Genomic DNA, 112,768 nt, shown 5'->3' with positions numbered 1-112,768 from the left:
TGGGGGTGACCTCCACGCCCATCGACGCCATCGTGCCGTTCGCAGCCACGTCGAAGAACTCGCTCGCGTGGAGCATCGCCTTGGAGGGGATGCAGCCGACGTTGAGGCAGGTTCCGCCCAGCGTCTCGCGGCCTTCCACGCAGGCGGTCTTGAGCCCGAGTTGCGCCGCGCGGATCGCGGCGACATAGCCGCCCGGTCCGGAGCCGATGATCAGGACGTCGTAATCGTATTTGTGGTCAGCCACCGATTTTCTCCGCGGGCAATGTCTCTGTAGAATCTGCGTTCGTTTCGCGCGTGCTTGCGGCGCAGGCATTCACGATGCCTTCCACGTTCGCAGGTGTCGCATCCTCGAGCGTGAGGTCGGGATCGGCCATGAAAGTATCCGCACTGCACTGGCAGACTTCGGAAACCCTGGCGGCCACTACACCCATATTCTGTGCCACCTGCTCGCACTGCGCAGCGACGACATTGCGAACCTCGCCTTCGACCGCCTCCCCGGCGATCTGCGTCGCCGCATCGCATCCGGAAAGCGCTCCGGCGAGCAGCAGAAGGGCCAGGGGCCTTGCCAGCCTGTCGATCATGGTTCCTGTCATATCACAGGTCGATCAGCATCCGCGTGGGATCCTCGATCGCCTCCTTGATGATCTTGAGCGCGGTTACCGCCTCGCGGCCATCGATCAGCCGGTGGTCGTAGGACAGCGCCAGATACATCATCGGGCGCACTACGATCTCGCCGTTCACCACCACCGCGCGATCCTCGATCCGGTGCAGGCCGAGCACCGCGCTCTGCGGCGGGTTGATGATCGGGGTCGACATCAGCGAACCGAACACGCCGCCGTTGGAGATGGTGAAGGTGCCGCCCTTCATATCGGCCATGGTCAGCGTGCCCTCCTTGGCGCGCGCGCCGAAATCGGCGATGTCCTTCTCGATCCGTGCGAAGCCCTTCTTGTCGGCGTCGCGGATGACCGGGACAACCAGCCCGTTGGGAGCGCTGACCGCGACCGAGATGTCGACATAGTCGTGATAGACGATCTCGTCGCCCTCGATATAGGCATTGGCCGAGGGCACATCCTTGAGCGCAAGGCAGGCGGCCTTGGCGAAGAAGCCCATAAAGCCGAGCTTTATGTCGTGCTTCTTGGCGAACATATCCTTGTACTTCGTGCGCGCCTCGATGACCGCGCTCATGTCGCAATCGTTGAAGGTGGTGAGCAGCGCGGCCTCTTCCTGCGCGCCCTTGAGGCGGCGGGCGATGGTCTGGCGCATCCGCGTCATCTTGACCCGTTCTTCGCGGCGCTCGCCGCTGTCGCCGGAACTCGCGGAAGGTGCCGAAGAGGTCTCGGCTTGCTGCGGCGCAGCATCGGCAATCGAGCCATCCTTCTTGGCCTTCGCTGCGGCAACCACGTCTTCCTTGGTCAGGCGTCCGTCCTTGCCGGTGCCGTCGATAGTCGAGGGATCGACCCCGTGTTCGAGCACTGCACGGCGCACGGCGGGGGAGAGCGTCTGAGCGCCCTCCTTCGCCTGTTCCTTGGCTGCAGCGGGTGCAGGGGCAGGCTTGGCGTCTTCGCGCTTTTCCTTGCCGTCCTCGCGCTGTTCGGAAGCACGCGCAGCTTCGTCGCCCTTGGCGGCAGGCGCGGCGCCCTCCTCGACGATCGCGAGCACTGCACCGACCTCGACCGTATCGCCCTCGGCGGCCTTCAGTTCCTTGATCACACCGGCCACCGGTGAGGGGACCTCGACCGCTACCTTGTCGGTCTCGAGGCTGACGATCGCTTCATCGACCGCCACGGCATCGCCGGGCTGCTTGAGCCATTCGCCGATGGTGCCTTCGGTGACCGATTCGCCCAGGGTCGGGACTTGGATTTCCGTAGCCATGATAGTGTTCCTCAGCCCTTCGCGGGTTTAGGGTTTGAATTGCCGTTGCGCAGCGCGGCGCCGCCATCGTTGAGACCCAGCGCCACGCCGACCAGCGAGCGCTGCTGCTCCTCGTGGCGACGGGCATAGCCGGTTGCGGGCGAAGCCGCCATTTCGCGACCGGCGTAGCCTGGACGCTTGCCCTGGTGACCGGCCTGCGTCAGCGCATCCTCGATGCGGTTCTGGACGAAGAACCAGCTGCCGTTGTTCTGCGGCTCTTCCTGGCACCAGACCACGCTTTCCAGATTGCTCATCCGCGACAATCGCAGCGCCAGCGGATCGCCGGGGAATGGATAAATCTGTTCGAGCCGGATGATCGAGACATCGTCGATCCCTTCCTCGTCGCGCTTCTCGATCAAGTCGTAGGCGACCTTGCCCGAACACAGCACCACCCGCCGGACCTTGTCGTCGGCAATCTCGAGCGGATCGGAAACGATGCGCTGGAAATGCGACTTGCCGGTGAAGCCGCCTACCGGGCTTTTGGCCATCGGATGGCGCAGCAGGCTCTTGGGGGTCATGATCACCAGCGGCTTGCGGAACGAACGCAGCATCTGCCGGCGCAGGACATGGAAATAATTCGCCGGGGTGGTGATGTTGCACACCTGAAGGTTGTCGTTCGCGCACAGCTGCAGAAAACGTTCGAGCCGGGCCGAGCTGTGCTCGGGCCCCTGACCTTCATAGCCATGCGGCAGCAGCAGCACGAGCCCGTTGGCGCGCAGCCATTTGGCTTCGCCGCTGGCGATGAACTGGTCGATGATGATCTGCGCGCCATTGGCGAAATCGCCGAATTGCGCTTCCCACATCACCAGCGTCTTGGGGTCGGCGAGCGCGAAACCGTATTCGAAACCGAGCACGCCGTATTCGGACAGGATCGAGTCATAGACCTCGAACTTGCCGTGCGGCAGCGAGGCTAGCGGGATGTATTTGCGCTCGTCGGTCTGATCGACCCAAATCGCGTGCCGCTGGCTGAAGGTACCGCGGCCCGAATCCTGGCCCGACAGTCGCACACCGAAACCTTCGGTGACGAGACTGCCAAAGGCGAGCGCCTCGGCGGTGGCCCAGTCGAAACCCTCGCCGCTGTCGAACATCGCGCGCTTGGCCTTGAGCACGCGGCCCAGCGTCTTGTGGATGGTGACATCCTCGGGGACGGTGGTGAGCGTGCGGCCGAGACTGGCGAACAGCTTGTCGGTGACCGCGGTCTCGACGTTGCGGCGCGCGGTTTCGGGATCGGCGGGCTTGTTGAGCCCGGCCCAGCGTCCACCGAACCAGTCGGCTTCGTCGGGGGTGTAGTCCTTGGCGGCGGCGAATTCCTGCTCCAGCCGGTCGCTGAATTCGCTGCACAGCTGGTCGGGGAAGCCCGGCTCGATCACGCCTTCGCGCTCCAAGCGGTCGCCGTAGATCACGCTGACCTTGGGATGCGCGCGGATGCTCTCGTACATCAGCGGCTGGGTGAAGCTGGGCTCGTCGCCCTCGTTGTGGCCGAAGCGGCGATAGCACCACATGTCGATCACGATGTCGCGCCCGAACTTGTGGCGATACTCGACCGCCAGTTTGCAGGCGAAGGTCACCGCTTCGGGATCGTCGCCATTGACGTGCAGGATCGGCGCCTGGACGCCCTTGGCAACATCGGAGGGGTAGGGCGAGGAGCGCGCGAATTTGGGGCTGGTGGTGAACCCGATCTGGTTGTTGATCACGAAGTGGATACAACCGCCGGTGTCGTAGCCGCGGATTCCCGACAGGCCGAGGCATTCCCAGACGATGCCCTGGCCCGCAAAGGCGGCGTCGCCGTGGATCAGCACCGGGAGCACCTGTTCGTGCTTGGTCAGATCGTCGCGGTTCGCCTGCTGCGCGCGCGCCTTGCCCAGCACCACGGGATTGACCGCCTCGAGATGGCTGGGGTTGGGGACGAGGCTCATATGCACCTTGATCCCGTCGAATTCGCGATCGGTGCTGGTCCCGAGATGGTACTTCACATCGCCCGAGCCGCCGACATCGTCGGGGTTGGAGCTGCCGCCCGAAAATTCGTGGAAGATGACCTTGTAGGGCTTGGCCATGACGTTCGCGAGCACGTTGAGCCGGCCGCGGTGGGCCATGCCGTAGATGATCTCGCGTACGCCGAGCTGGCCGCCGTACTTGATCACCGCCTCGAGCGCGGGGATCATCGATTCGCCGCCATCGAGGCCGAAGCGCTTGGTGCCGACGTATTTCTTGCCGAGGAACTGCTCGTATTGTTCGCCACGGATGACGGCAGCGAGGATCGCGCGCTTGCCTTCCTCGGTGAACTGGATGGTTTCTTCGGGGGTCTCGAAATGATCCTGCAGGAAGCGACGCTCCTCGGTGTCCGAGATGTGCATATATTCCAGCCCGACCTTGCCGCAATAAGTCGCGCGCAGGGTTTCGTAGAGCTTGCCGACACTGACCCATTCGAAGCCGAACACGCCGCCGACATAGACCTCGCGGTCCTCATGCCCGGCGAACTCGTGCCATTCGAGGCTCAAATCCTCGGGCTCCTCGCGGTGCGATAGTCCCAGCGGATCGAGATCGGCGGCGAGATGCCCGCGGACGCGATAGAGCCGGATCAGCAGCATGGCGCGGATCGAATCGTCCGCCGCCTGCTCGATCGCCTTGGGATCGGCCGGCTTGCCCCCCTGCTTTGACGCCTGAGCGACGGCGAGCCGCATCTGGGTGGGATCGAGCCCCTGCGTCCAGTCGTTATCGGCGCCCGATTTCTGGAACCGCCAGCGCGGATTGTCCCAGCTCGGCCCGGGCTGCGGTCCGTCCTGACCGCCCATCTCGGGAAGGAAACCGTGGTTTTCGTTACCCATGAGGGTCACCTTTCGCACCGATCGTCATGACGGCATTATAGGGGCAATGCCCGGGCGGCGCGGACGGTCCCGAAAACCGGGCCGTCCGCGCCCCGCGTCAGGCGAGTTCCTTGAGCATCGCGTCGAGCGTGGTGCCCAGCTCGCTGGGCGAGGGGGAGACGCGGATGCCCGCGGCCTCCATCGCCGCGATCTTGTCGTCGGCGCCGCCCTGACCACCCGAGACGATCGCCCCGGCATGACCCATGCGGCGGCCCGGAGGCGCGGTGCGACCGGCGATGAAACCGACCATCGGCTTGCGGCGGCCCTTGGCGGCTTCCTGCTTGATGAATTCGGCCGCTTCCTCTTCCGCGCTGCCGCCGATTTCGCCGATCATGATGATCGACTTGGTGGCATCGTCGTCGAGGAACAGGTCGAGCACGTCGATGAAATTCGTGCCGTTGACGGGATCGCCGCCGATCCCGACCGCTGTGGTCTGGCCGAGGCCGACCATGGTGGTCTGGTGGACTGCCTCATAGGTCAGCGTTCCCGAGCGGCTTACCACGCCGACCGAACCCTTCTGGAAGATCGAGCCGGGCATGATGCCGATCTTGCACTCGCCGGGCGTCAGCACGCCGGGGCAGTTGGGGCCGATCAGCCGCGACTTGGTGCCTTCGAGCGCGGCCCTGACCTTGACCATGTCGAGCACCGGGATGCCCTCGGTGATGCACACGATCAGTTCCATCTCGGCGTCGATCGCCTCGCAGATCGCGTCGGCGGCGAAGGGCGGCGGGACATAGATGCAGGTCGCGGTCGCGCCGGTCTCGGCGCGGGCTTCCTTGACGGTGTTGAAATTGGGCAGGCCGATATGCTTGGTGCCGCCTTTGCCGGGGGTCACGCCCGCAACCATCTGCGTGCCATAGGCGAGCGCCTGCTCGGTGTGGAACGTGCCGGTCTCGCCGGTCATGCCCTGCGTGATGACCTTGGTGTCTTTGTTTACAAGGATGCTCAATTCTTCTCTCCAATTTCGATGACAGCCATGCGGAAGGATGGCTTCCTCCGCGAACCGGTTGGCGTAAGGATTGCAAAGTCGGGGCCGATGCGAAAATATCTGTCGCCGTCGCTTTCTCCGGCTGGGGTGAATGCCTCGGAAAGGGCGCTCGCGAGACCCTCGAAACCTGCCCTGCGATCGAGTCCACCCATTAACATGCAGGCAGAGGGGCCTTTGTCGTTCAGCTCGGATAACATCAGAACAGGCGAAGTGCGCCCCTTGCCGTAGACCTGCAACGGCAGGACCAGTTCCTCGCCATTCGCTTCAGCTCTTCCCTTTTCCCAACCACGCGCAACGAGCACCGCGGTGTCTACGCTTTGTGGGCTTGCGGCCTCCGCGCAATCTTCGACCGCCGCAACCACTTCGCCTGCGGTTGGAGTGGGCAGTTCAGCCGAAGCGGACGCCGGAAGCGCGGCGATGGCAAAAGCCGCAAGGAGCAGGCGAAGCCTCATTTCAGGCTTGCGTCCAGCCCCTTGCAAGCCTCGAGCAATTCCTCGACCGCGTCGACGCTGACCTGGAAGCCCTTCTTGGCCTCATCCTTCAGTTCGATCTCGACGATCCGCTCGACGCCGCCGGCGCCGATTACCACCGGCACACCGACATAAAGGCCATCGACGCCGTACTGGCCGGTCAGATGCGCGGCGCAGGGGAGGACGCGCTTCTTGTCCTTGAGATAGCTCTCGGCCATCTGGATTGCGCTGGTGGCGGGGGCGTAGAAGGCCGAGCCATTACCGAGCAGCGCCACGATCTCGCCGCCACCCTTGCGGGTGCGGTCGACGATCGCGTCCATCTTCTCCTGAGTGGACCAGCCCATCTTGATGAGATCGGGAACGGGGATGCCCGCGACGGTCGAATATTCCAGGATCGGGACCATGGTGTCGCCATGCCCGCCAAGCACGAAGGCGGTGACGTCTTCCATGCTGACCTTGAATTCCTCGGCGAGGAAGTGGCGGAAGCGCGCGCTGTCGAGCACGCCCGCCATGCCGACGACCTTGTTGTGCGGCAGGCCCGAAAACTCGCGCAGCGCCCAGACCATCGCGTCGAGCGGGTTGGTGATGCAGATCACGAAAGCGTCGGGGCAGTTGTTCTTGATGCCTTCGCCGACCGCCTTCATCACCTTGAGGTTGATGCCGAGCAGATCGTCGCGGCTCATGCCGGGCTTGCGCGGCACGCCGGCGGTGACGATCACGACATCCGCGCCCGCGATATCCTTGTAGTCGCTGGTGCCCTTGAGCTGCGCGTCGAAGCCTTCGACCGGACCGGCCTGGCTGAGATCGAGCGCCTTGCCGGCTGGCATGCCCTCGGCGATGTCGAACAGGACGATGTCGCCCATTTCCTTCATCGCGGCGAGGTGGGCGAGCGTGCCGCCGATCATGCCGGCGCCGACCAGCGCGATTTTCTTGCGACCATGTGTGGTGTGGGACATGAAGATGTGCGTCCTTCTGAACTTGCGGGACGAGATCCTGCCGAACTGGCGCGCATCCGCGTCCCGCGGTGACGCAGCGCCGGGCGCGTGCCAGCGAGTTAGGCGGCGGACATGCCGATTGCAACCGTAAAACCCGGCGCCGTGGCGACTATCTTTGCGATTTATTCGCAGTTGCAATAAGGGGTTGGCCGGGTCGTTCCGCCTGGCGGAACCAGCCTGTAAAAACCCGACGTCCGTAGCGGCAAAGCGTTCCCGGAACACCGGGCGGGGCTCCGAAACCCAGACGATCGCTTCAGCCGGTCAGCGACTTCATGTCGGTATCGCGCTCCTGCGCCAGCAGCATGGCGGCAAGGTAATCGGGGACGGCGCGGCTGAAATAGAACCCCTGGCCCAGCTTGCAGCCGGCATCCCGCACCGCCTGCACCTGTTCGATCGTTTCCAGTCCCTCGGCGACGATCGTCATGTCGAGCGTGGCCGCCATCTGCGAGACCGCGCGGATGATCGCGTCGCTCTTGCGCCCGACATGCGGGCCCGAGACGAAGCTGCGATCGACCTTGATCTTCGAGAACGGCCAGTTGTGGATATAGGCGAGCGAGGAATAGCCGGTGCCGAAATCGTCGAGTGCAAACTGTACGCCCACCGCCGACAGCTCTTCGACAAACCCGCGCACCACCGGGCTGTCCTCGAGGAACAGGCTTTCGGTCACCTCGAGCTCGAGCCGTTTCGGGTCCAGCCTCGCTTCCTTGAGCGCGTTGAGGATTCCCATCGCCGCGCCCGGTGCCTTGATCTGCAGCGGAGAGAGGTTGACCGCCAGGGTGACGTCGGCGGGCCATTGCGCCGCGGCCTTGGCAGCCTGTGCGGTGATCCAGTTGCCCAGCGTGACGATGACTCCCGATTCCTCGGCCACGGGGATGAATTCGTCGGGTTTGAGCTCGCCCTTTTCAGGGTGGAACCAGCGCACCAGCGCCTCGAAGGTACGGATCTTGCCGCTCTCCAGATCGACGATCGGCTGGAAAAAGATCGACAGCTCGTCGCGCTGCAGCGCGAGCCGCAGTTCCGCCTCGATCTCGCGGCGGCGCACCAGATCGCGGGTCATCGTCGGAGCGAAGAAACAGGCCTGGTTCTTGCCGTTTGCCTTGGCGTGATAGAGCGCCAGATCGGCGGCCTTCATCAGCGCGTCGGCATCCTTGCCATCCTCGGGCAGGCAGGCGATCCCGATCGAGGCCTGCATCTCGAGCCGGTCGCCATCGAGCCGGATCGTGCGGGTGATCTCGTTCTGGATCAGCGCCGCGATCTTCTCGCAGGCGCGTTTGTCCGCGACGCGGGTACAGATGACGAATTCGTCGCCGCCGAAGCGCGCGACCGTGTTGTTTGCGGGCAGGCTCGCGCGCAGCCGGCGGCCGATTTCGGCCAGCACGCGGTCGCCGACCTGATGGCCGAGCAGGTCGTTCACTTCCTTGAAGCGATCGAGATCGATCCAGAACAGTCCCAGCGCGCCGTCCTGCGGCAGTTCGACCAGCGCCTCGACCAGCGCATGGTTGAGCCCGGCGCGATTGGCGAGGCCGGTTACCACATCGGTGCGCGCAAGGATCTGCATCCGATTGGCGAGCTCCTGGCTGCGTTCGGCCTCGGCGATGGAATCGCGCAGCACCTTGAACACGTTGAGCGTGATCGAGGACATCGCGGGGAGCAGCAGCACCATGTTGACTGCGAGCAGGAACATCGCGAGCCCGCCAAGCATGAGGCAGGCGAGCATGATCGGCGTGACCACCAGCAGCAGCTGACCCAGCGCGATAACGGGTCGCCCGGCGTTGCGGGCGCAGATCCCGATGCCGTAGCCCAGCGCATTGGCCACCATCAGCAGCTCGATGCCTGCGGGCAGTTCGAGCATCATGGTCGCCGCGGCGATCAGCCCGAGCACCAGCGAATAGGCGAAGGCACCGATTTCGTAGGCGATTTCCAAGCGGCGGGCATCGCCGCCCGCGCTGTGCGCAGGCAGGCAGAACGCCATGACCACGCGCGCGGCGGCGACCACCGTGAGCATTGCGGCAAGAATGTAGAGCAGGCGTTCGCCGCTCAGATAGGCGGCGACAAAGCTCGAGACCGCGCCATTGGCGGCGCCGATCGCGAGGCTGGTCGGCTGGGTGTAGAGCGTCCGGACAAGCAGCAGCCGGACCCGGTCGCTCAGCGCGTACGTGCCTTCCCGGTGGGGCAGGAACCGTTCGAGGTTCTGCTGTGGCCTGCTGTTCGCCATCTCGTGCCACATAGGCGCGCAGCCGTCTTTATTTGGTTAAGACCGGAGTAGACCTTTTACCCGCCGTCTGCGGGACATCCGGACAGCCGGAGCTCTGGACACGGGGCTGCGCTGCCCTGTTCCCGCTCCCCGGTTACCGGTCGAAGCGGCTCAGCCGATCAGCGTTGTCCCTGCGGTGGCACGGTCGAGCTCGGCAGCGAGGCGCCGGTCGAGCGCGCGGCAGACGCCCAGCCACCAGCGGTAGCTCTGGCTGTCGCCGGTGAAGAAGGCGCGCTCGGCGTGCTTGCGGGCCTCGCGCGCGGCGCCCAGCCCGTGCTCGCCGAAATGGCGCAGTGCGGCTTTGAGCAGCAGGTCCTGACCACCGAGCGCCTCGGTCGGATCGGCCTCGCCGCAGGGGTTGTCGTTGGCGGCGCGGCCCAGCGCCTTCCTGGCCAGCGCGCGGGCGATCGGCGAATGCGCGACCGAGCGGGCAGCGGCGAAATGGAACGACATCGGGACAAGTCTCCTGGAGGCTTGCCGATGATCTAAGCGCCTCTTCCTAAAACAATCTTCGGAAGGACGGTTTCCAAGGTGTGAACGTCCCGCCTAACGCGCCGCGGGGGCCTTGCCCGGCTCGTTGATCCACTGGCCGCTGCGGCGATACTCCGCCTTGACGCCGCTGTCGGGGAGGCGATCGTCGACCTTGGCCGGGCGTGCGGACTCGACCGGGCCGGCGCCCGGCGGTGGCGCGAAGGCTTCGCTCGGCGCGGGCGGGGTGGCGAAGCTACGCGGGGTGGAGGGGTCGGCTGCAGCCAGCACCGTGTCCTGCGCCGAGCGCGGGCGCGGCGCGGCGAAGGGCTCGCCGCCGCGATAGTTCATGGTGAAGGCATCGACCTGGCCCGCGCGGCCCTTCCAGCGATAGAAGCGATGTGCGCCGATCGAACCGATCAGGTCGAGGCTCGGCGCCCAATAGGGGTTCACCGCATGGGTGTGGTAATGCGTCGCGGTCCCGACGGGAGCGAAGACCTGCCCCGAGAGCGCCGAGAGCGCCACCGATTGTGCTGTCGCCCAGCTGGCGCGCGCGGGTTGGCGCACCAGGCTGCCATCGCAGGTGAAGGTGAACTGGCAGCCGGTGGTGCGCTCCGACCCCTGGAACACCACGCCGCAGACGCTGGCCGGATAGGCGGGATGACCCACCCGGTTCAGCACCACCTGCGCCACGGCGCGCTGGCCGTCGTAGCTCTCGCTCGCCGCCTCGTAATAGACCGCCATCGACAGGCATTGCAGCGCCCGGGCCTTGTCCACCGCCGAACCCGCCGACTGGAACGCCCGTGCGGCGAGCGCGGGATCCTTGCTCTGGGCAAAGCGGATGGTCTCGCCTTGCACCGCGGCGGGGGAGCGCAGATCGTCGAGATCGTAGGTCGGCCCCGGGGCATCGTCGAGATAGTAGAAGGCCGAGCCGGGGAAGTTGGTTTCGGCGCGTTCGAAGGGCATCGGGGTCAATTGCGCGCTCTCGTCGCTCATGCCGAAGGCGCGTGCGGTGAGATCGCCCAGACCGAGCGGCGCAGCGAGCGCGGGAACCGCGATGGCGATCGTCAGCGCGCCCACTGCCGCAAAGCGCCGGCGCAGCAGCGAGCCGCGCGCCGAGCGGCGATTGCGGCTGGCGGCGCGCAAGGCGACCCGCTCGGCCCCGAGCCGCGCTGCCTCGTCCGCATCGCGCAACGGAGCGCGCGCAGGGGCACGTCCGGCGAGCAGGGGATCGCTCCCCCGCGCCTTGCCGCTGCCTGCCGTGCCGTGCCGTTCCACCGTGGTGATTTCCTGAATGCGATCTTGCGGGTTTCTAGATAGGCCCGCGCCCTTAGCAGGCCAATCGTTTCCCTAGCACTAATTTAGCACCTCCCGCGCGCGCTCGCTGCACCCATCCCGAAATCGGACAGCTCGCTTGCGCGCGATGAAAGTCTCGACTACGGGCGATTCCGCGTCATCGGTGCCGGTTCGCCGGCCTAAGAGGGAACGGAGTTCGACACTTCGGCTGCCCCCGCAACTGTGACCGGTTAGGTGTGCCCCATCATGCCACTGCGCAAGCGGGAAGGCGGGGAACACCGGTGATCCGGGAGCCAGGAGACCTGCCCATGATGTCGTTCGGCCACGGGCGGGGAGTACCGATGGCAAACGGGTGAGCCTGCGCTTTGCGCAAGCTTCCTCCGTCATGAGCGGCGTTTCGTTCGTGATAGGGGCATACATGCGTAAATTTCTGTTTTTGCTGACGGTTGCCGCGATTCCGACTGCAATCCCTGCTGCAGTTTCAGCCCAGTCCGCGCTTCCCGCCGAGCGGGTCGAGGAGGCGGAGACCGTCGTCGCTGATACCGATGACGGGGTGGAGGCGATCACCGTCACCGCCACCGGGCTCTTCACCCGGATCGAGAACACCGGCCAGGCGGTCACCGTGATTGGTCGCGACGAGATCGAGGCGCTCCAGGGCGCCGACATCACCCGCGTCCTCGCCCGCGCACCCGGTGTCGCCTTCAGCCGCAACGGTCCGCTCGGCGCTTTCACCGGGGTACGCCTGCGCGGCGGCGAGGCCGAGCAATTGCTGGTGCTGATCGACGGGGTGCGCGTCGCCGATCCCGCGTCGCCATCGGGCGGGTTCGATTTCGGCACGCTGACCACCGGCACGATCGGCAAGATCGACCTGCTGCGTGGCTCCAACAGCACGATCTGGGGTTCGGACGCGATCGCCGGGGTGATCGATGTCTCGACCCGCGGCCGCGGCGGGTTGGCCGGCAGCGTCGAATACGGCGCCCGCGACACCTTCTCCGCCAGCGCCACCGGCGGGCTTTCCGAAGATGCCTATTTCGCCGGGCTCTCGGCCTCCTATGTCCGCAGCGACGGCTTCTCCGCCGCCGCATCGGGGACCGAGCCCGACGGGTTCGAGCAGTTTACGCTGGGCGGTTCGGCCTTCGTCGACCTGACCGACCGGCTCGAACTGTTCGCGCAGGGTCGCTATGCGGCCAGCACCATCGACATCGACGGGTTTCCCGCGCCCGCATTCGTGTTCGCCGACACCGCCGAAACGCAGGAGACGGAGCAGCTCTCGGGCGCGCTCGGGCTGGCCTATTACGGGCAGGACCTGACGCTGCGCGCCTCCTACGCGCTGGCCGACACGTCGCGCGACAATTTCGACCCGGCGCTGGGTGATGCCCCGCTGTTCACCAGCGATGGCAGCTCGCAGAACCTGTCGCTGCGCGGTGAATACCGGCTGATCGGCGGGCTGACGCTGGCTTTCGGCGGCAATCGCGAGTGGACGGAATACCGCACCGATAGCGACACCGGCGAAGACGCGACCATCACCGGCGCCTATCTCCAGGCTGGCTGGGTGCTGGGCGGGCTGGCAGCGCATATCGGTGCCCGGCTCGACGATCACGACCGCTTCGGGAGCGCCACCAGCTTCGGCGGCGATGTCAGCTATGCGCTGGGCGAAGGGTGGCGGTTGCGCGCCAGCGTGGGCGAGGGCTTCAAGGCCCCGAGCCTGTTCCAGCTCTATTCCGACTTCGGCAATCTCGACCTGCGCCCCGAAAAATCGACCAGCATGGATCTGGGGCTCGAACGCGGCACCCGCGGCTCCGGCTTTCACGCCGCGGTCACGGCGTTCCGCCGCGACAGCGAGGATCTGATTGGCTTCGACAATGCCACCTTCACCTACGCCAATATCGCCGAGGCGCGGGCGCAGGGGCTCGAAGTGGAGCTGGGCGCGGATATTGCGCCCGCGCTGCGGGTCGCCGGGGTCTACAGCCTGCTGGATGCCGAGAACCGGCTGAGCGGCAATGATCTCGCGCGCCGTCCGCGCCACAGCGCCACGCTGTTCGCCGATTGGCAGACCCCGGTGGGCGCGGTGATCGGCGCCGATCTGCGGCTGGTGGGCGACAGTTTCGACAACGCCGCCAACAGCGTCAGGCTCGAGGGCTACGAGGTCTTCGACTTGCGCGCCTCCTTCCCGCTGACCGGTGCACTGGAAGTGTTCGGCCGGGTCGAGAACGTCTTCGACGAGGAATACCAGACCGCGGCGGGTTACGGATCGCCCGGGCGGGGAGCCTTCCTCGGGGTGAGGGCGCAGATGTGATCCGGCTCGGGCTGGCGGGGGCGCTGCTGCTGGCGGGGTGCGCGGAGAGCCGCGCGCCCGAGCCTCAGGCTAACCGCCTGCCAGCGCGGCCGACCATCGTCAGCCTCAACCCCTGCAGCGATGCAGTGCTGGCGGAGGTCGCAGACCCGGCGCAACTCCTCGCGATCTCGCATTACAGCCACGATCCGCGCGCCAGCTCGATGGACGTCGGGGTGGCGCGCCGCTTCGCCGTCACCGGCGGGACGGTCGAGGAAGTGCTCGCGCTCGACCCCGATGTGGTGGTTGCCAGCCCTTTCCTCGCCCCCGCGACCCGTGCGGGGCTGGAGGACATGGGGATCGCGGTGGTCTCCTTCGGGATCGCCAGCGGGATCGAGGATAGTATCGCGCAGGTTCGCGAACTGGCGCAGCTTGCGGGAGATACGGCGGCAGGCGAACGGCTGGCGGCGCGGATTGCGGCTGCCGCTGTGCCGGTCGAGGGCGAGCGCGTTGCGACCGTGCTGTGGCAATCGGGCGGGATCGTCGCGGGCGAGGCGGCGCTGGTCACCGACCTGCTGACCCGCGCGGGGTTTACCAGCCATTCCGCCGCGCGCGGGCTGGGGCAGGCGGATTATCTCAGCCTCGAACAGGTCGCTGCCGATCCGCCCGAACTGTTGCTGGTCGCGGGCAACGAGCCCGGCCAGCACCATCCGCTGCTGGACCATCTTACCCAGACCCGGGTCGAGCCGTTCGATCCCGGTCTGGTCTATTGCGGCGGGCCGACCATCATCCGCGCGATGGAGCGGTTGCGAACCCTGCGCACCGCCATGCTCGACCGCCGCCTGGCAAAGCGAACCGCAAGCCGGTGACCCGCGCCATCACCCTGTTCGCGCTGTTGCTCGCGCTCGCTCTGCCGCTCTCGCTGCTCGCGGGCCGCGTCTGGCTCGACCCCGCAAGCACCCCGAATGCGGCACTGATCCTCGCCGAACTGCGGTTGCCGCGCTCGCTGCTCGCCATTGTGGTTGGCGGTGGGCTGGGCGCGGCGGGGGCGGCGATGCAGGGCTATCTGCGCAATCCGCTCGCTGACCCCGGCCTGTTCGGTATCGCACCCGGCGCGGCGCTGGGTGCGGTGGTGGCACTGTGGTTCGGCTACGCCGCCTCGCCGCTGCTGCTGCCGCTGTTCGCGTTGATCGGAGCGGGCGGGGCGATGGCGCTGCTGGCGGCGATCGCCGGGCGTACCGGCGGGATCGCGCTGTTCACGCTCGCCGGGCTGATGGTGGCGAGCCTCGCGGGCGCGCTTACCGCGCTGGCGATCAGCCTCGCGCCCAACGCCTTCGCGATGGGCGAGATCGTGATGTGGCTCAACGGCGCGCTGACCGACCGCGGCTGGCGCGAGGTCTGGCTTGCCGCGCCGCTGGTCGCGCTCGGCGTGGCGCTGCTGTGGCGCGCCGGGCCGGCGCTCGATGCGCTGACGCTGGGCGAGCCGGTCGCGCGTTCCCTCGGGATCGACACCACCCGCCTGCTGTGGCTGCTGGTGATCGGGGTCGGGCTGACCGTGGGCGCCAGCGTCGCGGTGGCGGGGATCATCGGCTTCGTCGGGCTGATCGTCCCGCATCTGGTGCGCCCCTTCACCGACCGCCGCCCCTCGCGGCTGATCCTGCCGAGCGCGCTGGCAGGCGCGCTGCTGGTGCTAATTGCCGACAGCATTGTGCGGGTGCTGCCGCTGGTCACCGAACTGCGGCTCGGGATCGCGCTCAGCCTGCTCGGGGCGCCGTTTTTCCTGTGGCTGTTGTTGCGCCTGCGCAGGGGGCTTCTGTGAGCACGCTGGCAGCAGAGCGGCTCACGGTCGCGAACCGTCTCGACGAAGTCTCGCTTGAACTGCGGCGCGGAGAAATCACCTCGCTCTGCGGCCCCAATGGCGCGGGCAAGTCCACCCTGCTCGAAACGCTTGCCGGGCTGATCACACCCGATGCCGGGCGGGTGCTGCTGGGCACAGACGACCTCGCGCAATTCCATTCGATAGAGCGCGCAAAACGGCTGGGCTATCTGCCGCAGAGCCCCGAGATCGCCTGGGACGTGCCGGTCCGCAGCCTGATCGAGCTGGGGCGGATGCCGCATGGCGACAAGCTAGCAGGTCCGGTCGATGCCGCGATCGCCGCGCTCGATCTGGGGGCGCTCGCCGAGCGCCGCGCGCTGTCGCTTTCGGGCGGCGAGACCGCGCGGGTGCTGCTCGCGCGGGTGCTGGCGGGGACGCCCGAATGGATCCTCGCCGACGAGCCGCTCGCCGCGCTCGATCTGGCGCACCAGTTCGCGCTGCTGCGGCATCTGCGCCGCGCGGCCGATGCCGGGACCGGGGCCGGGACCGGGGTGGTTCTGGTGCTCCACGATCTCGCGCTGGCGATGAACCATGCGGATCGCGTTGTGGTGCTCGACGGCGGCAGCGTGGTCGCCGATGGCCCGCCGCACAGCGCGCTCGCCGCGGATGTCATTGCGCGGGTCTGGAAGGTAGCCACCCGCTGGATCGGCGAGCCCGGCCGCCGCGCGCTCGTCACCGCGGACTGAGCACAAGGAGAAGGGGGCCGGACCTGCGCCCGACCCCCTCGTGTGTTTAGTGACGCACTTGGCTCAGTTCACCGTCTTCGGGGGCAGAGCGCCATCCGAAACCTCGCTGTCCGCCGCTTCGTCGCCCGGGATCAGCCCGCGCGCCTCGAGCATCGGGGTGATGTCGGGCTGGCGCCCGGCGAAGTTCTCGAACATCTCGAAATAGTCCATCGTCCCGCCGCGGCTGAGCACGGTGGCGCGATAGTGATCGCCATTCTCGCGCGTCATCCCGCCGTTCTCGCGGAACCACTTGCGGCTGTCGCGATCGAGCATCTCGGTCCACAGATAGCTGTAATAGCCCGCGCTGTAGCCCGCGGGCGAGCTGAAGATGTGGTTGAAATAGGTGCTGCGATAGCGCGGCGGCACCAGATCGACCTCGAGCCCTACCTCCGAGAGCGACTGGCGCTCGAAGGCATCGACCTTGGCCGGGGTGTCGATCGCCCGCGCCTGTGCAGGGGTGAGCGCATGCCACTTCATGTCGAGCAGCGCCGCGGCCACCACTTCGCCGAAATCATAGCCCTGGTTGAACTTGGCTGCGGCTTCGATCTTGGCGATCATTTCGGCCGGGATGGTCTCGCCGGTCTCGTAGTGCTTGGCGTAGTTTGCCAGCACTTCGGGATCGGTCGCCCACATCTCGTGGACCTGGCTGGGATATTCGACGAAATCGCGCGCCGTCGCGGTACCCGACAGGCTCTCGTAGCGCTGGTCGGCGAAGAAGCCGTGCAGCGCGTGGCCGAATTCGTGGAACGCGGTGTTGACCCAGTCGAAGCTGACCAGCTGCGGTTCGCCCGCCGCCGCCTTGGGGATGTTGAGGACGTTGTAGATCACCGGGCTGGTGCCCCACAGATCGCTCTGCGAAACGAAATTGCTCATCCACGCGCCGCCACGCTTGGACTGGCGCTGGAACGGGTCGAAATAGAACAGACCCAGCTCGGAACCGTCGCGGTCGAACACCGTGTAGGTCCAGACATCGGGGTGATAGACCGGCAAATCGGTGCGACGCTCGAAGGTCAGCCCGTAGAGCTTTTCGGACATGTAGAAGATGCCGTCCTCAAGCACGTTCTCGAGCTGGAAATACTCCATCACCGCGTCGTCATCGAGGTCGTAGCGTTCGGCCTTGACCTGGTTGGCATAGCGATACCAGTCCCATGGCTTGACCTCGAAATTCTCGCCACCTGCCGCAATCACCTCGTTGAGCAGCGCGGCCTCGCGGCGCTGGGTTGCGGCGAGCGCGGGCACCATCTGGCCCATGAAGTCGAGCGCAGTCTTTGGGTTCTCGGCCATTCGGTCCCACATCGCATAGGTCGCCCAGTCGGGCTGACCGAACAGCGCGGCCTTTTCGGCGCGCAGCGCGGCGATCTCGGCGATCACCGAACGCGTGTCGAACCCGCGCTGGCCATCGGCGCGATGATAGCTGAGCATGAACAGCTTCTCGCGCACCGCCCGGTTTTCCAGGCTGGGGAGCACCGGCTGCTGGGTGGTGTTCTGCAGCGCGATCGCGAACTTGCCGGGCTGGCCCTTCTCGGTGGCGAGATCGGCGGCAGCCTGGATATCGGCATCCGACAGGCCGGCCAGCTCCTCGCGGGTGTCGACCACGAGCGGCTGGTCGCTCATCGACGAACGCACCTTCTGGCTCAGATCGGTCGTTACGGTGGAAAGCTGCGTGTTGATCGCCTTGACCCGCTCGCGCTGGGCGTCGGTCAGCAGCGCGCCGGCGTGGACCATGCCCTCATAGGTGTTCTCGAGCAGCGTCGCATCCTCGGGCGTCATCGCCATCGCTGCGCGGTTGTCGTAGACCGCCTTCACGCGCTCGAACAGCGCGGGGTTGAGCGTGATGCTGTCGGAATGCGCGGAGAGGACCGGGCTGATCTCGGTGTTGATTTCATCGAGCCGGTCGGTGGTGTTGGTGCCGGTCACCGCGAAGAACACATTGGCCACCCGGCCCAGCATCCGGCCCGACTTCTCGAGCTCGACGATGGTGTTGGCAAAGGTCGGCGCGGCGGGGTTCTGCACGATCGCCTCGACCTCGGCCTTCTGGATCGCCATGCCCTGTTCGAAGGCGGGGAGGTAATCATCCTCGGAGATCTGGGAGAAATCAGGGGTCAGGAACGGCAGCGTGCTGTCGGCGGCGAAATAGCCCGAGCCTTCGGGGATGGTCACGCCGGAATCGGCCTGCGCTCCGGGAAGCGGGCGATCCATCGTCTCTCCGGCGGTGGTGGTGGTGCAGCCGGCCAGCAGGGCAGCAGCGGCGGTCGTGGCCAGAATTTGGGCCTTCATATCGGTCTCCGGTTCAATTCACATTGGGTCGTATTTCGGGACGTGGGTGCGCCCACGGATCAAAAACGTTTAGACTGGCGCGCTTGAACAGGGGATTGCCAGCGAATGCAAGGGGCTGGCCCCGTTCGCCCGCCAGCCGCCGCGAAACGTCAGCCTTCGGGGACCACCTCGCCCTGCCGGCCCTGCGCCGCGCTCCTTGCCGCGTCGGCGGCCTCGGCGAGCGCCTGACGGTTGACCGTGACCAGCCGCGGGCGCCCGCCCTGCTGGTCCACCACCAGCCACAGCGAGCCCAGTTCGAAGAACCCGCCGCGTTCGGGGACCACGGTCATGTCCTTCAGATCGAGCCGTTCGAGCGTGCGCATCAACTCGGCGTCGAACACCTCCTCGGCCAGCGCCTCGGCGCGCGCCTCGTCGAGCTCCACGCGATTGCCCGCGCGGTCGATATAGAGCAGCGGGATGCCGACCTCGTCGAGCACGCGGCGGCTGTCGCCCGAGCGCGCGGCCTCGCGCAGCGCTTCGAGCGCGGCCTGGAACTGGCTCGGGCTGGTTCCGGTGGCGCAGGAAATCGCGCCACCATCGACCAGATCATGCGCGCGGTCGAAGGTGATGTCGCGCTGCTTCTGGTTCGACCACACCATCAGCAGGCAATCCTTCGGTGTCGCTTTGGTGGTGGCCGCCATCGCCTCCACGCGCTCGGGCGCAGGCTCACCCGCAGGCGAACAGGCGCAGCAGGCAAGCGCGAGCAGGGAGGGAAGGAGTGTGGGGCGGATCATCTCAGGCAAATCTGTAGCGCATTACGGGTTCATAGATCGATCCTCCCGGATCGAGCCGGCTTTCATACAAAAGGAAGGAATCGACCGGCCAAGGGTTCGAGTGGCAATCGGCGTTTTGCGCCAACCAGCCCTCGAGCGGAGCGGTCGCGCGGTTGAGCCGGGCAATGGTGATATGCGGCGCAAACTTGCGCGTCTCGGCGGGAAAACCCGCCCTGCGGCAGGCGCGCTCGACCCGGTTGCGCAGCACCATCAGTGGTTCGGATCGCGTAACGCCTGCCCAAAGAGTGTGTGGCACGCCCTTGCGCTCGAAATGGCCCACGCCGTCCAGCGCCAGCGCGAACGGCGGGGCCGAGACCGATTGCAGCGCCGCCATCAGATCGTCCACCTGCCGCGGATCGGCCTCGCCGAGGAAGCGCAGCGTGAGATGCAACTGGTCGTCGTCCTGCCAGCGCGCGCCATCCAGCGCCTCCATCCTGTCGATCATCTGATCGCGAATATCTCCCGGCGGACGGATGGCGATGAAGAAACGTGGCCCCATCGCGACATCCTATCATACATCGGAACGCGACGAGCCCGCTTCGCGCGGATCCTCGTAGGCGGCGTCGAGAAAGATCGAGGCACGCCGTTCGCTGCGAAATTCCAGCCCGCGCGCCACCCGGCCCGCGGCGTGGGTGTAGTCGAGTTCCGAGGCAATCCGCTCGTAATCGCCGGCATCGATCGCGGCGTTGAGGCGCGGGCTTTGCGATGCCGAGACATTGCCGCGCCCGACATTGTAAACGAGGTCGACCAGCGCATCGAATTCGTGCTGGAACAGCGGCAGATCGCCGATCAGATCGCGCACATGGCCCTCGGCCTCGGCGATATCGCCGTCGAGGAAGCGCAGCACCTGTGCCTTCGTCACGCGGTCGCCGACGCGCAGATTGTCCTGTGGCTCAATCAGATGGCCGACGCCCACGGTGGGGTAACCGGCGACATCGCGATAGACCACCTGCCGCACGCCCTCTTCTTGGATCAGCGCGGTCTTGAACTGCGCGCTGGTGGAAATCCGGCTGGCGTGGATGCGGTTCTGGGTGGGATCGTCGGACCCCATCACGAGGCTGTTCTCGCTGTTGTCGGATCCGAACCGCACCGACGAGGGTCCGGTAAAGGCCGCCAGCCCGACCGCGCCCGCGGTCAGCATGGCGGTTGCCCGCTGCCGCGCCGAGCGCGAGGGATTGACCCTGAACACCTTGCGCGCAGCCCGGCGCGCGCGGCGCAGATCGGCGGTCTCGCGGGGTTTCCCTGTCGAGGTGCTCGCGACGTTATCGCGGCCCGAGGTATCCCGATCGCTCGTTCCGTCGAGTGGGGTGTCGAGATCCTGCAGCATCCGCCGCACCCGGTCGCGGGCGTCGATGGATGTCCTTGCAGCACCAGGCTGCGCGGAAGGGTGTCGTTGGGTAGTGGAATCGGCGTCCGAGACGCTCGTATGGGTTGAACTGGACATCGGTGGCGTGTGCTCCGGCGTTTCTGCGTGTGGCGGCTCTGGCGTCCAACCCCCGCAAGCTGCGGGTTAGTCAGGCGAAAAAGCCCCCGTGGTTGTCTCTAGAACGGTTCGGATCGCGCATCGGTCCCGACGCGATGCTGAAGGCGCGGAGCTACGATTCAGGCTGCGGCCAAAATTGCGGCCAAAGTTGCGGCCCGAGTTGCGGCGCGTACTTCAGTTGCCACGCCGCGGAACCGCGCTTCGGCTGACCCGTAGCAGCGTCGGGCGCGCTGTTGCGCGCCGCGCCGCGCGTCCCCATCTCACCGGGGAACCGGGCGGCTCTCGCGCTTGACAACATCGAACACAACAGGAACACGCGCCCCATGGCACTCACCAAGATTTCAGTGCGCGGCGCGCGCGAACACAATCTCAAGGGCATCGACATCGATTTGCCGCGCGATGCACTGATCGTGATCACCGGGCTCAGCGGCTCGGGCAAGTCGAGCCTCGCCTTCGACACCATCTATGCCGAGGGGCAGCGGCGCTACGTCGAGAGCCTGAGCGCCTATGCGCGCCAGTTCCTCGAGATGATGCAGAAGCCCGATGTCGAACATATCGACGGGCTCAGCCCCGCGATCTCGATCGAGCAGAAGACGACCTCGCGCAACCCGCGCTCGACCGTGGCGACCGTCACCGAGATCTACGATTACATGCGGCTGCTGTGGGCGCGCGTCGGCACCCCCTATTCGCCCGCGACCGGTCTGCCGATCGAGGCACAGACCGTCTCCAACATGGTCGACCGGGTGATGGCGCTGCCCGAGGGCACGCGGCTCTACCTGCTCGCGCCGGCGGTGCGCGGGCGCAAGGGCGAGTACCGCAAGGAGCTGGCCGAATGGCAGAAGGCGGGCTTCACCCGCGTGCGGATCGACGGCGAGATCTACGAGATCGGCGAGGCGCCCGCGCTCGACAAGAAGCTCAAGCACGACATCGAGGTGGTGGTCGACCGGCTGGCGGTGAAGACCGGGCTCGAGACCCGGCTGGCGGACAGTCTCGAACAGGCGCTCAAGCTCGCCGACGGGCTCGCCTATGTCGATCTGGCCGATGGCGTGGTCCCCGGTCGCGAAGACGAAGCCGAGAGCGGCGGCGCGATGAAGGGCGCCGGGCTGGCCGCCAACCGCATCGTCTTCTCGGAGAAATTCGCCTGCCCGGTCAGCGGCTTCACCATCGAGGAGATCGAGCCGCGCCTGTTCTCCTTCAACGCCCCCCAGGGCGCCTGCTCGACCTGCGACGGGCTGGGCGAGAAGCAATTGTTCGACCCCCGGCTGGTGGTCCCCAACGAAGCGCTGAGCCTCAAGAAGGGCGCGGTGATGCCGTGGGCCAAGTCCAACCCGCCATCGCCCTATTATCTCCAGGTCCTCGCCAGCCTCGCCAAGGAGTACGGCTTCGACCTCACCACCGCGTGGCAGGACCTCGCCCCCGAACACCGGGAGATCATCCTCCACGGCACCAACGGTGCGCGGGTGCCGCTGACCTTCAAGGACGGGCGCAAGCAATACACCGTCAACAAGGCCTTCGAGGGGGTGATCGGCAATCTCAACCGCCGCCTGCTCCAGACCGAAAGCGCGTGGATGCGCGAGGAGCTGGCCAAGTTCCAGACCGCGCAGCCCTGCGAGGCCTGCGGTGGCAAGCGGCTCAACGACAAGGCGCTGGCGGTGAAGATCGCGGGGCTGGATGGCCCCACCGATATCGCCACCCCCACCAGGATGAGCGTCGCCGATGCCAAGGCGTGGTTCCTCGGGCTCGACGCGCATCTCACCCCCACCCACAGCCAGATCGCCCGCGCGATCCTCAAGGAAATCAACGAGCGGCTGGGCTTCCTCGACAATGTCGGGCTGGATTATCTAAACCTCGACCGAACTTCAGGTACCCTGAGCGGCGGCGAGAGCCAGCGGATCCGCCTCGCCAGCCAGATCGGCTCGGGCCTCTCGGGCGTGCTCTACGTCCTCGACGAGCCCAGCATCGGCCTCCACCAGCGCGACAACGACCGGCTGCTCGAAACCCTCAAGCGGCTCCGCGATCTCGGCAACACCGTCATCGTCGTCGAGCATGACGAAGATGCGATCCGCCAGGCCGATCATGTCGTCGATCTCGGCCCCGGCGCGGGCGTGCGCGGCGGCGAGATCGTCGCGCAGGGCACGCTCAAGCAGGTGCTGAAAGCCAAGAACTCGCTCACCGCCGACTATCTCACCGGGCGCCGCAAGATCGAGGTGCCGCCCAAGCGCCGCAAGGGCAATGGCAAGAAGCTCACCGTCCACGGCGCGCGCGCCAACAACCTCCAGAACGTCACCGCCTCGCTCCCGCTGGGCACCTTCGCCTGCGTCACCGGGGTCTCGGGCAGCGGCAAGTCCTCCTTCACCATCGACACGCTCTATGCCGCCGCCGCGCGCCAGCTCAACGGCGCGCGGATCATCGCGGGCGAACACGACAAGGTCACCGGGCTCGAACATTGCGACAAGGTGATCGAGATCGACCAGTCGCCGATCGGCCGCACGCCGCGGAGCAACCCTGCGACATACACCGGCGCCTTCACCCAGATCCGCGACTGGTTCGCCGGCCTCCCCGAGAGCCTCGCGCGCGGCTACAAGCCCGGGCGCTTCAGCTTCAACGTCAAGGGCGGCCGCTGCGAGGCGTGCCACGGCGACGGGCTGATCAAGATCGAGATGCACTTCCTCCCCGACGTCTACGTCACCTGCGAGCAATGCTCGGGCCGCCGCTACAACCGCGAGACGCTCGAGGTGAAGTTCAAGGGCCTCTCCATTGCCGATGTGCTCGACATGACGATCGAGGATGCCGAGGAATTCTTCAAGGCGGTCCCGCCGATCCGCGAGAAGATGCGGATGCTGGGCGAGGTGGGCTTGGGCTATGTCAAGGTCGGCCAGCAGGCGACGACGCTCAGCGGCGGCGAGGCGCAGCGCGTCAAGCTCGCCAAGGAGCTCGCGCGCCGCTCCACCGGGCAGACGCTCTATATCCTCGACGAGCCGACCACCGGGCTGCATTTCGAGGATGTCCGCAAGCTCTTGGAAGTGCTCCACCGGCTGGTCGACCAGGGCAATTCGGTGGTGGTGATCGAGCACAATCTCGATGTCATCAAGACCGCCGACTGGATCCTCGATCTAGGGCCGGATGGCGGCGTGCGCGGCGGCGAGGTGGTCGCGGAAGGGACGCCCGAGAAGGTGGCGAAGGAGAAGCGCAGCGTCACCGGGCATTATCTGGCGCCGATGCTGGCGCGGTAGTTTAGGTGGGGGGGGCTTACCTTTCGTCGCCCTGAGCCGACTTTCCTTCTTAACCTTCTGCCTGACCGCTTGCCTGATAGACTTGTTCGCAGTTGCCTGTTGACCCATGCGCTGCGAGCTACGGATTCAGGAAATTCGATTAGTAGTGGGCGAAACCAATCAGTATCGTTCGTCAGCAAATAGGGAGAGTTGGACTGGTAAAAACCGGCTGCTGCTATCTTCTAGACGCCGAAAATATTCATTATACCCTGAGAAATGATCTAAATAGGTGGTATAGAAAGCAGCTTTCTCTTGGCGGACCAGATCATCCCACTCGTACTGAGGCGCGGCTGATTTTAAAAATTGAATGAGCTTAGGTCCCGGATACGCCTCCCAAGCGAAAAGCCTCCGCAATGCGCGAATTAAATTGCCTTGATGGGAAGCAGTTTCAGCAACATTGACTTCTAAAAATCCTCGGGCGATATCTTCTAAATAATTCTCTTTGAAGTATGTTTTGCTATCTTTCGTCGAGTAAACAACTGCATCCCAGTTAAAGAACGTGCTATTCGGCAAGTCTTTGATAGATGAAACCGGCACATTGGCGTGTGTTCTAGCCCACGTTGTGGATAGTGCCCAAAAATCGACTTTGTAGTGATCAGTTTTTAATCCAAATCCACCAAAGCGATTTTCTTTGGCGCTAAGCTTTTTTGCAACCGCAGCAACGGCGCTCGGCGAACCTTGGATGACAAGATCCATGTCCGATATAGGCCGCTTATCCACTCCATATCGGATAATGTCCCGTACAAGACCTCCTATGATCGCAACTTCACCGACCTCCTCAAGAGGGTTTAATATCTGCTTTCGCAATTCGCGCATCGCAGGAGTATCGGTCGCAATAAATCTCTTTAAGCGTTTTGAAATATCACTTTTTCTTTGGGTGGTTGTACGGGTTCGCCCCACGCTACGCATTTTCATGTTCAAGCCCGCGCAAATTTCCTTCGGAATTTAAAGTTTGATGAAGATTCATGGTGAAGCTGTCGGTCATACCGGCGAGCATGTCGGTAAGCAGCCTGCATTCGTAGTATGTCCGCATTCCAGGTGTTGCGTTATCAAAAGCTTTTGAACCAACCTCTTTATAATTTTCGCTCAGAAGGGACCAACCGTAGGCTGCTTTTTCCGAGCGTCGGCTATCAAGTATGTTTTCATCTTCTCGGCTTTTGATAGCGTGCCAAAAAAATGACATAAGCTCGGAAATAGCGCCTGCACCATTCGCTTCAACGCGAGTAACCTCTACGCTAGAGAATGCGTGCTCTCGTGCTATTTTCTTAAGTCGCTTGCACAGCTTAGAATCATCCAGCAGGCCTAACGCCCCATCGCACGATTTTATTTGAACTTCTTGACTCTGGTATGACTTCACTGCCTCATCTATTAACTGATCAATTAGTCTTGTTCTCAGATAACTCGTCTTAATTTCACGAGATTCTGAGACTGAGACAGGCTTGCGTTCGTCCACATGCCCAAAGTCGGCCTTTAAAAGCGCACAAACGTCACCAGAATATTCCCGAACATCACTCTTAAGAATAAAGCGCACGTCGTCTGGAGATATAATCCCCTTTTTAATAGCGTCTTCGACATCTAGAACAGAATAAGCAATATCGTCTGCGGCTTCCATTATCCATGCAAGGGGATGCCTCTGACCTTCAGTAAGGCCCGTATTTTTCCAGATAAGGTTCATTGAATCGATTTCCGATTCAAAAAATCCATATTTTTTATTTTCAGGCATAGATCCGGTTCTGTCGCAAGGAACGGGATACTTTATAAGAGCCGCTAAAGTTCCGCACGTCAGATCTAATCCAGCATTTCCCACTCCTTGCTGGAGACGAGTGAGTATTCGGAAGGTCTGTGCGTTTCCTTCAAATTTGATAAATTCGTTATGTAATCGAATTGGAATTTGATCTAAAATGCTCTTTCTTGCATTGAACCAGTTCGCAATCGCTTTTTCACCTTGGTGCCCAAATGGAGGATTGCCCAAATCGTGTGCAAGACCGATACTCTGCAAGATCGCGAGCACCTCAGTAATCGAGACGTCTGAACCTTGTACGTTAAAACGATGCTTTTGATGGTGAAGGCGAGCGCCGATTGAGCGGGCAAGGTTCGCTACTTCGTGAGAGTGCGTAAGTCGGGTTCGAACCGAGTCGTTCGGTTCGAGGGGAAACACTTGGGTCTTATCAGCTAAGCGCCGTACGGGTGATGAGAACAATAAGCGATCGAAGTCCCGTTGGAAGGCCGAGCGATGCTCCTTCCGGTCCGTTGAACCTGAATGCGCGAGGCGGTCATCTTTTAGATTCGCACTTTTTCCAATTCGATATTCTGACCACAAACTGCCCATAAAATGCGCCTCCAACCAACCCGTCAAATAGCAGAAATTCTCGACTGTGCCAGTCACTCGGAACCCTTGATTCGTGTTGGTTCGTAGCGTGCATGCCTCTGCTGATTTGCCTTTCCTACAGACCCCCACATGCCATAAATGGTTCGATTCGTTCATCCCCACGGAGACGGATCATGGCAGACCATCCTTTTGTTTTCGCCTCAGGCGCCGGCGTGCGCATCCGCGCACTTGGCTGGCGGCCTAGCCGGCCGGCGCGCGGTCGCGCTTGCGAGCCCTGCGGGCTCGGACTTGCGCTCTCCACTGGCGGTCTGCCTCTCATTGGCACGGGAGGGGTGGCATGACCGACACCCCCGACAGCTTCGACCAATTCTCCATGCCGGGCGAGATCCCCGATTCCGGCCCAGATTCCGGCCCAGATTACGGCGTCCCCACGCAGGACTGGTTGTCGCGCGGGCTCAGGCACCGCGCCGGGCGGGGGTGGGAGGCGGCGCGGTCCGGCGCGGCTGCCGGTGATCATGCCGGCGATCCTTACCCCACCAGCGCCGCGCTGCAGGCGCAGCGGGTGGACCAGATTCGCGGGGGCAGCTCGACGCAAGCGCACTGGCCCGCGGGCTGGCAGCCCGGCGATCCGCCGCGCGTCATCGTGCTCGATGCCGGTCCCGGTGCGGATGGCCCGTTCGGCTCGCTGGCCGATCCCGCGACATTCGGGCCTGCGCAGCAGGTGCGGTTTCTCGATGCGCTGAGCCTCCACGGCAATGTCCGTGCCGCGGCGGCGCGGGTCGGGGTCAGCCGCGACACCGTCTATCGCATCCGCCGCCGCGAGCCCCGCTTCGCCAATCTGTGGGACGCGGCGCTGGTCCATGCCCGCGCCGCGGGCGAGGCCGAGCTGGCGAGCCGCGCCTTCGACGGGGTGGCGACCCCGGTGTTCGTCCGCGGCGAGCATGTCGCCACCTGGCGGCGCCACGATCCGCGCTACCTGCTGGGCCACCTCGCGCGGCTCGACCGGCGGCTCGGTGCGGGCGGGGTCGCGGAGCAGGAGGTGCGGGGCCGCGCCGAGGCCGAGGCACGGGCGGGGCGGTTCGACGAGCTGCTCGCGGTGCTTGCCGGGCATGCGATGCCCGAGGAATTCGCCCCCGCTTGCGAGATCGACGCCGAGATGGCGGCGGAGGATTGCGAGAATGGCAGTCGGGCCGACGATGCGCCCGCAGTGCCGCATTGCGCGGATCTGCCGCCGACCGGGACGGCGGTCTACGCGCTCGCCTGCATGCAGGCGCTCGAGGCGCTGGATGCCGCGGTGGCGGCCGGAAAGACCGCATACGAGGACCCCGAAGCGCGCAACCGCGCCGATGTCCAGGCCGTGGACCGCGCGACCGCGAAGGCGCTGGCGCAGCTCGAGCAGTGGCAGGCCGAGGGGCACGCGCTGGTCGACCTTGTGCTGGCCGGGGGCGGGGTGGGGCCCGTGGAGGAGGGCTTGGAGGCAGCCAGGGGCGCGCAGGGCGACGCGGACGCAGAGGAAATGCCTATGGAATACAAGAGCATGGCGCTGGGTTTCGCCAGCGGGGCCCGGGAGTCCGATCGCGATTCCGGGGGAGTGTCAGATGTGTCAGCCCGGGTGGGCGATCAGCTCACCAGTTCGAGCTCGACGGTGCCGTGCCCGCGGTTGACCAGCCCGATCTGCTGCGCGGCGGCGCGCGAGAGGTCGATCGTGCGGTTGCGCGAGAACGGGCCGCGGTCGTTGATCCGCACCGTGACTGCCTTGCCGCTGCGCGGATCGGTCACGCGGACCTCGCTGCCGAACGGCAGGGTGCGATGCGCCGCGGTGAGCGCGTGCATGTCGAAACGCTCGCCGCTGGCGGTGCGGCGGCCGTGGAACTTGGCGCCGTAATAGGAGGCGACGCCGCTGCCCAGCGACTGCGTGTCGTCTTCGGCTTCGACGGTCGGTTCGGGAGCGGGCGGCACGGCCTGCACCACGGGGCTGGATTCGAAACGGATCGGCGCTGCCGGCCCCTCGACGGTGTGATCGACCGGAGTGGCGGCGCTGGCCGGAACCGCGATGGCGGCGGCCAGAAAGAAGAGCTTGAAACTGCGATGGGACAAAAGCGTTCCCTCCAATTGTTGCGGGAACTCTCTAGCCCATTGTGCGTGCCTGTGCCGGAGCCCCGGCGGCAACTGCCCCATTGCCGCCACAGTTCGTCGTGCTTTGGCACGCGCGCAACGCTGCGCAGCGCGGTTTTCGTTTTCCTGCGGCCGGCCCAGCCGGCATGAAGGGAGACCGATTCGCTGGCCCGCGCAATCGAATGGCATGAGGACGGGTACCCGGCGGGGATCGGGTGAATGGCTTCACCGTGCGATCGGCAGGCACCAAACAAAATGGGGCCGGCATTGCTGCCGACCCCACTCTCACCGATGCGTGGTCCCGTCGAAACGGGCGCTTGGCATCCGGCGGTTTCCCGGTCGCGCACCGAAGCGCGCGGTCAGGTCCGTCGCCGGCGCTCGCACCGGCATCCGGAAACACCCTCCTGTCATCTCGCCTGGCCGTTCCGGAGCGAACTCCTTCACACACCCTGCGGGAAAACCCTCGACAGGCATCTCCGCAACCGGACTTCCCGCATGGTCGGAGCCTTGAACATCGGCCTCGCTTCGGATCAGGGATCCTCCGCAATGCCTCCGCGGGCATCCGACCGGTCGGCCCGGCCCATGGTGAAACAACTTGCGCGCATCTGTCATCGACTGCCGAGGCTGCAGACAGAAGTCCTTGCACTCGACCATCTCGGGACACGCGTGGACAGGTTTCGCCACGTCTTTCCGGCTTGGATTTGTCGAGCGATTTCAGACCTTTCGGCCCTTCATCTCTCGGCGTTTCCGCCCCGTTCCGATGTCTTGAACCTGCGCTCGGGCGGACGTTTCAGCAAGCGTTCCAGGCCCGGCTTATCCACCGCGCCCCGTTTTCGCTGTGGACGCGAGTGGATAAGTCAACGGTTCGTCGCACAACCAACCTTGGCTGCACCGAACTTGAAACATTCTTGCAGAGTTTGCTGGATTACCCCGCCGAGCGATCGCGTTGCGCGAGCAGCCTGAGTCGCAGCGCGTTGAGCTTGATGAAGCCCTCGGCGTCTTTCTGGTCGTAGGCGCCCGCATCGTCCTCGAAGGTGACATGCGCTTCCGAATACAGAGAATTCGGCGATTTGCGCCCGACCACGCTGGCGGTTCCCTTGTAGAGCTTGAGCCGGACGGTGCCGCTGACCTTCTCCTGGCTGAGATCGACCGCCGCCTGCAGCATCTCGCGCTCGGGGCTGAACCACAAACCATTGTAGATCAGCTCGGCATAGCGCGGCATCAGCTCGTCTTTGAGATGCGCCGCGCCGCGGTCGAGCGTGAGCTGCTCGATCCCGCGATGCGCGCGGGCGTAGATCTCGCCGCCGGGGGTCTCGTACATCCCGCGCGATTTCATGCCGACGAAGCGGTTCTCGACCAGATCGAGCCGGCCGATCCCGTGGCGCCGGCCGAGCTCGTTGAGCGCGGTCAGCAGCGCGGCGGGGCTCAGCGCCTCGCCGTTCAGACCCGTCCCATCGCCGCGCTCGAACTCGATGGTGATGTACTCGGGCGTATCCGGCGCCTGCTCGGGATGCTCGGTGCGCGAATAGACATAGTCGGGGGTCTCCTCCCACGGGTCCTCGAGCACCTTGCCCTCGGAGGAGGTGTGCAGCAGGTTGGCGTCGGTGGAGAAGGGGCTCTCGCCGCGCTTGTCGCGCGGGATGGCGATCTGGTGCGCCTCGGCCCAGGCGATAAGCGCGGTGCGGCTGGTCAAATCCCATTCGCGCCACGGGGCGATGACTGTGATGTCGGGGTCGAGCGCATAGGCGGACAGTTCGAAGCGGACCTGGTCGTTGCCCTTGCCGGTGGCGCCGTGCGCGATCGCATCGGCGCCGGTCTCGTGCGCGATCTCGACCAGCCGCTTGGAGATCAGCGGGCGGGCGATGCTGGTGCCGAGCAGATAGTCGCCCTCGTAACGGGCGTTGGCGCGCATCATCGGGAAGACGAAATCGGCCACGAACTCCTCGCGCAGGTCCTCGATGAAGATATTGGCGTCGGGGATGCCCATCGCGCGGGCCTTGTCGCGCGCCGGCTCGATCTCCTCCCCCTGGCCGAGATCGGCGGTGAAGGTCACCACCTCGCAGCCGCGCTCGACGCTCAGCCATTTGGCGATCACCGAAGTGTCTAGCCCGCCCGAATAGGCGAGGACGACTTTGCTGGCGGCGGGGGTGCTGGGCATGAGAGGCAATTCCTGAAATACCGGCCTGCAAGCGAGGCCCGGGGTGCGCGCGACCCGTTACCAGCGCGCGGCGCGACCGGCAATCCACGCGGAGCGTCGATGGCCTGCGAAACATTTGCGCGGTTCAAGCGCTGCTATATCTCGAAAGGAACCACAGCATGGCAGCACGCGCCTATTGGCAAGGCCAGATCCGTCTGGCGCTGGTCTCGATCCCGGTCGAGCTTTATTCCGCCACCAAGTCGGGAGCCAAGATAAGCTTCCGCCAGATCCACGAGCCCTCGGGCAAGCGGATCGCCTACGACAAGGTCGTGGCCGGCGTCGGACCGGTAGACCGCGACGAGATCGTCAAGGGTTACGAATTGTCGAAAGGCAATTACGTTTTGCTCGAGGACGACGAGATCGAGGCGGTCAAGGTCGAGAGCAAGCGGACGCTGGAACTGGTCCAGTTCGTCGATGCTCACGAGATCGACGCGCTCTATTACGAAAAGCCCTATTATGTCGTCCCCAGGGACGAGCTTGCCGAGGAAGCTTTCATCGTGCTGCGCGATGCGCTGCGCAAGGCGGGCAAGGTCGGGCTCGGACAATTGTCGGTCCGCGGCGCGGAGAAGCTGGTCGCGCTAAAGCCCTGCGGCAAGGGGCTGCTCCTCGAGACGCTGCGCTATGCCGACGAGGTCCGCAAAGGGCAGGCCTTCTTTGGCGAGATCGGCGACGACGAGCCAGACGAGGACCTGCTCGATCTCGCGACCAGCCTGATCGACAAGAAGACCGCGCCCTTCGACGCTGGCGAGTTCGAGGATCGCTATGCGCAGGCATTGCGCAAGCTGATCGACAAGAAGGCCAAGGCCAAGGACGGCAAGCGCATCCTCGAAGAGGTCGACGAGCCCGCCAGTGGCGCCGGCGGCAATGTCATCGATCTGATGGCGGCGCTGAAGAAATCGGTCGCGGACGAAAAGGGTTCGGCGAAATCCAAGACCGCCAAGCCAGCCGCCGGGAACAAGAAAACCGCCTGATCCGATGGCGCCCCCCGATCCCCTTGCCAGCTACAATGCCAAGCGCGATTTCGCGAAGACCGCCGAACCGTCGGGCGAACCCGAGCCGAGCGCGGGCGGCGATCTGTTCATCGTCCAGAAGCACGATGCGACGCGGTTGCACTGGGATCTGCGGCTCGAGATCGACGGGGTGCTCAAGAGCTGGGCGGTGACCAAGGGGCCATCGCCCGACCCCGACATCAAGCGGCTGGCGGTGCGGACCGAGGATCACCCGATGTCCTATGCCGAGTTCGAGGGGACGATCCCGAAGGGCGAATATGGCGGCGGGACGGTGATGCTGTGGGATCGCGGAACCTGGGCGCCGATCGCAGGCAAGAGCGCCTCTGATATTGACAAGGGCCATCTCCACTTCTGTCTCGAGGGCGAGCGGATGCGCGGCGAATGGCTGCTGATCCGGTTGAAGAAGAAGCCCGGCGAGAAGCGCGAGAACTGGCTGTTGCGCAAGCTTCAGGACGATCACGCGCAGGAGGGCGATGCGCTGGTGCAGCGCGAGCTGACCAGCGTGCTGACCGGGCGGGCAATGGCGGAGATCGCGGCTGACTCAAAGGGCGAATACAAGCTCGCAGGCAAGAAGGACGAAGCCTTCCTCGCGCAGATGGAAAAGGCCTCTTCGCGCAATTCCGCCAGGACCAAGCCAAAGCGCAAGAGGGGCAAGCCCGCCGCACTGCCCAAATTCCGCAAGCCGCAACTTGCGACGTTGGTGGATGCGGTGCCGGCTGGCAATCGCTGGATGCACGAGATCAAGTTCGACGGCTATCGCGCGCTTATCGCGGCGCGGGGCGAGGAGGTGCGGGTCTACACCCGCAACGGCAAGGACTGGACCGACAAGTTCGGCCCGCTGGTCGAAGCTGTCGCTGCGCTCGATCTGCCCAGCTGCCTGATCGACGGCGAGATCGTCGCCAACGATGCTGCGGGCAATCCCGATTTCTCCGCGCTGCAAGCGGTGCTGAAGCGTGGGCAGGGCGAGCAGGGCAAAGACGATGCACTGATCTTTCACGCATTCGACCTGCTTGAGCTCGATGGCGAGGATCTGACCGACCTGCCCAATGTGGAGCGCAAGGAACGGCTCGAGGCGCTGCTCGGCGATGCGCCGCCGCCGCTGCATGTCGCCGATCATGTCATCGGCGCGGGCGAGAAGCTCTACCGCGCGATGTGCGGCGCGAGCCAGGAAGGGATCATCTCCAAGACTATCGATGGCCGCTACGCCTCGCGCCGGTCCAAGGCCTGGGTGAAGGTCAAATGCACGCGGCGGCAGGAATTCGTGGTGATCGGCTGGAAGGCCTCCGCCGCCAAGGCGCGCCCCTTTGCTTCGCTGCTGCTGGCGCAGCACAAGGAGGGGGAACTGGTCTACAAGGGCAATGTCGGAACCGGGTTCTCGCAGGACGACATGGCGGAACTGGCGGCCAGACTGAAGCGGCTGGAGCGCAAGACCCCGCCCGCCGAGGTCGACAAGGTCTCGAGCCGCAAGGTGACCTGGGTTACCCCCAACCTTGTGGCCGAGATCGGCTTTGCCGAATTCACTGCCGGAGGGAACATCCGCCACGGCAGCTTCCTCGGCCTGCGCGGCGACAGGCCCGCCGAGGCAGTGACGCCCGAGATCGCCGAAGCGGCGCCGCAGCCTGCAGCCGTGGTCGCGATCAGCAGCCGCGAGCGGGTCATCTTCCCCGACAGCGGCCAGACCAAGGGAGAACTGGCCGATTATTACGAGGCGATCGCGCCGGTCATGCTGCCGTTCGCGGGCGAGCGCCCGATCAGCCTGGTGCGCTGTCCGCAGGGGCGGGCGAAGAAGTGCTTTTTCCAGAAACACGACAGCGGCGCTCTGGGCGATGCGGTGCATGCCGTGGCGATCACCGAGAAGGACGGCGGCAGCGAGGATTACTTGTTTGTCGAGGACGCGCGCGGGCTGCTGCAATGCGTCCAGATGGGGACGATCGAGTTCCACGGCTGGGGTTCGCGCAGCACTGCGGTCGAGCTGCCCGACCGGATGGTGTTCGATCTCGACCCCGACGAGGGGCTCGATTTTGGCAATGTGAAGAGCGCCGCGACCGATATTCGCGATCGGCTCGCCGATCTCGGGCTGGTAAGCTTTGCAATGCTTTCGGGCGGCAAGGGTATCCATGTGGTGGTGCCGCTGACGCCGGGACACGGTTGGGCCGCGCACAAGGATTTCTCGCGCCGCTTCGCCGAGGCATTGAGCCTCGCCGAACCCGACCGTTTCACCGCGACGATGAGCAAGGCCAAACGAAAGGGCAAAATCTTCATCGACTGGCTGCGCAACCAGCGCGGCAGCACCGCGGTGCTGCCCTATTCGGCGCGCGCGCGCAGCGGCGCGCCGGTGGCGGCGCCGATCGCCTGGAACGAGCTCAAGACCATCGAGGATGCCAGGCTGTTCACGATCGGCGATGCGAAAAAACTGGTGGATCGCGCGGCGAGCAAATCGCTCGGCGGCTGGGGCTTCGCGAGCCAGAAATTGCCCGACCTGTAAGGCGCCTCAGCGCAGCTGGCTGTCCTTGCTGCCGCGGCGGTTGATCCCCGAGGCGCGGGCGCTGGAATCCACTCCGGACTGGCAAGCGACGCAGCGTTTTACCCCGGGCAGGGCTTCGCGCCGCCGCTCGGGGATTTCCTCGCCGCATTCGACGCACCATTGCTCGCTTTCGCCGACCGGCATTCCCTCGCGCGCGGCCTTGACCGCGTCGGAGATGGTGTCGTCGATCTGATCCTGAACGGCGCCGTCGCGCGCCCAACCACCGGCCATGTTGCTTAGTCCTGCTCGCTATCCTGGAGGACAGAATGTGGTGGCGCGGGCTTGGAAAATCAAGAGCTTCGCCCGCAGGGGAGGGGCTACTCGGCCGCCTCGCGCACGCCGGGATCGAGGCTCCACTGCGGGGCGACATCCGCTGCGCGCAGCCTCGCCGCCTCGATCTCGATATAGTCGCGCGTCATCGGGATCGCGGCGCGGTCCTTCACGTAGAGCAGCTGCCAGTTGACCATGCCGCCATGGCGGAAGCTCTGCTCTGCGCCCGCGAGATAGAACAGCCACATGCGGTAGAATTTCTCGTCGTAGAGCTCGACGATCTCATCGCGGTGGAGCACGGTACGCTTGTACCATTCCTCCAGCGTGTGGCTGTAGTGGAACCGCATCGCCTCGACATCCATCACCTGCCAGCCCAGCTTCTCGCTTTGGGTGACCAGCTCGCTGAGCGCGGGGATGTAGCCGCCGGGGAAGATGTACTTGCGAGTCCAGGCATCGGTATGGCCCGGAGGGCCCGCGCGGCCGCAGCAATGGCTGAACATCACCCCATCGTCGACCAGCAATCGGTTGGTATACTTGAAGAACTCCGGGTAATGCGGGGTGCCGACATGTTCGAGCAGCCCGACCGAGCTGATCCGGTCGAAGCGGCCCTGGACGTCGCGGTAATCGGTGAGCGCGAAGGTCACCCGGTCGGCGACTCCCGCTTGCTCGGCGCGCTCCTTGCAGAAGGCGATCTGGTCGGGGGCGAGCGCGACCCCGGTCACCTCGACATCGTAATGCTTCGCCAGATAGAGCGCGAACCCGCCCCAGCCGCAGCCGATGTCGAGGATCCGCATCCCCGGCTTGATATACATCTTGGCCGCGATCTGCGCTTTCTTGTCGAGCTGCGCCTGCTCGAGACTGGCGGTGGGATCGCGGTAATAGCCCATGGTGTATTGCCGGTCCTCGTCGAGGAACAGCTCGTACAGGCGGCGGGTGAGATTGTAGGTGTGCTCGGCGTTCCGGCGCGCCTTGCCGCGCGGGTTGATGCTGTCGAGCGCCGCCAGCGCGCGTTCGGCGAGCTTCTGGACGGGACCCTGCGCCTGGATCGCCTTGTCGCCGATCGCCTTGGAATTCATCGTGAAGAACAGCACCAGATCGCGCACATCGTGCGGAGCGACGATCTCGAGCCAGCCCCACATGAAGGCCTCGCCCGCGCCGAGCTGGGGATGGCGGGCGATATGCGCCGCGGCCTTTGGGTGGGTGAGCCGCAGGTGCAGCGGCGCGCTGGTATCGTCGGCTGCGCCGTATTGGTAGACCTTGCCGTCGTGATCGGTGACCAACATGTGCCCGTTTCGGATGACGGACCTCAGCATCTTATCCAGCAACCACATAACCCGGCACCCACTCCCCAAGAACGCGCGACGCAGTCCGGTGTGCCATTCTGGTCGCGCAAGTCAACGAGGGGGTCGCGCCGACGCGGCGCGGAATGCCTGCCGCCTCAGATACCCGCGTACCACTGGTAGCCGCGATCCTCCCAATAGCCGCCTTCGCCCCCGCCGATATCCTCGAGGCTCGCCACCGCCTCGATCGCGGTCAGGTATTTGGCGTGCTTGTAGCCGAGCTGGCGTTCGATCCGCATCCGCAGCGGCGCGCCGTTGCGGATCGGCAGCGGCTCGCCGTTGAGACTGTGCGCGACGATGGTCTGCGGGTGGAAGGCGTCGATCCGGTCGACGCTCTCGTAATAGACTGCACCGTTGAGCGTGTCGGCGCAGCGGAACACGATGTAGTTCGCCTCTTCGCGCAATCCCGCCGCCTCGAGCAACAGCGAGAGCTGCGGCCCGGTCCATTCGCCGATCGCGCTCCAGCCCTCGACGCAATCGTGCCGCGTCACCTGAGTGCGCTGGGGCAGCCGGCGCAGATTGTCGAGCGTGAGCGACATCGGCGTCTCGACCAGCCCGCCGACCTCGAGCCGCCAGTTGGCGAAGCTTTCCGCCGCGTGTTGCTGGTACGCGGGCTCCTGCGGATCGGTGGTGCCATTGCCGCGAAAATAGGGCGAGACCGCGCTTCGTGGATATTCCGGCGCGAGCGCTTCGCGATTGGTCAGCAGCCGGTGCGCGCCCTTGTGCCAGCGCTCGGCGGCGGACAGCAGCCGCGCACCGGGCGCGCTTTCGGCGACCTTGTTGCAACCCGCCAGCACTGCGGCACCGGCGGCGACGAGAAAATTCCTACGCCGCATCGCCGGGACCTTCCTCATGGTGTCCGCCGGTCAGCATGTCGCTCAGCTGCCGGATCGGACCGGACAGGATCACCAGCAGCACATGGACGATAAAGAACCCCAGCAGCGCAAAGGCGAAAATGAAATGCAGGCTGCGTGCGGATTGTCGTCCGCCCAGACCTTCGACCAGCCAGCCGAAGGTTGGTTCCATCCCCGGGCTGATTGCGATCCCGCTAAAGATCATCATCGGCAGGATGACCCCGAGCACCAGCCCGTAGGCCAGCTTCTGAAGAAAGTTGTATTTGCCCGATCCGTGGTCGAACCGCAGCCGAAGATGCGCCACCAAATCGCGGCGGATGCTGGCGGGGCGCCATTCCTTGCGGTCGGTCGCGATGTCGCGCTTGAAATGGCGGTTGGCGAGCATCGCCACCCACATCCCCAGCAGCAGCAGCGCAAACGGCCAGGCCGCCAGGATATGCCAGTCGCGCGCGACCGCGAGGCTGTAATAGCCCGGGATCGTCATCCAGTCGGGAAAGCGCGGCAGGATCAGCCAGGCCTGCTCGGGGGCGAAGCCCCAGTCACCCCAGTAGAGCCGCGGGTGAGCGTTGGAGATCGTCAGGCCCGACATGAACAGGATCACCACGAACACGAGGTTGAGCCAGTGCCACAGGCGGGTCGTCAGCGCATGGCGCTTCATGGTGTCGCTCCGTTACGGACAAGCTCGCGCGCCAGATAGATCACGTCGCGGTCCTGATCGAGCAGGTGCTGGCCGCTGTCGACGAACAGCGTCTGCCCGCTCGCCATCCAGCCTTGTGCCAGGAACAGCGCGGCGCTCGCGATCTCCTCGGGCGCGGTCTTGCGTTTCAGCAGGTTTAGTCGGTGCGAGATCTCGGTCTCCGCTTCCGCCTGATCGTGGCTGGCGAGAATGGCGCCCGGCGCTAGCCCGTAGACCCGGTCCTCGGCCCGCTCGCGCGCCTTGCTGAGCATCGACACGGTGGCGTGCAGCGCGTGCTTGCTCATGGTGTAGCTGAAGAAATCGGGGTTGGGGTTTCGGATCTTCTGGTCGGTTATCTGGATTACGCGTCGCCCGCGGGTCGTTCGCGCGCCAGTGAGAAAGGCCTGCGCCATGCGCACGGGGGTCGCGGCGTTGACAGCCATTGCCAGGCGATTGGTTTGCGGATCGAGTGCCTCCGGCGCATCCGGTTCGAAGACACCGGCGCAATTGATCAGCACCTGCCAGTCGTCCAACCGTGAGGCCAACCGCTCGATGAGCGCTACGGATGCATCCCCGTCGGCCAGATCGCAGTTGGCGATTTCGGCGCTTGGCAGGCTGTCGGCCAGCGCTTCCGCTTCCTCGCGCGAACTTCCGTAGTGAATGACAACATGCCATCCCTCCTTGCCGAAGGCGCGAGCGATCGCAGCGCCGATGCGCCGCGCTCCGCCGGTAATGAGGACCGCAGGGCGCGTCGTGGGTAGGCCGGATGAATGCATCAAAGCCCTTCAACCATCATCGACCGATCAAGCAAAGGGGTTTCTCGGATGGTTTGTCCCAGGCGAGGTAGCGGCGCCAACCGCCCGGGCCAATCTCCCGGGCGAGCCTACCGGGCGAGCCTAACGGGTAGCCGCCTTGCCGGCCTTCTCTCGCCACTCGTCGCAAAGTCGATCGAGCGCGGCGATCTCGCACAGTTCTGATGGGCTCGCATGGCACGTCGGATCGTAGAGACTGGCAAAGAGCCGCGCGACGCTCCAGTCCTCGTACCCGGTCTCGATACGCTCGATGCTATCCCCCGCCTCGGCCACGCCCTCCTCGATCACGCGGTAATACCATCCGCAATCGTGTTCGCCGAGAATGCGTTTGACCATCCCCTTGCGACCGAAGCGATGCTCGATCTTCCAGCAGGGCTGCCGCGGTTGGCTGATCTCGAGCAGCGCCGATCCCAGCCGGAAGCGGTCTCCGATATGGACGTCGACCTCGGACATGCCGGTGGTGCTGATGTTCTCGCCGAATGGCGCGTCGCAGCCAAGCAGATCGTGGCCACCCAGCCATTCACTCCATGCCACATAATGCTCGTGGGGATAGTGATGGACCGCCATGTCTGGTCCGCCATGGTGCTTCGTATCCGCGACCATATCGCCTTCCAGCCCGAAGCTGCGGATGGCTATGGGTCCATCGACTGCGCGCTTGTCGATCGCGCTCAGTTCCGCGCCGTTGAACGGGCGGGGCTGGCCGATGCACAGCGCGAGGACGTTCGCTTCGCCGTTCATCGCCGGCGCACCGTCAATGCGATCCATTCGCGCACCACGCCGTCCGCTCCCTCGCCGTCATAAATCACCCCATCCTCGATCGTGAAACCGGCTTCGCAATATCGCGTCTCAAGCCAATCGGCGGAAGGGAAATTGTGCAGCCGGCCGTGGCGGTCGCGCCCTTCGCCGTCGCCGAGCTTGTAATTCGCATAATGCCACCCGCCGGGCTTTAACGCGCGGCAGATAGCCGAAAGGACGGCCGGCAGTTGGGTGCGCTCGACATGCAGCAGGCAGGCATGGGCCCAGACCGCGTCATAGGCATCTTCCGCGTCGAGTTCTTCGAACCGCATCACCCGTGCGTCGAGATCGAACCGTTCATTGGCCTTCCTGACCATCGCCGGCGTGCCATCGGTGGCGTCGAGATCGAAACCGTGCTCGCGCATCCGTGCCGAATCCCGTCCGCCGCCGCAGCCCAGTTCGAGAATCGGCGCGCCGGATTGCAGATGGCCGAGAAAGCGGTCGAGGTGCCGGCTGGGCGCCTGTCCGAAGCTCATCGTGTAGTGCGGCGCCTGCTCCTGGTAGAAAGCGAGGGTCGCGGCGTCGGCCATCAGGCGGCTGCGGTCTCGGCGGTCTCGGCGGTTTCGGCGGCCTCGCGGTCGCGCTGGGCGCGGCTCTTCTTCTCGGCCGAGGTCTTGAGCTGGCCGCAGGCGGCGTCGATGTCGCGGCCACGCGGGGTGCGCACCGGGGCGGAAATCCCGGCATCGAACACGATGGCGCTGAAGGAGCGGATCCGCTCGGGGGTCGAGCATTCATGGGCCGAGCCGGGCCAAGGGTTGAACGGGATCAGATTGACCTTCGCGGGGAGGTCGTATTGCCGCAGCAGGCGGACGAGTTCGCGCGCATCCGCGTCGGTGTCGTTCTTGTCCTTGAGCATCACATATTCGAAGGTGATCCGCCGGGCGTTGTTGGCGCTGGGATAGTCGGCGCAGGCCTGGAGCAGTTCCTCGATGCCGTATTTGCGGTTGATCGGGACGATCTCGTCGCGCACTTCCTTGGTCACCGCATGGAGCGAGACCGCGAGATTGACCCCGATCTCCTCGCCGCAGCGCGCCATCATCGGCACCACGCCGCTGGTGGAAAGGGTGATCCGGCGCTTGGACAGCGCCAGCCCTTCGCCATCCATCACCAGCTGCAGCGCGTCGCGGACATTGTCGAAATTGTAGAGCGGCTCGCCCATTCCCATCATCACGATATTGGTCAGCAGCCGTCCGTCGGCGCGGTATTCGACCTCGGATTCCTCCGCGGCGAAATCCATCTTCCCTTTGGGCCATTCGCCCAGCGAATCGCGCGCCAGCATGACCTGGCCGACGATCTCGCCCGGGGTCAGATTGCGCACCAGCCGCATCGTCCCGGTGTGGCAGAAGGTGCAGTTGAGCGTGCAGCCGATCTGGCTGGAGACGCACAGCGTCCCGCGGTCGGCGTCGGGGATGAAGACCATCTCGAACTCGTGCCCGTCGCTGGTGCGCAGCAACCATTTGCGCGTGCCGTCGCTCGAATGCTGCGCCTCCACGATGTCGGGACGGCCGATGACGAAGCGCTCGGCCAGCCATGGGCGCATCGTCTTGGCGATATCGCTCATTGCGTCAAAATCGGTGACGCCGCGATGATAGAGCCAGTGGAACAATTGCTTGGCGCGCAGCTTGGCCTGTTTGGCGTCGAGCCCGGCTTCCTCGAGCAGAGCGCGGATGCGCGGGCGAGGCAGGCCCAGCAGATCGACGCGGCCATCCTCTCGTGGAGTGATGTCGCGCGGGGCCGGGACGGGATCGACCTGTCCGGGAATGGTCATGAGAGTGGTGTCGGGCATTGCGGCCTGCATATAGGCCTCTTCCGGGACTTGCGAAAGGCTGCGGGCATGCGAACCGCGATCCGGCACAGCGGTTCCGGATTTTGGTCGATATTTCCCCACGGGCTGGCGCAGGAATGTTACCGAACTGCCACATATTGTTGTTGTTTGAGGTTCATGAAACTGCGCCCTGCAGTGCGCCGTTGAGTAGGTCCACGCGGCACAAGTCCGCGGATTTACGAAAACGGAGTATACGCAATGAAATACGCAAAAGCCCTTCTGGTCGCAGGTTCGGCACTTTCGATTTCTGCACCGGTTCTCGCTCAGGATGCCGTCGACGGCACCTTCACCGGTCCGCGCGCCGAGATTATCGCCGGCTATGACAGCAGCACCGCAGGCAGCAGGATCGATGACGATGCCAGCATCGACAACGACCAGTCGATCGAAGGCGTCGTCTATGGCGGCGCTCTGGGTTACGACTTCAATGCCGGCGGCGTCGTTCTCGGTGTCGAAGGCGAATACACCGGTTCGACCGCCGACGTCGAATTCAACGATGGCGATTTCGAAGGCTTCGGCCTCGGCAATGTCGAGACCGGCCGCGATCTCTATGTCGGTGCGCGCGTCGGCGTTTTGGCGCAGCCCGATCTGCTGGTCTACGCCAAGGGCGGCTACACCAACGCCAAGTACAACATCCGCTCGGCTTCGGGCACGCGGAACCTCGATCAGGACATCGATACCGATGGCTACCGGGTCGGCGCGGGTGTCGAATATGCGATGACCGAACAGAGCTTCGTGAAGCTCGAATATCGCTATTCGAACTACAGCAACGCCGAGATCGATTTTCAGGGCGATGCGCCCGATACGGCGAATTTCGACATCGATACCGATCGTCACCAGGTCGTAGCGGGCGTCGGCTTCCGCTTCTAATCGAACGACGTTCCATGATGGGCGGGTCGCGGCTTCGTGCTGCGGCCCGCCTTTTCGTATCCAGCGAAGTGTTGGCCTAGCGGCGGCGCGCGCAGGCGACGGTCGCCGCGTCCATCGCCGAAGCGACTCCGGCCAGCGCATAGCTGTCGGAAAAGCGTCGCCCGCGGGAATCGATCGCGCTCACACTCATGCGATTGGCGGAACGCAGCGCGGCGGCGATGGCGGCATCGGTACGCCGGTCGGCGCCCCAAGCATTCACGCCGCCCCCGGTGAGCGCAAAGCGTTCGCCCCCGATCTGCAGCGAAAGTGGGCTGCCTGGCCGCGTCGCGCGAGACAGGCGAAAATGAATCTGGCCGCGAAGGTTGCGCTGCGGCCACGTGGCGATGCTCGCGAAGGCCTGCTGCTCGTCGGACTCTCTGGCAGTGCGAGGCAGCGCGATGGCATAGCAGCGAGGTCCGGCCTCGTCGCGAAAGGCGCCCCAGCCATCGAAGACGCCAAGGCTTTCCCTGGCCGCCGCAGGCGCTGCAAGCGCGGTCAGCACGAGCAGGCCGGAAAGCAGGGCGAAGGGCGATCTAGCCATCTGTAATCCCGCTATCGGCGCTCACGTTATAGGCGATGGCGATCACCTCCCATTCCTTGGTCCCACCAGGCAGGGCGACCGCGCGGACATCGCCCAGCGAGGCGCCCTTCAAGGCGCGCGCCATCGGCGAGGACCAGCCGATCCGCCCCAAGCCGGCATCCTGTTCGTCGTCGCCGACCAACGTCACGCTGCGCTCGGCATCGTCCTCGTCGGCGAGCGTCACCGTGGCGCCGAAAAACACCCGGTGCCTGTCGGGCTGGTCGTCGGGATCGATCACCCGCGCGGATTTGAGCCGGCGCGCCAGATGCGCGAGTTCGCGGTCGATCTCGCGCATCCGTTTACGGCCATAGATGTAATCGCCGTTCTCGCTGCGATCGCCATTGCCCGCCGCCCAGCTCACGATCTCGACGATCGCCGGACGTTCGGTCCCGAGCAGATGGTCGTAGCGCGATTTGAGCGCGGCATAGCCGGCAGGCGTGATCGGATTGCTGGGCGCGGTCATGATGCGCTCGTGTATCGCAATCTCGGGCAGGCGCAATCTAGCGCAGGAAGTCGCTCACCTTGCGCGCCTGTCCATAGGGCGTGCGATCAGGATGGAGCTGTTCGTAGACCGCCGCGTTCTCGATCACGCGATGGAGATAGTTCTTGGTTTCGAAGAACGGGATCTTCTCGATCCATTCGAGCCAGCCGATCGCCCCAGTGCGCGGATCGCCATTAGCGCGCAGCCATTTGTTCACATTGCCAGGCCCGGCGTTGTAGGCGGCGAAGGCCAGCGGGTAGCTGCCGTCGTAGCGCGATACCAGCCGATCGATGTGATTGCTGCCCAGCCGGATATTGTAATTCGCATCGTCGATCAGGCTGGCGGTCATGTAGTTCATACCCGCTCGATCGGCTTCCTCGCGGGCAGTTGGCGGCATGAGCTGCATCAGACCGCGGGCACCGGCATGGCTGACGGCGTTTTGCGCGAACTGGCTTTCCTGCCGTGTGATCGCATGGACGAGCGTGAAATTCGCACCCGGAGGGAGGGGAAGAGTGGGGAAACCCTGCGCTACGAAGCCGTCGATTCCATCCGCGGCAGCCGCCTCGGTGACGTTGACCGCAAGGTCGCGGCGGCCGATTTCGGCCGCCAGTTCAGCGACCAGCGCGTGCTCTTCGGGAGTGTCGGCGGATTGCGCCAGTTCGCGGTAGAACTGGATCCCGGTGCTCCACGGAGCGCCTTGCGCCACATGGCGGGTAGCCGCCACCAGCGGCGAACTGGCGAATTCGCGGCGCTGCTCATCGGTTGGCGTTGCCACCGCGACTTGCTGGAGCGCGGGCACCGGGCGTCCCATTTCTTCGAGCGCGAGCTGACCGTAGAAGCGGTCGGGATATTGCGCGGCGAGATTGTAATAGCGCTCGGCTTCCTGCGCCATTCCCGCGCGCGCAGCGGCGAGGCCGGCCCAATAGAACCCCTTCGAGCGGGTCTGCGGAGTCTTGGCGGCTGCGCCATAACGATAGAACAGCGGCGCGGCGCGAGCGCCGTCGCCCATGTTCCAGAGCGCGGCTGTGCCACCCAGCCACATCAGCGAAGTGTAGTCGTCGCGCAGGCGATAGCTGCCGTCGCTGACATCGTATCCGGGGGCGAACAGATCGTCGACCGACGCAGCGATGCGCACCGCCTGATCCGAACTCGTCCCGCGCGCGACGCGCAGCATCTCGCCAATCATCGCCTCGCCATCGAAGACGGGGCGGGTGAAGGTCGGCCGGCTGGTCAGCAGAGCGACTGCCTGCGCGATCTGGTTGCTGGTACGATAGTGGCGGATCTGATTGTAGACATAGCCGGGGTCGGATCGTGCATCGCCGGGGATGGTGAGGCCCGCAGATTCCGGCGCGGTGCCTTGCAGCAGCGCCAGCCGCGCCATGCCGAGATCGCGCTGCGATGACGAGACCCGCGTCACATGGCGTGCAGCACCTTCGCTGTCGCCCTGCCACAACAGCGCGTTCATCCGCGCATCGTGATCCTCGGCGGTGAGGCGGGACCCGTAAAGACCCTGGAGATAGGCTTCGGCGGTGCCGCTCATCGTGCCGCCACGCCAGGCGTCCTGCGCGACTACAAAGGCTTCGGCGCGGTTCTGTGTCGCCAGCGCCAGCGCATAGCGCGCCTTGGCGGGGTTGGTCAGAGGTGGGAGGCGATCGAAGAAGGCGACCAGCGTTTGGGCATCGACCGGATCGCTGTCGAGCGCTGCTTCGGCGCGGCGCTGGAGCGTATCCTGCATCGGGAAGCCCGGGTAGGCGCTAATGAAATTGGCATAGGTCGCGAACGGCAGGTTCTGCTGTCCGCGAAGATAATCCCAGCGTTCGACCGCCTCGCCCATCCGGGCGGGCTGCATCGCAACCATGTTGGAGCGCGTGTCGGGCGCGCTGCCCATCGACTGCGCGGCAAGCGGGGGAGCCAGCGCGGTGCCGGCGAGAAGAGCGAACAGTGTTAGTGATTTATGACCCATGCTGGACATTATGCCTCTCGGCTCCTTATCAGGCGCTGAACGATATTCCTCCCAGCGCGCGAGAATTCATTGTGCATGGGACCAACGCAGGATCTACGTAAATGTTCTCTGGCTCGATTCCGGCCCTAGTGACTCCTTTTCGCGACGGAACGTTCGACGAGGCCGCTTTCCGGCGGCTGGTCGACTGGCAGATCGAGAACGGCAGTTCCGCCCTCGTGCCCTGCGGCACGACCGGCGAGGCCTCGACGCTATCCAACGCCGAGCACCACCGCGTGGTCGAGATCTGCATCGAGCAGGCGGCAGGGCGCGTCCCCGTTATTGCGGGCTGTGGGAGCAACGACACGCAGAACGCGCTCCTCCACATGCATTTCTCGAAGAAGGCCGGCGCGGCGGCGGCGCTGTGCGTCGCGCCCTATTACAACCGCCCCAGCCAGGCGGGTCTGATCGCGCATTTCAGCTATCTTGCCGAACATTGCGACCTGCCGATCGTGCTCTACAATGTGCCCGCGCGCACGGTGACCGATATCGCGCCCGAAACCACGATCGAGTTGGCCAACAAATATCCCGACCAGATCATCGCCATCAAGGATGCCAGCGAGGATCTGAGTCGGGTGGCGGACCACCGCATGGGGATCGGCAAGGAATTCTGTCAGCTGTCGGGCAATGACGAGCTGGCGCTGCCGTTCAACGCCGCCGGCGGCAAGGGCTGCATCTCGGTCACCGCTAATGTGGCGCCCGCGCTGTGCGCGGAATTCCAGCAGGCCTGCGCCGACAATGATCTGGTCAAGGCGCGCCAGCTCAACGACCGGCTCTACCCGCTGCATTACGCGATGTTCGAGGACAGCTCGCCCGCGCCGGTTAAATACGCGCTGTCGCGGGTGCACGACTGGCTGACCGACGAGGTGCGGCTGCCGCTTTGCGCCTGCAGCCCCGAGGCGCGCAAGGCCGTCGATGCCGCGCTGGAGGGTGCCGGGCTGGTCTGACGCCCCGCTTGCTGCGGCTGCGACCGCTCGCGCAAACCGCGATCGGGTCGCAGTCTCCCCTTTCCCTTTGGCGTGCGCCTTCCTAAGTGGCGGAGATCATGGCCCGTCCCAAGCCCGCCACTTTCGACAAGCAGAAGACCGTCGCCGACAACCGGCGGGTGCGGTTCGATTATCATGTCGAGGATACGCTCGAGGCCGGGCTGGCGTTGCACGGCACAGAGGTCAAGGCGCTGCGCGGCGGTCAGGCCTCGATCAAGGAAAGCTACGCCGAGGTCCGCGGCGGGCAGGTCTGGCTCGTCAACGCCAATATCCCCGAATACGCAAACGGCAACCGCGAGAACCACGAACCCAAACGCCCGCGCAAGCTGTTGCTCCACGAGCGCGAGATCGAACGCCTGCTCGGCGCGATCGAGCGCAAGGGCATGACGCTGGTGCCGCTGTCGGTCTATTTCAATTCGACCGGCCGCGCCAAGGTCGAGCTGGCGCTCGCCAAGGGCAAGCAGGCGCATGACAAGCGCCAGACGATCAAGGATCGTGATTGGCAGCGGGACAAGGCGCGCGTAATGCGCGACCGGGGCTGACGACCTCGGATTGCACGCGCAATCGCTAGACTGAATTCACGCGCCCGACAGGCACTCGCCGGTAGTCGCGCAAGCTCGGAATGCTCCACATGTCGCCAACCCGTTCACATCCCTTGCGACGTGCCACCTGGCGGCACAATGTTGCGCCGTGGCGATGAGCGACCTGCGATCCAAGACCTTTCTGTCGGACTGGTTCCGCAAGCATATGCCGACGCGCGAGAAGATGGCGCGCAGCAAATATCTGCGTCCGATCGGGCATCGGTTCCTAAGCCCGGAACTGTGGCGGTTTACCCGCCGCTCGGTCCCGCGCGGCGTGGCGCTTGGCCTGTTCGCCGCCTTCATTGTGCCGCTGGGTCAGATTTTTCTCGCCGCATTTCTTGCGCTGCCGGCTCGGGCCAATGTCCCGCTGGCCGCAGGGGCAACCTTCGTCACCAACCCATTCACCTTCCCGTTTTGGCTGCTGGTGGCGAATAAGGTCGGTGCGACCGTGCTCAATATCGATGCGGCCGTGGGCGCGGGAGCAGCGGCAGAGTTCGTCGACGATCGCGGACCGCTGGCCAATTTCTTCGAAATGGCGGGTTTGACCGCATTTGGCTTTGTCGTCCTCGCAGTGGTCAGTGCTTCGGTTGGCTACCTGATCTCTAGCTTCGTTTGGCGAAATCTGGTTATCCGCCGTCGCAAGCAACGGCTCGATGCCATGGCGGACGAGGCATGATGGATGCGAGCGAGGACGGCCTGTTGCGCCTGCCCCCGGTTCCGCTGATCATTGGCCTGCTGGTCGCCTCCGCCATGTCGGTCGGAACGGTCTGGTTGCTCGGGTCGAGCGGTCTGATCGCGGCGGCCTATGCCGGAGGGCTGCTCACGATCCTGTTGGGTCTGCTGTTGATGACCCGGCTGAGGTCTCCGCTAGCCGTTTCCGACCTCGCTCCTCCCGACTGGTCGGTGACTCATGCGGCGATTGAAAACAAGCGCCACGCGATCGCGATTACGGATCGCGCGAATCGGCTAGCTTGCGCGAATTCCACCTATCGCGACTGGTTCGGCATCGACGCCGAGCCGCAGGTGCTGGCATTGGACGATCATGGCCGCGAAGCCACAAGCGGCGCGGCGCGCGCGGCATGGCGCGACGGCCGGGGTGCGGTTGACCTCCTCCGGCTGGCTCAGGGTGAGCGGACTTTCCGTCTGGCGGTGGAGCGAAGCGGGCGGGGCGAAAACTACCTGATCTGGCGATTCTCGGAGATCATCGAGCACCGCAGCTACGATGGCGTCGCGGAGCGGATTTCAGGACCCTTCGGCGCGATGATGTCGCGCGCCGGGCTCGAAGTCGCGCTGGTGGCGCCCGATGGCGTGGTCATCGACCACACGCCCGGGCTTGCCGAGCGAACGACCGGACAGGCGGAAAAATCGCTTTCGGGTGAGGATTTCGTCCAGTTGCTGCGTTCCGACGATCGCGACCGAATCTATTTTGCGCGCGAAGGCCAGCAGGGTTCGCCGCAGACGTTGGTCCATATCCCGCTCGATGAGCCGGGTGCGAAGCAGGTCAGCGGTGCCGACGAGGCGCCCTCGCTGATGCTGCTGGTCGACAGCAGCGTTGGGGTCGGCGGATCTTGGGAGGGCAGCGGGCGCGCAGCGGTACCCCAGCTCGAAGCGCTGCTCTCGGCGCTGCCGCTGGGATTGGCGCTGACCGATCGCGACGGCCGGTTCCTGTTCGCCAACAAGGCATTCCTGCGTGCCATCGAGCGCGAAAAATCAGGCTTGCCGCAATTCCCGTCCGATCTGGTTGTGGCCGATGACAAGGCAGCGATGTCGGACACCGTACGACGCTTCGCCAAAGGTGTTGCCGCGAGCGGCGACATGGCGGTGCGGTTGAGTGGCGACAAGGAGGAGCCGGTCAGCATCGGGCTGGCGGGAGTGCGCGGGCTGGGCGATGCCGCGGTGCTTTTGTCGCTGTCGGACTCGACCGAGGAAAAACGCCTCCGGCGCCAGGTCGCGCAGGCTACCAAGATGCAGGCTGTGGGCCAACTGGCTGGCGGCGTCGCGCATGACTTCAACAATGTGCTCACTGCGATCATAGGCTATTGCGACCTCATGTTGCTGCGCCATACGCCCGGCGACAGCGACTACGACGACATCCAGCAGATCAGGGCCAACTCCAACCGCGCCGCATCGCTCACGCGCCAATTGCTGGCCTTCAGCCGCCAGCAGACGTTGCGCCCCGTGGTCCTGCAGATGCCCGATGTGGTCAGCGAGGTCAGCCAACTGCTCAAGCGGCTGATGGGCGGCAAGGTCGAATTTTCGGTCCGCCACGACCGAGAACTGGGCCCCGTGCGCGCCGACCCGCAGCAGCTGGAACAGGTCATCATCAATCTGGCGGTCAACGCGCGCGATGCCATGCAGGCCTATGCGGAACGAAAGGGTCAGCCCGATCTCAAGGGCCGGCTGACGCTGGCCACGCGCCACGTCTCCGCACGCGACGTGCGCAAGATGGGCATCGATATCATGCCCGCCAACGACTACACCGTGCTCATCGTGCAGGACACCGGCGGGGGCATCCCCGAGAATGTCATCAACAAGATCTTCGAGCCCTTTTTCACGACCAAGGAGCTGGGAAAGGGCACAGGGCTCGGGCTCTCGACGGTCTATGGCATCGTCAAGCAATCCAACGGCTTCATCTTTGCCGACAATGTCCCGGGGCCCGATGGATCGCCAGCGGGCGCGCGCTTCACGGTCTATCTCCCGGTCCACAAGGGCGAGATGCCTGCTCCGCGGCGGCGCGAGGAACTCGAAGAGACCAAGGCGAGCGACTGGTCGGGGGGTGGCAATCTGCTGCTGGTCGAAGACGAGGACATGGTTCGCGCCGTGGCCGAGCGCGCGCTGACCCGCGCCGGCTATGCTGTTACCTCCGCCGCCGATGGCGAGGCCGGACTCGCGGCGGTGGCGAATGGCGGGGTCGAGTTCGACCTCATCGTTTCCGATGTGGTCATGCCGGCGATGGATGGCCCGGCGATGGCGCGCGCGGTTCGCCGGGTGAAACCGAACATCCCGATCCTGTTCATGTCCGGCTATGCCGAGGAGCAGTTGCGCAACGATATCGACATCGAGAACATGCACTTCATTCCAAAGCCCTTCAGCGTCCAGGAGATCAGCGCGAAAGTGGCGGAAGTGCTGAGCGAACAGGGCAAAAACAAGGGCTGAAACACGTTTTCTGCGAAGTTATTTCGTTCTACTCTTGTTCTATTGGAACAAACGCGGTACATCCTGTGGGGTCAACGAGTCGGTAGCGGCTCTGGTCAAGCGCAGGAGAGAATGTCATGGCGGCAAGTCTGAAACTCGTAAAAGACAAGGAAGTCGACGTGGACCGTCAAAAGGCACTCGATGCCGCACTCGCGCAGATCGATCGCGCATTCGGCAAAGGCTCGGCGATGAAGCTGGGCCAGAAGGAAGCGATGAACATCGAGTCGATCTCGACGGGATCGCTCGGGCTCGACATCGCTCTCGGTGTGGGCGGCCTGCCCAAGGGCCGGGTTATCGAAATCTACGGCCCGGAAAGTTCGGGCAAGACCACGCTCGCGCTGCATGTCATCGCCGAGGCGCAGAAAGGCGGGGGCACTGCCGCCTTCGTCGATGCCGAGCATGCGCTCGATCCTGTCTATGCCAGGAAGCTGGGCGTCGATATCGACGAGCTGATCGTTTCGCAGCCCGATACCGGTGAGCAGGCGCTCGAGATCGTCGACACTTTGGTCCGCTCGAACGCGATCGATGTGCTGGTGATCGATTCGGTCGCCGCTCTGGTGCCACGCGCCGAGATCGAGGGCGAGATGGGCGACAGCCATGTCGGTCTGCAGGCACGCCTGATGAGCCAGTCCTTGCGCAAGCTGACCGGCTCGATCAGCCGCTCCAAATGCATGGTTATCTTCATCAACCAGCTGCGCATGAAGATCGGTGTCATGTACGGCAATCCCGAGACGACCACCGGTGGCAATGCGCTGAAGTTCTACGCCTCGGTCCGGCTCGACATCCGTCGCACCGGCCAGATCAAGGATCGCGACGATATCGTCGGCAATTCGACCCGGGTCAAAGTGGTCAAGAACAAGGTCGCACCGCCTTTCAAGCAGGTTGAATTCGACATCATGTATGGCGAAGGCATTTCCAAGATCGGCGAAATCCTCGATCTCGGCGTCAAGGCCGGGATCGTCGAGAAGTCGGGTTCCTGGTTCAGCTACGACAGCATTCGCATTGGTCAGGGGCGCGAGAACGCCAAGACCTATCTGAAGGAAAATCCCGAAGTTTGCGACCGGTTGGAAGCCGCAATTCGCGGCCGCACCGACGAGGTCGCCGAGAAGATGATGACCGGTCCTGACGCGGAGGACTGATCGCATTTTCTCAAGCGGGAGCCGCAGCCGTACCCCTCGGCTGTCCCCATAAGCGGCACCCGGACACGCGGAAAGCCGGCGTGCGCGAGGGCAGTCCCCTAGGGACCCCTTGCCACGGCGGCTTTTCGCTGTGTGGCGGCGATGCGCCGTTTTCCTGCGGCGGTCTTGCGGAAATACTCTCGGGAATGGGCCTAGAATGACGATGGCCGCAGCCGTCACGATGGCTTAGGATCGCACCGAACCATTCGAGGAATTCCGCCATGACCATCACCGTCCATCATCTCAACAACAGCCGGTCGCAGCGCGTGCTGTGGCTGCTGGAAGAACTCGGCGCAGATTACGAGATCGTCTCCTACCAGCGCGATGCGACCACCAATCTCGCGCCGTCCGAGCTACGGCAGGCGCATCCGCTGGGCAAATCGCCGGTGATCGAGGACCAGGGCCGGATGGTCTCGGAAAGCGCAGCGATCATCCAGTATCTGTGCGAACGCCACGGCGGCGAGAGCTGGCTGCCGCCGCGCGACAGCGACCAATGGGTCGAATTCCTCGAATGGATGCAGTTCGGCGAGAGCAGTTTCTTCGTCCCCGTCATGCTCAAGCTCTACAGCGCCCGGCTCGGCGACGCCGCGGCGCCCCTGATGCCGCGGATCGACGAGCAGCTCGAGGCGCATGTCCTGTTTGCCGAACGGCAGCTGGGCGAAAGCCTGCACTTCGTCGGCGACGACTGGTCCGCGGCCGATGTGCTGATGAGCTTCCCCGCCGAGATTGCCGTGATGCAAGGCTATGCCGAGCGCGCGCCGAAGCTGGCGCGCTTCGTCGAGGCGGTCCACGCCCGCCCCGCCTGGCAGCGCGCCCGCGAGCGCGGCGGGCCCTATTTCGTCTGGTAGACGAGGCGGAGCCGCGCCCCCAGCCACAAGCCGCGATCACCATAACCGGCTTTCCGCGCTTGTCGCTCGGGCGCCGATTGCCTAACTGCCCGTCATGACTTCGACCAACGACATCCGCCGGTCCTTCCTCGACTATTTCGCCGCCGCCGGTCACGCCGAGGTGGCGTCCGCGCCGCTCGTGCCGTTCAGCGATCCGACGCTTATGTTCGTCAACGCCGGGATGGTGCCATTCAAGAACGCCTTCACCGGGCTCGAGACCCCGCCTAGCCCGCGCGCGACCAGCAGCCAGAAATGCGTCCGCGCCGGGGGCAAGCACAACGACCTCGACAATGTCGGCTACACCGCGCGGCACCACACCTTCTTCGAGATGCTGGGGAATTTCAGCTTCGGCGATTATTTCAAGGAACAGGCGATCCACCACGCCTGGACGCTGCTCACCAAGGAATGGGGCCTGCCCGCCGACCGGCTCACCGCGACGGTCTATCACACGGACGACGAAGCTTTCGATCTGTGGCGCAAGATCGCCGGCCTGCCCGAGGAGCGGATCATCCGCATCGCCACCGCCGACAATTTCTGGTCGATGGGCGACACCGGCCCCTGCGGCCCGTGCTCGGAAATCTTCTACGACCACGGCGATCACATCTGGGGAGGTCCTCCGGGTTCGCCCGAGGAGGATGGCGACCGCTTCGTCGAAATCTGGAACCTGGTCTTCATGCAGTTCGAGCAGCAGGCCGATGGCAGCCGCGAAGCGCTGCCCAAGCCCTCGATCGACACCGGCATGGGGCTGGAACGCATCGCCGCGGTCCTGCAGGGCGTCCACGACAATTACGACACCGACACCTTCAAGGCGCTGATCGCGGCGGGCGAAAGCCTGACCGGGGTGGCCGCCGAGGGCGACAACACCGCCAGCCACCGCGTGATCGCCGATCATCTGCGTTCGACCAGCTTCCTGCTGGCCGATGGCGTGCTGCCCTCGAGCGAGGGCCGCGGCTATGTGCTGCGGCGGATCATGCGCCGCGCCATGCGCCATGCGCATCTGCTCGGCACCGCCGAGCCGCTGATGCATCGCCTCGTGCCCGCGCTGGTCACCGAGATGGGCCAGGCCTTCCCCGAGCTGCAACGCGGCCAGGCGCTGATCGAGGAAGTGCTCGAGCGCGAGGAGACCCAGTTCCGCCGTACGCTCGACAAGGGCCTGCGGCTGCTCGATGAAGCCACTGGCACGATGACCGAGGGCGGCACGCTCGACGGCGAGACCGCGTTCAAGCTGTATGACACCTTTGGCTTTCCCTACGACCTCACCGAGGATGCCTTGCGCAGCCGCGGCATCGCGGTCGAGCGCGCCGGCTTCGACGCCGCGATGGCGCAGCAGAAGGCCGCAGCGCGCGCCGCCTGGAAGGGTTCGGGCCAATCCGCGAGCGAGGAAGTGTGGTTCGACATCGCCGATCGCGAGGGCTCGACCGAGTTCACCGGCTACAGCTCGACCACGGGCGAGGGCGCGGTGGTCGCGCTCGTCCGGGACGGCGCCGAGGTCGAATCTGCGGGTGAGGGCGAGAGCGTGATCCTGCTCACCAACCAGACCCCCTTCTACGGCGAAAGCGGCGGCCAGACCGGCGATGCCGGGCGGATATGGACCCCCGAGGGGCTCGAGATCGCGGTCGAGACCACCAACAAGCCGCTCGGGCGGCTGCACACCCATGTCGGGCGGGTCATCAAGGGCAGCGTCAAACGCGGCGATGCCGTCCATTTGGCGGTCGACGCCACGCGGCGCGATCGGGTCCGCGCTAATCATTCCTCGACCCATCTGCTCCACGCGGCCTTGCGCGACCAGCTGGGCGATCACGTCACCCAGAAGGGCTCGCTGGTTTCGGACGACCGCTTCCGCTTTGATTTCTCGCATCCCAAGCCGCTCACGCCTGCGCAACTCGCCGCGGTCGAGGCCGAGGTCAACGCCGAGATCCGCGCCAACGAGTCAGTCCAGACACGGCTGATGACGCCCGACGACGCGGTCGCGGCGGGCGCGCTGGCGCTGTTCGGCGAAAAATACGGCGACGAGGTCCGCGTGCTCTCGATGGGCACCAGGCGCGATGGGGGCCGGAACTATTCGGTCGAACTGTGCGGCGGGATCCATGTCCACGCGACCGGCGATATCGGCCTGTTCAAGATCGTTTCGGAGTCCGCGGTCAGTTCTGGGGTGCGCCGTATCGAGGCGATGACCGGCGAGGCGGCCCGGCAATGGTTCGCCGCGCGCGATCAGGCGCTCCAGGCAATCGCGTCCACTCTGCGGACCTCGCCCGACGAGGCGGCGGCGCGGGTCGAGGCGCTGGTCGAGGAGCGCAAGAAGCTCGACAAGGAACTGGCCGAAGCGCGCCGCGCGCTGGCGCTCTCGGGTGATGGCGCAGGCGGTAACACCGCTCCGCCCGAAGATGAGAACATCGGCGGCGTGACTTTTTCGGCCAAGGTGATCGAGGGGCTCGACCCCAAGGATCTGCGCCCGCTGCTCGACGAGGCGAAACAGCGGATGGGATCAGGGGTCGCGGCGATCTGCGCGGTCAACGAGGGCAAGGGCGCCTTCGCGGTCGCGGTCACTCAGGACCTCATCGAGCGAATCGACGCCGTGGTGCTGGTCCGCGCAGGCGTTGCGGCGCTTGGCGGCAAGGGCGGCGGTGGTCGCCCCGACATGGCGCAGGGCGGAGGGCCCGATGGCGCCAAGGCGGCGGAAGCGATCGCTGCGGTGCGGGAGGCGCTGGCGAGCCAGTCGGCCTAGCCGACCGGCAAGGCCAGCGCTCTCACCGTGTCCGGGCGCCGGGGTGGCGGTGGCCGCCCCGACATGTCCTAGCGGCTCGGGGTCTGCTTGGTGACGCCGCTGCTGCCCTGTTCGACATCCAGCCCGCCGGTGTCGCCCGGCTTCCCGCGGTCGCCGCTACCGTTCCGGACCGGATCCTGAACATTCTGCGGCTTGAACTTTTCCTTGTTCGGGGTCGGCTTTGTTGGGTCGTTGTCGGCCATCTCTAATTCTCCTTTGTCGTCCGTTATATAGGCCCAACGCATGGAGTGGCGGAGAGTTCACCGATTGGCTGGGTCGGTCAGCTTTCTGCGGTGCTGGTGCGTAGCTTGGGCTTGTAAGCCAGCGCGCCTTCTTCCTCGATCTGTAAACGGTATTCGTCCCGCTTCTCGTGGATCGAGGCGATCACCGGACCCATGGCGACGCCGATATCGACCAGCACTGCCTCGCTGAGCTGGAGCGAGGCTTCGAGCGCTTCGGGCACCGCATGGCTGGCGCCCGCGCGGTAGAGCTCGGCCGCGTGGCGCGTGTCGCGCGCGCGCGCGACGATCAGGAGATCGGGATATTCCTTACGCAGCTTGGCCACCAGCCGTTGCGCGAGCACGGGCTCGTCCATGGTCAGCACCACCGCCAATGCGTGTTCGACCCCGAGCTTGCTCAACGCGGCACCGCGAGCAGCATCTCCAAAGGTAGCGCGAATACCCGCGCGTTTGGCGCTGGCGATAAGGTCGGAGTTGGAATCAATCGCGACATAGGGCTTGCCATGCTTTTCCAGCATTCGGGCGACGAGGCGTCCGACACGCCCCGCACCGATAATGACAACGCGCGGCTCGCCCTCGTCCTCGGGCGGCAGCTCGGGGACGGCTTCGACCCGGCGGCCGATGACGCGTCCCAGCCGCGCCAGCAGCGGTGTGACCGTCAGCCCGATGGCGGTGACGATCTGCCAGAATTGCGCCGTGCCGGGCTGGATGAGCAAAGCCGAACCCGCGGCAGCGAGCACGATCAGCGTGGTTTCCGAAGGGCTCGCCATCAAAATGCCGGTCTCGGCGGCGGTCGAGCGCCGCGCGCCCATCAGCCGCAGCAACATGCCCGTCACCAGCGCCTTGAACACCAGTACGCCGACCACCGCAGCGGCGACCGCGCCGATGTGGTCCCAGATCGTGGACAGGTCGATGCTCATCCCCACGGTGATGAGGAAGATGCCGAGCGCGAGGCCCTTGAAGGGCTCGATGATCCCTTCGACCTCGGTGTGATATTCCGTCTCGGCGATCAGCAGCCCGGCGATCAGCGCGCCGACGATCGGCGAGAGCCCGGCGAGCGCCGTGGCGAGGCTGGCGCCGATCACCACCAGCAGGCTCGCGGCGAGAAACAGTTCGGGGCTCTTGGTGCGCGCGGCCTGCGCGAACAGGCGCGGCAGCAGGATCCGGCCTGCGACCAGCAGCACGGTGATGACCGCCGCCCCGAACAGAAGCGTGTCGAGCAATCCCTCCCAGCCCTCGGCCTGCGCGGTCGGACCCATGGCGCCCAGCACGAAGATGATCGGCACGATCATGATGTCCTCGAACAGCAGCATCGACAGCGCCGCGCGCCCGACAGGACTGTTGGTGCCCGAGATCGGCAGCACGATTGCAGTGGAGGAAAAGGCCAACGCCAGACCCAGTGCCAGCGCGCCGGTCCAGTATTGCCCCATCATGCCGAGAAATATCGCCAGCAAGGTGCCGATGATCACAAGTTCGAGCGCCCCGAGCCCGAACACGAGCCGGCGCATCTGCCACAATCGGTTGAAGCTGAGTTCCAGCCCGATCGTAAACAGCAGCAGGATGATGCCTAGCTCGGCAAAGGGCTCGAGCGCTTCGGGGTCGGTGATGGTGACATGGGTGAGCCAGGGGTATTCGAATACCAGTTTGCCGAGCCCGAAGGGGCCGACCAGGATGCCGATCAGGATGAAACCGATCACCGGGGTGATCCGAAACCGGGTAAAGATCGGGATGACGAGCCCCGCCGCGCCGAGGATCACCAGAGCGTCGGACAACATTGGGGTTGCTTCGATTTCGCCAGCCATGACTAGCGACTAGCCGGGACGCGGGGCCCTGTCATCAGGCGCAGGTCGTCATCGGCTGCGAACGCGCCGTGCGAACGGATCACCCGCCGCCGACGGAGTGGGGTCCGAGCGGTTCGGTGCGCGGGCGCGGTTTGCCGGCGTGGTCGCCATCCTCGTCCCACTCGATCCGGTAGAGATCGAAGCGGCGGTCGGCGAGATTGCGCACGGTGCCTTCGGCGCGGGCCCAGGAGAGGTCGGCGAGATTGACGTCGCTGATGGTCAGCGTCTCGACATTCTCGGTCGCCTCGGCGGCGATCCCGTCGCGCGCGAAGGGGAAGTCGCAGGGAGTCAGGATGCAGCTTTGCGCATACTGGATGTCCATGTTGGCCACATTGGGCAAATTGCCGACATTGCCGCTCAGCACCACGAAGCACTGGTTCTCGATCGCACGGGCCTGGGAGCAATAGCGCACCCGGAGATAGCCCTGGCGGCTGTCGGTGCAGAACGGCACGAAGATGATCCGCGCGCCTTCGTCGGCCAGCTTGCGCGACAGTTCGGGGAATTCGGAATCGTAGCAGATCTGGACGCCGATAGGGCCGCAGTCGGTCTGGATCACGTTGATCTTGTCGCCGCCGCGGATGTTCCACCAGTAGCGCTCGTTGGGGGTCGGGTGGATCTTCTCCTGCTCGTGGACCGAGCCATCGCGCAGGCAGATATAGGCGACGTTGTGGATGTCGCCGTCATCCATCCGGGTGGGATGCGAGCCGGCGATGATGTTGATGTTGTAGCGCATCGCGAAGTCCGAAATGTCGGTCTTCAATCGCGGGGTGTATTCCGAGAGCCGCTCGATCGCCTCCATCGGCGAAAGCTCCTTCTCCTCGAAGCTCAGCAGCATCAGCGTGAACAGCTCGGGGAAGACGATGAAATCGGCTTCGTAATCGCTGGCGACATCGATGAAATAACGGATTGCGCGCAGGAATTCGTCGTAATCCTTCACCGCGCGCGCCTGCAGCTGGCAGGTGGCGACGCGGACCGATTCGACCCCGCGCGGGATGCGCATTTTCACGGGCGTGTCGCGCTCGATGTAGGGGTTGCGCCAGACCATCTTGACCGCATTGCCCGCCGAACGCTTGTCCTCGGGCAGATAGCCTTCGAGAATCCCGACCGCCTCGAAACCGTTGGCGAGCTGGAAGCGCAGCACCGGATCGTGGATCTTGCCCGCGATCACCTGATCGAGATAATCCTGCGGGCCTTCGACCTTGCGCTGGTGGCGGCGGTAGTTGGGCATCCGGCCGCCGAACACGATCCCGGTCAGCTCGCGTTCCTCGGCGAGCGCACGGCGTTCCTCGTAGAGCCGTCGCCCGATGCGCACGCCGCGCACCTTGGGGTCGACGCACATTTCGTAGCCATAAAGCCAGTCGCCGGTCGGATCGTGGCGGCTGCCATAGCCATTGCCCGAGATCTCGTCCCAGTCGTGCGGCGCGAACACCACCGGCTCGGGCAATTGCATCGAGGCGCAATAGCCGACCACTTCCTCGTCGAGCAGCGCGACGAAGCAGCCCTCGGGGAAGTTGTTGATCTGCCCGCGGATCTCGCTCTGCTTGTAGGCGGGCAGATCGTCATAGGCGCGGCGCACCAGCGCGGCGATGCCGCGGATGTCCTTGATCATCGCCTGCCGCACGAGCAGCCGCGCCTTGCCGACCTTCTCGCCGCTGACGCGCGCGGAAGGGCGCTTTTTCGGAGCCTTGGCCATGGTGTTCAGCTCCCTGGAAGGTGGAACCGGAGCCTCAGCTCCAGTTCGCCATCTCCGTTTCGAGATTGTCGACGATCGCCTGGAAGAACTGCTCGGTGGTGAGCCAGTTCTGCTGCGGACCGATCAGCAGCGCCAGATCCTTGGTCATCTGGCCGTTCTCGACGGTCTTGATGCAGACCTTCTCGAGCGTCTCGGCGAAACGGACCACATCGGGGGTGTCGTCGAACTTGCCGCGATACATCAGCCCGCGGGTCCAGGCGAAGATGCTGGCGATCGGGTTGGTGCTGGTCGCCTTGCCCTGCTGGTGCTGGCGATAGTGGCGGGTGACGGTGCCATGCGCGGCCTCGGCTTCGACGGTCTTGCCATCGGGGGTCATCAGCACGCTGGTCATCAGCCCGAGCGAGCCGAAGCCCTGCGCCACGATGTCCGACTGGACGTCGCCGTCGTAGTTCTTGCAGGCCCAGACGAACTTGCCGCTCCACTTGAGAGCGGAGGCGACCATGTCGTCGATCAGGCGGTGCTCGTAGGTGATCCCGGCCTTGGCGAAATCGGCCTTGAACTCGGCGTCGAAGATTTCCTCGAACAGGTCCTTGAAGCGGCCGTCGTATTTCTTGAGGATGGTGTTCTTGGTCGAGAGATAGACCGGCCATTTGCGGTCGAGCCCGTAGGCGAAGCTGGCGCGCGCGAAATCGCGGATCGAATCGTCGAGATTGTACATCGTCAGCGCGACGCCCGGGCTCGGGAAGTCGAACACGTCGATATCGATGTTCTTGCCGTCCTCGCCCTCGAACACCATCCGCAGCTTGCCCTTGCCGGGGATCAGCGTGTCCTTGGCGCGGTACTGGTCGCCGAAGGCATGGCGGCCGACCACGATCGGGTCGGTCCAGCCCGGCACCAGGCGGGGCACGTTGTCGATCACGATCGGCTCGCGGAACACCACGCCGCCCAGAATGTTGCGGATCGTGCCATTGGGGCTGACCCACATCTTCTTGAGCCCGAATTCCTCGACCCGCTGCTCGTCCGGCGTGATCGTGGCGCATTTGACGCCGACGCCATGCTCCTTGATCGCATTGGCGGCGTCGATGGTGATCTGGTCGTCGGTCTCGTCGCGCTTCTCGATCGAGAGGTCGTAGTATTTCAGGTCGATGTCGAGATAGGGGAGGATCAACCGCTCGCGGATCCACTCCCAGATGATCTTCGTCATTTCGTCGCCGTCGAGTTCGACAACCGGGTTCTTGACCTGAATTTTTTGCATGAGTGCCCTGCTTCTCTGGAATGTCTGTCGGATTGGTGAGTCCCGCGCGCTTTAGCAGAGCGAGGGGAGGGCGCAAGGCGAGGGGGCAGACAGTTCGGATACCGAGCGCGATCTCAGTGCCATGGGAGCGAAAACGAAAGCCAGGCCAAGCTCAGGCTGCAATTGCGATGGTACCAGCCAAGAGTGACCTTGCCTGGCCTTTGATCGGCCAAACCGATCAGTCAGACGGCTTTTGATCGTTAGTTGCGTCCAAACTTCGCATCTATACCGGCGGTTATGAAACGAGATATTTCCAAAACTCTCTCCTTCCTCGTCCTCCATTTGATCGTCGGGTTTTCGGTAGCCTATGCCTTCACCGGGTCGATTGCTCTTGCCAGTGGCATCGCCTTGATCGAGCCGGTCGTGAATGCCTTCGTATTTTTCTTTCACGAGAAGATCTGGAGTCAGGAAGCCGGGGCCGCGGGTGCTCTGCAGAAGAGAGCTGCGATTCGCTTTGGCGCCAGTAGCCAACAAAGCCTGCCATTCCGATCCTGATCTGATAGTGCGGCCCTCGTTGGCTCGAAGCCAACGAAACCAGTCAATCCAGGTACATTAAATGGCGCGCAAATACTCAAAACACGGTCACTACGAGGACGACGTCCATCAGGACGAGGCCCCAGCCGTGGCCGAGCCTTGCTGGCTCTGTCGACGCCCCACCGGCAAGACCATCGTCTGGCATCATCCAGTGCCCAAAAGTCGCGGCGGTCGCGATGTCGTGCCCATGCATCCTATCTGCCAACAGGCACTGATCGCTAACTTCACCAATTCCGAACTGCAACGGCATGCGATGGATGTGGACGCCCTTCTGGCCAATCCCAACGTGCGTAAATTCGTTGATTGGGTGGCGAAGAAGGACCCCGATTTCACCGCAACGACCACAAAAAAGCAGCGGTAATGGGAGCGATGCCTTCAAGTTCATTGGGGGTGCTGCTGGCAGACGGCTGACCGGTGCTGTGGAAGCTATCCCGGAGACGACTTCATCGCGCGCAGAGGAGTTGGAAGTTTGGTGCCGGCTAGAGGATTCGAACCCCTGGCCCCCTGATTACAAATCAGGTGCTCTACCAACTGAGCTAAGCCGGCCTTCGATTGCGCCTTTCGGTCAAACCGCTCCAAAAGTCCAGCCTTCGGTGCGCGCGATTGCAGGGGTGAGTAAGGGAGGTTTCCAGCGGCGGGGATCGTCGGCGACTTTGCGCAGCCAGGCGGCGCTGAGCAGCGCATCGGTGGCGTGATCGTCGATCGGGCCTGCACCGTCGACTTCGGGCGAGTCGAGCGCCGCCAGAGCCTCGTTCAACGCTTCATAGCTGCGCATCTTGGCACGGCTGGCACTGCGTCCCGCCTCGCATGCGGCAAGCGAGGTGTAGATTTCGACGATTACGGAACCGGCGTCGGTCAATGCGTCGACAGGCCAGACCGGCAGGTGGCCGCGCAACCTATGCAGCATCCGCATGCCCGTGAGCGAGGATTTGCCCACCTGCGCCGCGCCGACGAGATTGAAATTCGAATAGGGTTTGCAGCCCATCGCCGCCTGCGCGTGTTCGGTCACCCGGAAGCGCCCGCGGCCGTGCGCGGCGTCATCGCACGCAAAGCGCGCACCGGTGTCGCTGCCATCGCGGAAATAGGGGCGGATCGCGGGATGCGCGACCACGCTGTTGGCGGCGAGATGCGGTTCGCCCGTGGCGAGCGCATCGACCAGCGCCCAGAGTGCGGTCGCATCGGGCGGCGTGCCCGTCCAGCCGGGGAAATAGGCACCGCAATCCACGCTGGGCAGTGCAATGCCGAGGTCGAGACCCACGAGCGTGTCCGGCGGGAGGTCGTCGCGCAGGATGGCGAGTACCTCGGCGCGGCTCCAGCCCCGCTTGCCCTCGACCAGCACCGGCGGCCCACCGCGGGCATCTGCCAGTGCCAGCGCGATGCCCTTATGGCGCTCGCCCTTGGCGCCCGACCAGTCGATGGCGAGATAATGCGAGAAGCGGCTCACCCGCGCTCGCGCCGCAGCTTGTCCCAATAGTCCATCCGCTTGGCGATCTCGCGCTCGAAGCCGCGCTCGACCGGTTCGTAGTAGCTCTGCGGTTCCATCTCCTCGGGCCAGTAGTCGTCGCCCGAAAAGCCTTCTTCGGCATTGTGATCGTAGCTGTAGCCCGCGCCATAGCCGATGTCTTTCATGAGCTTGGTCGGAGCGTTGAGGATGTTGGGCGGCGGCATCAGGCTGCCGGTTTCCTTGGCGCTCTTCCACGCGGCCTTTTGCGCCTTGTAGACCGCGTTCGATTTGGGCGCGGTGGCGAGATAGAGGCAGGCCTGCGCCAGTGCCAGTTCGCCTTCGGGGCTGCCGAGAAACTCGTAGGCGTCGCGCGCGGCCATGCACTGGGTCAGCGCCTGCGGGTCGGCGAGACCGATATCCTCGACCGCCATCCGCACCAGTCGCCGGGCGAGGAAGCGCGGTTCCTCGCCCGCGGTGAGCATGCGCGCGAGATAGTAGAGCGCGGCCTGCGGGTCCGAGCCGCGCACCGCCTTGTGGAGCGCGGAAATGAGATTGTAATGCCCGTCGCGATCCTTGTCGTAGACCGCGACCCGGCGCTGGAGGAACTGGCCGAGCTCGGCGGGGCCGAGCGGCTGCTCGAGCGCCGCGTGGTAGAGCGTCTCGGCCTGGTTGAGCAGGAACCGCCCATCGCCATCGGCGCTGGCGACCAGCGCATTGCGCGCCGGATCGGTCAGCGGGAGCGGCCCCTCGAGCGCCACGGCGCGGTCGAGCAATTGCCCCAGCGCCTCGGCGCCGAGGCGGTGGAGGATGAGCACCTGCGCGCGGCTGAGCAGCGCGGCGTTGAGCGCGAAGCTGGGGTTCTCGGTGGTCGCGCCCACGAGGGTCACCGTGCCGCGCTCGACGAAGGGGAGGAAGCCGTCCTGCTGCGCGCGGTTGAAGCGGTGGATTTCGTCAACGAACAACAAGGTTCGCTGGCCCGCCTCGGCGGCGCGGTCGGCAGCGGCGAAGGCCTTCTTGAGATCGGCGACCCCTGAGAAGACCGCGCTGACGCTCTCGAAGCGCATGCCCACGCTTGCGGCGAGCAGACGGGCGATGGTGGTCTTGCCGGTGCCGGGCGGGCCCCACAGGATCATCGAGGACAGCCGACCCGCCGCGACCATGCGGCCGATCGGGCCTTCGGGCCCGGTGAGATGGTCCTGGCCGATGACTTCGCCGAGCGCGGCGGGGCGCAGACGGTCGGCGAGCGGGGCGTCGGTGTGGGCGGGGGGGGCTGACACATCTGACACGGTGTCGGGGAAGAGATCGGTCATGGCGGCTATGTAGGACTTCCTCTGGGAGAATCCATCGCCGGGGGCGGAGCGACGGGACGGCAGAGGCCGCGCTGAGCCTGCGCCGCCTGCGTCAGTCGCGCCGCGCCCGCAGGCGCAGATAGGTGTCGACCACCGCCTGGTTGATAGCATCCCAGGAATAGGCGCGGGCGCGGCGTTCGCCCGCCTCGCCATGCGCGCGCAGCAGCGCCGGGTCGGTGCAATAGGGCGCCAGCGCGCGGGCGAAGGCGGCGGCATCGCCCGGCGGCACCAGCGCGCCGGTTTCGCCATCGACCACCAGGCTGGCGGCGCCGGTCGCGCCTGCAGCGACGACGGGCAACCCGCTCGCCATGGCTTCCAGCGTGACATTGCCGAAGGTCTCGGTGACCGAGGGGTTGAAGAACACATCCGCGCTCGCCAGCGCCCGCCCGAGATCGCGCCCGGTCTGGAAGCCGACGAAGCTCGCGCCCTGCAACGATTCCTCGAACCAATCGCGCGCCGGTCCGTCGCCGATCACGAGCACCTTGTGCGCGACTTCCAGCCGCCGCAATTCGGCGATCGCCGCGGCGAAGGTGTCTAGCCCCTTTTCCATGACCAGTCGGCCGAGGAAGGCGATCGCGACCTCTCCATCCGCGATCCCCTGCGCGCGCCGCCATTCCATGTCGCGGCGCGAGGGGTCGAAGATCGCACGATCCACTCCGCGCGACCAGATCGTAATGTCGTGGTGCATCCGCTGCGCTTTCAACTCGGCGATCTGGCTTTCCGAAGGCGCGACCAGCGCGTCGCAGCGGTTGTAGAACCGGCGCAGATAGCCTTCGATCAAGGGTTCGAGAAATCCGAGCCCGTAATAGCGCGGATAGGTCTCGAAGCGCGTGTGGACCGAGGCCAGCGCGGGAATGCCCTGCTGCCGCGCCCAGTTGAGCGCCGCGCGCCCGCCGGGATCGGGAGAGGAAATGTGCATCATGTTGGGCGCGAACTCGGCCAGATCGCGCTTGACTGCGGCATCGATCCCGGTTGCCATGCGGTATTCGCCGCGACCCTTCACGGGCATGCGGATATTGGGGAGCCCGACGAGGTCGCCGATGGGTTCGAAATCGGGCTCCGGCACGGTCGGCGCATAGACCCGAACCGCCGCACCCTGCGCCAGCAGATAGCCCACGAGCCGGTTCAGCGCCTGATTCGCGCCGTCGCGGGTGTAGTTGTAATTGCCGCTGAAGAGGGCGATGCGAAGATCGGTAACAGCCATGCTGGGCGCGCCTTTAGGCGAGCCGACACACTTTGGCGAGATGGCACTTGGCGGGTGTGCGGCGGGTGAAACCGGTGGCATGCGCTCACCGTGTCCCGAAACCGCCCTGTCGATGCAATCCTGTTTCGCATTGACTTGTTGCGGCGCAACATTAGGTCCGGCGCCGGGCCACGCGGTCCCAACGCCGCGCGAGCTCTCTGCGAGGAGAGAATACATGACTGACAATACCGAACCGGCACTGAAGCCGGAGCGTCCCTATTTTTCGTCGGGACCAACCGCCAAGCCTCCGGGCTGGGCATTTTCCAAATTCCAGATCGAATCGCTGGGTCGCTCGCACCGCTCGAGCATTGGCAAAGCTCGGCTGAAACACGCCATCGACCTGTCCAAGGAACTGCTCGGCATCCCCGAGGACTATCTGGTCGGGATCATGCCCGGCTCCGACACCGGCGCGCTGGAATGTGCGATGTGGACCATGCTCCACCCTGATCGCCCGGCGACCGTCGCGGCCTGGGAAAGCTTCGGTAACGTGTGGATCCAGGACGCGGTCAAGCAGTTGAAGCTGCCAAAGCTAACGACGCTCGACGCCGATTACGGCGAAATCCCCGATCTCGCCTCGATCCCGCAGGGCGACGATGTCGTCTTCACCTGGAACGGCACCACCTCGGGCGCCAAGATCCCGAACACCGACTGGCTGGCGCCGGGCCGCGAAGGGGTGACGATCAACGATGCCACCAGCGCCGTCTTCGCGATGGAGATGGACTGGCCCAAGCTCGATGCCACCACCTACAGCTGGCAGAAGGTGATGGGGTCCGAGGCGCAGCATGGCATGCTGATCCTGAGCCCCAAGGCAGTCGAGCGGATCGAGGAGACCGATCCGCAATGGCCGCTGCCCAAGCTGTTCCGCCTCAAGAAGGGCGATAAGCTCAACCGCGCCATCTTCGAAGGCGCGACGATCAACACCCCCAGCATGCTCGCGACCGAGGACTATATCCTCGCGCTCGAATGGGCGCAGTCGATCGGCGGGCGCAAGGCGATGTTCGAGCGTGCCGATGCCAATGCCAAGATCGTCACCGACTGGATCGAGGCGACGCCGTGGCTGCGCAACATGGTCCCCGACCCCGCGCAGCGCACCAACACCGGCGTCTGCTTCGTCTTCCAGGGCGATTACTACGAGAGCCTTTCCGAAGAGGAACAGGCCAAGGTCCCCTCGCGCATCGCCAAGATGCTCGAGGAGCGCGATGTCGGCTATGACTTCAATGGCTATCGCGACGCCCCCCCGAGCCTGCGCATCTGGTGCGGCGGAACGGTCGAGCAGGAGGATCTCAAACGCCTGCTGCCATGGATCGAATGGGCCTACGCTCGGCTGCAGAGCTGAGCCACGCTCACTGCGCTCCGGCGAATGCCCGGATCGCACCTCCATTGTTGCGACATTCCCCAGAAAGATCCCGCATCGTGCCGGGACGACGAGGTAGACCATGACCAAGCCCAAAGTCCTGATTTCGGACAAGATGGACCCCAACGCCGCGCGCATCTTTGCCGAACGCGGTTGCGAGGTGGATGTAAAGCCGGGGATGACCCCGGAAGAGCTCGAAGCCTGCATCGGCGAATACGAAGGCCTCGCGATCCGGTCCTCGACCGTGGTGACGCCCGCGATCCTCGCTGCCGCGACCCGGCTCAAGGTGATCGGGCGCGCCGGCATCGGGGTCGACAATGTCGATATTCCCACGGCCAGCGCGCATGGCGTGGTGGTGATGAACACGCCATTCGGCAATTCGATCACCACTGCCGAGCACGCGATCGCCATGATCATGGCGCTTGCCCGGCAAATCCCCGAAGCCAATGCGCGCACGCAGGCCGGTGAGTGGCCCAAGAGCGCGTTTATGGGCGTGGAAGTCACCGGCAAGACGCTGGGACTAATCGGCGCGGGCAATATCGGCTCGATCGTCGCTTCGCGGGCGCAGGGGCTGCGGATGAAAGTCATCGCCTTCGATCCTTTCCTCACCCCAGATCGCGCGATCGAGATCGGGGTCGAGAAGGTCGATCTCGAGACGCTGTTGGCACGCGCCGATTTCATCACGCTGCACACCCCGCTGACCGACGAGACCCGCAACATCCTCTCGGCCGAAAATCTCGCCAAGACCAAGCAGGGCGTTCGGATCGTCAATTGCGCGCGCGGCGGGCTGATCGACGAGGCGGCGCTCGCCGAACAGCTCGCAAGTGGCCATATCGCCGGCGCCGCGCTCGATGTCTTCGCCACCGAACCGGCCAAGGAAAGCCCATTGTTCGGCCAGCCCAATTTCATCTGTACCCCGCATCTGGGCGCCTCGACCACCGAGGCGCAGGTCAATGTGGCGCTGCAGGTGGCCGAGCAGATGGCCGATTATCTGGTCGATGGCGGGGTGAGCAATGCGCTCAACATGCCCAGCCTCAGCGCCGAGGAAGCGCCCAAGCTGCGCCCCTACATGGCGCTGGCCGAGAAGCTGGGGAGCCTGGTGGGGCAACTCGCGCATGGCAATCTGACCAAGATCAGCATCGAGCGCGAAGGCGCGGCTGCCGAACTCAACGGCAAGCCGATCACCGGTGCGGTGCTGGCGGGCTTCATGCGCCGCTATTCGGAAAGCGTGAACATGGTCAACGCGCCCTATCTCGCCAAGGAGCGCGGGCTCGAGGTCAGCGATGTCCGTCACGAGCGCGAGGGCATCTACCAGACGCTGCTGCGCGTTACCGTGGCGACCGAGCAGGGCGACCGCTCGGTGGCGGGAACGCTCTTCGGGACCGATTCGCCGCGGCTGGTAGAGATCTTCGGGGTCGGCATCGAGGCCGCGCTCGAGGGCCATATGCTCTATATCGTCAACGAGGACGCGCCGGGCTTCATCGGCCGGATCGGGACGCTGCTGGGCGAGCAGGGCATCAACATCGGCACCTTCCATCTCGGTCGTCGCGAGGCGGGCAAGGAAGCAACGCTGCTGCTCAGCGTCGATGCGCCAATCCCCGCCGAGGTGGTCAAGCAGGCTTGCGCGCTTCAGGGCGTGAAGCTGGCGATCCCGCTGGCGTTCTGAGCTGCGGATCAGGAAACCACTCGTCCCGAGCTTGTCTAGGCACCGCTTTCTCTTCTAGCGCGGCAGCGCGTTCGATAAACGGTCCCCGGCACGCTCGGGGCGAAGCGAGTGAGTATCCATGACCCGACCCGATACGGCCCTGCCCGACGATCTGCTTCCCGAAGGACTGGAGGACCGCCTGCCGCGCGAGGCCGCCGCGGCGACGCGGGCGATGCGCGCGATCCTCTCGGCGATGGATGCGCAGGGCTACGACCGGGTGCGCCCGCCGCTGATCGAGTTCGAGAGATCGCTCGCCGGGCGGATGGAAGGAGTCCACACGCGGCGCATGGTGCGCTTCACCGATCCGATCAGCCTGCGCACCTTGGCCCTGCGTTCGGACATAACGGTGCAGGTCGGCAGGATCGCGGCGACCAGGATGGCTGGCGCCCCGCGGCCGCTGCGGCTGTGCTATGGCGGCGAGGTCGCGACGATCCGCTCGGACCATCTCGACCCCGCGCGGCAGCGGATGCAGCTGGGTGCCGAATTGATCGGCAGCGACAGCGTCGAGGCGGCGGTGCAGATCGTGCTGCTGGCGCTCGAAGCGCTGGAAGCGGCGGGTGTGCCAAGCGTCTCGGTCGATTTCACGCTGCCGGATCTGGTCGATACGCTGGCCGAGGCGGCGTTCCCGCTGGAGCGCGGCGAAGTCGCGGCGGTGCGCCGCGAACTCGACACCAAGGATGCCGGCGGGTTGGCGCAGGTGCCGGGCGGCGAAGCCTATCTGCCGCTGCTCTACGCCGCGGGCCCGTTCGACGAAGCGGTGGAGCGGCTGGCGGCGATCGACGCCAAGGGCGCCCTTGCCAGCCGGATCGCAGGGCTACGCAGCATCGCCGCGGCGGTGGGCGACCGCGCCCGGCTAACGCTCGATCCCAGCGAGCGGCACGGGTTCGAATACCAGAGCTGGTTCGGCTTCACCCTCTACGCCGATGGCGCTCGTGGTGCGCTGGGGCGCGGCGGGACCTATTCGATCAAGGGCAGCGACGAGGCGGCAACCGGTTTCTCGCTATACGTGGAGCCGGTGCTGGATGCGCTGGGCTCCGGCAGCGCCGAGACCCGCCCGACGGTGTTCCTCCCGCTGGCACACGACCGCAACGCCGCCGCCGCGCTGCGCAGCGTGGGCTGGCGCACGCTCGCGGCGGTGACCGAGGGCGACGATGCGGCAGCGCTGGGCTGCACGCATCGGCTCGAGGACGGCGCGGCGGTCCCGCTCTAGCAGAACTCGCTGGGGTCCGGACCCATCCGGCCTTCCGCACTGTCCAGCGCATCGATCGCCGCCATCTGTTCGTCGGACAATTCGAACGACAGTGCCTTGAAATTGGCCTCGATATGGTCGCGACTGCTGGCCTTGGGGATGGTCGAGAGGCCGTGCTGGATATGCCAGCGGATAATCACCGCGCTGGCGGGCTGGCCGGTCTCCTCGGCGATGGACTTGATCGCCGGGTTTTCCAGCCCGTCGCCCTGGCCGAGCGGCGACCAGCTCTGCGTGACGATGCCCAGCTCCTCGTGGACCTTGCGCAATTCGCGCTGCTGGAAGCTGGGGTGCAGCTCGATCTGGTTGACCGCGGGCGTCACCCCGGTCTCCTCGATGATGCGGCGCAAATCCTGCTCGCGGAAGTTGGATACGCCGATCGACTTGGCCTTGCCCGCGCCGCGCAGCTCGATGAACGCCTTCCAGGTGGCCACGAACTCGCCCTTGTCGGGGCACGGCCAGTGGATCAGCAGCATGTCGACATGGTCGCGGCCCAGCCGTTCGAGGCATTTGTCGGCCGCCTTCTTGGCGCGCTCGAAGCCCTGGCTCTCGTTCCAGACCTTGGTCTGGAGGAAGATATCGGCCCAGTCGCCCACGCCTTCGCCGACACCCTTCTCGTTCTGGTAGATCGCGGCGGTATCAACCAGCCAGTAGCCGACATCGAGCGCGGTCCGGACCGCCTCCGGCGCGTCGCCATCGTCGATCTTGTAGGTGCCGAAGCCCAGTTGCGGGATCTGGCGGTTATCGTTGAGTGTGAGGGTGGGATAATCGGTCATGGGTTCTCCTTTGCCCTACCAATGGTGCAGGGCGGTCAAGTTTCCCGAAACCCGCTTGCCCTGCCTGTGGCCAGCGCCTACCTGCCGCACCGTTTGTTCTCTACCGGGTGAATTCTGCCAGATGGCCAATGTTACCGTAATCGGCGCTCAATGGGGCGATGAAGGCAAGGGCAAGATCGTCGACTGGCTCGCCAGCCGCGCCGATGCCGTGGTCCGTTTCCAGGGCGGGCACAACGCCGGCCACACGCTGGTGGTGGGCGACACCGTCTACAAGCTCAGCCTGCTGCCCAGCGGCATCGTCACCGGGACGCTCAGCATCATCGGCAACGGCGTGGTGCTCGATCCCTGGCATCTGAAGGCCGAGATCGCCAAGCTGGAAGGGCAGGGCGTAACGATCACGCCCGACAATTTCGCAATCGCCGACAATTGCGCCCTGATCCTGCCGCTCCACCGCGACCTCGACGGCTTGCGCGAAACGGCGGCGGGCGCGGGCAAGATCGGCACCACCGGGCGCGGGATCGGCCCGGCTTACGAGGACAAGGTCGGCCGCCGCGCGATCCGCGTGTGCGACCTCGCCCACCTCGACCATCTCGAACCGCAACTGGATCGCCTGTGCGCCCACCACGATGCGCTGCGCGCAGGGTTCGACCAGCCGCCGATCGACCGGGCCGCGCTGCTTGCCGAACTGCGCGAAATCGCCCCCTCGGTGCTGCAATACGCGCAGCCGGTGTGGAAACGGCTCAAGAAGGTGCGCAAGGCCGGTGCGCGCATCCTGTTCGAGGGCGCACAGGGCGTGCTGCTCGACGTCGATCACGGCACCTATCCGTTCGTCACCAGCTCCAACACCGTCAGCGGCACCGCTGCGGCGGGCAGCGGACTGGGGCCCAACAGCACCGGCTACGTGCTCGGTATCGTCAAGGCCTACACCACCAGGGTCGGCTCGGGCCCGTTCCCGACCGAGCTCGACGACGAGATCGGCCAGCGGCTGGGCGAGCGCGGCCATGAATTCGGCACCGTCACCGGGCGCCAGCGCCGGGTCGGCTGGTTCGACGCGGTGCTGGTGCGCCAGACCTGCTCGATCTCGGGCGTCACCGGGATCGCGCTGACCAAGATCGACGTGCTCGACGGGCTCGACCAGGTGAAGATCTGCACCGGCTACCGGCTGCACGGGAAGGTCTACGACTACCTCCCCAGCCATTCCGCGGACCAGGCCGCGGTCGAACCGATCTACGAGACAATGGACGGCTGGCACGAATCGACCGCGGGCGCGCGCAGCTATGCCGAGCTGCCCGCCAACGCGATCAAGTATATCCAGCGCGTGCAGGAGCTGATCGAGACGCCCGTGGCGCTGGTCAGCACCAGCCCCGAACGCGACGACACCATCCTGATGCGCGATCCGTTCGAGGACTGATCGGGGTTTGATGCCGGACAGATGCGCGCGGGGTTGAGCAGCGGTTAAGCGGGAGACGTTATGGCAAAGGCGATGCGTATCCTGTCCGCCCTGCTGCTGATCGCCTGCATCGCATTGGCGGTCGGACCGACCGCCAGTCCTCCGGCTCGCGCCGAGACGCTGCCGACTGCGGATTTCGTGGTGATCGAGAAGGCCGAGCGGACCGTGTGGGTCTATTCGCAGGGCGCGGTGATCCACCGCATCACCGGGCTGCAGTTCGGCGATGCGCCGCAGGGCCACAAGCAATTCGAAGGCGACGAGCGCACCCCCGAGGGGCGCTACACGATCGATTATGGCAATCCGCAGTCGCGCTTCTTCCTCAGCCTGCACATCTCCTACCCCAACGCCGCCGACCGCGCCTTTGCGCAAGCGCAGGGCCGCTCGCCCGGGGGCGAGATCTTCATCCACGGCCAGCCCAACGGCCTGCCCGACGACCGGCGAATGGCGGGCGACTGGACCGATGGCTGCATCGCGCTGACCAACGCGGAGATGGAACTGCTGTGGCAGATGGTGCCCGACGGGACGCCGATCGAGATTCGGCCCTGACGATGCGGGCTAATGCCCCCATTCTTGACTAATTCCCGTTCTGTTCTACTCCTGTTCACGCATAACAGGAGCGATTCGCATGGCCCAGCTTGCTTATCTTCACGAAGGTGTCGAACCGGCGCGGATGGAGGGCGATGCGGTTTTGGCATTGACACTCTCGCTGTTCGGCGATGATCCGCGCAGGCTTTCCCATCTCACCGACGATGCGCGCGCCGCCGGGCTGGCGGTGGGCAAGCCGCAGCCGCTCGAATGGCTGCTCGAGGGATCGGGCGGGGGATCGGGTGGAGCGCTGGGCGATGTGGTGGTCGCGGATTGCCCGCAGGTCGATGGCGGCAAGCTGGCGGCGCTGATCCGGCTCGACGAACGGGTGGCGCGCGCGGGTGCGAGGCTGATCGTGGCGACCTCCGCGGAAGCGCTCGACGATGTGTTCGGTTGTCTCGAACGCTCGCGCCCGCAGATCCTGGTCGGTGCGCAGCGCGCAGAGGGGCTGGTGGCACTGGCTGCGGCGCTGGCGCAACTGCCCGGCCGCCGCTTGCGCGAAGAGGGGAGCGAGGAGCGGGTGATGCTGCTGCGGCTGACCGAGCAGGTCTTGCAGATGGCGCAAAAGCTCGATCGGCTCGCGGGCCCGATGCAGTATCCGGTACCCGGGGCCGAGGCCGGTTCGCTGCGCGCCCCGGACCGGACTTTTCGCCCAGCGGAGGATGAGCGCGATTTCCTGCGCCGACCGCGCCCGCCGCTGCCCGACCCGCGGCTGGTCAAACGCATTATCCGCGACCGCCGCCAGCGGAGCAAATATTTCGATGACGAGCTGTTCGCCGATCCGGCCTGGGATATCCTGCTCGATCTCACCGCCGCGCGCGCCGAGCATCGCCGGGTGTCGGTGTCCTCGCTGTGCATCGCTGCCGGGGTTCCACCGACCACCGCGCTGCGCTGGATTTCGCAGATGGTCGAAAGCGGGTTGCTCGAACGCACGCAGGACCAGGAGGACAAGCGCCGCGCCTTTATCGCGCTGACCGACCGGACCGCCGATGCGATGGCGCGCTATTTCGAGGGGATCCGCGGAGGCGGTGCCCCGCTCTGACGCGAAGCTACCCAGCTTGCGCGGTGTTCACACGGTTTTGCGCAACACGATCGTCAGCCCGTCCTCGGGCGGATCGCAGGGCAGCGCCATCCGCCGCGCATCGGCGCGGGCGCGGATCAGGATGGCTTCGGGGATGCCGGGATCGTGCAACACGGTGTCGGCCATTCCGAGCAGCCGCGCCTGCCGCAGCGTGAGATCGTCGGGATCGTCGCCGGCGAGCGCTATCTCGATGGTTTGCGCGCCCTGAGGCTCGGCAGCATCCGTCAGCCAGTTCTCGACACGCTCATCGCTTCCGCTTGCGAGCGGATCAAGCGGGCCGTGCTCGGACAGCGCCGCATCGATGGCGCGGCGGCGGTCGTCGCCATCGGGCCAGCGTGCGCGAATCCGGCCCCTGGCTTCCGACAGCCCGCTCGCCAGCGTGCCGAGCCCGGCCGGCAGCAGCCGCTCGAGCCGCAGCCGCAGATGCTTGGCCAGCCCCGCCGATGCGCCGCCGGTGCCCACCGCGATCAGAACCGGTTCGCGTTCGAGCACGCTGGGGAGGGTGAAATCGCACAATTCCGGGCGGTCGGCGACATTGACCAGCAGTCCGAGCCGCTTGAGCCGCAGCGCCGCCGATTCCGCCGCACGCCCATCCTCCAGCGCTACGAAAGCCAGCCGCGCATGGTGGGCCTCGGCCTCGCTGCAGATTTCGCCCCCGGCGCGCTCGACCAGTCGCTGCTTGGCCTGGGCCATCGGGCCGCTGCCGACCAGCACGACCCGCGTACCGGCAATCCGGTGGAAGAGCGGCAGGCTGTTCATGCCAGCCAGTCGGGCATGCGTTCAGCGTCCATGATCGCGGCGGGCGCGATCCGGTCGGCGACGGTGGCGAAGCGGTCGCCGTCGACGAGCACCTCGGCCACGAAACCGCGCGAATTGTAGGAGGAGGCCATGGTTGCGCCATAGGCGCCCGCGGTGCGGAACACCGCGAGATCGCCGGTGGTCAGCGCGTCGCATTCGCGGTTCATGGCGAAGGTGTCGCCGGTCTCGCAGATCGGCCCGACGATATGCGCGGTGGTGCGCTCGCCGGTCGGTTCGACCGCGTCGAAATCGTGCCAGGCGCCGTAGAGCGCGGGGCGCGCGAGATCGTTCATCGCCGCATCGACAACCACGAAGGGATGCGTCAGCCCGCGCTTGACCCGCACCACGCGGGTCAGCAGCACGCCGGCATTGCCCGCGATCACCCGGCCGGGTTCGAACATAAGCCGGACGTCCCAGCCCTTCGTCACCCGTGCGACCATGGCGCCGTATTCGGCCGGGGCGGGGAGCACCTCGCCCGCGCGATAGGGGACACCGAGCCCGCCGCCGAGATCGGCATGGGTGACCTTGCAGCCCGCGGCGCGCAGCTCGGCGATCAGTGCGCCGACCTTGCCGAACGCTGTCTCGAGCGGTTCGAGGCTGGCGAGCTGGCTGCCGATATGCACCGCGATGCCGCGCATATCGAGCCCGTCCTCGTCCGCCAGCGCGGTGTAGATTTCCGCCGCGCGGTCGAGCGGCACGCCGAACTTGTTCTCGCTCTTGCCGGTCGAGATCTTCTCATGCGTGCGCGCATCGACATCGGGGTTCACCCGCAGGGCGCAGCGCGCCAGCTTGCCCGCGCGGCGTGCGATCATGGCAAGTTCGTAGCCCTCTTCCTCGCTCTCGATGTTGAACTGGCCGATATCCTCGCGCAGCCCCTGCTCGAGCTCGGCATGGGTCTTGCCGACCCCGGAAAACACGATGTCCGCAGGCTTCATGCCCGCGGCCAGCGCGCGGATCAGCTCGCCGCCAGAGACCACATCGGCGCCATAGCCCTGCCGCGCGAGGACGCGCAGCACCGCGAGGTTGGGGTTGGACTTCACCGCGAAGGCGATGTGCGGGTTGTCGAGCGGCGCCAGCGCCTCGCGGAACACCGCGGCGTGGCGCTCGATCGTGGCGCGCGAATAGACATAAACGGGGGTGCCGACCGCCTCGGCAATCGCGGGGAGCGGCACGTCTTCGGCGTGGAGCACGCCGTTGCGGAGAGTGAAATGATCCATCGCGGCGCCGCATGCCGCGATGCGGGGCGCAAGTCGAGTTATCTGTGCTTTGCGGCTGCCAAGCTAAGCGGGAGCAAGCTACTCGGGCGGCAGGTCGAAGGGATCGTCCTGACGCTCTTCCGACCGGCGGCGCAACTCGACGCTGCGTTCCGGCGCGGCCTGGGGCGCGAGTTCGAGCAGTTCTGCGGCATCGGGCGGGGTCGTGCTGCCATAGGGAGCGACGGGCAGCGTCGCTCCGGGCGCGGGCTCCAGCTCGGCCTGTTGTCCGCAGGCGGTCAGCGCCAACAGGGCGCCGATCGCGATCAGTGTGCGTGTCATTCGTCGATTCCCAATTCGCTGCGCGCTTCGGCCACGCGCTGCCTTACCTGATCGGGCGCGGTGCCGCCATAGGAGGCGCGCGCCGCGACCGAGGCATCGACGGACAGTGCGGCGAAAACGCGCTGTTCGATGCGTGCGTCGATAGCGGTGAGCTCGTCCAGCGACAGCGCATCGAGCGCGACCCCGCGGCTTTCCGCGAGCCGCACCGCCGCGCCGGTAATGTGATGCGCCTCGCGGAAGGGAATATCGGCCTCGCGCACCAGCCAGTCGGCAAGATCGGTCGCGGTGGCATAGCCGAGCTCCGCCGCCTGTCGCATCCGCGTGACCTCGAAGCGGCTGTCGGCGATCATCCCCGCGGCAGCGGCGAGGCACAGGTCGAGCAGGCCGGCGGCTTCGAACACCGGCGGCTTATCGTCCTGCATGTCCTTGGAATAGGCCAGCGGCAGACCCTTCATCGTCACCATCAGCGCGGTGGCGCAGCCGATGATCCGCCCGGCATGGCCGCGCACCAGCTCGGCGGCGTCGGGGTTCTTCTTTTGCGGCATGATCGAGCTGCCGGTAGAAAGCGTGTCGGGCATCCGCACGAAGCCGAACGGCTGGCTCGCCCAGATGATCAGCTCCTCCGCCAGCCTCGAGAGATGGATCGCGCACTGGCTCGCCGCAGCGAGGTAATCCATCGCGAAATCGCGGTCGGACACGGCATCGAGGCTATTGCGGGTGGGGCGCGCGAAACCCAGCGCCTTGGCAGTCGCCTCGCGGTCGATCGGGAACCCCGTCCCGGCCAGCGCCGCGCTGCCCAGCGGGCATTCGTCCATCCGCGCGCGCGCATCGGCAAACCGGCTGCGGTCGCGCCGCGTCATCTCGTAATAGGCCAGCAGATGATGCCCCAGCGTCACCGGCTGCGCGGTCTGGAGGTGGGTGAAGCCGGGCATGATCGTGTCCGCATGTTCCTCAGCGCGCATCACCAGCGCCCGCTGGAGCGATTCGATTCCGGCCTCGGCGCGCAGCATCGCCTCGCGCATCCAGAGTTTGAAATCGGTCGCCACCTGATCATTGCGGCTGCGCGCGGTGTGCAGCCGGCCCGCCACCGGACCGACCAGCTCGGCCAGCCGCGATTCCACGGTCATGTGGATGTCTTCGAGGTCCCAGTCCTCGGGCACCCCGTCGCGCTCGTATTCAGCGGCGATGGACTGGAGGCCCTCGTCGATCGCCCGTGCGTCCTCCGGGCTGACGATACCTTGCGCCGCCAGCATCGCGACATGCGCGCGGCTGCCCGCGATGTCCTGCCGCCACAGCGCCTTGTCGAACGGGATCGAGGCGTTGATTTCGCGCATGATCGCGCTAGGTCCTTCGGCGAACCTGCCTCCCCACATCGTATTGGAAGCCTGCTTGTCCCGCGTCTCGCTCACTCTTGCCACCATCCTCATCGCCGGTCTCGGCCTGGCCGGCTGCGATAGGGGAGCGCCCGAGGGGGCGCAAGAAACCTCCAGCGCCGGTAGCTTCGCGGCGGGCGAGATCGATCGCAGCCAGGCGGGCGAACTGATGCCCGCGGTCAATCTGGTCGATCCCGACGGGCGCGTACTCAATCTCGGTGCGCTGCAGGGCGGGCCGGTGCTGCTCAACCTGTGGGCCACCTGGTGCGCCCCTTGCGTCAAGGAAATGCCGCTGCTCGACGATCTCGCGGGCGATTATGGCGACGAACTGACGGTGATCGCCGCCAGTCAGGACCTCCAGACAGAGAAGGTGAAGCCCTTCTTCGACGAGACCGGGCTCGAGCATCTCGAACCCTGGATCGACCCCGAAACCCAGCTCTCGACGGCGCTGGCGCAGGCGCTGCCGACCACCGTGCTCTACGATGGCGCGGGCCGCGAGGTATGGCGCGTTGCGGGCGAACTCGACTGGTCGGCCCCGGAAATCCGGGGCGCAATCGACGAAGCGCTGGCCGCGCAATAGCGGCGCCGGAGGCAACTTCGGGGTGTCCGTGGTGGGCGCTGACGGGCTCGAACCGCCGACCCTCTCGGTGTAAACGAGATGCTCTACCAACTGAGCTAAGCGCCCCACGGGCTGTCCACATAGCGCGCAATCATTCAAAATCAATTGCCGTTGCGCCGGTCGCGGCGCTAGGCGCGGCGGCGATGACCGTAAAGCTCACCGTACTCGCCACTGGCGGCACGATTGCCGGGATCGCCGGCTCGGCGACCGCCAAGGATTACAGCGCCGGCCAGATCGCGATCGAGGACTATCTCGAAAATGTCGCGGGGCTGGGCCTGTCGGCGGAGCTATCCGCGCAGCAGATCGCCAATATCGATTCGGCGGATATCGGCCAAGGGGTCTGGAACGACCTCCACCGCGCGACGCTGGCGGCGCTGGGCGATCCCGAATGCCAAGGCATCGTCATCACCCATGGTACCGACACGCTGGAGGAAACCGCCTTCCTGCTCGATCTGACGCTGCCGGTTCACAAGCCGGTGGTGATGGTCGGCGCGATGCGGCCCGCCGATGCGGTGGGCTATGACGGCCTGCGTAATTTCGCCAACGCCATGCGTGTGGCGGGCGATGGCGAGGCCGCCGGGCGCGGGGTGCTGGTGGTGATGGGCGACCGCATCTTCGGCGGGCGCGACGTTCGCAAGGTCCGCACCCGCGGGACCGAAGCCTTCCGCGGTTTTCCGCGCGAATCGGTCGGGCTGGTCACGCCTTCGTCGCTCGAATGGTTCGGCGCGCCGTGGCGGGCCGTCGGCGAACCGCGGTTCGGCTGGGTGGATGCGCTGCCCGAGGTCGTCATCGTCGCCGCCTATTCCGGGCTGTGCGGCGAGGCGGTGGCGCGCTGCATCGGGCCCGATACGCGCGGCGTGGTGGTGGCCGGTGTGGGCGAGGGCAATATGCCCGAAGCCGCGCGCCGCGAACTGGTGCGACGCTGCGCCCAAGGCCTGCAGGTCGTCCGGGCCAGCCGCGCCGACGAGGGGCTGGTCGATGCCGAGCCCGATGACGCTGCGAACGGCTTCGTCGCCTCGCGCGCGCTCAATCCGGCCAAAGCGCGGATATTGCTGCAATTGCTGATTGCCAGCGGCGAAACCGAACGCGCGGCGATCCAGCGCGCCTTCGACGGACGCTGATAACCGGGGGACGCTGACAACCGGGTCCCCGCATCGGCGAGGACCCGGCAGCAACAGGCCTAGCTGTTGGGCACGACCAGATATTTTTCGCCGGTCTTCATGGCGCGATAGTCGAGCACCGCGTTCTTGGTCAGCATCTCTTCCAGATTGACCTTGCGCTTGTACTTGCTGGCGAAGGTGGTGGTGAGATTGTCGAGCACCCGCTGCCGCATCCGCACCACGGTTTCCATTCCCGCCTGCTGCAGGAACGGGGTCAGCAGCCAGCCCGACACTGTAAAGCCGAAACCATAGGCCGGGGTCAGTACCGTGGGTCCCATGTCGAGCCGTCCGTAGATATACATCTTCTTGGCTTGGTTCGAACCATAGCGGTTGAACTCGGTCATCTTGGACACCGCGACCTGTTCCATCGCTTTCAGGCAATGGTCCACCGTCTTCCCGCCACCGATCGGATCGAAGCCGAGGTAGGCGTCGGTCGCGTCGATCGCGCTGCGCAGCTGCGCCATGAAATCCTCGTCGGAGGAATTGACGACATATTGCGCGCCCTGCGACTTGAGCAACTCGACCTGCTCGCGCTTGCGGACGATGTTCACCAGTTGCATGCCGTCTTCCTGGCAGATGCGGTTGAGCATCTGGCCCAGATTGGATGCGGCGGCGGAGTGGACGATCGCCTTGTGCCCTTCGGCCCTGGCGGTCTCGACGAAGCCCAGCGCGGTCATCGGGTTGACGAAGGCGCTGGCGCCGTCCTCGGCGGAGATATCGCCCAGCGGCAGGCACATCGTCGCCTCGGCGATCGCGTATTCGGAGAAGGCGGTACCGGGGACGCAGGCGACCCGTTGGCCCATCAGCGCTTTGGCCATCTCGCCATCGCCGGTCGCGATCACGGTGCCCGCGCCTTCATTGCCGACGGGCAGGCGCTTGTCGTGGCGGCCCTTGGCCCCCGAATTGAACGGCTCGGGCATCCGCGCGACGAGCTTGCCGGGGGAATATTCGGCGTTTTCGAGATCCGCGGCGCCGGTCAGCAGCGCGAGATCCGAGGGATTGATCGGTGCGGCTTCCATTTTGACCAGAACCTGATTCCCCTTGGGGTCGGGGAAGGTGCTTTCGGCCACTTCGACGGTCAGCGTGCCGTCGCTCGCGAGCGTGGTGAAGATCTGCTTGCCTGTCGTGGTCATCGGTCTCTCTCCTGTAGAATTTTTGGCCTGTAGAATTTTTGGCCTGTAGAATTTTTGGCCTGTAGGGAATTGGCCTAATCGGGATAAATGGCTTCCATGAAGTAGAGGCCATGGGGGGGTGCATTCAACCCCAGTTGCTGGCGGTCGCGCGCTGCGAGCGCGCTGGCAAGCCTTTCCTCGCTCCACCGACCCATGCCGACCAGCGCGAGACAGCCAACCATCGAACGCACCTGATGATGCAGGAAACTGCGCGCTGCAGCGTGGATGCGGACTTCCTCGCCCGAAGTCTCGACCTCGAGCCGGTCGAGCGTCTTGACCGGGCTCTTGGACTGGCAATGCGCCGAGCGGAAGGTGGTGAAATCATGCTGTCCGACCAGCAGCTGCGCCGCGCGCTGCATGGCTTCGGTATCCACCTCGGGCACGATCTGCCAGGCCCGGGCTCGATCCAGCGCCAGCGGGGCGCGGCGGTTGACGATGCGGTAGAGATAGCGGCGTCCGGTGCAGGAAAAGCGCGCGTGCCAGTCGTCGGGGACCACTTCGCACCGCGTCACGGCGATCGGATCGGGGCGCAGATGCGCGTTGATCGCTCCCATCAGCCGGAAGGGGACGAGTGATGTGGGGATATCGCAATGGCAGCGCATCGCGATGGCATGCACCCCGGCGTCGGTCCGGCCCGCGCTGTGCAGCGCGACCCGCTCGCCGGTCACGCCGTGGATCGCCGCCTCCACCGAGCGCTGGATGCTGGGCCCGTCCTTCTGCCGCTGGAATCCGAAAAAGGGTCCGCCGTCGAATTCGAGGGTGAGCGCGAAACGGGTCATCGGGATCAGGCGAGCTGCATCCCCTGTGCGACGAGGCGTCCGCGCAGGAATTCGGCGCGATCCATCGCCGGCTTGCCCGCGCGCTGGAGCCGCAGCGGACGAATCGCGCCGCTGCCGCAGGCAATGGCGAGATCGTTGTCGAGCGCCTGTCCGGGGCTGGCCTTGGTTTCGTTCTCGAGTTCGACGATCTCGGCCCTCAGCAGCTTCACCCGCTCGCCTTCGAGCTCGAACCAGGCACCGGGGAAGGGCGCCAGCGCGCGAATGTTCCGTTCGATCGTCTCCGCGTCCTCGTTCCAGTCGATCCGCGCCTCGGACTTGTCGATCTTGGGGGCATAGGTCGCCTCGGCATCGTTCTGCTTCACCGGGCGGTGGTTCGCCAGTTCGCGCAAGGTGCCGACCATCAGCTGTGCGCCCAGCTCGGCCAGTTCCTCGGTCAGCTCGCCCGTCGTCTGGCGTTCGATCGGCTTGCGCAAGGTCGCCAGCATCGGCCCGGTGTCGAGCCCCGCCTCCATCTGCATGATCGTCACCCCGGTGGTGGGATCGCCCGTCATGATTGCGCGGTGGATCGGCGCCGCGCCGCGCCAGCGTGGCAGGATCGAGGCGTGGACGTTGAGGCAGCCATGGGTGGGCGCGTCGAGGATGGCCTGCGGCAGAATCAGCCCGTAGGCGGCGACCACCGCGATATCGGCCTCGAGCGCGGCAAAACGCGCCTGCTCCTCGGGCGATTTGAGCGAGGCGGGGCTGCGCACCTCGAGCCCGAGCACTTCCGCTTCGTTCTGCACCGCCGAGGGCTGAAGCTGCTTGCCGCGGCCCGCCGGGCGGGGCGGCTGGGTGTAGACCGCAACCACCTCATGCGCGGCCTTATGGATTGCGCGCAGCGTCGGTACGGCGAAGTCGGGCGTTCCCATGAAGATGATGCGCATGATGGTCTTTCCGCGGGGGCTGATCTTCGAGCACGGGTCGAAGGAGGAGTTTCGGTTTTCAATTCTGTGCTTGCGCCCCTATCTGTCGCCCCATGGCATCGCAAGAGATCGAAACCCTCGCTTCGGCGCTGTCCCGGCTGCCCGGCCTTGGCCCGCGCAGCGCGCGCCGGGTGGTGCTGTGGCTGGTCAAACGCCGCGAGAGCGCGCTGCCCGCACTGATCGAGGCGCTGGCGCAGGTCGGCGAGACGCTGGTCGAATGCGAGATCTGCGGCAATGTCGACACCAGCAACCCCTGCGGCATCTGCGCCGACCCGCGCCGCGATCCCAAGGCGATCTGCGTGGTCGAGGATGTCGCGGACCTGTGGGCGCTCGACCGCGCTAAGCTGTTCACCGGGACCTATCACGTGCTCGGCGGGCGGCTGTCCGCGCTCGACGGGGTGCGACCCGAGGATCTCGATGTTGCGGGCCTGCTGGCGCGGGTCGAGCGGGGCGGGGTGGACGAGGTGGTGCTGGCGATGAACGCCACGCTCGAGGGCCAGACCACCGCGCATTATCTCGCCGAACGGCTGGAGAGCTTCTCGATCCGCATTACCCAGCTGGCGCATGGCCTGCCGGTGGGCGGCGAGCTCGACTATCTCGACGAAGGAACGCTGGCACAGGCGCTGCGTGCGCGGCGGCCGGTGGGTTAACCGGCTGGCGATACTTGCGAAGACGGCCATCGCATCCTAAATCGCCTCCTATGGCTATCCGTGAAATCCTCGAAGTGCCCGATCCCCGGCTCAAACTCGTGTCCGAACCCGTCACCGAATTCGACGAGGGGCTCAAAGAGCTCGTCGCCGACATGTTCGAGACGATGTATGATGCGCCCGGGATCGGGCTGGCCGCGATCCAGGTCGGGGTGCCCAAGCGCCTGCTGGTGATCGATCTCCAGCCCGACGACGAGGATGCCGAGCCCGAGGCCTGCAACCACGGCGGCCACCAGCACACCCATCAGCCCACCCGCATGGAACCCCGGATCTTCGTGAACCCGGAAATCCTCGACCCGGCCGACGAGCTCGAGAGCTACCAGGAAGGTTGCCTCTCGGTTCCGGAAATCTACGCCGATGTCGATCGCCCGATGCATTGCCGCGTGCGCTATCAGGACCTCGAGGGCCAGTGGCACGAGGAAAGCCTCGACGGGCTGATGGCGACCTGCCTTCAGCACGAGATGGATCATCTCGAGGGGATCCTGTTCATCGACCACCTCAGCCGGCTCAAGCGCAACATGGCGCTCAAGAAACTGCGCAAGCTGCGCGAGGCCGCTTGAGCGACAAGCCCGTAAGCCTGCAGCGAGCAGCTATTTCAGGGCTGCTGTTTGCGGTGGTTATGTGCACTTGGCGATATTTCGACGACGGCGACAGCTTCGATCAGCTCGCGATCCGCTTTGCCATCTATTTCAGCGCCTTTACGCTGGGGTTCTGGCTTCTGTACAATCTCGTGACGAAGCGCAGGGCCGATAGCTAGATCGACCCTGCGGCGCCCGGTTCATTTGGCGTCGATCATCGCATCGAGCGCCTTGCGTACATCGTCGCGCACTTCTTCGCACATCGTTGCACAGCGCTTGCAATGTGCATCCTCGTGCATCGAGCATTCTGCATGGCAGCCTTCGACTGCCACCAGTACCGCCTCGCCCATCGCCTTGATCGCCGCGACATTGCCCCCGGTGCGACGGCTGGCCATGCGGTAGAACGCGGTGCAGGCATCCGAAGCGTCGAGGCAGCGACGAATGCATTGCGCACGCTCCCCCGCGTTTGGTTCGGCAAGACAGGCATCGGCACAGCTGTTCATGATCGCTGCACCATACATCGTGTGCTTGACCGCCTCGCCCAGTTGCTCGTTGTAGTCGCCACCGACCTGCGGGTGGTCCTTGATCATTTCCTTGATCGACATGAGAAATTCTCCTTTCGCTCAATGGAGCGGGTGGAGCTGGGGATTGTTCCGAAGCGCGCTTGGCCTGCGCCACCGTTCCATCTATGTTCCGAGCGTGGAAATGCTCGCAATTGTCGTCGCGCTTGCAGCGCTGATCATCGGCGCCGGTCTCGGCTGGTTTTTCGGTTCGCGCCCTGCCGCCGAGTGGAAGACCCGTCACGGCGAACGCGACGCCGAGGCGCGCGAGCTGGACGAGAAATTCCGCAAGGCGATCGTCGAACTGGAGAACGCCACGGTCAGGGCGGCGCGCGCGGACGAGCTGACCGTCGAGCTGCGCGAAACGCGCTCGGGGCACGAGACTGCGATGGAGGAGGTACGCCGCACCAATTCCGCGCTTGCCTCGGAGCTGGCGACGCTCAAGGAAAAGACCGCCAATTTCGACGAGCAGAAGCGCCTGCTGGTCGAGGCGCGCGAGGAAATGCTCAAGGAATTCCAGAACACCGGTTCGGCGGTGCTGTCCAAGGCGCAGGAGTCCTTTCTCGAACGGGCGACCGAACGCTTCGGGCATTCGGAGCGAACTTCCGAAGCCAAGATCCGCGAATTGCTGCAACCGGTGGGCGACCGGCTGAAAAAGTATGAAGACCAGGTCGCTGCTCTGGAAGAAAAGCGGACGAATGCGTTTTCCTCTCTCGCCACGCAGATCGAGCAGATGCGGCTTGGGCAGGAAGAGGTCCGGCGCGAGGCGCAACGGCTGGGCAATTCGCTCACCAACGCCCCCAAGGCGCGCGGCCGCTGGGGCGAGCGGGCCTTGCAGAACGTGCTCGAGCAATGCGGGCTGTCCGAACACACCGATTTCACGCTCGAACACTCGGTCGACACCGACGAGGGTCGGCTGCGGCCCGATGCGATCATCCATGTGCCCGGCCAGAAGAAGCTGGTGATCGACGCCAAGGTCTCGCTCAACGCCTATCAGGCGGCATTCGAGGCGGACAGCGACGAGGAGCGGATCCGCCACCTCGATTTGCACGCCAAATCGATGCGCAACCATGTCCAGACGCTGGGCACCAAGAGCTATCAAAGCCAGTTCGACGAGGCGCCCGACTATGTCGTGATGTTCGTCCCCGGCGAGCATTTCGTTGCCGCGGCGCTCGAACACGATCCCGAATTGTGGGACTACGCTTTCCGTAACAAGGTGCTGCTGGCGACCCCGACCAATCTGGTCGCGATCGCGCGCACCGTGGCGCAGGTCTGGCGGCAGGACACGATCGCGCGCGAAGCGGTGGAGATCGGCAAGGCGGGCGCGGAACTCTACGACCGGCTCGCGGTGGCTGCCGAGCATATGAAGCGCGTCGGCGGCGGTCTCGAAACCGCAGTCAACAATTACAACAAGTTCGTCGGCAGTTTCGAGCGCAATGTCCTGTCGGCGGGTCGGCGGCTGTCGGACAAGGGTATCGAGATCGGCAAGCGCGAGATCGAGGAAGTCCCGATCGTCGAGGCGACACCGCGCTACAACAATGAGGACGCGGCGCAGATCGAGAGCGGTCAGTCGGACGAAGACTAGTCGCGGTCAGCCTACGACTTGCGCGAACCGATCTGCCGCAGCTTCTGAGTCGCGATGTCGAGCACCTGAAGCTTGGCGAAATATTTCTCCACCACCCCGGCATCCTCGCTCAGGGCATCTCCGAGGCCTTCAAGCAGGTCCGCAATGCTTAGGAGTTCGTAGGATTCGGAATTGCGCGCGGGTGCCGGACCAGGAGAAGGGGCATGGTATTCGCCCTGTTTGAGCGCTTTTACGACCGTATCCACCTGCTGCTGGCTGCTCTGGCCCGACGGCAGCCACAGCGCGACATCGGTGGGGCGGTCGAAGCGCAGCCCCATTGCCTTGCCATTACGCCAGCCAACCACGCCCGTTACGGATAGCGAGCCGCGCCGCAGGCGCACGCGGGCGCCGACATCGGGCAGTTCGGCCGCCTCCACCTTGGCGCCGCAGGGCGAGATATTGCGCAGGCGGACAGGGCCCGTCATTGCGTCGGTTGCAATCGTCGCCGCGACGAACAGGTTGGTTCGCGGCTCTGCGCGGCCTTCGGTGTGATTTTTTTCCATCGTGCGACCTCGGACCTAATAGAAATTAAGTTGCTCTGCCAAGCAAGCCGTGTGCTCCCGAGCGATTTTCCTCAGCGAGTGTACAACAAGCGCAACGCTTTCACTTGTCGAGATACGCCAATATTTCATAGCCCAGCACCGCTGCAGCCACTGCAGCATTGAGGCTGTCGGCGCGGCCACGCATCGGCATGGTGACCCTGAGGTCGCAGGCCAGTTCGTAATCCTCGGGCAGGCCACGCGATTCATTCCCGACCATAATGAAGCACGGTGCGGTATAGGGCGCACCGCGATAGCGCTGTGCATCACGCAGGCTGGCAGCCACCAACTGGCCCTGGCCACCGCGGAGCCAGGGAAGGAATTCGTCCCACTTTGCCTGGGCGATCGCTTGCGTGAACACCGCCCCCATGCTGGCGCGGACCGCCTCGACGCTGAAGGGATCGGCGCAATCATCGATCAGGATCAGCCCGCCCGCGCCGATCGCATCGCCGGTGCGCAACATGGTGCCCAGATTGCCCGGGTCTCGTAGCGCCTGTGCAACCAGCCAGATCGGCGCTTGTGTGCGATCGATCGCGGCCAGCGCGGTGTCGAATTCGGTGAACACGCCCGCCACCGACTGCGGGTTATCCTTGCCGGTGATCTTCGACAGGATATCGGGTGTCGTCTCGATGATCTCGCCCCCGGCGGCGGCAACTTCGGCCTCCAGCGCGGCGAGCAGCGGGTGCGGGTCGCGAGCGTCGGACAGCACCAGAATTTCGGGTACATGGCCGCAGTCACGCGCATCGGTCAGGAGCCGCAGTCCCTCGGCGAGGAAGCGGCGCTCGCGCTTGCGATGCTTCTTGTCGCGCAGCGCGCGCAGCGCCTTGACGGTGGGATTGGAAAAACCGGTGATCCGGCGACGTTCGATCATGGCAGCAGCGCGGCGGTCAAGTCTCGCCGAACCCGTCCTCGATCATCGCGGAGAGCTGCGCCATCACAATCTCGGCGTTCTCGCCGGAAACGGTCAGCACGATGGTATCGCCCTTGGCTGCGCCGAGCATCATCAGCCCGAGGATCGATCCACCCGCGGCGGCGGTTCCGTCCTTGGCCACGGTGACCTTGGTGGCTTCCGACAGTTCGCTCACGGCGCTGACGAATTTGGCGCTGGCCCGAGCATGCAGGCCGCGCTGGTTCACCACCGTCAATTCGCGGGTCAGTTCGCTCAAGAGGCCTGCTTTCGCGGCGCGGCCTCGTCATGGCCGAGGAACTTGCTGGCCACGGTGATGTAATTGCGCCCGGCTTCCTGCGCTGCCTCGACCGCCTGGGTCACATCCATCGCTTTGCGCGCTCCGGCCAGTCGGATCAGCATCGGCAGGTTGATCCCAGCGATAACCTCGACCCGCCCGGCGTCGAGCAGCGAAATGGCGAGGTTTGAAGGGGTGCCACCGAACAGATCGGTCAGAATGATTGCGCCCTTGCCGGTATCGACTTCGGTGATCGCATCGGCGATTTCCTGCCGGCGGCGCTCCATGTCGTCGTTGGGACCGATGCAGATCGTTGCGATGCAATCCTGTTTACCAACGACGTGCTCCATCGCATCGATGAAGTGCTCGGCAAGCTTGCCGTGGGTGACGAGGATCAAGCCGATCATGCGTGGGGGTCCCGTGTCGTCCGGTGTCGTAAGACGGAAGCTGTGCGCCCTTGACCCTGTCTCATTGCTGAGTCAACCGGCGAGGGCGGCCTGTCCCTCGGTGGCATCCGTGGCGCGGGCGGTGAGATTGCGATGCAGCACGGTGGGGCTGCGACCTGCGCCCAGCAAGGCGGCCGCGAGCTTTTCAGCGGTATAGACCGAGCGATGACGGCCCCCGGTGCAACCGAAAGCGATCGTCAGATAGGCTCGGCCCTGCGCTTCGTAATGCGGCAGGAGTTCGAGCACCAGATCGCGGATGCGCGCGAAGCTGGCGGCGAAGGCGGGGTCCTGCTCGATATGCGCGCCCACCCCCGGGTCGAGCCCGGTCTGCGGGCGCAGGGCATCGACCCAGTGCGGATTGTCGAGGAAGCGCATGTCGAACACCAGATCGGCGAGCGGCGGCATGCCGCGCGCGAAACCGAAGCTGTTTACCGAAATCGTCAACTCCTGCGGCGCGTCGTCGGCGAAGCGATCGCGGATCGCTTGCTGGAGATCGTTGCTGGTGAAGCTGGTGGTATCGACGACCATCTCGGCCCAGCGGCGCACGGGATCGAGCAGTTCGCGCTCGGCGCGGATACCTTCGCCGATGGGGCGCCCGCGCGCCATCGGGTGGCGACGGCGGGTTTCGTTGTAGCGCCGCTCGACCTCGCCGCTGGCGCAATCGAGATAGAGCGTATGCACCTCGAGATCGACGCGTGCGGCGAGTTCCTTGATGCGGCTGACGAGTTCGCCGGGAATGAAGCCGCGGGTGCGCGAATCGATCCCGATCGCCAGCGGCATCACCTGGCATTCGTCCTTCGAGAGCAGGTCGGGCAGCAGCCGGATGGGGAAATTGTCGATCGCCTCCCAGCCGAGGTCCTCCAACACCTGCAGGGCGGTGGATTTGCCCGCCCCCGAGATACCGGTCACGACAAGTATCTTCTGCAGGTGAGTCGTTTGGACTGTCTGCGATGCTGGCTGCGATTCTGTGGTCATGCAGCCAGTCTGTCAGTCCTGCAGGGAATGTAAATGAACCTGTCGCGGTTTCGCCACAGTTCAAACGAGCCCGAAGCGCGCCAGAGCGTGTTCGGCGCGAATGGCGGATGCAGGATAACTCGCCACGAAAGCCAGCCGCGGGATGGAGCATCCGAGCCATTCCACGGTGCCGCATTCGGGGAGCCGCGGGACGATTTCTGTGAGTGACAGGACCAGCGCGACCGGCGCTTCGTCGCAAGGCATGTCGACGATCCCGACGCCGCGGATCTCGAGCTTGCCTGCAGTATGCGGGGGTGGGGCGGCCCAGAGGCGCTCGCCGCGACGGTCGAGAGTGACGCCATCGTCCCCCACCAGCACCGCGCCGCGATCGATCATTTCGAGCGCCAGCGTGGATTTACCGCTCCCCGGAGGCCCTTCGATCAGCAGTCCACGCCCGTTGATCGCGATGCAGGTGAGATTGGCCACTGCCAATGCCACGCACTCAGCCCTTGATTGCCGGCAGGCTCAGGACGAAGCAGGCTCCGCCCCCCCCATCCTTGCGCGGCGGGGCGGTCAGGGTGCCGTCATGCGCCTCGGCCACGGCGCGGGCGATAGCCAGGCCGAGCCCGGAGTGATTGCCGAACTCCTCGGCATCGGGGCGCAGCGAGTGGAAGCGATCGAATATCTGCTCGCGCCGCTCTTCCGGAATCCCCGGGCCTTCGTCGCTCACCGCGAGCAGAACCCTTCCGTCGCCTCGCTCGAGATCGATCGCGATAGCGCCGTCGGGCGGGGAGAAGGAAACCGCATTGTCCAACAGGTTTTCGATCACCCGCTCGAGCCGCGCAGGCTCGCCCATCACACGATACGAGCCCGTGGGGGCGTCGAAGCGGATCATCCTGCCTTCGTTCTCATGGCGGTCCTCGCGCGAACCGATGATGTTCGCGACAAGCTGGGCCAGATCGAGTTCTTCGAAGGTGGTCCGCGATAGTTCGGCATCGATGCGACTGGCGTCTGAAATGTCGCTCACCAGCCGGTCGATCCGGCGCACGTCGTGGCTGGCGATTTCGTTGAGTTGGCGGCGCAGGTCGGGGTCCTCGACTTTGGCTAGCGACTCGACCGCACTACGCAGGCTGGCAAGCGGGTTCTTGATCTCGTGCGCGACATCGGCAGCAAAACTCTCGACCGCATCGATTCGCTGACGCAGCGCGCCGGTCATGTCCGAAACGGCGCGCGCCAGCATGCCGACCTCATCGCGACGTTGCGGCAGGCGCGGAACCTCGACCTGGCGGTCGCGGCCCTGTCGCACGCGCACCGCTGCCTGGACCAGTTCCCGCAAGGGGCGCACGATCGTCTGCGCGAGAAACAGCGACAGCAATGTCGAGACCAGCAGCGCAACCAGCACCACGAGCGCCACGGTCGAGCGCGCCTCGCGCACTCGCTGGTTGATATCGACCGGATTGCGAGTGATCAGCAGCGTATTGCCATCGAGCCCCACCGGCGCCCCCGCGGTGATGACATGGCTGCCATCGGGGGCGTCTCGCAGCACGATCTGGGTCAGGCTCTCGCTGCGCGCACGGGCCAGCTCGGGCCAGGCGTCGGCGTGCGTGGAAGTTGGCTCGACATAGTCGGGCAGCGGAGGGGCGCCAACGATCCGGTCGAACCAGCGATCAAGCGTGAGCGCGAATTCCTCGTTCCCGTCGGTGGGCTTTTCGGCCAGCGTGTAGGAAGGCGGACCGAGTGCGAAACTGTCGGATTCGAGCATGCCCTCGGGACCATAGACGCGAATGCGCAGGCGTTGCTCCTTGCCGATCTGGATCAGCAGCGCATCCTGCCTCGCATCGCTGGCGCCCGCCAGCGCTTCGGCGGTGATTTGCGCCTCCACCAGCGCCAGCTTGAAACGTTCGTCGAGCAATTGTTCGCGATAGGAATCGAGATAGATGAACCCGCCGCCCAGCAGCACCAGCGGCAACACGTTGACGAACAGAATCCGGCTCGTCAGCGAGAGCCGTCCTTGCCAGCGCATCTGCTCGATCCGCGGATCGCCCGGGGACCGCTTGCTCCGATCAGTCATGCCGTTCAGTTCTCGGCGAAGCTGTAGCCGGCGCCGTAGAGTGTATCGATCGCCGAGAACCCGTCGTCCACCACCCGGAATTTGCGCCGCATACGCTTGATATGGCTGTCCACCGTACGATCGTCGACGAAGACATCGTCGGGATAGGCGGCATCCATCAACTGGTTGCGGCTCTTGATCACGCCCGGGCGTTGCGCCAGCGCCTCGAGGATCAGGAATTCGGTAACCGTCAGCGAGACCGCTCGGCCGCCCCAAGTAACCTGGTGGCGCGCCGGGTCCATCACCAGCCGTCCGCGCTCGATCTTCTCGGTGGGCCGTTCGCTCTCAGCTGGCGCGGTGGCACCCTCGGGGAGAACCGCATCGCTGCGGCGGAGGATCGCGCGAATGCGTGCCAGCAACAGGCGAAGGCTGAAGGGCTTGGCGATATAGTCGTCAGCGCCAAGTTCGAGCCCCGCTTCCTCGTCCTGCTCGTGATCCTTGCTGGTTAGAAAAATTACCGGCAGCGCGGAATGTTCGCGCAGTCTGCGCAGCAATTCCATTCCGTCCATCTTGGGCATCTTGATGTCGAATACGGCGAGATGCGGCGGGTTTTCGAGGAGCGCTTTGAGCGCTGCTTCGCCATCGGAATACACCCTGGTGGCATAGCCTTCGGACTGCAGCGCAATCGACACTGTAGTCAGAATATTGCGATCGTCGTCGACCAGCGCGATGACGGTTCGGCCGTCGACCGGGGCCGCAGTTTCCGGTGTGGCGGAATGCTCCGCGTTTCCAAGATCGGGTTGAGGCATACCATTGTCCATGTCGGGTTCTGCCTATCCGCTTTGCTACGCCAATTCAACGCGCTGGAATCGCGGTTCGATGCGCCGCCTCATGGTGAATACATCCTTCAAATTGACGCGGCGGCATGGCTTGCCTAATAGTTCGAGAAGGCTCCGTGCATTCGCATGTAACCGCGCCGCCTCATACAGCCCGTTCAGTTCGGAGACTTCAGTGCCTTCATCGCTTACCCATTCGCTCGCCGATCAGGGCTTCGCCACCGATGCGACGATCCACGCCAACCTCTCCTCCGAGGAGCTGACGAAAGCGGCGCTGGCGAACGGGGAAGGGCGCCGCGCCAAGCATGGCCCGCTGGTGGTCGAGACCGGCGCGCACACCGGGCGCAGCGCCAAGGACAAGTTTATCGTCCGCGACGGTGAGACCGAAGACACTGTTTGGTGGGACAACAACGCCTCGATGACCTCCGCGCAATTCGCGGCGCTGAAGGAGGATTTCCTCGCCGAGTTGAAGGGCAAGGACACGCTCTATGTCGCCGACCTGTTCGGCGGTTCGCAGCCCGAGTATCGCGTCAACGTCCGCGTCATCAACGAGCTGGCGTGGCACAACCAGTTCATCCGTACGCTGCTGGTGCGTCCGACGACGCAAGAACTCGACGGCTTCCTCCCCGAATACACCATCATCGACCTGCCGGGCTTCCGCGCCGATCCCGAGCGCCACGGCTGCCGCAGCGAGACCGTGATTGCGGTCAACCTGTCCGAAAAGCTGATCCTGATCGGCGGCACCAAATACGCCGGCGAGATGAAGAAGAGCGTGTTCGGTATTCTCAACTACCTGCTCCCGCCCAAGGGCGTGATGCCGATGCACTGCTCGGCCAACATCGGCGCCGACGGCAAGACCGCGGTGTTCTTCGGCCTGTCGGGCACCGGCAAGACCACGCTCAGCGCCGATGCCAGCCGCACGCTGATCGGCGATGACGAGCATGGCTGGTCGGACACGGCGGTCTTCAATTTCGAGGGCGGCTGCTACGCCAAGATGATCCGGCTCGATCCCGATGCCGAGCCCGAGATCTTCGCTACCACGCGCATGGAAGGCACGGTGCTCGAGAACGTGGTGATGAACGAGGATGGCGAGATCGATCTCGACGACAACAGCCTCGCCGAGAACACCCGCGGTGCCTATCCGCTGTCTTCGATCCCCAACACCAGCGCCGAGAACCTCGGCCCGCCGCCCTCCAACGTGATCATGCTGACCGCCGATGCCTTCGGCGTGCTGCCCCCGATCGCGCGGCTGACCCCCGACCAGGCGATGTACCACTTCCTGTCGGGCTACACCGCCAAGGTCGCCGGGACCGAAATCGGCGTCACCGAACCCCAGGCGACCTTCTCGACCTGTTTCGGCGCGCCCTTCATGCCCCGCCACCCCAGCGTTTACGGCAATCTGCTCAAGAAGCGGATCGCCGAGGGCGCGGCGCAGTGCTGGCTGGTCAACACCGGCTGGACCGGGGGCAAATACGGCACGGGCAAGCGGATGCCGATCAAGGCCACTCGCGCACTGCTCAACGCCGCGCTCGACGGTTCGCTCAACGAGGTCGAATTCCGCAAGGACCCGAATTTCGGCTTCGAGGTTCCGGTCTCGGTCCCCGCACTGGACCAGGCCGGGCTCGACGCGTCGATCCTCGATCCCCGCACGACCTGGGACGACAAGGACGAATACGACCGCACCGCGCAAAAGCTGGTGCAATTGTTCGTCAGCAATTTCGAACCCTTTGCCGAACACGTCGACCAGGGCGTCCGCGATTCGGCGCCCGTCGCCGCCTAGGTTTACTGCCAGTTACCAGACCAGCCAGTTACCAGACCGGATTGCCGGTTGGAGAGGAGACCCCCGCCCGGGCAACCGGAGCGGGGGTTTTCTTTGGGGTGCGGTCCAACCTGATTGGCGACGACTGCAGTTGGGGGAACCGAAGGCTCGCCAAGCCAGCGTCATTGCGCGTCTTTCAGCCGGCCTGTTTCGATGCACCGGCAATGTACCGGCCAACGTTCCGGCCCAGGACATCGAGCGGCGCATTGCCGCCCAAGACCACCGCGTCGTTGAACGCTTTGAAATCATAGGCGTCGCCCAGTTCCGCCTCGGCGCGGGCGCGCTGGCGGACGATTTCGCTGTGGCCGACCTTGTACCCGCAGGCCTGGCCCGGCCAGCTGCAATAACGATCGACCTCGGAGGCGACTTCCTCGTATTTGCTGCCGTTGCGCTCGACGAAGAAATTGCGCGCCTGTTCGCGGGTCCAGCGCTTGTGATGGAGCCCGGTGTCGACCACCATCCGGCAGGCACGGAAGGCCATCGCCTGGAGATAGCCAAGCCGCCCGACCTTGAACTCGTCATAGGCGCCGAGCTCGTCGGCGATCTGCTCGCCATAGAGCGCCCAGCCTTCGGAGAAGGCGTTGAAGGCGAGGATCGAACGGATCAGCGGCAGACGGTTGGAATATTCGCCTTCCCAGACATGGCCCGGGATGGTCTCGTGATAGGTCAGGTCGGCGAGATCGTATTTGCGGTGAAGATCGGTGGTTCGCAGGTTGATCCACATCCGGCCCGGGATCGTCCCGTCCTTGCTGCCCGCACCGCCATAGGCGGCCGGCGCGCCGGGTTCCTCGGACAGGGGCAGGCGGCGGACCTCGAGCGTGGGATCGACCAGCGTGTTGAAGGCGCGCGGCATTTGCGCGGTGATCCAGTCGATCCGCTCCTCGATAAAGCTCATGATCTCGGCGCGACCCGGATCGCCCTGGGCAAACTGATAGCGCGGGTCGCGGCTCAGCGCCTGCATCCGCTCGCCGACGGTGCCGCTGGTGTAGCCGATCTCGCGCAGGATCGGGTCCATCCGCGCGTGGAGCATGGCGAGTTCTTCCAGCCCGGCCTCGTGGACCTCGTCGGGGCTCTGGGTGGTGGTGGTGCTGGCGCGCAAGGCCCAGGCGTAGCATTCGTCGCCGCGCGGCTGGCTCCACATCCCGGCATCATTGTCCGCCATGCCGCGCTGGAGGCCGAGTTCGGCGAGCTGGCGGGTCAGCGCCTCGGCGATCGGTCCAGTGACCAGCGGTTGCGCGCGCGCGGCAAACGCGCTCGGCATGCCCTTGGCGGCGAGGTTCTGGCGCAATTGCGCGACGAACAGCTCGCCCGATTGCGCGCTGGCGATCGTACTCTGCATCTGCTCGAGCGCCTTGTCGATCAGGAAGGCGGGCGGGACCACGCCCATGCCGCGCGCTGCCTGAATCCGTTCCAGCTCGCCATCGAGCACCCCGGGCAAGGCTTCCAGCCGTTCCATATAGGCATCGGCATCGCTGCCGTCCTCGAGCGGGTGGGTGCTGTCGAGGAAGCGCGGCATGTCGAGATAGGTGCCGACATTCTGGATCACCACGTAGGGGGCGTTGCGCCAGCTGCCGACGGCGACATCGCCATAGGGCAGGGCAAAACCGTCGAGCGCGGTGGAATAGGCGCTTTCGACCACTTCGAGGCTGGTCACTATGTCGGAATCAAGCCCGTCTCGCGGGACGGCACGAACCCGGTCGAGATCGCGGCGCAACGTTGCCGCGTAGAGATCCTGCCCGGTCTGCGAGGCGTCCTTCAGCCGGGCCCGCATTTCGGAATAGCGCCCGGTGTCGACCCCGAGCGAGGTGGCGCGCTCGGGCTCGTGCTCGAGCAAATTGTAGGCCACCACCTCGAGCAGACGTTCGGCGCCGATTGTCTGCGCCTGCCCGATGGCGGCGGGGCGCCCGGTCGCGGCGCAGCCGCCAAGCGTAAGTGCGGTGGTCGCGCCAAGCCCGGCTAGGGCCTGGCGACGGGTGAGGGCAAAGCTGGTCTGGGTCATGCCGGGCGGTGTGAGCGCCCGGCATTATCCTGTCAAATGTCCTGCCAAATCAATCGATATAGTGGGCCGGAACGTCGCCACCGCTCTCGGCGAGGGCCCGCATCGTTTTGCGGTGCAGCCACAGATTGTCTTCCGAACTCCCGGTGTAGTCCTTCAGTCCGAGTTCGGCCGCGAGCGCCTTGCGGCTCTCGAGATCGGAATCGACGTTGATGAGCTTGAGCAGATCGACGATCGAGGTGCGCCAGTTGAGGCGGTCGGAACCGGGCATCGAATCGAGATTGTTCTCGACATCGATCCGGTCGCCCGCAGCGCGGCCCGGGTTTGGTTCTTCGATACTGCCAGCACCAGGAGTCGTCACGGCGGGCGGTGGCATGGGGCTCGCCGGAGCTTGGGTCGCGCGGGTTTTCGAAGGTTCGGGATCGGTCCCGAAGATTGCATCCTTGATCGAACTGAAGATACCCATGGAAATCGCGCTCCGATTGTGGCGCATCGCAATGATACGCCTGCTCTTGCCCAACGGCAGCCGGAGCGTGGCGTTCCTTGCGAAACGGGCTTTCGCCAAGCGGGCGGGACTGCCAAGAGAGCACCATGCTCGACATTGCGCTGTCCATCACCGTCCTCGCCGCCATCGCCTTGATCGGAGGCGCCTGGCTGGCGTGGAAGCGCGGCCACCGCAAACAGGCGGCGCTGATGCTGGTGCTGGTCGCGGTCGCGCTGGTCAATGTTGCGATCTGGACCGTGCCCGACGGGGGCGGGATGGCCCCGCTCGACCGGATCGAGCGGGGCGCGACCGAGTGATCGCGTCTTTGCGATCGCGTCTCTGTGATTGAGGCGGGACTCAGTCGGGCAATTCCCATCTGACGGCATTGGCAAAGCTGCTTGCCACCGCGTCCCCCCTGGAATTGCGCGCCGGTTCGAAGCGCGCGCGCTGTTCGAGCAGGCGGCAGGTCGCCGTATCGAGCGCCGCATGGCCGGTGGAACCGGTGATCGCGCAATCGGTGACGCGGCCGTCGGCGGCGATCTCGAGCCGGAAGCGGGCGGTTCCGGTCAGCTCGCGTGCAATCCAGCTCGAACGATAGTCGTTGGTGGTGATCCAGCGCCCGGGATCGGTCCGCGGACGCGCGGCCAGTGGCGCGACGCCGCTCGCGCTCGGGGCAGCGCTCGGCTGCGGTGCCGGACTTGCGGTCGGGTCCGGACCCGGTTGCCGGATCATCGGATAGCGCGGGAGGACGAGCTCGGTGGTCTGGAACGGTGGCGTCGGCGCAGCGAATGAGATCGGGGCCCGGGGTGCGACGATCGTATCGCGTGGATTGCTGGCCTGTGCGCTGGGTTCGGGTTTCGGCTCGGCTCGCGGGTCGGGTAGCGGTTCGGGCGGGGGTGGCTTGGGCAGTTCGATCTGGGCTCCGCTGAGCGGCTTGGGCGGCGGCTTCAGTACCCCGGTGAACGACAGGCCGGTGATCAGTGCGGTGCCGATCGCGGCGTGGACCGCTACGACTGCGATCATGCTGGCGGGAGACGGGCGGCGGGTCTGGTCGGCATAGGCCATTAGACAGTCCTCTCTCTGGTTGCGACCGCCAGTGCGACGAGAGAAGCCGGACGGCCTGCGCAGAGAGAATGTTACAACATCACGAGTCCTGCAAGACATTTCGCGTTGCCCGATGCAACGCGTTTACCCTCGCGCCGGCTAACGGCGCAGGAGAATTTCGATGGCTTGCGGATCTTCGGGACTATCGCAGGCCCGAGGCTGCCGTCACTTGATCGGGCAGGAAGGATCGAGCCGGAAGTCGAGGTAATTGTCGACCGAGGCCATCAACTCGTCCTGCTCGTTCTCGAAGAAGTGGTTGGCGCGGGGGATTTCCTCGTGATGCACGGTGATGTGCTTCTGGGTGCGCAGCTTCTCGACCAGCTTGGTCACGGCGTTGGGCTGGACCACCGTGTCCTGCGCGCCGTGGATGAAGATCCCGCTGGCCGGGCAGGGGGCGAGGAACGAGAAATCATACATGCTCGCCGGGGCGCCGATCGAGATCCAGCCGCGCACTTCGGGGCGGCGCATCAGCAATTGCATTCCGATCAGCGAGCCGAAGCTGACGCCCGCGACCCAGGTCGTCTGCGCCTCGGGATGGATCGACTGGACCCAGTCGAGCGCCGAGGCGGCATCGGACAATTCGCCCACGCCATTGTCGAAACTGCCCTGGCTACGGCCGACGCCGCGGAAGTTGAACCGCAATACCGCAAACCCGCGATCGACGAAATTCTTGTAGAGCTTCTGGGTGATCTGCTCGTTCATCGTCCCGCCGCCCTGGGGGTGCGGATGGAGGATCATCGCGACCGGCGCGCGCGGGCGCGGCGCAGGCGAAAAACGGCCTTCGAGACGGCCCTCGGGGCCGGGGAAGATGACGGTCGGCATGGTTGGAGTACCTAGCGAGATGGTTGGCCCGTGCTGCCGGTGGTGGCGCGCGGGAAGTCGCGGGCTATATAGGCTTTCCATCGCAATTCGCAATTGTTTAGAGCCTGTCCCATCGCCGAACGCATCTATCTCGATCACGCCGCCACCACCCCGATCCGGCCGCAAGCGCTCGCCGCGCTGGAGGAGGGCTGGGGGCTGTGGGCCAATCCGAGCAGTCCGCACGCCGAGGGGCGCAAGGCTAAGGCCGCGCTGGAGGATGCGCGCGCGCGGATCGCTGCGGCGCTTGGATGGGAGGGCGAAATCATCTTCACCTCGGGGGCGAGCGAGGCCGCGCAACTGGCGCTGGGCAGCGCGCAGGCCGGCGCGCGACTGGTCGCCGCCACCGAGCACGACGCCATCCTCGGCGCGGCGCCCGATGCCGAGCGGCTGCCGATGCGCTCCGATGGCGCGCTCGATCTGGAGGTGCTGCAGGAAGCGATCCGCCGCGAGCGCCCGCTGGTGGCGGTTCAGCAGATCAATTCCGAGACCGGCCAGCGACAGGATCTCGTCACCATCGCCGCGATCGTGCGCCAGGCGGGTGGCGTGCTGCTTGCCGATTGCGCGCAAGGCGCGGGCAAGTTCGCGCTGCCCGATTGCGACATGGCGATCATCTCGGCGCATAAGTTCGGTGGTCCGGTGGGTATCGGCGCTCTGCTGGTGAAGGATTACGCGCTGCTCAAGCCCAGCGGCGGGCACGAGCGGGGCTATCGCCGGGGCACCGAGAACCTCCCCGCAGCGCTCGCCATGGCGGCGTCGCTCGAAGCCTGCGACACCCCCTATTGCGACCCCGCGGTGCTCAAAGCGTTCGAGGCGCTGGCCGAGGACTGCCGCACCATGGGCGGCACCTGGCTGGCCGATCGGCTGGCAGATCCGACGCCCTTTATCCAAGCCATCGCCATGCCCGGGATGAGCGGCAGCGCGCAGTTGATGCGCTTCGACATGGCGGGCATCGCCGTATCGCAGGGCAGCGCCTGTTCGAGCGGCAGCCTGAAGCGCAGCCATGTGCTCGAGGCGATGCAGCTCGAACCCGATATCGCCGATCGCACCATCCGGGTCAGTGTCGGCTGGTCGACGACCAGCGCAGAAGTCGGACGCTTCTGCGACGTCTGGCGCGAGCTGGCACAGCGGGACTGACCGCAATCTCAAAACACCGCTTCGACAAGCCCCGCGACACGCGTTAGGATCGTACCCGACATGATCTATCTCGATTATCAGGCGACCACTCCGCTCGCTCCCGAAGCGCGCGACGAAATGATGCGCTGGCTCGACGGCCCCGGGGGCAGTGGCTTCGGCAATCCGCACTCGCCGCACCGTATGGGGCGCGAAGCCGCCGCGGCGATTGCGCTGGCGCGCGACCGGGTCGCGGCGCTGTTCCCCGCCGGGGGCCAGGTGATCTTCACCTCGGGCGCGACCGAGGCGATCAACCTCGCGATCCGCGGCACCGCGGGCCGCGACGATCGCCGCACGGTTTCGGCTTCGGCGATCGAACACGCAGCGGTGCTCGATACCGCGCGCAGCCTTGGCACCTGCCACGAATTGAACGTCGCCAAGGACGGCCAGTGCAACACCAAACAGGACCTGCCCGCCGACACGCGGCTGGTCTGCGTGATGCAGGTCAACAACGAGATCGGCACGGTGCAGCCGACCATCGACTGGCACCGCAAGGCCAAGGGCGCCAATGCGCTCTATTTGTGCGATGCGGTCCAGGCCTATGGCAAGATCGAGCTGACTGCGGCGGATATGATCGCGGTCAGCGCGCACAAGATGCACGGTCCAAAAGGCGTGGGCGCGCTGTGGGTCCGCGACGGGCTCGAGCTCACCGAGGTGCAGACCGGTGGTGGGCAGGAATACGGGATCCGCTCGGGCACGCTCAGCCCCGCGCTGATCGCGGGCTTCGGCGCGGCGGCGCTGCTCGCAAAGGAGCAGATGGAAGCCGATGCCGAGCATGTCGAAAAGCTCTGGCACCGCGCACGCGAATTGTTCGCCGACTGGAAGCTCAACGGCAGCGAAGACGCGCGCTGGCATGGCAATATGAACCTTCGCCCGCCCAAAAAATATGGCGGACTCGATGTGAACCGGCTGATGAGCGAGGTGCGCGACGTGATGTTTTCCGCCGGATCCGCCTGCGCCAGCGGCTCAGGCCGCACCAGCCATGTGCTCGCGGCGATCGGATTGTCGGGCAAGCGGGCCAAGAGCTCGATCCGGCTGGGCTGGGGGCGCTACACCACGATGGAAGAGATCGAGGAAGCGGCGGACAAGATCAACGCAGCGGCGAAGGCGCAGTGGCTGTGAGCGTCCGGGTCAGCTTCACCACGGCGCGTGACGAGCGCGTCGAGGCGGTCGGCGAACCCGGCGACAATTTGCTGACGCTGGCGCAGGGTGCCGGCCTGCCGCTGGAAGGCACCTGCGAAGGGCAGATGGCCTGCTCGACCTGCCATGTGGTGGTCGATCCCGAATGGTTCGCGAAGCTGCCGCCAGCGAGCGAGGACGAGGAAGACATGCTCGATCTCGCCGCCGGCGTGCGCCGCACCAGCCGCCTCTCCTGCCAGATCGTCCTCGAGGAAGCCCTCGACGGTCTAAGCGTCTCGGTTCCCGCCGACAGCCACGACGCGCGGCGGTTCTGAGCAAGCTGCGGAGCTGCCTGAAGCAGCCTTGTCTATCCCCCAGCGCTGCGGCATCAGTAGGCATGCGCAAACATTTGCTGGCCATCGCCTTCGCCGTTCCACTCGCAGCTTGTGCCGGCGTCCCTGCGCCAGCGTCGACGGAGTCCGGCGCCCAGACCGAACGATCTGCCGCGCAGCAGGCCGAGTTCTACCTTGAGCGGATCGCAAGCCTGGACGATGCCGGACCGCAGCTGAACTCGGTCATTGCCACCAATCCGGATGCCCCGGCGCAGGCGGCGGCGGCCGAGCGGGCAGGGCTGCCGCTGGCGGGCCGCACGGTGCTGGTAAAGGACAATATCGAGACCAGCGAGCTGCCGACAACCGCCGGTAGCCTGGCGCTGGAGGCGAATATGACGCGGCGCGACGCGCCGCTCATTGCGCGGCTGCGGACTGCGGGCGGCGTTGTTCTGGGCAAAGCGAACCTCTCCGAATGGGCGAATATCCGCAGCCGCAATTCGACCAGCGGCTGGAGCGCCATCGGCGGGCTGGTCAGAAACCCGCACGCCATCGATCGCAACGCCTGCGGGTCCTCGTCGGGAAGCGCGGCTGCGGTTGCTGCCCGGTTCGCCTGGGCGGCGATCGGGACCGAAACCGATGGCTCGATCACCTGCCCCGCCAGCGTGAATGGCGTCGTTGCGCTCAAGCCGACCGTGGGGCTGGTCAGCCGCACCCATGTCGTCCCCATCAGCCATGCACAGGACACTGCCGGGCCGATGGCGCGCAGCGTGGCCGATGTCGCGCTGCTGCTCGGGGCAATCGCGGGGAGCGATCCTGCCGACGCGGTTACCGCCGAGGCCGACCGCCACCGGACCGAATACCATTCCGGTCTCGCCGATGCCTCGCTCGAGGGCGTGCGGATCGGCGTGATGCGCAATCAGGTGGGGGAGCGCGCAGATGTGACGCGCCTCTTCGAGCAGGCACTGGCGGATTTGCGGAGGGCGGGAGCGGTCCCCGTCGAGATCGCCCTCGATCCGCAATCGGAGATGTACCGGGACGAGTTCGAGGTGCTGCTCTATGAATTGCGCACCGGGATGGACGCCTATCTGTCGAGCCTTCCGGGTACGGGCCTGCCGGGAAGTCTCGCGGATCTCGTCGCCTTCAACGAAGCGCAGGCGGCGGTTGAAATGCGCTGGTTCGGTCAGGACCTGTTCGAGCTGGCGCTGACCAAGACCGACGAGGCGGCCTATCGCGCGGCGCTGGAGAACAGCCGCAGGCTGGCCGGCGAGGAAGGGATCGATCGCCTGCTGCGCGAGCACGACGTCGCGTTCCTGATCGCGCCGACCACCGGGCCCGCCTGGGCGAGCGATCTCGTCAATGGCGACAATTTTTCGGGCGGGATCGGCATGGGCAGCCTCGCCGCCATCGGTGGCCACCCGCATCTGACCGTGCCGATGGGTCAGATGGAAGGGCTCCCGGTCGGAGTGAGCGTGATCGGCCCCAGATGGGCGGACCATGCAGTGCTCAAGGCCGGGGCAGCCTATGAGCGGGCGCGGACTGCGCCGCTTGCCGTTCCGACCTTTGAGCGCTGGCTGCCCCCGACCACCCCTTGAGGAACGCTAGCGCTCCAGCTCGCGAATGCGCGCGAGAATGGCGTCCGCGTGGCTGTAGATTTCTACGGGTGAACTGATCGAACGCCGTTCCTCCGCTTTGCCCTCGAAAATGCCCAGATACCGCGAGGTCAGGCTGTTGAAATGCAGGCGCGCGATCGTCTTGCGATTGTTGTCGTCGAGAAGGACTGCACAGTAGGATTTTGCGTCGCGGATGCCGATCCGCTCCGCCGGGACGATTCGAGAACCGATGGCACGGATGATATTGAACCCGTCGATTTCCACCTGAGTGGTTTCGATCTCTTCAAAATCAACATCGACAAGGTCGGCGGAGTTTTGCTCGTCGGGTTGCGACATCGCGCTTTGCAACCGATCGTTGACGCTGTCGCGAATGAGGGCGGCAATCGAAGTCGCGATGACCTGCTGGTAGCGATGCCGGACGGCCTCGGTCAGGCGACCGTCATGCAGGCGGTTGGCGACCATCCGGACGAATTCGCCGGATGGCTCGGCGAATTCCTTGCGCAACTCGCTCGAGACCTGACCCTGAAGTTTCAACGTCCCCGCCTGGGCGGCGATGCGGTCAAGATTGAAGTCCGACCGCTGGAAGGGCGCCAGGTTCTTCAGGTCGCTCTTGCGGTACGAATCCAGATCGAAAGTGAAGAAGGGCTGATCGTCCATCCGGTTGGTCCGGTCGGCGTCGGTGTAGAATTTGTAGATGATGCCATTGGTCAAGAGCGCGACCTTCGCATCGGTGGCCGAGAAATAGCGGAATAGCTGGCTCGCCTGTTCGAGCGAAAGCTTGCTGTTGATGGGTTTGCATTCGATCAGGATCGAGAGGTGACCATCGACGCAGATCGCGTAATCGACCTTTTCGCCTTTCTTGGTTCCGACGTCGCAGGTGAATTCGGCTCGGACTTCGGAAGGATCGAAAATATCGTATCCCAAGGCCCTCAGGAATGGCAGGACGAGTGTAGTTTTGGCTGCTTCCTCGGTCCCGAGCATTTCGCGATACTCGCGAAGTTTGTTCTGCAAGTCTGCAATACTGGCTTCGAGTGTCATAAATCCCCCCAGATCAACACATGATCGCGAGAGGCTTGAACGATAATGACGGCATTGCAAGTACCGATAAGAAGAACCCCGCCGCATCACTGCGGCAGGGCCCTTCGTTCAATCAGATTTCAGCTAGCCGTCACGCGGCTTCGAGCTTGCTGTCCTTTACTGTTGCGCCGACCGCTTCGATGAGCGCCTTCGAGAAGGCGGGAATGTCGTCGGGGGCGCGACTGGTGATGATGTTGCCATCGACAACCACTTCCTTGTCGACGACTGTCGCGCCGGCATTCTTGAGGTCGGTGCGGATCGAATGGTAGCTGGTTGCGGTCTTGCCTTTGATCACGCCCGCCTCGATCAGGAGCCAGGGCGCATGGCAGATTGCCGCGATGGGCTTGCCCGCAGCGTTGAAGTCGCGGACGATGGCGACGGCGCCTTCGTTTGCGCGCAGCAGGTCGGGGTTAATCTGGCCGCCAGGAAGCAGAAGCCCATCGAACTCGTCGATGCTGCTTACACTGTCGACGGTCGCGTCGACGGGGACGCTTTCACCCCAATCGCCATCATTCCACCCCTTGATCGAACCGCTTTCGAGGCTGACGACGGTGGTCTTGATACCGGCCTGTTCGAGATTGGCCTTGGGCTTCATCAGTTCGGACTGTTCGAAGCCATCGGTCGCGAGGATCATCACGTGCTTGGTCATGGGTAACTCCTTGATTTGTTGTTACCTTGCCAACGTATGGGGAAAGCCTGCTGTTCCCCGTTGGTAGCCGAGCCGTGGCGGTGATAGGGCGGGGCGACTGGAATCATTTCCGCTCGTCCCGCTGGAGCCGTGGCGCCCTCAAACCGGCGCCGCCAATCATGCTCCGAAAATCGTCCCACGGCCGCTGGCTTTGGGTCGTCCAGCGGATGAGCGGGTAGGAATATAAATGGCCAAGACCGACACCACCAAGCCCGATCCCATCGACGCGATCGTCGACACCCCGTTCGATTCCGCGCTGTCCGAGCGCTATCTGGTTTACGCGCTGTCGACGATCACCGCGCGCTCGCTGCCCGATTTGCGCGACGGTCTGAAACCGGTCCACCGCCGGCTGCTGTGGGCGATGCGCCAGCTCAAGCTCAACCCCACCGACGCCTTCAAGAAGAGCGCCCGCGTGGTCGGCGACGTCATCGGCAAGTACCACCCCCATGGCGATGCCAGCGTCTACGATGCCATGGTCCGGCTCGCGCAGGATTTCGCGCTGCGCTATCCGCTGGTCGAGGGGCAGGGCAATTTCGGCAATATCGACGGCGATAACGCCGCTGCCTATCGTTACACCGAAGCCCGGATGACGCGCACTGCGGTGCGGTTGATGGAGGGGCTCGACGAGGGCACGGTCGATTACGTCCCCACCTACAATGGCGAGGACCAGGAGCCGGAAATCTTCCCCGGCCTGTTCCCCAATCTGCTCGCCAACGGCTCGAGCGGGATCGCGGTCGGCATGGCGACCAACATTCCCAGCCACAATGTCGCCGAAGTGGTCGATGCCACGCTCGAGCTCATCGACAACCCGCATGTCGAGCACGCCCGGCTGATGGAGCTGTTCCACGGACCCGATTTCGCCACCGGCGGGCTGGTGGTCGACGGGCCCGAGGTGATTGCTAAGGCCTATGAGACCGGGCGCGGCAGTTTTCGCGTGCGCGCGCGGTTCCATGCCGAGGAAGCGGAGAAACCAGCCGATCGCGACGCCGGGATCGAGCGGTTGGGCGGCGGACAGTGGCAGCTGGTGGTCAGCGAAATCCCGTACCAAGTCCAGAAGGGCAAGCTCATCGAACAGATCGCGCAGGCGATCTCCGACCGCAAGCTGCCGATCCTCGAGGATGTCCGCGACGAGAGCGATGAAAAGATCCGGCTGGTGCTGGTACCGCGCAGCCGCAATGTCGATCCCGAACTGCTCAAGGAATCGCTCTACAAGCTGACCGACCTCGAGACGCGGTTCGGGCTCAACCTCAACGTCCTCGATGCCACACGGACACCGATGGTGATGGGGCTGAAGGAGCTGCTCGGCAATTGGGTCGCCAGCCAGATCGATATCCTCCAGCGGCGCAGCCTGCACCGGCTCGAGCAGATCGCGCGGCGGCTCGAGCTGGTCGAGGGCTATATCATCGCCTTCCTCAATCTCGACCGGGTGATCGAGATCATCCGCACCGAGGACGAGCCCAAGCCGCTGATGATGGCCGAGTTCGGGCTGACCGACCGCCAGGCCGAGGCGATCCTCAATATGCGGCTGCGCTCGCTGCGGCGGCTGGAGGAGATGCAGCTGCGCCAGGAAAAGGACACGCTGCTCAAGGAAAAGGACGAGCTCGACAGATTGCTCGCCTCGCCCGCGCGCCAGCGCACAAGGTTGAAGCGCGAGCTGGCCGACCTGCACAAGGAATACGGCCCCGATACCCCGCTGGGGCGCCGCCGCACCAGCATCGAGGAAGCCGCACCGACGGTCGAATTCAGCATGGATGCGATGATCGAGAAGGAGCCGATCACGGTCATCCTCTCCCAGCGCGGCTGGGTGCGCGGCGCGCGCGGGCATGTCCCGCTCGATCAGGATTTCAAGTTCAAGGAAGGCGATGGCCCGGCCTTTGCTGTTCATGCGCAGACCACCGACAAGCTGCTGCTCGCGGCGGACAATGGGCGATTCTTCACGCTGGGCGCGGACAAACTGCCCGGGGCGCGCGGCTTCGGCGAGCCCTTGCGCAACACGCTCGATATCGATGCCGAAGCGCAGATCGTCGCTATGGTGCTGCATTCACCAGAGCAGCGGCTGCTGCTAGCGGCGAGCACCGGCAAGGGCTTTGCCGCGGCGACCGGCGAGCTGCTGGCCGAAACCCGCAAGGGGCGTCAGGTGGTCAATCTCAAGGGCGATGCGAAGCTGGCGGTGGTGCGCCCGATCGCTCCCGCCGACGATCATGTCGCGGTGGTCGGCGACAATCGCAAGCTGGTGGTGTTCAACCTCGAGGAACTGCCTGACATGGCGCGAGGGCAGGGTGTCCAGCTGCAGCGCTATCGCGATGGCGGGATGGCCGATGCGCGCACCTTCCGGCTCGAGGATGGCCTCAGCTGGGCGATGGGCGGCGACAGCGGCCGCACCCGCACCGAACCCGAGATGTGGCAATGGAAGGTCGCGCGCGGCGGCGCCGGGCGGATGCCGCCGCAGGGCTTCCCGCGCGACAACACATTCGACTGATCACCGGGGGCTGATCCCCGGCGTCTGATTAGCGGGCGGCGAGTTCGGCCTCGAGCAGCGCGTCGATCCGCTCGGGGCCGGGGAAGCCTTCTGCGACCCAGCTTCGTTCGATCGCCCGCATCATCCGCGCGACCTCGGGCCCGGCGGCCACACCGAGGGCGATGATCCGCCCGCCCTTGAGGGGGAATTGCGGAACTTCCCAATGTGCGAGTTCGCGGAGCGATTTGCCGGCCAGCAAGAGCCGGTCGCGCGCGCAATCGATGCTCTCGCGATAGGCAAGACCGCGCGGATCGGCGGCATCTTCGGGCGTCCGTTCCGCCGCGCAGACCAGCCGTGCCCGCTGGGCGCGCGACAGCCGCAGGCGCACCGCCACCGCTTCCGCCAGCGCGCGGACCGGCGGGATCAACGCTGCGAGGCGGCGGACCGCTTCGGGTGCCGCGTTTTGCGCCCGCTCATGCGCCAGCAGCGCGACGAGACAAGCGCGTTCGGCCGCGCGCGCTTCGGGCAGGATCACTGCGAGCACGCCGCAATGCTGCATGAGTTCGACTGTCGGGCCGGGGTCGGGCAGCCCGAGGATGGCCAGCAGCTCCATCGCCACCCGCTCGCGGCTCAGCTCCTTGAGCGTTCCGGCCAGGTCGCGGCAGGCGGCGAGCGCTTGCTCATCCAGCGCATCGCCAAAGCGCGCCTGGAAGCGAAAATAGCGCAGGATGCGCAAGTGATCCTCGCGGATGCGCTGCAAGGCATCGCCGATAAAGCGCACCCGCCGCGCCACAAGATCGTCGAGCCCGCCGAAATAATCCGCGATCTCGAGCGTTTCGGGATGGGCGTAGAGCGCGTTGATGGTGAAGTCGCGCCGCGCCGCATCCTCGCGCCAGTCGTCGGCAAAGGCGACGGTGGCGCGGCGGCCGTCGGTCGAGACGTCGTGGCGCAGCGTCGTCACCTCGACCGGACCGTATTCGAGCAGCGCGGTGACCGTGCCGTGATCGATCCCGGTCGGGACCGTCCGGATGCCCGCGTCGCGGCATAGCTCGATCACCCCTTCGGGGCGATGCGTCGTTGCCGCGTCGATATCCTTGGCGGTTCCGCCCAGTAGCGTGTCGCGCACCGCGCCGCCGACCCAGCGCAGGTTTTCCGCTCCCAGCGCAGCCACCAGCCCGGCAAGATCCTCGCGCCGCGTCCACTCGGCTTCCGGCAAACGCGTCATCGCTCGGCCCCCATCCATGCCAACCGCCGCGAGAGATTGTAGCAGATCGCCGCGGTCACGCCCCAGATGCGGTAGCCGCCATGCTCGATTTCGAGATATTCGCGCTCGGCCCCCTTCCAGAACACCGAATTGCGCCGCCAGTTGCGGTCATCCATCAGCAGCGACAGCGGCGCCTCGAACCAGCTTTCGACCTCGCGTTCGCAGGCCATCAGCGGCAGGTCGGGCGGGATCACGCCGAGCACCGGGGTGATGTCGAAGCCGGTCCCGGTCTGGTAGCGGTCGGTGGTCCCGATCAGGCGCACCATCTGCGGGTCGAGCGCCAGTTCTTCGTGGGCCTCGCGCAGCGCCGCGGCCACCGCATCCTCGCCGGGTTCCAGCTTGCCGCCGGGAAAGGCGACCTGCCCGGGATGATCGCGCATCGTGGTGGGGCGCTGGGTGAGCAGCACGCTGGGCTCGTCCGCGCGGTCGGTCACCGCGATCAGCACCGCGGCATCGGCGGTCCGCCGGGCATCGGCAAACCGCGCATCGGACATGAGATCGCCGAATTCCTGCGCATGGCCTTGTTCGAACAGCGCCTGCAGCCGGTCGAACAGCGCACTCATGCCGGCAGCAGGGAGAAGGTTTCGCCTTGGCTGGTCACGGTCCAGTCGTCGCCGCGCGCAAGTGCGATCTGCGCCAGTTGCTCGTAGGTCGAGCGGTTGAGCCGCGCTTCGCAGCCGCGCCGGACATGGCAGTAGATCGCGGGCGCATCGCGGTTCCCCTCGGCGCGCAGCGCGTGGCCGGGTCCGACCACCAGCAGCTCGTCAGTGTTGAGCCGCAGTGCGATCCCGTCATCGACCAGGCGGCAGTCGGTGGCGATGAAGGCGGCATCCTCGACCTCTATCGAGAGCTTCTGCACCGGGGTGACGAGCCAGTATGTGCCCGCCTCGTCGCGGGTCAGCAGGCCGGCGAAGGCGCGCACCATGGCCTGGCGCCGGATCTTGCCGCCATCGTGGTACCAAGTTCCGTCGGCGGCGATGCGCATCTCGCTGTCGCCCTCGTTCGCCGGGCTCCACTCCTCGACGGGCGGAAGCTTGCGCAGCGCGACCTGTTCGGCGATCTCGGCGAGGCCGAGCGAGGCGAGTTCTGGGGGTGGTTCGTAGGGCATGATGACTGCTTATATGGCTGCAGGGCAGGATGGCAGAGCGCGCCTAATTCGCCAAGGCCGCACGCGCTTCCTCGCTCCAGGGTCCGAGCATACCTTCAAGCGGCAAAACAGCCGGATTGTCCGTGCGGACCAGCAGCCGCGCCGGGTCCCACGGGCCGGGGCAGCGCCATGCAGGGGTGGGGGCTGCGGCGAAACCCCAGGCACCATAGTAGGCTTCGTCGCCGATCAGCACCTGCGGCAACGCGGCACGCGGGTCGATCGCGCCCAGCGCGGCGGTGATCAGCGCCTTGCCATAGCCTTCGCCCTGACGCCCGGGCATCACCGCGACCGGACCGACCATCAGCATCGGGTGCGGGCGGCCTTTGGGATCGGTCAGCGCGACCGGCCAGATCTGGATCGTGCCGGTTAGGTATTCCTCCTCGTCGAGCACCGCAAAGCTCAACGTCTTGAGCCACGGCGTCCCCTCGCGGATGCGATAGGCGGTCCGCGCGAGGCGGTCCTCGCCAAAGGCGGCGTCGAGCAGTTGCTCGACCAGCGCGGGCTCGACCGCGGTCAGGGGAATCAGCGTAGCCATGGGCGGCGCGGATTAGGGCCGGGACCCGGGCAAGTCGATGGTTATCGTCCTGCCCGGGTGCGGGCTCAGCCCGGCGTCAGGCGCAGAAGACGGGCGCCATCGCCATCTTCCAGCACCCAAAGCGCGCCGTCGGGTCCTTCGATCACCGAGCGAATGCGCTTGTCCATATCGTAACGCGCTACTTCGCGGGCGCTCGTGCCGTTCATCTCGACGCGGATCAGCGCTTCGGTTGCGAGGCCTGAGATTATGGCGTCGCCATTCCAGCCCTCAAACATATCACCGTTGTAAAAGACGAAGTTACCGGGCGCGATAATCGGGGTCCAGTTAACCACGGGCTTGGTGAAGCCGTCGTCCGCGCTGTGATCGGGAATGTTGGAGCCATCGTAATTGACGCCGTTCGAACGCACGGGCCAGCCGTAATTGGCACCGCGTTCGACGAGATTTAACTCGTCGCCACCTTTGGGGCCGTGTTCGATTTCCCACAATCGGCCGCTGTCGTCGAAGTCCATGCCGAGAATATTGCGGTGGCCCCAGCTCCAGATTTCCGCGCTTGCGCCGCCGCGTTCGGCGAGTGGATTGCCTGCGGCGGGGGTGCCGTCGAGATTGAGGCGTACGATGGTGCCCAGCGTATTGCTGGTGTCTTGCGCCGGAGTCATTTTCTGTCGGTCACCGCTGGCGATAAAGAGATAACGCTCGTCCGGGCTAAATTCGATACGGTGCGAATAATGGCCGCGTCCGGTCACCTTGGGGCTCTGGCGCCAGATGACGGACAGGCCCTCTATGCTGCAGGAAGTCGCCTGCGCGCAGACCATCTGGCCGCGTCCGACGACCGCGCCGCGAGTATCGCCTTCGCCGGCTTCCGCCCAGCTCAGATAGATTGTGCGGGTACCGAGCGTGGCAGAGGTTTCGCTGTCGAGGAATGCAACATCGCCCAGTCCGCCCTGGCCGCCATAGTCGACTTCGGGTGCGCCCGTGATCGTGATCGCCTGCTGCGTCTCGGTGTCGATCGCGCGCAGTTCGCCGGGCTTGGTGGTCAGCACCAGCACCGATGTGCCCGGCACGAAGGCGGAGGCCCAAGGCTCGTCGAAGGTGCCGAAGCTCTGGATGGCGAATTCGCCGTCGAACTCTGCGCCAGTGTCGGCGCCCGCAACCGGGGTCGAATTGGCGGCGCTATCCCCGCTCGGGGCGCCGCCGCAGCTTGCGGCAAGGAGCAGGGGCGATAGGGTGGAGGCAAGGATGGATGGTTTGGTCATGTTGAGTGCAACTCCCGAGCGAGGACTAGGTGCCGCGCCGCTGATCGTTGGCGTGGACGAAGCGGGCCGAGGCCCGCTGGCAGGGCCGGTTGTGGCGGCGGCGGTCGTGCTGTGCAAGCCTTGCCCTGAGGGGCTGGACGACTCCAAGAAACTTTCCCGCACCCGCCGGGCCGAGCTCGAGCCGCAGATCCAGACCTGCTGCGCCTGGGGCCTGGGGGTGGTCGAGCCCGAGGATATCGATCGGCTCAACATTTTCGGCGCGACCATGCTGGCGATGACCCTGGCGGTCGCGCGGCTGGTCGATGTGCTGGCCTGCGCGCCCGACAGCGTGCTGATCGATGGCAATCTCACCCCGCAGGGGCGTTGTGAAGGCTGGCGCTGGCCCGCTCGCGCAATCGTCGGCGGTGATGCGCTCGAGCCCTGCATTTCCGCTGCCTCAATCCTCGCGAAGGAATATCGCGACCGACTGATGCGCGAGGCGGCACGTTTCCACCCGGATTACGGGTGGGAGCGCAACGCCGGTTACGGAACGCCCGAGCACCTTGCCGCATTACGGATACACGGGCCGAGCCCGCTGCACCGCCGCAGCTTCGCTCCGGTCGCGCAACTGGAGATGTTCGCATGAGCTTCGCCTTTTCCGATATTCCCGATCAGAGCGGCAAGACCGCCATCGTCACCGGCGCCAACACCGGCATCGGCTTCGCCATCGCCGAAGGATTGGCGCGTAAGGGGGCACGTGTGCTGCTGGCCTGCCGCGACGCCGATAAGGCGCGCGAAGCGCAGGAGCGGCTGGCTGCGGGCCACGAGCGGGTTGCGACAGAGTTTCTGCCTCTCGATCTGGCGAATATCGCTTCGATCCGTGAAGCTGCCGAACGGGCGAGCCAGGAAGATCGCATCGACATACTGGTCAACAACGCCGGGGTGATGATGCCGCCACTGTCGCGCGCACCGGGCGGCAGCGAATTGCAATTTGCGGTCAATCATCTGGGTCATTTCGCTTTCACGAGCCTGCTGCTCGGCAAGCTGGCTGCGGATGGCAGGGCGCGCGTCGTCAACCAGTCGAGCCTCGCCCATCGCGGCGCAGCGATCGATTTCGACAATCTCGATGCCCGCAAAGGTTACGGGCGCACCAAGTTCTACGGCCAGAGCAAGCTCGCCAATCTGCTGTTCACCTTCGAGTTCGACCGGCGGTTGCGCGCGGCGAATTCTCCGGTGGTCTCGCTCGCCTGCCACCCGGGGATCGCGCAGACCGAGATCACGCGCCATATGGGCGTGTTCGGGAATGTGTTCGGATCGCTGGTCGGCACGGTGCTCAACACCAGCGAGGCCGGGGCGCTGCCGGCGCTGCAGGCGGCCACCGATCCCGAAGCGCAGGGCGGCGATTATTTCGGCCCCTATGGCTTGCGCGAGATGAGCGGACGGACTTCGGGCCGCGCGATTGCCAGCAAGACCGCGCAGGATCCGCTGCTGGCCGCGCGACTGTGGGAGAAGTCGGTCGAGCTCTCCGGGATCGATCCCGGACTTGCACCTGCGCCCTCCGCTTGAGCCGCAAGAAATAAACACCCGGTGCGAGTCCCAAAGGCCACACCACTTCATCTGGAGTCATGAAAACACCTGCAGACTCAACATCTGGTGGCGGACTCTCTTCGTTCTTTCACGGCTAACACAGAATTAACCATACCCCCCTAGAACTCCGGCCTTGACCTGAAGGCGGCTTGGACTCACCCTGTGGATAACTGCAGATGGGGAATATGACATGGGGGTCCTCGAGGCCGAAATGACGCGCGTCAAGGCGCGCAAGACGGCCGTCGAAGCGCCGCAAGCGGCGGCGGTACAACTGCCGCTGGGACAGATACTCGATGGCGATTGTATCGAGCGGCTGCGTGAGCTGCCGACCGCATCGGTCGATCTGGTGTTCGCCGATCCGCCCTACAATCTCCAGCTCGGCGGCGATCTCAACCGCCCCGATGGCAGTCAGGTCGATGCCGTCACCGACGATTGGGACAAATTCGCCAGCTTCCGCACTTATGATGATTTTACAAAGGCTTGGTTGACCGAGTGCAAGCGGGTTCTCAAGCCCGATGGCGCACTGTGGGTGATCGGCAGCTATCACAACATCTACCGCGTCGGCGCGATCCTGCAGGATCTGGGGTTCTGGATCCTCAACGACATCGTCTGGCGCAAGACCAACCCGATGCCCAATTTCAAGGGCACCCGGTTCACCAATGCGCATGAGACGCTGCTGTGGTGCAGCCAGGGCGAGAAGGCGAAATACCACTTCAACTACCGCGCCATGAAGACGCTCAACGATGAGCTGCAGATGCGCAGCGACTGGGTGCTGCCGATCTGCAGCGGTGGCGAGCGCCTCAAGGAAGGCGGCACCAAGGTGCACCCGACGCAGAAGCCTGAATCGTTGCTCTACCGCGTGCTGCTGGCAACCACCGAGCGTGGCGATGTCGTGCTCGACCCGTTCTTCGGGACCGGCACCACCGGTGCGGTGGCGACGAGGCTGGGCCGCGACTGGATCGGTTGCGAGCGCGAAGTCCTATACCGCGATGCCGCTCGCAAGCGGATCGCCAAGGAGCTTCCGCTCGACGAAAGCGCGCTCGCCACCATGCAGAGCCGCCGCGATGCGCCTCGGGTCGCCTTCGGCGCGCTGGTGGAGAATGGGCTGATCCCGCCGGGCACGCAATTGTTCGACCGCAAGCGACGCTGGACCGCACAGGTCCGCGCCGATGGTTCGCTGGCGTACGAGAAGCAGGTCGGTTCGATCCACGGGCTGGGCAAGGATCTGCAGGGTGCTCCGAGTTGCAACGGGTGGAGCTTCTGGCACTACGATAAGGGCGGCGAAGTCACTCCGATCGATACGGCGCGGCAGCTTTACCTGCTGGCGACCGAGGACTGATCGCGTAGGCCCATTTCCGCTTAAGCAATTGGATCCCGCTCGATGACTGACCGCATCTACATCCGCCCGATCGGTTTCGTCACCGGCCCGCAGAGCGAGCATGGCAACGCGATCCGGCTCGCCGGCGGCATGACCTATGCCAGCCGGTTCGCTGTGATCCAGCGACGCGGCGAGGGCGGCGATGGCGCGGTGGTCGAACGCTGGCTGGCTTCGCCCGAAACGATTTCCGGGGTGCTAGGTCAGCTCCCCGAGGAACTGGGCGCCGAAGCCGAGGCGCAATGGGCCAATCTCACCCTCGCGCATCCGCCGCTGGAACTGGGTTCGCGCACCGTGCGGCTCGACCAGCCGCAGGTGATGGGCATTCTCAACGTTACCCCCGACAGCTTCTCCGATGGGGGGCGCTTTCTCGATGACCGCGAGGCGGGGCGCGATCATGCCGCAGCGATGGTCGAGGCGGGTGCGGCGCTGCTCGATATTGGCGGCGAAAGCACGCGCCCCGGCGCCCCGCGGCTGTGGGAAGGTGACGAGATCGCCCGCGTATTGCCCGCAATCGAGGCTTGCGCCGCAATGGGCGCGGCGATCAGCATCGACACGCGCAAGGCGGCGGTGATGGAGGCAGCGCTCGATGCGGGCGCGCAGATGGTCAACGATGTCTCCGGTCTCGCGCACGATCCGCGCAGTGCCGAGGTGATCGCGGCGCGCGGCTGCCCGGTGGTGCTGATGCACGCGCCCGGCGCGGCGGGCGACGATCTGCACGCCAGATCGAATGGGGGCGCGGATGGCGGGGATGTGGTCTTCGCGGTGTTCGACGCATTGCGCGTGCGCCGCGATGCCGCGCTGGAGGCGGGGATCGAACCGGCAAAGATTCTGCTCGATCCGGGCATCGGCTTCGGCAAATCGCTGGCCGACAACACCGCGCTTATCAACGCGCTGCCGCTATTCCATGCGCTCGGTCATCCCATCCTGCTC

The 112,768-nt window shown here is 65.4% G+C and carries 104 protein-coding genes, 2 tRNA genes and 1 riboswitch (2 of these 107 running past the window's edge); of the genes, 40 read left to right on the top strand and 66 right to left on the bottom strand.

All coding sequences use genetic code 11. From position 1 onward, the window contains the following. From lpdA to A9995_RS02040, 10 genes are all read right to left on the bottom strand, one after another. Positions 1-244, bottom strand: partial view of a dihydrolipoyl dehydrogenase gene (lpdA, locus tag A9995_RS02085; protein ID WP_067608445.1) — the 5' end (the start) only. The gene continues 1,175 nt to the left of window position 1, outside the view; 244 of the gene's 1,419 nt are visible here — the first part of the coding sequence; the start codon lies at positions 242-244; its stop codon lies off the left edge, out of view. Then, a complete protein-coding gene (locus A9995_RS02080; RefSeq protein ID WP_145916765.1) occupies positions 237-581 on the bottom strand; it encodes a hypothetical protein in 345 nt (114 codons plus the stop codon). The genes lpdA and A9995_RS02080 overlap by 8 nt, the downstream gene beginning before the upstream one ends. A 13-nt stretch (positions 582-594) precedes the next feature. Continuing rightward, the gene (gene odhB / locus A9995_RS02075) at positions 595-1,872 is read right to left on the bottom strand and encodes a 2-oxoglutarate dehydrogenase complex dihydrolipoyllysine-residue succinyltransferase (RefSeq protein WP_067608439.1); all 1,278 of its coding nucleotides are present in this window, start codon (positions 1,870-1,872) and stop codon (positions 595-597) included. An 11-nt stretch (positions 1,873-1,883) separates the two neighbouring features. After that, the gene (locus A9995_RS02070) at positions 1,884-4,736 is read right to left on the bottom strand and encodes a 2-oxoglutarate dehydrogenase E1 component (RefSeq protein WP_067608436.1); all 2,853 of its coding nucleotides are present in this window, start codon (positions 4,734-4,736) and stop codon (positions 1,884-1,886) included. A 97-nt stretch (positions 4,737-4,833) separates the two neighbouring features. Beyond that, positions 4,834-5,724 carry a succinate--CoA ligase subunit alpha gene (gene sucD, locus A9995_RS02065; protein ID WP_067608434.1) on the bottom strand — a complete coding sequence of 297 codons (891 nt, stop codon included), beginning with the start codon at positions 5,722-5,724 and terminating at the stop codon, positions 4,834-4,836. Then, positions 5,721-6,215 (bottom strand): hypothetical protein, encoded by a 495-nt coding sequence (locus A9995_RS02060; protein WP_067608430.1) that lies wholly within the window; start codon positions 6,213-6,215, stop codon positions 5,721-5,723. The genes sucD and A9995_RS02060 overlap by 4 nt, the downstream gene beginning before the upstream one ends. Next, complete coding sequence (gene mdh / locus A9995_RS02055; protein WP_067608427.1) at positions 6,212-7,189, bottom strand: malate dehydrogenase; 978 nt, start codon at positions 7,187-7,189, stop codon at positions 6,212-6,214. Before mdh ends, A9995_RS02060 begins: the two co-directional genes overlap by 4 nt. Positions 7,190-7,481: 292 nt before the next feature. Continuing rightward, on the bottom strand, positions 7,482-9,443 hold the full coding sequence (locus A9995_RS02050) for a bifunctional diguanylate cyclase/phosphodiesterase (protein WP_082992453.1): 1,962 nt from the start codon (positions 9,441-9,443) through the stop codon (positions 7,482-7,484). Between the two features lie 150 nt (positions 9,444-9,593). Next, positions 9,594-9,935 (bottom strand): hypothetical protein, encoded by a 342-nt coding sequence (locus A9995_RS02045; protein WP_067608424.1) that lies wholly within the window; start codon positions 9,933-9,935, stop codon positions 9,594-9,596. 93 nt (positions 9,936-10,028) lie between these two features. Then, positions 10,029-11,228 carry a cell wall hydrolase gene (locus A9995_RS02040; RefSeq protein ID WP_082992410.1) on the bottom strand — a complete coding sequence of 400 codons (1,200 nt, stop codon included), beginning with the start codon at positions 11,226-11,228 and terminating at the stop codon, positions 10,029-10,031. A 162-nt stretch (positions 11,229-11,390) separates the two neighbouring features. Next, positions 11,391-11,571, top strand: a riboswitch (cobalamin riboswitch). 93 nt (positions 11,572-11,664) lie between these two features. Here A9995_RS02040 and A9995_RS02035 point away from each other — a divergent pair. The 4 genes from A9995_RS02035 to A9995_RS02020 are packed head-to-tail and all read left to right on the top strand — an operon-like array spanning position 11,665 to position 16,080. Continuing rightward, entirely contained in the window at positions 11,665-13,542 is a 1,878-nt protein-coding gene (locus A9995_RS02035; RefSeq protein ID WP_082992452.1) for a TonB-dependent siderophore receptor, read from the top strand. Beyond that, complete coding sequence (locus tag A9995_RS02030) at positions 13,539-14,387, top strand: ABC transporter substrate-binding protein (RefSeq protein WP_082992409.1); 849 nt, start codon at positions 13,539-13,541, stop codon at positions 14,385-14,387. The genes A9995_RS02035 and A9995_RS02030 overlap by 4 nt, the downstream gene beginning before the upstream one ends. Next, the gene (locus A9995_RS02025) at positions 14,384-15,337 is read left to right on the top strand and encodes an iron ABC transporter permease (protein WP_067608421.1); all 954 of its coding nucleotides are present in this window, start codon (positions 14,384-14,386) and stop codon (positions 15,335-15,337) included. Before A9995_RS02030 ends, A9995_RS02025 begins: the two co-directional genes overlap by 4 nt. After that, positions 15,334-16,080, top strand: a complete 747-nt coding sequence (locus A9995_RS02020; RefSeq protein ID WP_067608418.1) for an ABC transporter ATP-binding protein — start codon at positions 15,334-15,336, stop codon at positions 16,078-16,080. Before A9995_RS02025 ends, A9995_RS02020 begins: the two co-directional genes overlap by 4 nt. Positions 16,081-16,143: 63 nt before the next feature. Here A9995_RS02020 and A9995_RS02015 read toward each other — a convergent pair whose 3' ends face one another. The 4 genes from A9995_RS02015 to A9995_RS02000 all read right to left on the bottom strand — a co-directional run bounded on the left by A9995_RS02015 (position 16,144) and on the right by A9995_RS02000 (position 20,535). Continuing rightward, complete coding sequence (locus A9995_RS02015) at positions 16,144-18,396, bottom strand: M3 family metallopeptidase (RefSeq protein WP_067608415.1); 2,253 nt, start codon at positions 18,394-18,396, stop codon at positions 16,144-16,146. A gap of 149 nt (positions 18,397-18,545) precedes the next feature. Next, positions 18,546-19,169: a hypothetical protein gene (locus tag A9995_RS02010; protein ID WP_067608412.1), complete on the bottom strand. Its 624-nt coding sequence runs from the start codon at positions 19,167-19,169 to the stop codon at positions 18,546-18,548. Between the two features lies 1 nt (position 19,170). Then, entirely contained in the window at positions 19,171-19,707 is a 537-nt protein-coding gene (gene thpR / locus A9995_RS02005) for an RNA 2',3'-cyclic phosphodiesterase (RefSeq protein WP_067608408.1), read from the bottom strand. A 12-nt stretch (positions 19,708-19,719) separates the two neighbouring features. After that, positions 19,720-20,535, bottom strand: a complete 816-nt coding sequence (locus A9995_RS02000; protein ID WP_233998046.1) for a lysozyme — start codon at positions 20,533-20,535, stop codon at positions 19,720-19,722. 479 nt (positions 20,536-21,014) lie between these two features. On the opposite strand from A9995_RS02000, the gene uvrA reads away from it, so the two are divergent. After that, positions 21,015-23,924: an excinuclease ABC subunit UvrA gene (uvrA, locus tag A9995_RS01995; protein ID WP_067608404.1), complete on the top strand. Its 2,910-nt coding sequence runs from the start codon at positions 21,015-21,017 to the stop codon at positions 23,922-23,924. Positions 23,925-24,083: 159 nt separating this feature from the next. Here the strand turns inward: uvrA and A9995_RS16465 are convergent, their stop codons facing one another. The 4 genes from A9995_RS16465 to A9995_RS01985 all read right to left on the bottom strand — a co-directional run bounded on the left by A9995_RS16465 (position 24,084) and on the right by A9995_RS01985 (position 30,565). Then, positions 24,084-24,878, bottom strand: a complete 795-nt coding sequence (locus A9995_RS16465; RefSeq protein ID WP_145916764.1) for a hypothetical protein — start codon at positions 24,876-24,878, stop codon at positions 24,084-24,086. Further along, entirely contained in the window at positions 24,865-26,349 is a 1,485-nt protein-coding gene (locus tag A9995_RS15850; RefSeq protein WP_168157306.1) for a deoxyguanosinetriphosphate triphosphohydrolase family protein, read from the bottom strand. Before A9995_RS15850 ends, A9995_RS16465 begins: the two co-directional genes overlap by 14 nt. A gap of 1,563 nt (positions 26,350-27,912) precedes the next feature. Then, the gene (locus tag A9995_RS15840) at positions 27,913-28,470 is read right to left on the bottom strand and encodes a septal ring lytic transglycosylase RlpA family protein (protein ID WP_082992406.1); all 558 of its coding nucleotides are present in this window, start codon (positions 28,468-28,470) and stop codon (positions 27,913-27,915) included. Positions 28,471-29,332: 862 nt separating this feature from the next. Continuing rightward, positions 29,333-30,565 (bottom strand): argininosuccinate synthase, encoded by a 1,233-nt coding sequence (locus A9995_RS01985; RefSeq protein ID WP_067608398.1) that lies wholly within the window; start codon positions 30,563-30,565, stop codon positions 29,333-29,335. Positions 30,566-30,723: 158 nt separating this feature from the next. On the opposite strand from A9995_RS01985, the gene A9995_RS01980 reads away from it, so the two are divergent. Together A9995_RS01980 and ligD are read left to right on the top strand one after the other, a co-directional pair. Further along, on the top strand, positions 30,724-31,575 hold the full coding sequence (locus tag A9995_RS01980; RefSeq protein WP_067608396.1) for a Ku protein: 852 nt from the start codon (positions 30,724-30,726) through the stop codon (positions 31,573-31,575). A 4-nt stretch (positions 31,576-31,579) separates the two neighbouring features. Further along, a complete protein-coding gene (gene ligD, locus A9995_RS01975) occupies positions 31,580-34,099 on the top strand; it encodes a DNA ligase D (RefSeq protein ID WP_067608393.1) in 2,520 nt (839 codons plus the stop codon). A 6-nt stretch (positions 34,100-34,105) separates the two neighbouring features. Here ligD and A9995_RS01970 read toward each other — a convergent pair whose 3' ends face one another. From A9995_RS01970 to rlmN, 8 genes are all read right to left on the bottom strand, one after another. Then, positions 34,106-34,369 (bottom strand): DksA/TraR family C4-type zinc finger protein, encoded by a 264-nt coding sequence (locus A9995_RS01970; protein ID WP_067608390.1) that lies wholly within the window; start codon positions 34,367-34,369, stop codon positions 34,106-34,108. A gap of 86 nt (positions 34,370-34,455) precedes the next feature. After that, the gene (locus tag A9995_RS01965) at positions 34,456-35,691 is read right to left on the bottom strand and encodes a cyclopropane-fatty-acyl-phospholipid synthase family protein (RefSeq protein WP_233998044.1); all 1,236 of its coding nucleotides are present in this window, start codon (positions 35,689-35,691) and stop codon (positions 34,456-34,458) included. A gap of 155 nt (positions 35,692-35,846) precedes the next feature. Then, the gene (locus A9995_RS01960) at positions 35,847-36,584 is read right to left on the bottom strand and encodes a molybdopterin-dependent oxidoreductase (RefSeq protein ID WP_082992405.1); all 738 of its coding nucleotides are present in this window, start codon (positions 36,582-36,584) and stop codon (positions 35,847-35,849) included. Further along, complete coding sequence (locus A9995_RS01955) at positions 36,574-37,260, bottom strand: cytochrome b/b6 domain-containing protein (protein ID WP_067608382.1); 687 nt, start codon at positions 37,258-37,260, stop codon at positions 36,574-36,576. Before A9995_RS01955 ends, A9995_RS01960 begins: the two co-directional genes overlap by 11 nt. After that, positions 37,257-38,054, bottom strand: a complete 798-nt coding sequence (locus A9995_RS01950) for an SDR family oxidoreductase (protein WP_067608379.1) — start codon at positions 38,052-38,054, stop codon at positions 37,257-37,259. Before A9995_RS01950 ends, A9995_RS01955 begins: the two co-directional genes overlap by 4 nt. Before the next feature lie 120 nt (positions 38,055-38,174). Then, positions 38,175-38,855 (bottom strand): MOSC domain-containing protein, encoded by a 681-nt coding sequence (locus A9995_RS01945; RefSeq protein WP_233998043.1) that lies wholly within the window; start codon positions 38,853-38,855, stop codon positions 38,175-38,177. After that, a complete protein-coding gene (locus A9995_RS01940) occupies positions 38,825-39,415 on the bottom strand; it encodes a bifunctional 2-polyprenyl-6-hydroxyphenol methylase/3-demethylubiquinol 3-O-methyltransferase UbiG (protein ID WP_067608376.1) in 591 nt (196 codons plus the stop codon). Before A9995_RS01940 ends, A9995_RS01945 begins: the two co-directional genes overlap by 31 nt. Continuing rightward, on the bottom strand, positions 39,415-40,671 hold the full coding sequence (gene rlmN / locus A9995_RS01935; protein WP_067609453.1) for a 23S rRNA (adenine(2503)-C(2))-methyltransferase RlmN: 1,257 nt from the start codon (positions 40,669-40,671) through the stop codon (positions 39,415-39,417). Before rlmN ends, A9995_RS01940 begins: the two co-directional genes overlap by 1 nt. 237 nt (positions 40,672-40,908) lie before the next feature. Between rlmN and A9995_RS01930 the strand changes: the two genes are divergently transcribed. Then, entirely contained in the window at positions 40,909-41,577 is a 669-nt protein-coding gene (locus tag A9995_RS01930; protein WP_067608373.1) for an outer membrane protein, read from the top strand. Positions 41,578-41,653: 76 nt separating this feature from the next. On the opposite strand, the gene A9995_RS01925 is transcribed toward A9995_RS01930, so the two are convergent. The 3 genes from A9995_RS01925 to A9995_RS01915 are packed head-to-tail and all read right to left on the bottom strand — an operon-like array spanning position 41,654 to position 44,649. Further along, positions 41,654-42,157 (bottom strand): invasion associated locus B family protein, encoded by a 504-nt coding sequence (locus A9995_RS01925; protein WP_067608370.1) that lies wholly within the window; start codon positions 42,155-42,157, stop codon positions 41,654-41,656. Further along, positions 42,150-42,659, bottom strand: coding sequence for a GreA/GreB family elongation factor (locus A9995_RS01920; RefSeq protein WP_067609451.1), 510 nt, complete (start codon positions 42,657-42,659; stop codon positions 42,150-42,152). Before A9995_RS01920 ends, A9995_RS01925 begins: the two co-directional genes overlap by 8 nt. Positions 42,660-42,696: 37 nt before the next feature. Beyond that, the gene (locus A9995_RS01915) at positions 42,697-44,649 is read right to left on the bottom strand and encodes a lytic transglycosylase domain-containing protein (protein WP_067608367.1); all 1,953 of its coding nucleotides are present in this window, start codon (positions 44,647-44,649) and stop codon (positions 42,697-42,699) included. 92 nt (positions 44,650-44,741) lie between these two features. Between A9995_RS01915 and dapA the strand changes: the two genes are divergently transcribed. From dapA to alaS, 7 genes are all read left to right on the top strand, one after another. Beyond that, positions 44,742-45,623 (top strand): 4-hydroxy-tetrahydrodipicolinate synthase, encoded by an 882-nt coding sequence (gene dapA / locus A9995_RS01910; protein ID WP_067608365.1) that lies wholly within the window; start codon positions 44,742-44,744, stop codon positions 45,621-45,623. Between the two features lie 98 nt (positions 45,624-45,721). Then, positions 45,722-46,204: an SsrA-binding protein SmpB gene (gene smpB, locus A9995_RS01905; RefSeq protein WP_067609449.1), complete on the top strand. Its 483-nt coding sequence runs from the start codon at positions 45,722-45,724 to the stop codon at positions 46,202-46,204. Between the two features lie 154 nt (positions 46,205-46,358). Then, a complete protein-coding gene (locus A9995_RS01900; RefSeq protein WP_067609447.1) occupies positions 46,359-46,919 on the top strand; it encodes a DUF2062 domain-containing protein in 561 nt (186 codons plus the stop codon). Beyond that, positions 46,916-49,399 (top strand): response regulator, encoded by a 2,484-nt coding sequence (locus A9995_RS01895; protein WP_067608362.1) that lies wholly within the window; start codon positions 46,916-46,918, stop codon positions 49,397-49,399. The genes A9995_RS01900 and A9995_RS01895 overlap by 4 nt, the downstream gene beginning before the upstream one ends. Before the next feature lie 116 nt (positions 49,400-49,515). Beyond that, a complete protein-coding gene (gene recA, locus A9995_RS01890) occupies positions 49,516-50,577 on the top strand; it encodes a recombinase RecA (protein ID WP_067608359.1) in 1,062 nt (353 codons plus the stop codon). Positions 50,578-50,837: 260 nt separating this feature from the next. Beyond that, positions 50,838-51,464: a glutathione S-transferase family protein gene (locus A9995_RS01885; protein ID WP_067608356.1), complete on the top strand. Its 627-nt coding sequence runs from the start codon at positions 50,838-50,840 to the stop codon at positions 51,462-51,464. A gap of 94 nt (positions 51,465-51,558) precedes the next feature. Next, positions 51,559-54,228 (top strand): alanine--tRNA ligase, encoded by a 2,670-nt coding sequence (gene alaS, locus A9995_RS01880; RefSeq protein WP_067608353.1) that lies wholly within the window; start codon positions 51,559-51,561, stop codon positions 54,226-54,228. Positions 54,229-54,296: 68 nt separating this feature from the next. Here alaS and A9995_RS16915 read toward each other — a convergent pair whose 3' ends face one another. The 4 genes from A9995_RS16915 to A9995_RS01865 all read right to left on the bottom strand — a co-directional run bounded on the left by A9995_RS16915 (position 54,297) and on the right by A9995_RS01865 (position 59,295). After that, positions 54,297-54,470, bottom strand: a complete 174-nt coding sequence (locus A9995_RS16915; RefSeq protein ID WP_168157305.1) for a hypothetical protein — start codon at positions 54,468-54,470, stop codon at positions 54,297-54,299. 77 nt (positions 54,471-54,547) lie between these two features. Next, positions 54,548-56,308 carry a cation:proton antiporter gene (locus A9995_RS01875; protein ID WP_067608351.1) on the bottom strand — a complete coding sequence of 587 codons (1,761 nt, stop codon included), beginning with the start codon at positions 56,306-56,308 and terminating at the stop codon, positions 54,548-54,550. Positions 56,309-56,387: 79 nt separating this feature from the next. Beyond that, a complete protein-coding gene (locus A9995_RS01870) occupies positions 56,388-58,040 on the bottom strand; it encodes a bifunctional GNAT family N-acetyltransferase/carbon-nitrogen hydrolase family protein (protein WP_067608347.1) in 1,653 nt (550 codons plus the stop codon). Between the two features lie 34 nt (positions 58,041-58,074). Further along, positions 58,075-59,295, bottom strand: a complete 1,221-nt coding sequence (locus A9995_RS01865) for an NADP-dependent isocitrate dehydrogenase (RefSeq protein WP_067608344.1) — start codon at positions 59,293-59,295, stop codon at positions 58,075-58,077. A 276-nt stretch (positions 59,296-59,571) separates the two neighbouring features. Between A9995_RS01865 and A9995_RS01860 the strand changes: the two genes are divergently transcribed. Both A9995_RS01860 and A9995_RS01855 read left to right on the top strand, forming a co-directional pair. Further along, positions 59,572-59,829 carry a DUF2061 domain-containing protein gene (locus A9995_RS01860; protein ID WP_067608341.1) on the top strand — a complete coding sequence of 86 codons (258 nt, stop codon included), beginning with the start codon at positions 59,572-59,574 and terminating at the stop codon, positions 59,827-59,829. A 61-nt stretch (positions 59,830-59,890) separates the two neighbouring features. Beyond that, positions 59,891-60,229, top strand: a complete 339-nt coding sequence (locus A9995_RS01855) for a hypothetical protein (protein ID WP_067608340.1) — start codon at positions 59,891-59,893, stop codon at positions 60,227-60,229. A 109-nt stretch (positions 60,230-60,338) separates the two neighbouring features. Here the strand turns inward: A9995_RS01855 and A9995_RS01850 are convergent. From A9995_RS01850 to A9995_RS01835, 4 genes are all read right to left on the bottom strand, one after another. Then, positions 60,339-60,414, bottom strand: a tRNA-Thr gene (locus A9995_RS01850). 19 nt (positions 60,415-60,433) lie between these two features. After that, entirely contained in the window at positions 60,434-61,312 is an 879-nt protein-coding gene (locus A9995_RS01845) for a hypothetical protein (protein WP_067608337.1), read from the bottom strand. Beyond that, complete coding sequence (locus tag A9995_RS01840) at positions 61,309-62,622, bottom strand: replication-associated recombination protein A (RefSeq protein ID WP_067608334.1); 1,314 nt, start codon at positions 62,620-62,622, stop codon at positions 61,309-61,311. The genes A9995_RS01845 and A9995_RS01840 overlap by 4 nt, the downstream gene beginning before the upstream one ends. 91 nt (positions 62,623-62,713) lie before the next feature. Continuing rightward, positions 62,714-63,865: a glycosyltransferase family 1 protein gene (locus A9995_RS01835; RefSeq protein WP_067608331.1), complete on the bottom strand. Its 1,152-nt coding sequence runs from the start codon at positions 63,863-63,865 to the stop codon at positions 62,714-62,716. Positions 63,866-64,079: 214 nt separating this feature from the next. On the opposite strand from A9995_RS01835, the gene A9995_RS01830 reads away from it, so the two are divergent. The 3 genes from A9995_RS01830 to A9995_RS01820 all read left to right on the top strand — a co-directional run bounded on the left by A9995_RS01830 (position 64,080) and on the right by A9995_RS01820 (position 68,173). Beyond that, positions 64,080-65,240: a phosphoserine transaminase gene (locus A9995_RS01830; protein WP_067608329.1), complete on the top strand. Its 1,161-nt coding sequence runs from the start codon at positions 64,080-64,082 to the stop codon at positions 65,238-65,240. A 100-nt stretch (positions 65,241-65,340) separates the two neighbouring features. Next, the gene (gene serA / locus A9995_RS01825) at positions 65,341-66,924 is read left to right on the top strand and encodes a phosphoglycerate dehydrogenase (RefSeq protein WP_067608326.1); all 1,584 of its coding nucleotides are present in this window, start codon (positions 65,341-65,343) and stop codon (positions 66,922-66,924) included. Positions 66,925-67,042: 118 nt separating this feature from the next. Then, positions 67,043-68,173 (top strand): ATP phosphoribosyltransferase regulatory subunit, encoded by a 1,131-nt coding sequence (locus tag A9995_RS01820; RefSeq protein ID WP_067608323.1) that lies wholly within the window; start codon positions 67,043-67,045, stop codon positions 68,171-68,173. Here A9995_RS01820 and A9995_RS01815 read toward each other — a convergent pair. Beyond that, positions 68,170-68,985, bottom strand: coding sequence for an aldo/keto reductase (locus A9995_RS01815; RefSeq protein WP_067608320.1), 816 nt, complete (start codon positions 68,983-68,985; stop codon positions 68,170-68,172). The genes A9995_RS01820 and A9995_RS01815 overlap by 4 nt on opposite strands. A gap of 121 nt (positions 68,986-69,106) precedes the next feature. Here A9995_RS01815 and A9995_RS01810 point away from each other — a divergent pair, with 121 nt between their 5' ends. The 3 genes from A9995_RS01810 (at position 69,107) to A9995_RS01800 (ending at position 72,062) form a co-directional block, all read left to right on the top strand. Further along, complete coding sequence (locus A9995_RS01810; protein WP_067608317.1) at positions 69,107-70,396, top strand: adenylosuccinate synthase; 1,290 nt, start codon at positions 69,107-69,109, stop codon at positions 70,394-70,396. Positions 70,397-70,456: 60 nt separating this feature from the next. Further along, positions 70,457-70,981: a murein L,D-transpeptidase family protein gene (locus A9995_RS01805; protein ID WP_067608314.1), complete on the top strand. Its 525-nt coding sequence runs from the start codon at positions 70,457-70,459 to the stop codon at positions 70,979-70,981. 79 nt (positions 70,982-71,060) lie between these two features. Beyond that, positions 71,061-72,062 carry a winged helix DNA-binding protein gene (locus A9995_RS01800; protein ID WP_067608311.1) on the top strand — a complete coding sequence of 334 codons (1,002 nt, stop codon included), beginning with the start codon at positions 71,061-71,063 and terminating at the stop codon, positions 72,060-72,062. A 27-nt stretch (positions 72,063-72,089) separates the two neighbouring features. On the opposite strand, the gene A9995_RS01795 is transcribed toward A9995_RS01800, so the two are convergent. The 4 genes from A9995_RS01795 to argH all read right to left on the bottom strand — a co-directional run bounded on the left by A9995_RS01795 (position 72,090) and on the right by argH (position 75,807). Further along, positions 72,090-72,860 (bottom strand): bifunctional precorrin-2 dehydrogenase/sirohydrochlorin ferrochelatase, encoded by a 771-nt coding sequence (locus tag A9995_RS01795; RefSeq protein ID WP_067608308.1) that lies wholly within the window; start codon positions 72,858-72,860, stop codon positions 72,090-72,092. Further along, entirely contained in the window at positions 72,857-74,116 is a 1,260-nt protein-coding gene (gene lysA, locus A9995_RS01790) for a diaminopimelate decarboxylase (protein WP_067608305.1), read from the bottom strand. Before lysA ends, A9995_RS01795 begins: the two co-directional genes overlap by 4 nt. Before the next feature lie 78 nt (positions 74,117-74,194). After that, a complete protein-coding gene (locus A9995_RS01785) occupies positions 74,195-74,434 on the bottom strand; it encodes a membrane lipoprotein lipid attachment site-containing protein (RefSeq protein ID WP_067608301.1) in 240 nt (79 codons plus the stop codon). Then, on the bottom strand, positions 74,431-75,807 hold the full coding sequence (gene argH / locus A9995_RS01780) for an argininosuccinate lyase (RefSeq protein ID WP_067608298.1): 1,377 nt from the start codon (positions 75,805-75,807) through the stop codon (positions 74,431-74,433). Before argH ends, A9995_RS01785 begins: the two co-directional genes overlap by 4 nt. Positions 75,808-75,823: 16 nt before the next feature. On the opposite strand from argH, the gene A9995_RS01775 reads away from it, so the two are divergent. After that, complete coding sequence (locus A9995_RS01775; RefSeq protein ID WP_067608295.1) at positions 75,824-76,387, top strand: TlpA disulfide reductase family protein; 564 nt, start codon at positions 75,824-75,826, stop codon at positions 76,385-76,387. Between the two features lie 29 nt (positions 76,388-76,416). Here A9995_RS01775 and A9995_RS01770 read toward each other — a convergent pair. Further along, positions 76,417-76,492: transfer RNA gene (locus A9995_RS01770), tRNA-Val, on the bottom strand. A gap of 77 nt (positions 76,493-76,569) precedes the next feature. Here A9995_RS01770 and A9995_RS01765 point away from each other — a divergent pair. Further along, positions 76,570-77,547 carry an asparaginase gene (locus tag A9995_RS01765; protein WP_067608292.1) on the top strand — a complete coding sequence of 326 codons (978 nt, stop codon included), beginning with the start codon at positions 76,570-76,572 and terminating at the stop codon, positions 77,545-77,547. Positions 77,548-77,606: 59 nt separating this feature from the next. Here A9995_RS01765 and A9995_RS01760 read toward each other — a convergent pair whose 3' ends face one another. From A9995_RS01760 to fmt, 3 genes are all read right to left on the bottom strand, one after another. After that, the gene (locus A9995_RS01760; protein ID WP_067608289.1) at positions 77,607-78,719 is read right to left on the bottom strand and encodes a zinc-binding dehydrogenase; all 1,113 of its coding nucleotides are present in this window, start codon (positions 78,717-78,719) and stop codon (positions 77,607-77,609) included. A 74-nt stretch (positions 78,720-78,793) separates the two neighbouring features. Continuing rightward, entirely contained in the window at positions 78,794-79,537 is a 744-nt protein-coding gene (gene truA / locus A9995_RS01755) for a tRNA pseudouridine(38-40) synthase TruA (protein ID WP_067608286.1), read from the bottom strand. 5 nt (positions 79,538-79,542) lie between these two features. Continuing rightward, entirely contained in the window at positions 79,543-80,460 is a 918-nt protein-coding gene (gene fmt / locus A9995_RS01750; RefSeq protein ID WP_067608283.1) for a methionyl-tRNA formyltransferase, read from the bottom strand. A gap of 92 nt (positions 80,461-80,552) precedes the next feature. On the opposite strand from fmt, the gene recR reads away from it, so the two are divergent. Genes recR through A9995_RS16460 form a run of 3 tightly spaced genes read left to right on the top strand, consistent with a single transcriptional unit; the run spans position 80,553 to position 81,963 of the window. After that, positions 80,553-81,149, top strand: a complete 597-nt coding sequence (gene recR / locus A9995_RS01745) for a recombination mediator RecR (RefSeq protein ID WP_067608280.1) — start codon at positions 80,553-80,555, stop codon at positions 81,147-81,149. Between the two features lie 50 nt (positions 81,150-81,199). Then, entirely contained in the window at positions 81,200-81,766 is a 567-nt protein-coding gene (locus A9995_RS01740) for a peptide deformylase (RefSeq protein WP_067608277.1), read from the top strand. After that, on the top strand, positions 81,763-81,963 hold the full coding sequence (locus A9995_RS16460) for a hypothetical protein (RefSeq protein WP_145916763.1): 201 nt from the start codon (positions 81,763-81,765) through the stop codon (positions 81,961-81,963). The genes A9995_RS01740 and A9995_RS16460 overlap by 4 nt, the downstream gene beginning before the upstream one ends. 21 nt (positions 81,964-81,984) lie before the next feature. On the opposite strand, the gene A9995_RS01735 is transcribed toward A9995_RS16460, so the two are convergent. After that, entirely contained in the window at positions 81,985-82,389 is a 405-nt protein-coding gene (locus tag A9995_RS01735; protein ID WP_067608274.1) for a four-helix bundle copper-binding protein, read from the bottom strand. Between the two features lie 100 nt (positions 82,390-82,489). On the opposite strand from A9995_RS01735, the gene A9995_RS01730 reads away from it, so the two are divergent. Beyond that, a complete protein-coding gene (locus A9995_RS01730) occupies positions 82,490-83,929 on the top strand; it encodes a DNA recombination protein RmuC (RefSeq protein ID WP_067609445.1) in 1,440 nt (479 codons plus the stop codon). A gap of 11 nt (positions 83,930-83,940) precedes the next feature. Here A9995_RS01730 and A9995_RS01725 read toward each other — a convergent pair whose 3' ends face one another. The 8 genes from A9995_RS01725 to A9995_RS01690 form a co-directional block, all read right to left on the bottom strand. Then, the gene (locus A9995_RS01725) at positions 83,941-84,471 is read right to left on the bottom strand and encodes a PilZ domain-containing protein (RefSeq protein ID WP_067608271.1); all 531 of its coding nucleotides are present in this window, start codon (positions 84,469-84,471) and stop codon (positions 83,941-83,943) included. A 100-nt stretch (positions 84,472-84,571) separates the two neighbouring features. Continuing rightward, complete coding sequence (locus A9995_RS01720) at positions 84,572-85,378, bottom strand: RNA methyltransferase (RefSeq protein WP_067608268.1); 807 nt, start codon at positions 85,376-85,378, stop codon at positions 84,572-84,574. A 16-nt stretch (positions 85,379-85,394) separates the two neighbouring features. Next, positions 85,395-85,673, bottom strand: coding sequence for an HPr family phosphocarrier protein (locus tag A9995_RS01715; protein ID WP_067608265.1), 279 nt, complete (start codon positions 85,671-85,673; stop codon positions 85,395-85,397). Beyond that, positions 85,670-86,098 carry a PTS sugar transporter subunit IIA gene (locus tag A9995_RS01710; RefSeq protein WP_067608263.1) on the bottom strand — a complete coding sequence of 143 codons (429 nt, stop codon included), beginning with the start codon at positions 86,096-86,098 and terminating at the stop codon, positions 85,670-85,672. The genes A9995_RS01715 and A9995_RS01710 overlap by 4 nt, the downstream gene beginning before the upstream one ends. A gap of 72 nt (positions 86,099-86,170) precedes the next feature. Further along, positions 86,171-87,112 (bottom strand): RNase adapter RapZ, encoded by a 942-nt coding sequence (gene rapZ / locus A9995_RS01705; protein WP_067608260.1) that lies wholly within the window; start codon positions 87,110-87,112, stop codon positions 86,171-86,173. Between the two features lie 60 nt (positions 87,113-87,172). Further along, positions 87,173-87,589 carry an HPr kinase/phosphorylase gene (locus A9995_RS01700; RefSeq protein WP_233998041.1) on the bottom strand — a complete coding sequence of 139 codons (417 nt, stop codon included), beginning with the start codon at positions 87,587-87,589 and terminating at the stop codon, positions 87,173-87,175. Positions 87,590-87,593: 4 nt separating this feature from the next. Beyond that, positions 87,594-89,162, bottom strand: a complete 1,569-nt coding sequence (locus A9995_RS01695; RefSeq protein WP_067608254.1) for an ATP-binding protein — start codon at positions 89,160-89,162, stop codon at positions 87,594-87,596. Between the two features lie 5 nt (positions 89,163-89,167). After that, a complete protein-coding gene (locus A9995_RS01690; RefSeq protein WP_082992450.1) occupies positions 89,168-89,950 on the bottom strand; it encodes a response regulator transcription factor in 783 nt (260 codons plus the stop codon). A 202-nt stretch (positions 89,951-90,152) separates the two neighbouring features. Between A9995_RS01690 and A9995_RS01685 the strand changes: the two genes are divergently transcribed. Beyond that, positions 90,153-91,757 (top strand): phosphoenolpyruvate carboxykinase, encoded by a 1,605-nt coding sequence (locus tag A9995_RS01685; protein ID WP_067608251.1) that lies wholly within the window; start codon positions 90,153-90,155, stop codon positions 91,755-91,757. 175 nt (positions 91,758-91,932) lie between these two features. On the opposite strand, the gene A9995_RS01680 is transcribed toward A9995_RS01685, so the two are convergent. Together A9995_RS01680 and A9995_RS01675 are read right to left on the bottom strand one after the other, a co-directional pair. After that, positions 91,933-93,795: a DUF885 family protein gene (locus tag A9995_RS01680; protein WP_067608248.1), complete on the bottom strand. Its 1,863-nt coding sequence runs from the start codon at positions 93,793-93,795 to the stop codon at positions 91,933-91,935. 49 nt (positions 93,796-93,844) lie between these two features. Continuing rightward, the gene (locus A9995_RS01675; protein ID WP_067609441.1) at positions 93,845-94,258 is read right to left on the bottom strand and encodes a DUF3597 domain-containing protein; all 414 of its coding nucleotides are present in this window, start codon (positions 94,256-94,258) and stop codon (positions 93,845-93,847) included. Between the two features lie 125 nt (positions 94,259-94,383). Between A9995_RS01675 and A9995_RS01670 the strand changes: the two genes are divergently transcribed. Next, the gene (locus A9995_RS01670) at positions 94,384-94,593 is read left to right on the top strand and encodes a hypothetical protein (protein ID WP_067608245.1); all 210 of its coding nucleotides are present in this window, start codon (positions 94,384-94,386) and stop codon (positions 94,591-94,593) included. 40 nt (positions 94,594-94,633) lie between these two features. Here A9995_RS01670 and A9995_RS01665 read toward each other — a convergent pair whose 3' ends face one another. Next, a complete protein-coding gene (locus A9995_RS01665; protein ID WP_067608242.1) occupies positions 94,634-95,341 on the bottom strand; it encodes a TonB family protein in 708 nt (235 codons plus the stop codon). A 204-nt stretch (positions 95,342-95,545) separates the two neighbouring features. Beyond that, complete coding sequence (locus A9995_RS01660) at positions 95,546-96,202, bottom strand: alpha/beta hydrolase (RefSeq protein ID WP_067608239.1); 657 nt, start codon at positions 96,200-96,202, stop codon at positions 95,546-95,548. A 93-nt stretch (positions 96,203-96,295) separates the two neighbouring features. Here A9995_RS01660 and A9995_RS01655 point away from each other — a divergent pair, with 93 nt between their 5' ends. The 4 genes from A9995_RS01655 to A9995_RS01640 all read left to right on the top strand — a co-directional run bounded on the left by A9995_RS01655 (position 96,296) and on the right by A9995_RS01640 (position 100,454). Further along, a complete protein-coding gene (locus A9995_RS01655) occupies positions 96,296-97,375 on the top strand; it encodes a cysteine desulfurase family protein (protein ID WP_233998040.1) in 1,080 nt (359 codons plus the stop codon). A gap of 60 nt (positions 97,376-97,435) precedes the next feature. Next, positions 97,436-98,533 (top strand): cysteine desulfurase family protein, encoded by a 1,098-nt coding sequence (locus A9995_RS01650; RefSeq protein WP_067608237.1) that lies wholly within the window; start codon positions 97,436-97,438, stop codon positions 98,531-98,533. Further along, positions 98,530-98,865 (top strand): 2Fe-2S iron-sulfur cluster-binding protein, encoded by a 336-nt coding sequence (locus A9995_RS01645; protein ID WP_067608235.1) that lies wholly within the window; start codon positions 98,530-98,532, stop codon positions 98,863-98,865. The genes A9995_RS01650 and A9995_RS01645 overlap by 4 nt, the downstream gene beginning before the upstream one ends. 62 nt (positions 98,866-98,927) lie before the next feature. Further along, positions 98,928-100,454, top strand: a complete 1,527-nt coding sequence (locus tag A9995_RS01640; protein WP_067608232.1) for an amidase — start codon at positions 98,928-98,930, stop codon at positions 100,452-100,454. Between the two features lie 6 nt (positions 100,455-100,460). On the opposite strand, the gene A9995_RS01635 is transcribed toward A9995_RS01640, so the two are convergent. Then, on the bottom strand, positions 100,461-101,483 hold the full coding sequence (locus A9995_RS01635; protein ID WP_233998039.1) for a type I restriction endonuclease: 1,023 nt from the start codon (positions 101,481-101,483) through the stop codon (positions 100,461-100,463). A gap of 157 nt (positions 101,484-101,640) precedes the next feature. Next, entirely contained in the window at positions 101,641-102,198 is a 558-nt protein-coding gene (locus A9995_RS01630) for a type 1 glutamine amidotransferase domain-containing protein (protein WP_067608226.1), read from the bottom strand. A 226-nt stretch (positions 102,199-102,424) separates the two neighbouring features. Here A9995_RS01630 and parC point away from each other — a divergent pair, with 226 nt between their 5' ends. Continuing rightward, entirely contained in the window at positions 102,425-104,716 is a 2,292-nt protein-coding gene (gene parC / locus A9995_RS01625; RefSeq protein WP_067608223.1) for a DNA topoisomerase IV subunit A, read from the top strand. A 28-nt stretch (positions 104,717-104,744) separates the two neighbouring features. Here the strand turns inward: parC and A9995_RS01620 are convergent, their stop codons facing one another. From A9995_RS01620 to A9995_RS01600, 5 genes are all read right to left on the bottom strand, one after another. Then, positions 104,745-105,920, bottom strand: coding sequence for a CCA tRNA nucleotidyltransferase (locus A9995_RS01620; protein ID WP_067608220.1), 1,176 nt, complete (start codon positions 105,918-105,920; stop codon positions 104,745-104,747). Continuing rightward, positions 105,917-106,522: a CoA pyrophosphatase gene (locus tag A9995_RS01615; RefSeq protein ID WP_067608217.1), complete on the bottom strand. Its 606-nt coding sequence runs from the start codon at positions 106,520-106,522 to the stop codon at positions 105,917-105,919. Before A9995_RS01615 ends, A9995_RS01620 begins: the two co-directional genes overlap by 4 nt. Beyond that, on the bottom strand, positions 106,519-107,067 hold the full coding sequence (locus A9995_RS01610; protein ID WP_067608214.1) for a DUF1285 domain-containing protein: 549 nt from the start codon (positions 107,065-107,067) through the stop codon (positions 106,519-106,521). Before A9995_RS01610 ends, A9995_RS01615 begins: the two co-directional genes overlap by 4 nt. 43 nt (positions 107,068-107,110) lie before the next feature. Then, a complete protein-coding gene (locus A9995_RS01605; RefSeq protein ID WP_067608211.1) occupies positions 107,111-107,641 on the bottom strand; it encodes a GNAT family N-acetyltransferase in 531 nt (176 codons plus the stop codon). 65 nt (positions 107,642-107,706) lie between these two features. Then, complete coding sequence (locus A9995_RS01600) at positions 107,707-108,894, bottom strand: PQQ-dependent sugar dehydrogenase (RefSeq protein ID WP_067608208.1); 1,188 nt, start codon at positions 108,892-108,894, stop codon at positions 107,707-107,709. Here A9995_RS01600 and A9995_RS01595 point away from each other — a divergent pair. The 4 genes from A9995_RS01595 to folP form a co-directional block, all read left to right on the top strand. Then, positions 108,893-109,519 (top strand): ribonuclease HII, encoded by a 627-nt coding sequence (locus A9995_RS01595; RefSeq protein ID WP_067608205.1) that lies wholly within the window; start codon positions 108,893-108,895, stop codon positions 109,517-109,519. The genes A9995_RS01600 and A9995_RS01595 overlap by 2 nt on opposite strands. Beyond that, positions 109,516-110,439: an oxidoreductase gene (locus A9995_RS01590; RefSeq protein ID WP_067608202.1), complete on the top strand. Its 924-nt coding sequence runs from the start codon at positions 109,516-109,518 to the stop codon at positions 110,437-110,439. Before A9995_RS01595 ends, A9995_RS01590 begins: the two co-directional genes overlap by 4 nt. A 211-nt stretch (positions 110,440-110,650) precedes the next feature. Beyond that, positions 110,651-111,799: a site-specific DNA-methyltransferase gene (locus tag A9995_RS01585; RefSeq protein ID WP_067608199.1), complete on the top strand. Its 1,149-nt coding sequence runs from the start codon at positions 110,651-110,653 to the stop codon at positions 111,797-111,799. Positions 111,800-111,841: 42 nt separating this feature from the next. After that, positions 111,842-112,768 carry the 5' portion of a dihydropteroate synthase gene (folP, locus tag A9995_RS01580; RefSeq protein WP_067608196.1) on the top strand. It continues 213 nt past the right edge of the window, so 927 of the gene's 1,140 nt are visible here — the first part of the coding sequence; it begins with the start codon at positions 111,842-111,844; the stop codon falls past the right edge of the window.

This window comes from Erythrobacter sp. QSSC1-22B (genome assembly GCF_001678665.1).
Taxonomy (GTDB): Bacteria; Pseudomonadota; Alphaproteobacteria; order Sphingomonadales; family Sphingomonadaceae; genus Qipengyuania.
This window is presented reverse-complemented; position numbering and strand designations above follow the sequence as displayed.

Excerpts from the sequence above, each read along its gene's own strand:
- smpB (WP_067609449.1), top strand. The coding sequence starts at position 45,722 with ATGGCCCGTCCCAAGCCCGCCACTTTCGACAAGCAGAAGACCGTCGCC.
- A9995_RS02070 (WP_067608436.1), bottom strand. The coding sequence starts at position 4,736 with ATGGGTAACGAAAACCACGGTTTCCTTCCCGAGATGGGCGGTCAGGAC.
- A9995_RS01815 (WP_067608320.1), bottom strand. The coding sequence starts at position 68,985 with ATGACCGATTATCCCACCCTCACACTCAACGATAACCGCCAGATCCCG.
- mdh (WP_067608427.1), bottom strand. The coding sequence starts at position 7,189 with ATGTCCCACACCACACATGGTCGCAAGAAAATCGCGCTGGTCGGCGCC.
- A9995_RS01965 (WP_233998044.1), bottom strand. The coding sequence starts at position 35,691 with ATGTTGGTCACCGATCACGACGGCAAGGTCTACCAATACGGCGCAGCC.
- A9995_RS01720 (WP_067608268.1), bottom strand. The coding sequence starts at position 85,378 with ATGATCGAACGTCGCCGGATCACCGGTTTTTCCAATCCCACCGTCAAG.
- A9995_RS01895 (WP_067608362.1), top strand. The coding sequence starts at position 46,916 with ATGATGGATGCGAGCGAGGACGGCCTGTTGCGCCTGCCCCCGGTTCCG.
- A9995_RS01795 (WP_067608308.1), bottom strand. The coding sequence starts at position 72,860 with ATGAACAGCCTGCCGCTCTTCCACCGGATTGCCGGTACGCGGGTCGTG.
- A9995_RS01675 (WP_067609441.1), bottom strand. The coding sequence starts at position 94,258 with ATGGGTATCTTCAGTTCGATCAAGGATGCAATCTTCGGGACCGATCCC.
- recA (WP_067608359.1), top strand. The coding sequence starts at position 49,516 with ATGGCGGCAAGTCTGAAACTCGTAAAAGACAAGGAAGTCGACGTGGAC.
- A9995_RS01595 (WP_067608205.1), top strand. The coding sequence starts at position 108,893 with ATGTTGAGTGCAACTCCCGAGCGAGGACTAGGTGCCGCGCCGCTGATC.
- A9995_RS01915 (WP_067608367.1), bottom strand. The coding sequence starts at position 44,649 with ATGTCCAGCATGGGTCATAAATCACTAACACTGTTCGCTCTTCTCGCC.
- argH (WP_067608298.1), bottom strand. The coding sequence starts at position 75,807 with ATGTGGGGAGGCAGGTTCGCCGAAGGACCTAGCGCGATCATGCGCGAA.
- rlmN (WP_067609453.1), bottom strand. The coding sequence starts at position 40,671 with ATGCCCGACACCACTCTCATGACCATTCCCGGACAGGTCGATCCCGTC.
- A9995_RS01710 (WP_067608263.1), bottom strand. The coding sequence starts at position 86,098 with ATGATCGGCTTGATCCTCGTCACCCACGGCAAGCTTGCCGAGCACTTC.
- ligD (WP_067608393.1), top strand. The coding sequence starts at position 31,580 with ATGGCGCCCCCCGATCCCCTTGCCAGCTACAATGCCAAGCGCGATTTC.
- A9995_RS01610 (WP_067608214.1), bottom strand. The coding sequence starts at position 107,067 with ATGCCCTACGAACCACCCCCAGAACTCGCCTCGCTCGGCCTCGCCGAG.
- A9995_RS01820 (WP_067608323.1), top strand. The coding sequence starts at position 67,043 with ATGACCCGACCCGATACGGCCCTGCCCGACGATCTGCTTCCCGAAGGA.
- A9995_RS01600 (WP_067608208.1), bottom strand. The coding sequence starts at position 108,894 with ATGACCAAACCATCCATCCTTGCCTCCACCCTATCGCCCCTGCTCCTT.
- A9995_RS02010 (WP_067608412.1), bottom strand. The coding sequence starts at position 19,169 with ATGATCCGCCCCACACTCCTTCCCTCCCTGCTCGCGCTTGCCTGCTGC.
- A9995_RS01585 (WP_067608199.1), top strand. The coding sequence starts at position 110,651 with ATGGGGGTCCTCGAGGCCGAAATGACGCGCGTCAAGGCGCGCAAGACG.
- A9995_RS01800 (WP_067608311.1), top strand. The coding sequence starts at position 71,061 with ATGGCCCAGCTTGCTTATCTTCACGAAGGTGTCGAACCGGCGCGGATG.
- A9995_RS01835 (WP_067608331.1), bottom strand. The coding sequence starts at position 63,865 with ATGGCTGTTACCGATCTTCGCATCGCCCTCTTCAGCGGCAATTACAAC.
- A9995_RS01830 (WP_067608329.1), top strand. The coding sequence starts at position 64,080 with ATGACTGACAATACCGAACCGGCACTGAAGCCGGAGCGTCCCTATTTT.
- A9995_RS01930 (WP_067608373.1), top strand. The coding sequence starts at position 40,909 with ATGAAATACGCAAAAGCCCTTCTGGTCGCAGGTTCGGCACTTTCGATT.
- parC (WP_067608223.1), top strand. The coding sequence starts at position 102,425 with ATGGCCAAGACCGACACCACCAAGCCCGATCCCATCGACGCGATCGTC.
- A9995_RS01690 (WP_082992450.1), bottom strand. The coding sequence starts at position 89,950 with ATGCCTCAACCCGATCTTGGAAACGCGGAGCATTCCGCCACACCGGAA.
- A9995_RS02060 (WP_067608430.1), bottom strand. The coding sequence starts at position 6,215 with ATGAGGCTTCGCCTGCTCCTTGCGGCTTTTGCCATCGCCGCGCTTCCG.
- A9995_RS01660 (WP_067608239.1), bottom strand. The coding sequence starts at position 96,202 with ATGCCGACCGTCATCTTCCCCGGCCCCGAGGGCCGTCTCGAAGGCCGT.
- A9995_RS01840 (WP_067608334.1), bottom strand. The coding sequence starts at position 62,622 with ATGACCGATCTCTTCCCCGACACCGTGTCAGATGTGTCAGCCCCCCCC.
- A9995_RS02045 (WP_067608424.1), bottom strand. The coding sequence starts at position 9,935 with ATGTCGTTCCATTTCGCCGCTGCCCGCTCGGTCGCGCATTCGCCGATC.
- A9995_RS02015 (WP_067608415.1), bottom strand. The coding sequence starts at position 18,396 with ATGAAGGCCCAAATTCTGGCCACGACCGCCGCTGCTGCCCTGCTGGCC.
- A9995_RS02080 (WP_145916765.1), bottom strand. The coding sequence starts at position 581 with ATGATCGACAGGCTGGCAAGGCCCCTGGCCCTTCTGCTGCTCGCCGGA.
- A9995_RS01855 (WP_067608340.1), top strand. The coding sequence starts at position 59,891 with ATGGCGCGCAAATACTCAAAACACGGTCACTACGAGGACGACGTCCAT.
- A9995_RS01740 (WP_067608277.1), top strand. The coding sequence starts at position 81,200 with ATGGCTATCCGTGAAATCCTCGAAGTGCCCGATCCCCGGCTCAAACTC.
- A9995_RS01620 (WP_067608220.1), bottom strand. The coding sequence starts at position 105,920 with ATGACGCGTTTGCCGGAAGCCGAGTGGACGCGGCGCGAGGATCTTGCC.
- A9995_RS01725 (WP_067608271.1), bottom strand. The coding sequence starts at position 84,471 with ATGGAAAAAAATCACACCGAAGGCCGCGCAGAGCCGCGAACCAACCTG.
- A9995_RS01885 (WP_067608356.1), top strand. The coding sequence starts at position 50,838 with ATGACCATCACCGTCCATCATCTCAACAACAGCCGGTCGCAGCGCGTG.
- A9995_RS01605 (WP_067608211.1), bottom strand. The coding sequence starts at position 107,641 with ATGGCTACGCTGATTCCCCTGACCGCGGTCGAGCCCGCGCTGGTCGAG.
- A9995_RS01900 (WP_067609447.1), top strand. The coding sequence starts at position 46,359 with ATGAGCGACCTGCGATCCAAGACCTTTCTGTCGGACTGGTTCCGCAAG.
- A9995_RS01940 (WP_067608376.1), bottom strand. The coding sequence starts at position 39,415 with ATGGCCGACGCCGCGACCCTCGCTTTCTACCAGGAGCAGGCGCCGCAC.
- A9995_RS02035 (WP_082992452.1), top strand. The coding sequence starts at position 11,665 with ATGCGTAAATTTCTGTTTTTGCTGACGGTTGCCGCGATTCCGACTGCA.
- A9995_RS01670 (WP_067608245.1), top strand. The coding sequence starts at position 94,384 with ATGCTCGACATTGCGCTGTCCATCACCGTCCTCGCCGCCATCGCCTTG.
- A9995_RS01920 (WP_067609451.1), bottom strand. The coding sequence starts at position 42,659 with ATGACCGCGCCCAGCAATCCGATCACGCCTGCCGGCTATGCCGCGCTC.
- A9995_RS01615 (WP_067608217.1), bottom strand. The coding sequence starts at position 106,522 with ATGAGTGCGCTGTTCGACCGGCTGCAGGCGCTGTTCGAACAAGGCCAT.
- A9995_RS01970 (WP_067608390.1), bottom strand. The coding sequence starts at position 34,369 with ATGGCCGGTGGTTGGGCGCGCGACGGCGCCGTTCAGGATCAGATCGAC.
- A9995_RS01695 (WP_067608254.1), bottom strand. The coding sequence starts at position 89,162 with ATGACTGATCGGAGCAAGCGGTCCCCGGGCGATCCGCGGATCGAGCAG.
- A9995_RS01980 (WP_067608396.1), top strand. The coding sequence starts at position 30,724 with ATGGCAGCACGCGCCTATTGGCAAGGCCAGATCCGTCTGGCGCTGGTC.
- A9995_RS01760 (WP_067608289.1), bottom strand. The coding sequence starts at position 78,719 with ATGACCACGACAGGCAAGCAGATCTTCACCACGCTCGCGAGCGACGGC.
- A9995_RS01955 (WP_067608382.1), bottom strand. The coding sequence starts at position 37,260 with ATGAAGCGCCATGCGCTGACGACCCGCCTGTGGCACTGGCTCAACCTC.
- rapZ (WP_067608260.1), bottom strand. The coding sequence starts at position 87,112 with ATGACCACAGAATCGCAGCCAGCATCGCAGACAGTCCAAACGACTCAC.
- fmt (WP_067608283.1), bottom strand. The coding sequence starts at position 80,460 with ATGCGCATCATCTTCATGGGAACGCCCGACTTCGCCGTACCGACGCTG.
- A9995_RS01805 (WP_067608314.1), top strand. The coding sequence starts at position 70,457 with ATGGCAAAGGCGATGCGTATCCTGTCCGCCCTGCTGCTGATCGCCTGC.
- A9995_RS01665 (WP_067608242.1), bottom strand. The coding sequence starts at position 95,341 with ATGGCCTATGCCGACCAGACCCGCCGCCCGTCTCCCGCCAGCATGATC.
- truA (WP_067608286.1), bottom strand. The coding sequence starts at position 79,537 with ATGACCCGTTTCGCGCTCACCCTCGAATTCGACGGCGGACCCTTTTTC.
- A9995_RS01860 (WP_067608341.1), top strand. The coding sequence starts at position 59,572 with ATGAAACGAGATATTTCCAAAACTCTCTCCTTCCTCGTCCTCCATTTG.
- A9995_RS15840 (WP_082992406.1), bottom strand. The coding sequence starts at position 28,470 with ATGGGGCAGTTGCCGCCGGGGCTCCGGCACAGGCACGCACAATGGGCT.
- A9995_RS01650 (WP_067608237.1), top strand. The coding sequence starts at position 97,436 with ATGATCTATCTCGATTATCAGGCGACCACTCCGCTCGCTCCCGAAGCG.
- A9995_RS01870 (WP_067608347.1), bottom strand. The coding sequence starts at position 58,040 with ATGGCCAAGGCTCCGAAAAAGCGCCCTTCCGCGCGCGTCAGCGGCGAG.
- A9995_RS01640 (WP_067608232.1), top strand. The coding sequence starts at position 98,928 with ATGCGCAAACATTTGCTGGCCATCGCCTTCGCCGTTCCACTCGCAGCT.
- thpR (WP_067608408.1), bottom strand. The coding sequence starts at position 19,707 with ATGGGGCCACGTTTCTTCATCGCCATCCGTCCGCCGGGAGATATTCGC.
- uvrA (WP_067608404.1), top strand. The coding sequence starts at position 21,015 with ATGGCACTCACCAAGATTTCAGTGCGCGGCGCGCGCGAACACAATCTC.
- A9995_RS16915 (WP_168157305.1), bottom strand. The coding sequence starts at position 54,470 with ATGGCCGACAACGACCCAACAAAGCCGACCCCGAACAAGGAAAAGTTC.
- lysA (WP_067608305.1), bottom strand. The coding sequence starts at position 74,116 with ATGGATCATTTCACTCTCCGCAACGGCGTGCTCCACGCCGAAGACGTG.
- A9995_RS01735 (WP_067608274.1), bottom strand. The coding sequence starts at position 82,389 with ATGTCGATCAAGGAAATGATCAAGGACCACCCGCAGGTCGGTGGCGAC.
- A9995_RS01630 (WP_067608226.1), bottom strand. The coding sequence starts at position 102,198 with ATGACCAAGCACGTGATGATCCTCGCGACCGATGGCTTCGAACAGTCC.
- odhB (WP_067608439.1), bottom strand. The coding sequence starts at position 1,872 with ATGGCTACGGAAATCCAAGTCCCGACCCTGGGCGAATCGGTCACCGAA.
- dapA (WP_067608365.1), top strand. The coding sequence starts at position 44,742 with ATGTTCTCTGGCTCGATTCCGGCCCTAGTGACTCCTTTTCGCGACGGA.
- A9995_RS16465 (WP_145916764.1), bottom strand. The coding sequence starts at position 24,878 with ATGAAAATGCGTAGCGTGGGGCGAACCCGTACAACCACCCAAAGAAAA.
- A9995_RS02000 (WP_233998046.1), bottom strand. The coding sequence starts at position 20,535 with ATGCTGCAGGATCTCGACACCCCACTCGACGGAACGAGCGATCGGGAT.
- alaS (WP_067608353.1), top strand. The coding sequence starts at position 51,559 with ATGACTTCGACCAACGACATCCGCCGGTCCTTCCTCGACTATTTCGCC.
- A9995_RS01925 (WP_067608370.1), bottom strand. The coding sequence starts at position 42,157 with ATGGCTAGATCGCCCTTCGCCCTGCTTTCCGGCCTGCTCGTGCTGACC.
- A9995_RS01590 (WP_067608202.1), top strand. The coding sequence starts at position 109,516 with ATGAGCTTCGCCTTTTCCGATATTCCCGATCAGAGCGGCAAGACCGCC.
- A9995_RS02050 (WP_082992453.1), bottom strand. The coding sequence starts at position 9,443 with ATGGCGAACAGCAGGCCACAGCAGAACCTCGAACGGTTCCTGCCCCAC.
- A9995_RS01985 (WP_067608398.1), bottom strand. The coding sequence starts at position 30,565 with ATGCCCAGCACCCCCGCCGCCAGCAAAGTCGTCCTCGCCTATTCGGGC.
- recR (WP_067608280.1), top strand. The coding sequence starts at position 80,553 with ATGGCATCGCAAGAGATCGAAACCCTCGCTTCGGCGCTGTCCCGGCTG.
- A9995_RS01785 (WP_067608301.1), bottom strand. The coding sequence starts at position 74,434 with ATGACACGCACACTGATCGCGATCGGCGCCCTGTTGGCGCTGACCGCC.
- A9995_RS01765 (WP_067608292.1), top strand. The coding sequence starts at position 76,570 with ATGACCGTAAAGCTCACCGTACTCGCCACTGGCGGCACGATTGCCGGG.
- A9995_RS01960 (WP_082992405.1), bottom strand. The coding sequence starts at position 36,584 with ATGCGGCGTAGGAATTTTCTCGTCGCCGCCGGTGCCGCAGTGCTGGCG.
- A9995_RS01730 (WP_067609445.1), top strand. The coding sequence starts at position 82,490 with ATGCTCGCAATTGTCGTCGCGCTTGCAGCGCTGATCATCGGCGCCGGT.
- A9995_RS01680 (WP_067608248.1), bottom strand. The coding sequence starts at position 93,795 with ATGACCCAGACCAGCTTTGCCCTCACCCGTCGCCAGGCCCTAGCCGGG.
- A9995_RS01875 (WP_067608351.1), bottom strand. The coding sequence starts at position 56,308 with ATGGCTGGCGAAATCGAAGCAACCCCAATGTTGTCCGACGCTCTGGTG.
- A9995_RS01865 (WP_067608344.1), bottom strand. The coding sequence starts at position 59,295 with ATGCAAAAAATTCAGGTCAAGAACCCGGTTGTCGAACTCGACGGCGAC.
- serA (WP_067608326.1), top strand. The coding sequence starts at position 65,341 with ATGACCAAGCCCAAAGTCCTGATTTCGGACAAGATGGACCCCAACGCC.
- A9995_RS01950 (WP_067608379.1), bottom strand. The coding sequence starts at position 38,054 with ATGCATTCATCCGGCCTACCCACGACGCGCCCTGCGGTCCTCATTACC.
- A9995_RS01810 (WP_067608317.1), top strand. The coding sequence starts at position 69,107 with ATGGCCAATGTTACCGTAATCGGCGCTCAATGGGGCGATGAAGGCAAG.
- A9995_RS01945 (WP_233998043.1), bottom strand. The coding sequence starts at position 38,855 with ATGGATCGCATTGACGGTGCGCCGGCGATGAACGGCGAAGCGAACGTC.